Annotated in this window: 98 protein-coding genes, 4 tRNA genes and 1 pseudogene (1 of these 103 cut by a window edge); 72 read left to right on the top strand and 31 right to left on the bottom strand. The window is 47.7% G+C overall.

The features are described from left to right. The 3 genes in view from BMW71_RS08550 to BMW71_RS08540 are tightly spaced (each overlapping or abutting the next) and all read left to right on the top strand, a layout consistent with a single transcriptional unit that may run on beyond the window. A protein-coding gene (locus BMW71_RS08550; RefSeq protein WP_092172128.1) for a peptidylprolyl isomerase crosses the window boundary here: on the top strand, positions 1-1,997 show its 3' portion. Its footprint begins 7 nt before the window's first position; the window shows 1,997 of its 2,004 coding nt (coding positions 8-2,004); the start codon falls outside the window, past its left edge; the stop codon is at positions 1,995-1,997. Then, positions 1,960-2,856, top strand: coding sequence for a peptidyl-prolyl cis-trans isomerase (locus tag BMW71_RS08545; RefSeq protein WP_317041134.1), 897 nt, complete (start codon positions 1,960-1,962; stop codon positions 2,854-2,856). Before BMW71_RS08550 ends, BMW71_RS08545 begins: the two co-directional genes overlap by 38 nt. Then, the gene (locus tag BMW71_RS08540; protein ID WP_092172122.1) at positions 2,834-4,276 is read left to right on the top strand and encodes a peptidylprolyl isomerase; all 1,443 of its coding nucleotides are present in this window, start codon (positions 2,834-2,836) and stop codon (positions 4,274-4,276) included. Before BMW71_RS08545 ends, BMW71_RS08540 begins: the two co-directional genes overlap by 23 nt. A gap of 408 nt (positions 4,277-4,684) precedes the next feature. Here BMW71_RS08540 and BMW71_RS08535 read toward each other — a convergent pair whose 3' ends face one another. The 6 genes from BMW71_RS08535 to BMW71_RS08510 all read right to left on the bottom strand — a co-directional run bounded on the left by BMW71_RS08535 (position 4,685) and on the right by BMW71_RS08510 (position 15,839). Next, positions 4,685-5,443 (bottom strand): hypothetical protein, encoded by a 759-nt coding sequence (locus BMW71_RS08535; RefSeq protein WP_092172119.1) that lies wholly within the window; start codon positions 5,441-5,443, stop codon positions 4,685-4,687. Positions 5,444-5,555: 112 nt separating this feature from the next. Then, positions 5,556-8,432, bottom strand: a complete 2,877-nt coding sequence (locus tag BMW71_RS08530; RefSeq protein WP_092172116.1) for a TonB-dependent receptor — start codon at positions 8,430-8,432, stop codon at positions 5,556-5,558. 101 nt (positions 8,433-8,533) lie between these two features. Then, on the bottom strand, positions 8,534-10,075 hold the full coding sequence (locus tag BMW71_RS08525) for a hypothetical protein (protein WP_092172113.1): 1,542 nt from the start codon (positions 10,073-10,075) through the stop codon (positions 8,534-8,536). Between the two features lie 150 nt (positions 10,076-10,225). Continuing rightward, positions 10,226-13,075, bottom strand: coding sequence for an excinuclease ABC subunit UvrA (uvrA, locus tag BMW71_RS08520; RefSeq protein ID WP_092172110.1), 2,850 nt, complete (start codon positions 13,073-13,075; stop codon positions 10,226-10,228). A 119-nt stretch (positions 13,076-13,194) separates the two neighbouring features. Continuing rightward, the gene (locus BMW71_RS08515) at positions 13,195-14,853 is read right to left on the bottom strand and encodes an AsmA family protein (RefSeq protein ID WP_092172108.1); all 1,659 of its coding nucleotides are present in this window, start codon (positions 14,851-14,853) and stop codon (positions 13,195-13,197) included. Positions 14,854-14,900: 47 nt separating this feature from the next. Further along, positions 14,901-15,839 carry a lytic transglycosylase domain-containing protein gene (locus BMW71_RS08510; RefSeq protein ID WP_244891120.1) on the bottom strand — a complete coding sequence of 313 codons (939 nt, stop codon included), beginning with the start codon at positions 15,837-15,839 and terminating at the stop codon, positions 14,901-14,903. A 415-nt stretch (positions 15,840-16,254) separates the two neighbouring features. On the opposite strand from BMW71_RS08510, the gene BMW71_RS08500 reads away from it, so the two are divergent. From BMW71_RS08500 to BMW71_RS08485, 4 genes are all read left to right on the top strand, one after another. After that, positions 16,255-17,616 carry a GntP family permease gene (locus tag BMW71_RS08500; protein WP_092172100.1) on the top strand — a complete coding sequence of 454 codons (1,362 nt, stop codon included), beginning with the start codon at positions 16,255-16,257 and terminating at the stop codon, positions 17,614-17,616. A 19-nt stretch (positions 17,617-17,635) separates the two neighbouring features. Further along, complete coding sequence (denD, locus tag BMW71_RS08495; protein ID WP_092172097.1) at positions 17,636-18,601, top strand: D-erythronate dehydrogenase; 966 nt, start codon at positions 17,636-17,638, stop codon at positions 18,599-18,601. Then, the gene (locus BMW71_RS08490) at positions 18,598-19,350 is read left to right on the top strand and encodes an SDR family oxidoreductase (protein WP_092172094.1); all 753 of its coding nucleotides are present in this window, start codon (positions 18,598-18,600) and stop codon (positions 19,348-19,350) included. The genes denD and BMW71_RS08490 overlap by 4 nt, the downstream gene beginning before the upstream one ends. Positions 19,351-19,423: 73 nt before the next feature. Beyond that, complete coding sequence (locus BMW71_RS08485; protein ID WP_092172091.1) at positions 19,424-21,394, top strand: FG-GAP repeat domain-containing protein; 1,971 nt, start codon at positions 19,424-19,426, stop codon at positions 21,392-21,394. Positions 21,395-21,801: 407 nt separating this feature from the next. Here BMW71_RS08485 and BMW71_RS08475 read toward each other — a convergent pair whose 3' ends face one another. Beyond that, entirely contained in the window at positions 21,802-21,993 is a 192-nt protein-coding gene (locus tag BMW71_RS08475) for a hypothetical protein (protein WP_092172086.1), read from the bottom strand. A 50-nt stretch (positions 21,994-22,043) separates the two neighbouring features. Between BMW71_RS08475 and BMW71_RS08470 the strand changes: the two genes are divergently transcribed. The 3 genes from BMW71_RS08470 (at position 22,044) to BMW71_RS08460 (ending at position 24,533) form a co-directional block, all read left to right on the top strand. Then, positions 22,044-22,631, top strand: a complete 588-nt coding sequence (locus tag BMW71_RS08470; RefSeq protein ID WP_143057592.1) for a hypothetical protein — start codon at positions 22,044-22,046, stop codon at positions 22,629-22,631. Positions 22,632-22,782: 151 nt separating this feature from the next. Beyond that, positions 22,783-23,823 (top strand): sensor histidine kinase, encoded by a 1,041-nt coding sequence (locus tag BMW71_RS08465; RefSeq protein ID WP_092172081.1) that lies wholly within the window; start codon positions 22,783-22,785, stop codon positions 23,821-23,823. Next, on the top strand, positions 23,820-24,533 hold the full coding sequence (locus BMW71_RS08460; protein ID WP_092172078.1) for a LytR/AlgR family response regulator transcription factor: 714 nt from the start codon (positions 23,820-23,822) through the stop codon (positions 24,531-24,533). The genes BMW71_RS08465 and BMW71_RS08460 overlap by 4 nt, the downstream gene beginning before the upstream one ends. 299 nt (positions 24,534-24,832) lie before the next feature. Here BMW71_RS08460 and BMW71_RS08455 read toward each other — a convergent pair whose 3' ends face one another. The 5 genes from BMW71_RS08455 to BMW71_RS08430 form a co-directional block, all read right to left on the bottom strand. Beyond that, entirely contained in the window at positions 24,833-25,207 is a 375-nt protein-coding gene (locus tag BMW71_RS08455; protein ID WP_143057591.1) for a hypothetical protein, read from the bottom strand. Between the two features lie 243 nt (positions 25,208-25,450). Further along, on the bottom strand, positions 25,451-26,071 hold the full coding sequence (locus BMW71_RS08445; RefSeq protein ID WP_092172070.1) for a hypothetical protein: 621 nt from the start codon (positions 26,069-26,071) through the stop codon (positions 25,451-25,453). A gap of 640 nt (positions 26,072-26,711) precedes the next feature. After that, on the bottom strand, positions 26,712-28,295 hold the full coding sequence (locus BMW71_RS08440; protein ID WP_092172067.1) for a purple acid phosphatase family protein: 1,584 nt from the start codon (positions 28,293-28,295) through the stop codon (positions 26,712-26,714). Positions 28,296-28,553: 258 nt separating this feature from the next. Continuing rightward, positions 28,554-28,814, bottom strand: coding sequence for a GIY-YIG nuclease family protein (locus BMW71_RS08435; RefSeq protein WP_262485668.1), 261 nt, complete (start codon positions 28,812-28,814; stop codon positions 28,554-28,556). A 62-nt stretch (positions 28,815-28,876) separates the two neighbouring features. Further along, a tRNA-Pro gene (locus BMW71_RS08430) sits at positions 28,877-28,950 on the bottom strand. Positions 28,951-29,363: 413 nt separating this feature from the next. Between BMW71_RS08430 and BMW71_RS08425 the strand changes: the two genes are divergently transcribed. The 11 genes from BMW71_RS08425 (at position 29,364) to BMW71_RS08370 (ending at position 45,401) form a co-directional block, all read left to right on the top strand. Continuing rightward, positions 29,364-29,437 (top strand) — tRNA-Asn (locus BMW71_RS08425). 400 nt (positions 29,438-29,837) lie between these two features. Beyond that, positions 29,838-31,574, top strand: coding sequence for an ATP-dependent nuclease (locus BMW71_RS08415; protein ID WP_092172062.1), 1,737 nt, complete (start codon positions 29,838-29,840; stop codon positions 31,572-31,574). A gap of 172 nt (positions 31,575-31,746) precedes the next feature. Further along, positions 31,747-32,493 carry an FRG domain-containing protein gene (locus BMW71_RS08410; RefSeq protein ID WP_092172059.1) on the top strand — a complete coding sequence of 249 codons (747 nt, stop codon included), beginning with the start codon at positions 31,747-31,749 and terminating at the stop codon, positions 32,491-32,493. A 744-nt stretch (positions 32,494-33,237) separates the two neighbouring features. Then, on the top strand, positions 33,238-34,026 hold the full coding sequence (locus BMW71_RS08405; RefSeq protein WP_092172057.1) for a hypothetical protein: 789 nt from the start codon (positions 33,238-33,240) through the stop codon (positions 34,024-34,026). A 546-nt stretch (positions 34,027-34,572) separates the two neighbouring features. After that, entirely contained in the window at positions 34,573-35,232 is a 660-nt protein-coding gene (locus BMW71_RS08400) for a hypothetical protein (RefSeq protein WP_143057590.1), read from the top strand. Positions 35,233-35,605: 373 nt separating this feature from the next. After that, positions 35,606-35,869 (top strand): hypothetical protein, encoded by a 264-nt coding sequence (locus BMW71_RS08395; RefSeq protein ID WP_092172051.1) that lies wholly within the window; start codon positions 35,606-35,608, stop codon positions 35,867-35,869. 124 nt (positions 35,870-35,993) lie between these two features. Next, positions 35,994-38,996 carry a type I restriction endonuclease subunit R gene (locus BMW71_RS08390; protein ID WP_092172048.1) on the top strand — a complete coding sequence of 1,001 codons (3,003 nt, stop codon included), beginning with the start codon at positions 35,994-35,996 and terminating at the stop codon, positions 38,994-38,996. 16 nt (positions 38,997-39,012) lie between these two features. Beyond that, complete coding sequence (locus tag BMW71_RS08385) at positions 39,013-40,299, top strand: restriction endonuclease subunit S (RefSeq protein ID WP_092172815.1); 1,287 nt, start codon at positions 39,013-39,015, stop codon at positions 40,297-40,299. A gap of 4 nt (positions 40,300-40,303) precedes the next feature. Then, positions 40,304-41,935: a type I restriction-modification system subunit M gene (locus BMW71_RS08380; protein WP_092172046.1), complete on the top strand. Its 1,632-nt coding sequence runs from the start codon at positions 40,304-40,306 to the stop codon at positions 41,933-41,935. Positions 41,936-42,118: 183 nt separating this feature from the next. Continuing rightward, positions 42,119-42,610: a hypothetical protein gene (locus BMW71_RS08375; protein WP_092172043.1), complete on the top strand. Its 492-nt coding sequence runs from the start codon at positions 42,119-42,121 to the stop codon at positions 42,608-42,610. 913 nt (positions 42,611-43,523) lie between these two features. Next, entirely contained in the window at positions 43,524-45,401 is a 1,878-nt protein-coding gene (locus tag BMW71_RS08370) for a hypothetical protein (protein ID WP_092172041.1), read from the top strand. 1,668 nt (positions 45,402-47,069) lie between these two features. Here the strand turns inward: BMW71_RS08370 and BMW71_RS08365 are convergent. The 3 genes from BMW71_RS08365 to BMW71_RS08350 all read right to left on the bottom strand — a co-directional run bounded on the left by BMW71_RS08365 (position 47,070) and on the right by BMW71_RS08350 (position 50,751). After that, positions 47,070-48,635 (bottom strand): hypothetical protein, encoded by a 1,566-nt coding sequence (locus tag BMW71_RS08365; RefSeq protein WP_092172038.1) that lies wholly within the window; start codon positions 48,633-48,635, stop codon positions 47,070-47,072. Between the two features lie 160 nt (positions 48,636-48,795). Then, on the bottom strand, positions 48,796-49,047 hold the full coding sequence (locus BMW71_RS08360; RefSeq protein ID WP_092172036.1) for a site-specific integrase: 252 nt from the start codon (positions 49,045-49,047) through the stop codon (positions 48,796-48,798). Positions 49,048-49,560: 513 nt separating this feature from the next. Beyond that, a complete protein-coding gene (locus BMW71_RS08350; RefSeq protein ID WP_092172017.1) occupies positions 49,561-50,751 on the bottom strand; it encodes a tyrosine-type recombinase/integrase in 1,191 nt (396 codons plus the stop codon). A gap of 383 nt (positions 50,752-51,134) precedes the next feature. Between BMW71_RS08350 and BMW71_RS24175 the strand changes: the two genes are divergently transcribed. After that, entirely contained in the window at positions 51,135-51,365 is a 231-nt protein-coding gene (locus tag BMW71_RS24175) for a DUF7149 domain-containing protein (RefSeq protein ID WP_449390437.1), read from the top strand. A 443-nt stretch (positions 51,366-51,808) separates the two neighbouring features. Here BMW71_RS24175 and BMW71_RS08335 read toward each other — a convergent pair whose 3' ends face one another. After that, positions 51,809-53,470, bottom strand: a complete 1,662-nt coding sequence (locus BMW71_RS08335) for an arabinan endo-1,5-alpha-L-arabinosidase (RefSeq protein WP_092172014.1) — start codon at positions 53,468-53,470, stop codon at positions 51,809-51,811. 548 nt (positions 53,471-54,018) lie between these two features. Between BMW71_RS08335 and BMW71_RS08330 the strand changes: the two genes are divergently transcribed. Next, entirely contained in the window at positions 54,019-54,804 is a 786-nt protein-coding gene (locus BMW71_RS08330; protein ID WP_244891119.1) for a hypothetical protein, read from the top strand. A gap of 559 nt (positions 54,805-55,363) precedes the next feature. Here the strand turns inward: BMW71_RS08330 and BMW71_RS08325 are convergent. Together BMW71_RS08325 and BMW71_RS08320 are read right to left on the bottom strand one after the other, a co-directional pair. Beyond that, complete coding sequence (locus BMW71_RS08325) at positions 55,364-56,200, bottom strand: ion transporter (protein WP_244891118.1); 837 nt, start codon at positions 56,198-56,200, stop codon at positions 55,364-55,366. 358 nt (positions 56,201-56,558) lie between these two features. Next, a complete protein-coding gene (locus BMW71_RS08320) occupies positions 56,559-56,930 on the bottom strand; it encodes a hypothetical protein (protein ID WP_092172007.1) in 372 nt (123 codons plus the stop codon). Positions 56,931-57,037: 107 nt separating this feature from the next. Between BMW71_RS08320 and BMW71_RS08315 the strand changes: the two genes are divergently transcribed. The 16 genes from BMW71_RS08315 (at position 57,038) to BMW71_RS08245 (ending at position 64,362) form a co-directional block, all read left to right on the top strand. Further along, positions 57,038-57,292: a hypothetical protein gene (locus BMW71_RS08315; protein WP_092172004.1), complete on the top strand. Its 255-nt coding sequence runs from the start codon at positions 57,038-57,040 to the stop codon at positions 57,290-57,292. After that, complete coding sequence (locus tag BMW71_RS08310) at positions 57,282-57,875, top strand: helix-turn-helix domain-containing protein (RefSeq protein WP_092172001.1); 594 nt, start codon at positions 57,282-57,284, stop codon at positions 57,873-57,875. The genes BMW71_RS08315 and BMW71_RS08310 overlap by 11 nt, the downstream gene beginning before the upstream one ends. Before the next feature lie 86 nt (positions 57,876-57,961). Next, a complete protein-coding gene (locus BMW71_RS08305; RefSeq protein ID WP_092171999.1) occupies positions 57,962-58,198 on the top strand; it encodes a hypothetical protein in 237 nt (78 codons plus the stop codon). Beyond that, a complete protein-coding gene (locus BMW71_RS08300; RefSeq protein ID WP_092171996.1) occupies positions 58,176-58,406 on the top strand; it encodes a hypothetical protein in 231 nt (76 codons plus the stop codon). The genes BMW71_RS08305 and BMW71_RS08300 overlap by 23 nt, the downstream gene beginning before the upstream one ends. A gap of 8 nt (positions 58,407-58,414) precedes the next feature. Beyond that, positions 58,415-58,759: a hypothetical protein gene (locus BMW71_RS23530; RefSeq protein ID WP_143057588.1), complete on the top strand. Its 345-nt coding sequence runs from the start codon at positions 58,415-58,417 to the stop codon at positions 58,757-58,759. Continuing rightward, positions 58,759-61,641, top strand: coding sequence for a hypothetical protein (locus BMW71_RS08290; protein ID WP_092171991.1), 2,883 nt, complete (start codon positions 58,759-58,761; stop codon positions 61,639-61,641). The genes BMW71_RS23530 and BMW71_RS08290 overlap by 1 nt, the downstream gene beginning before the upstream one ends. Before the next feature lie 5 nt (positions 61,642-61,646). Beyond that, a complete protein-coding gene (locus BMW71_RS08285) occupies positions 61,647-61,874 on the top strand; it encodes a hypothetical protein (RefSeq protein WP_092171988.1) in 228 nt (75 codons plus the stop codon). Continuing rightward, entirely contained in the window at positions 61,871-62,089 is a 219-nt protein-coding gene (locus BMW71_RS08280) for a hypothetical protein (protein WP_092171985.1), read from the top strand. The genes BMW71_RS08285 and BMW71_RS08280 overlap by 4 nt, the downstream gene beginning before the upstream one ends. Further along, positions 62,082-62,378 (top strand): hypothetical protein, encoded by a 297-nt coding sequence (locus BMW71_RS08275; RefSeq protein WP_092171983.1) that lies wholly within the window; start codon positions 62,082-62,084, stop codon positions 62,376-62,378. The genes BMW71_RS08280 and BMW71_RS08275 overlap by 8 nt, the downstream gene beginning before the upstream one ends. Further along, positions 62,371-62,670, top strand: coding sequence for a hypothetical protein (locus BMW71_RS08270; RefSeq protein WP_143057587.1), 300 nt, complete (start codon positions 62,371-62,373; stop codon positions 62,668-62,670). Before BMW71_RS08275 ends, BMW71_RS08270 begins: the two co-directional genes overlap by 8 nt. Beyond that, complete coding sequence (locus BMW71_RS08265; protein WP_092171977.1) at positions 62,663-62,860, top strand: hypothetical protein; 198 nt, start codon at positions 62,663-62,665, stop codon at positions 62,858-62,860. The genes BMW71_RS08270 and BMW71_RS08265 overlap by 8 nt, the downstream gene beginning before the upstream one ends. 24 nt (positions 62,861-62,884) lie before the next feature. Next, positions 62,885-63,277 (top strand): hypothetical protein, encoded by a 393-nt coding sequence (locus BMW71_RS08260; RefSeq protein ID WP_092171975.1) that lies wholly within the window; start codon positions 62,885-62,887, stop codon positions 63,275-63,277. A gap of 2 nt (positions 63,278-63,279) precedes the next feature. Continuing rightward, complete coding sequence (locus tag BMW71_RS08255; RefSeq protein WP_092171972.1) at positions 63,280-63,477, top strand: hypothetical protein; 198 nt, start codon at positions 63,280-63,282, stop codon at positions 63,475-63,477. A 116-nt stretch (positions 63,478-63,593) separates the two neighbouring features. Next, positions 63,594-63,818, top strand: a complete 225-nt coding sequence (locus BMW71_RS08250; RefSeq protein ID WP_143057586.1) for a hypothetical protein — start codon at positions 63,594-63,596, stop codon at positions 63,816-63,818. A 40-nt stretch (positions 63,819-63,858) separates the two neighbouring features. Continuing rightward, entirely contained in the window at positions 63,859-64,035 is a 177-nt protein-coding gene (locus BMW71_RS23685) for a hypothetical protein (RefSeq protein ID WP_177179593.1), read from the top strand. A gap of 12 nt (positions 64,036-64,047) precedes the next feature. Further along, a complete protein-coding gene (locus BMW71_RS08245; RefSeq protein WP_092171967.1) occupies positions 64,048-64,362 on the top strand; it encodes a hypothetical protein in 315 nt (104 codons plus the stop codon). A gap of 116 nt (positions 64,363-64,478) precedes the next feature. Here BMW71_RS08245 and BMW71_RS08240 read toward each other — a convergent pair whose 3' ends face one another. The 3 genes from BMW71_RS08240 to BMW71_RS08230 form a co-directional block, all read right to left on the bottom strand. Beyond that, a complete protein-coding gene (locus tag BMW71_RS08240; RefSeq protein WP_092171964.1) occupies positions 64,479-65,339 on the bottom strand; it encodes a hypothetical protein in 861 nt (286 codons plus the stop codon). Positions 65,340-65,437: 98 nt separating this feature from the next. Then, positions 65,438-68,536 (bottom strand): type ISP restriction/modification enzyme, encoded by a 3,099-nt coding sequence (locus tag BMW71_RS08235; RefSeq protein ID WP_092171961.1) that lies wholly within the window; start codon positions 68,534-68,536, stop codon positions 65,438-65,440. A 42-nt stretch (positions 68,537-68,578) separates the two neighbouring features. Further along, entirely contained in the window at positions 68,579-69,226 is a 648-nt protein-coding gene (locus BMW71_RS08230; RefSeq protein WP_092171959.1) for a DUF4145 domain-containing protein, read from the bottom strand. Positions 69,227-69,890: 664 nt separating this feature from the next. Here BMW71_RS08230 and BMW71_RS08225 point away from each other — a divergent pair. From BMW71_RS08225 to BMW71_RS08165, 13 genes are all read left to right on the top strand, one after another. Continuing rightward, the gene (locus tag BMW71_RS08225; protein WP_092171956.1) at positions 69,891-70,418 is read left to right on the top strand and encodes a hypothetical protein; all 528 of its coding nucleotides are present in this window, start codon (positions 69,891-69,893) and stop codon (positions 70,416-70,418) included. 109 nt (positions 70,419-70,527) lie between these two features. Continuing rightward, positions 70,528-70,908 carry a hypothetical protein gene (locus BMW71_RS08220; protein WP_143057585.1) on the top strand — a complete coding sequence of 127 codons (381 nt, stop codon included), beginning with the start codon at positions 70,528-70,530 and terminating at the stop codon, positions 70,906-70,908. Positions 70,909-70,910: 2 nt separating this feature from the next. Then, positions 70,911-72,497 carry a WD40/YVTN/BNR-like repeat-containing protein gene (locus BMW71_RS24000; RefSeq protein ID WP_092171950.1) on the top strand — a complete coding sequence of 529 codons (1,587 nt, stop codon included), beginning with the start codon at positions 70,911-70,913 and terminating at the stop codon, positions 72,495-72,497. A 2-nt stretch (positions 72,498-72,499) separates the two neighbouring features. Continuing rightward, complete coding sequence (locus BMW71_RS08210; protein WP_092171948.1) at positions 72,500-74,461, top strand: right-handed parallel beta-helix repeat-containing protein; 1,962 nt, start codon at positions 72,500-72,502, stop codon at positions 74,459-74,461. Positions 74,462-74,600: 139 nt separating this feature from the next. Then, positions 74,601-75,536 (top strand): S49 family peptidase, encoded by a 936-nt coding sequence (locus tag BMW71_RS08205; RefSeq protein ID WP_092171945.1) that lies wholly within the window; start codon positions 74,601-74,603, stop codon positions 75,534-75,536. Positions 75,537-75,895: 359 nt separating this feature from the next. Beyond that, positions 75,896-77,119 (top strand): hypothetical protein, encoded by a 1,224-nt coding sequence (locus BMW71_RS08200; RefSeq protein WP_143057584.1) that lies wholly within the window; start codon positions 75,896-75,898, stop codon positions 77,117-77,119. A 16-nt stretch (positions 77,120-77,135) separates the two neighbouring features. Further along, positions 77,136-77,699, top strand: coding sequence for a hypothetical protein (locus BMW71_RS08195; RefSeq protein WP_092171940.1), 564 nt, complete (start codon positions 77,136-77,138; stop codon positions 77,697-77,699). Positions 77,700-77,768: 69 nt separating this feature from the next. Continuing rightward, complete coding sequence (locus tag BMW71_RS08190) at positions 77,769-78,680, top strand: hypothetical protein (protein WP_143057583.1); 912 nt, start codon at positions 77,769-77,771, stop codon at positions 78,678-78,680. 5 nt (positions 78,681-78,685) lie between these two features. Beyond that, positions 78,686-79,369: a hypothetical protein gene (locus BMW71_RS08185; protein ID WP_092171935.1), complete on the top strand. Its 684-nt coding sequence runs from the start codon at positions 78,686-78,688 to the stop codon at positions 79,367-79,369. Next, positions 79,366-79,953, top strand: a complete 588-nt coding sequence (locus tag BMW71_RS08180) for a phospholipase D-like domain-containing protein (RefSeq protein WP_092171933.1) — start codon at positions 79,366-79,368, stop codon at positions 79,951-79,953. The genes BMW71_RS08185 and BMW71_RS08180 overlap by 4 nt, the downstream gene beginning before the upstream one ends. A 257-nt stretch (positions 79,954-80,210) precedes the next feature. Next, on the top strand, positions 80,211-80,447 hold the full coding sequence (locus BMW71_RS23525) for a hypothetical protein (RefSeq protein WP_143057582.1): 237 nt from the start codon (positions 80,211-80,213) through the stop codon (positions 80,445-80,447). Positions 80,448-80,491: 44 nt separating this feature from the next. After that, entirely contained in the window at positions 80,492-81,421 is a 930-nt protein-coding gene (locus BMW71_RS08170; protein WP_092171928.1) for a hypothetical protein, read from the top strand. Continuing rightward, entirely contained in the window at positions 81,390-83,141 is a 1,752-nt protein-coding gene (locus tag BMW71_RS08165; RefSeq protein WP_092171925.1) for a hypothetical protein, read from the top strand. Before BMW71_RS08170 ends, BMW71_RS08165 begins: the two co-directional genes overlap by 32 nt. Positions 83,142-83,215: 74 nt before the next feature. On the opposite strand, the gene BMW71_RS08160 is transcribed toward BMW71_RS08165, so the two are convergent. Then, a complete protein-coding gene (locus tag BMW71_RS08160; RefSeq protein ID WP_092171922.1) occupies positions 83,216-84,262 on the bottom strand; it encodes a hypothetical protein in 1,047 nt (348 codons plus the stop codon). Between the two features lie 656 nt (positions 84,263-84,918). On the opposite strand from BMW71_RS08160, the pseudogene BMW71_RS08155 reads away from it, so the two are divergent. From BMW71_RS08155 to BMW71_RS08115, 9 genes and pseudogenes are all read left to right on the top strand, one after another. After that, positions 84,919-85,854, top strand: a pseudogene (locus tag BMW71_RS08155) (transposase); the annotation flags it as partial. A 783-nt stretch (positions 85,855-86,637) separates the two neighbouring features. Beyond that, the gene (locus tag BMW71_RS08150) at positions 86,638-86,919 is read left to right on the top strand and encodes a hypothetical protein (protein ID WP_092171917.1); all 282 of its coding nucleotides are present in this window, start codon (positions 86,638-86,640) and stop codon (positions 86,917-86,919) included. Further along, the gene (locus BMW71_RS08145; RefSeq protein ID WP_092171914.1) at positions 86,916-88,295 is read left to right on the top strand and encodes a hypothetical protein; all 1,380 of its coding nucleotides are present in this window, start codon (positions 86,916-86,918) and stop codon (positions 88,293-88,295) included. Before BMW71_RS08150 ends, BMW71_RS08145 begins: the two co-directional genes overlap by 4 nt. A gap of 2 nt (positions 88,296-88,297) precedes the next feature. Continuing rightward, the gene (locus tag BMW71_RS08140; RefSeq protein ID WP_092171912.1) at positions 88,298-89,317 is read left to right on the top strand and encodes a DUF6712 family protein; all 1,020 of its coding nucleotides are present in this window, start codon (positions 88,298-88,300) and stop codon (positions 89,315-89,317) included. Positions 89,318-89,437: 120 nt separating this feature from the next. Next, positions 89,438-90,355 (top strand): hypothetical protein, encoded by a 918-nt coding sequence (locus BMW71_RS08135; RefSeq protein WP_092171909.1) that lies wholly within the window; start codon positions 89,438-89,440, stop codon positions 90,353-90,355. Next, complete coding sequence (locus BMW71_RS08130) at positions 90,352-90,783, top strand: hypothetical protein (RefSeq protein WP_092171907.1); 432 nt, start codon at positions 90,352-90,354, stop codon at positions 90,781-90,783. The genes BMW71_RS08135 and BMW71_RS08130 overlap by 4 nt, the downstream gene beginning before the upstream one ends. Before the next feature lie 196 nt (positions 90,784-90,979). Next, positions 90,980-91,519, top strand: a complete 540-nt coding sequence (locus tag BMW71_RS08125; RefSeq protein WP_092171905.1) for a hypothetical protein — start codon at positions 90,980-90,982, stop codon at positions 91,517-91,519. Positions 91,520-91,579: 60 nt separating this feature from the next. Beyond that, positions 91,580-91,762: a ParD-like family protein gene (locus BMW71_RS08120; RefSeq protein ID WP_092171902.1), complete on the top strand. Its 183-nt coding sequence runs from the start codon at positions 91,580-91,582 to the stop codon at positions 91,760-91,762. Positions 91,763-91,784: 22 nt separating this feature from the next. Continuing rightward, complete coding sequence (locus BMW71_RS08115) at positions 91,785-92,561, top strand: hypothetical protein (RefSeq protein WP_092171900.1); 777 nt, start codon at positions 91,785-91,787, stop codon at positions 92,559-92,561. A 229-nt stretch (positions 92,562-92,790) separates the two neighbouring features. On the opposite strand, the gene BMW71_RS08110 is transcribed toward BMW71_RS08115, so the two are convergent. From BMW71_RS08110 to BMW71_RS08100, 3 genes are read right to left on the bottom strand one after another with little or no spacing between them, the layout of a single operon-like run. Beyond that, positions 92,791-93,432, bottom strand: coding sequence for a JAB domain-containing protein (locus BMW71_RS08110; RefSeq protein WP_092171897.1), 642 nt, complete (start codon positions 93,430-93,432; stop codon positions 92,791-92,793). Between the two features lie 2 nt (positions 93,433-93,434). Further along, complete coding sequence (locus BMW71_RS08105; protein ID WP_092171894.1) at positions 93,435-93,905, bottom strand: ArdC family protein; 471 nt, start codon at positions 93,903-93,905, stop codon at positions 93,435-93,437. A gap of 1 nt (position 93,906) precedes the next feature. Continuing rightward, positions 93,907-94,320 carry a hypothetical protein gene (locus tag BMW71_RS08100; protein WP_092171892.1) on the bottom strand — a complete coding sequence of 138 codons (414 nt, stop codon included), beginning with the start codon at positions 94,318-94,320 and terminating at the stop codon, positions 93,907-93,909. A gap of 1,024 nt (positions 94,321-95,344) precedes the next feature. Between BMW71_RS08100 and BMW71_RS08095 the strand changes: the two genes are divergently transcribed. Genes BMW71_RS08095 through BMW71_RS08060 form a run of 8 tightly spaced genes read left to right on the top strand, consistent with a single transcriptional unit; the run spans position 95,345 to position 106,188 of the window. Continuing rightward, entirely contained in the window at positions 95,345-95,635 is a 291-nt protein-coding gene (locus BMW71_RS08095) for a hypothetical protein (RefSeq protein WP_143057580.1), read from the top strand. A 2-nt stretch (positions 95,636-95,637) separates the two neighbouring features. After that, positions 95,638-99,720 (top strand): phage tail tape measure protein, encoded by a 4,083-nt coding sequence (locus BMW71_RS08090; RefSeq protein ID WP_092171886.1) that lies wholly within the window; start codon positions 95,638-95,640, stop codon positions 99,718-99,720. Positions 99,721-99,722: 2 nt separating this feature from the next. Then, positions 99,723-101,534, top strand: a complete 1,812-nt coding sequence (locus tag BMW71_RS08085; RefSeq protein ID WP_092171883.1) for a hypothetical protein — start codon at positions 99,723-99,725, stop codon at positions 101,532-101,534. 57 nt (positions 101,535-101,591) lie between these two features. Next, positions 101,592-102,128: a phage holin family protein gene (locus BMW71_RS08080; protein ID WP_092171881.1), complete on the top strand. Its 537-nt coding sequence runs from the start codon at positions 101,592-101,594 to the stop codon at positions 102,126-102,128. Between the two features lie 7 nt (positions 102,129-102,135). Beyond that, positions 102,136-102,633 carry a hypothetical protein gene (locus BMW71_RS08075; protein WP_143057579.1) on the top strand — a complete coding sequence of 166 codons (498 nt, stop codon included), beginning with the start codon at positions 102,136-102,138 and terminating at the stop codon, positions 102,631-102,633. Further along, a complete protein-coding gene (locus BMW71_RS08070; RefSeq protein ID WP_092171875.1) occupies positions 102,633-104,906 on the top strand; it encodes a hypothetical protein in 2,274 nt (757 codons plus the stop codon). Before BMW71_RS08075 ends, BMW71_RS08070 begins: the two co-directional genes overlap by 1 nt. Further along, positions 104,903-105,733, top strand: coding sequence for a hypothetical protein (locus BMW71_RS08065; RefSeq protein ID WP_092171873.1), 831 nt, complete (start codon positions 104,903-104,905; stop codon positions 105,731-105,733). The genes BMW71_RS08070 and BMW71_RS08065 overlap by 4 nt, the downstream gene beginning before the upstream one ends. Next, entirely contained in the window at positions 105,730-106,188 is a 459-nt protein-coding gene (locus tag BMW71_RS08060) for a hypothetical protein (RefSeq protein ID WP_092171870.1), read from the top strand. Before BMW71_RS08065 ends, BMW71_RS08060 begins: the two co-directional genes overlap by 4 nt. 9 nt (positions 106,189-106,197) lie before the next feature. Here BMW71_RS08060 and BMW71_RS08055 read toward each other — a convergent pair whose 3' ends face one another. From BMW71_RS08055 to mutS, 4 genes are all read right to left on the bottom strand, one after another. Then, a complete protein-coding gene (locus BMW71_RS08055) occupies positions 106,198-107,427 on the bottom strand; it encodes a site-specific integrase (RefSeq protein WP_092171867.1) in 1,230 nt (409 codons plus the stop codon). Between the two features lie 70 nt (positions 107,428-107,497). Next, positions 107,498-107,581: transfer RNA gene (locus BMW71_RS08050), tRNA-Leu, on the bottom strand. Between the two features lie 90 nt (positions 107,582-107,671). After that, positions 107,672-107,747: transfer RNA gene (locus tag BMW71_RS08045), tRNA-Gly, on the bottom strand. A gap of 137 nt (positions 107,748-107,884) precedes the next feature. Next, positions 107,885-110,485 carry a DNA mismatch repair protein MutS gene (gene mutS, locus BMW71_RS08040; RefSeq protein ID WP_092171865.1) on the bottom strand — a complete coding sequence of 867 codons (2,601 nt, stop codon included), beginning with the start codon at positions 110,483-110,485 and terminating at the stop codon, positions 107,885-107,887. 131 nt (positions 110,486-110,616) lie between these two features. Between mutS and BMW71_RS08035 the strand changes: the two genes are divergently transcribed. From BMW71_RS08035 to BMW71_RS08025, 3 genes are all read left to right on the top strand, one after another. After that, positions 110,617-111,156: an RNA methyltransferase gene (locus BMW71_RS08035; protein ID WP_092171862.1), complete on the top strand. Its 540-nt coding sequence runs from the start codon at positions 110,617-110,619 to the stop codon at positions 111,154-111,156. 161 nt (positions 111,157-111,317) lie between these two features. Further along, positions 111,318-112,094 carry a copper resistance protein NlpE N-terminal domain-containing protein gene (locus tag BMW71_RS08030; protein ID WP_143057578.1) on the top strand — a complete coding sequence of 259 codons (777 nt, stop codon included), beginning with the start codon at positions 111,318-111,320 and terminating at the stop codon, positions 112,092-112,094. Between the two features lie 69 nt (positions 112,095-112,163). After that, positions 112,164-113,315, top strand: a complete 1,152-nt coding sequence (locus BMW71_RS08025; RefSeq protein WP_092171856.1) for a DUF4221 family protein — start codon at positions 112,164-112,166, stop codon at positions 113,313-113,315. A gap of 252 nt (positions 113,316-113,567) precedes the next feature. Here the strand turns inward: BMW71_RS08025 and BMW71_RS08020 are convergent, their stop codons facing one another. After that, complete coding sequence (locus tag BMW71_RS08020) at positions 113,568-114,731, bottom strand: DUF4221 family protein (protein WP_092171854.1); 1,164 nt, start codon at positions 114,729-114,731, stop codon at positions 113,568-113,570. A 284-nt stretch (positions 114,732-115,015) separates the two neighbouring features. After that, positions 115,016-115,343 (bottom strand): hypothetical protein (locus tag BMW71_RS23850; RefSeq protein WP_218145569.1); only part of this gene is annotated, 328 nt, incomplete at its 5' end.

The following is a 115,343-nucleotide window of genomic DNA, read 5'->3' as shown; positions in this document are numbered from 1 at the left end:
TAACGCATGCATGTTTCCTTTTTTGGGGAATGTTTTCTGCCAATGCGGTCCAGATTCCTGATACATACAGTGAGAATCAGCAGTCATCGGACTACCTGATAAAAATTGATGCGAGGACCTCTGACCGGGAGGAGTTCCTATACATTTTGAAAAAAAGCCGCCAACTACAGGAGCAACGCCTCAGCCGGGCGGAATTTGAAGAAAACCTGGAACTTTTCATCGACTATAAATTAAAAGTCGTGCACGCGCTGGATCTCGGGCTGGATACCACTTCCGAGTTTCAAACCGAATTTCGCTCTTTCAAGGAACAGTTAGTCAAACCCTATTTACTGGAAAACGACCTGCAGGAAGGAGAAGTACGAAAGGTGTACGATCGCATGCATGAAATTGTAAAAGCCAGCCACATTCTCCTTCAATTCCCCCCAAATGCAAGTGCGGAGGATTCAATCGCCGTAATTCGCATGGCCGAGAAGATCAAACAGGCCGCCGAAAGCGGAGAAGACTTTGCCCAACTGGCCTTGGAGTATTCAGAGGACCCCTCTGTTGAAAGCAATCAGGGTAATCTCGGGTATTTTACAGCGCTACAAATGGTCCTTCCGTTTGAGGAGGCCGCCTTTGCGCTTTCTGTTGGGGAGATTTCAGCGCCGGTACTTTCGGACTTTGGCTACCACATTATCCGCCTGGATGAGCGCAGACCCAATCCCGGCCAAGTGCAGGTTTCTCACCTGTTGGTCCGAAGCGAGTCGGATAATCCAGAGAGCGAGTCCCTGAGCCGACGGAAAATCGCTGAGCTGTACCAGAAAGTTCAGGAAAATCCGGATGCCTGGCCCGAACTTATCCGCAACTTCTCAGAGGATACCGGCAGCAAATCAAATAAGGGCCTGGTACCCTGGTTTGGCGTAGGTTCACTGGTGCCGGAGTTTGAGCAAGCTGCCTTTTCCCTGGAAAAAAAAGGCGACTTTTCTCCGCCAATAAAAACCGAATACGGGTACCATATCCTGCGCCTGGAAGACCGCAGGGGGGTGCCTCCCTTCGAAGAGATGCTGCCCACGATAAAATCACGAATCCTGCGGGACAGCCGTTCCGAGATGATTCAGAGCCAGGTGATCGCCCAGCAAAAATCCCGATTAAGAATGCGGGAAAATGAATCCCTGCTTCGAAAACTATCCGATGCATTTGGTGAAGGTCAAGGGAAGATCCTGGGAGAGCTGGTTAGCTCACTGGATTCCACCGATTGGACGCAGACCTGGCTGATCGAGTCCGTGCAAGGGCAGGTCCCTGCCGAAGCATTTACGGGATTTTTGGCGTCGCACTTCTCGGCAGAAGAAACCGTGGGAACCGATTCCTTTAACAACTGGTACCGCGCCTTTCTGGAAAACCAACTGGCTACCTGGGAAGAGGCCTACGTGTATGTGACCAATCCCGAATACCGGCAACTTCTCAACGAGTACAAGAACGGGATGCTACTATTTGAATTAATGAACGAAGCGGTATGGGAAAAAGCCCTTAACGATAGTAGCGGACAACGAGCCTATTTTCAACAAAACCGGGAAAACTACCAATGGGAGGAGCGAATTCCGGCGCTGATTTTAACAGCCGATGCGCGTGAGGACCTATCGCCTGTCAAAAGCTGGCTATCGGGCCAAACCTATCGCGATGGCTTGGAAGAAGAGGTAAAGAACCGGTTTCTTCGGGAAGATCCATTGAAGTTCAGTCACGAGCAGGGCCTGTTTGAGCGGTCAAAAAAAGACCTGCTCCAAAAGTTATCCCCGGAACAGTCGTTCCATACGATCACCGAGGAAGGTCGAACGGTGCTGGTTGTTACCGGAGAAAGAATTCCAGCCAAACCGAAAGAATTCAACGAAACTCGGGGAAGACTCATTCAGGATTACCAGCAATTCCTGGAAAAAAAGCTACTTGCTTCGTTAAAAGAAACGTACACCATCCAAATCAATGAGGATGAAAAAGAAAAATTATTCCGGTCACTGGCGCAGTAAGGCACTGTTGGGGCTAATTAGCCTGCTTCTGCTTTCTTCCTGTGACTTTTTCCGCATCAAAACCGAGGAGGAAGACCCGGAAAACCCCGTTGTGGCCAGTGTGGGAACGGCCAATCTGTACCTGGAAGACATCGACCATATCAGCAAGGAAATGGCTTCGGACCTGGACTCGGCAGAATTGGTAAACCGATACGTACAGAGTTGGGTGAAAAAACAGCTGATCATACGGGAAGCGCGTAAAAACCTTTCCTTCAATGAAGCAGAAATTAACCGCAAGTTGTTGGACTACCGCTATGCGCTTATTGCCTACGAATACGAAAAGAATGTAGTAGAAGCGGGATTGGACCGGGTCGTCCGTCCAGAGGAGATCGAAACCTATTACCAGGCCAACAAACAAAATTTTGCCTTAAAGGAAATCATCGTACGTACAAACTTTATCAAGCTGGAGAAATCCCTGCCGCAAAAAAGACAGCTGGAACGGCTGCTCAACAGCAATCAGGAGGGCCAAAAAGAAGAACTAAAGGACTTTGCTATTCGTTATGCAAACAATTACTTCATGGAGGATTCCACGTGGATCAGCTTTGACGACATCATTATCAATACTCCCCTTACCCAAAATAGCAATCAGGTCCAGCTCCTTCAAAACGAACAATTGATCCATGTAGACGACGATACGTACTCCTACTACTTCAAGATTCTGGAATACCGTCTGCAGGATCAGGTCCCACCCCTCGAATTTGTCAAAGACGAAATCTCCAAGATCATCGTTAATAAACGGAGGGTGGAACTGGCCGACAAACTTAAAAGAGATATTTACAACCATGCACTTGAAAATAATGAATTTACTATCTATGAATAACGGGTCCAAAAAATTACCCCTACTGTTGCTTGCCGGACTTGTATTCAGCCAGATCAGTTGGGCACAGGATACCGGAGATACCCTGGCAAGCAGCGAAAAACCAGCCGTGGAAGAAGAAAAACCCAGCGGACAGGTGTTGGATAAAATCATAGCCAAGGTGGATAACTACATCATTTTGGAGTCAGACCTACAGAAAGCCTACCTGGAAGCGATCTCCCAATCCCAACAGGGCATGGAAGCTCCCTCCCGGTGCCAGATTTTTGAATCCCTACTAATCAACAAGCTCATGATGGCCAAATCGGAAATTGACTCGGTCGTCGTGTCCGAGGCGGAAGTGATCATTCAAACGGATCAACGGTTTACCATGGTGCTGCAGCAATTTGGCGGAGATGAAGAAACCCTTATCGAAGCCTACGGGAAAACCGGGGACCAATTAAAAAGCGAGATTCAGGATGCCGTCAAGGAACAGTTGGTAGTAGGCAAAATGCGGGGCGTCATTACGGAAGGCCTGGAAGTATCGCCCAACGATGTACGTACCTTCTTTGGGTCCATTCCCAGCGATTCCCTACCCTTCTTCTCCGCCGAAGTTTCGGTAGGACAGATCGTCAAGAAACCGGAGGTTAGCCAGTCAGAAAAAGACAAGGTAGTCGAGCAATTGCTTTCCATCAAAAAACGAATATTGGACGGCGATGCCGATTTTGCCAGCATGGCTACTCAATATTCCGAAGATCCCGCCTCTGCCGCACAAGGGGGGGACCTGGGATTTTTTAAGCGCGGGGAACTCGCTCCGGAATACGAAGCGACGGCCTACGCCCTCAAACCCGGTGAAATTAGCGACCCCGTGGAAACCATGTTTGGCTTTCATATGATACAGCTCCTGGAACGAAGGGGAAACACCTTCAACACCCGGCATATCCTGCGGATCCCCACGCCTTCGGAAAGTGATATCGAAAAGGCCGAACGCTTTCTGGACAGCCTCCGTCAGCAAATCGTGGATGAAAAAATATCGTTTGCGAAAGCAGCCAAGGAAAACTCAGACGATAGGGAAACCTCGGATAACGGCGGTTTCTTTACCGATCCGGGCACTGGATCCAACCGCCTGACGCTGCGAACCCTGGAGGATCCGGTACTGTATTTTACCTTGGATAGCATGGAGGTCGGCACCATTACCCAACCCATTCGTTACGATGACGTAGACCAACGTACCAGGAGATCTGAGCCGGGGGTACGGCTACTGTATTACAAGGAGCGATTCCCAGCCCACCGGGCCAATCTTTCCGACGATTACGAAAAGTTAAAGGCTGCTGCCAAACGGAAAAAAGAAGAAGACATCCTATCCAAATGGTTTGTATTGGCCAAGGAAGAAGTCTTTATCGATATTGATCCGCAATACGATCGCTGTGAAGCGCTAAAAGATTAGCACTGGCCTTCAGCGTTGATGGAGGTACCTTGGAGCAATGCTACACCAAAAGCCCAGGGAATCCTATACGAAAGCTTGTCCACCTTCTTCGGTACGAAAAGGACTGCGTGACTTGGCGTATGATAGAAAATGGGCACCTGCTCAGCAACTCGTCCGAGAGCTGAAAAGGCAACCCCAACCAGCACCAACAGCTCGTATCATTCCCGTAACCTACGTCCAAGGCATGCCCAATACGGAAACAACCAAAGGTGCAGGCATTGAAATTCCTTAAAAACACGCCTTTCTACCATGTAAACGTGGACTTGGATTGATTTCGGGTAGCCCTATTTTCGGCGAAATTGGGCTACAAACTCTCCTAAAAAAACGGCGCAAACAACTCCCCAGATTAAAATTTTCGCAGCCCGCCTCCTACCGGGAAGCAAGTGCCAGTTGCTGCTTTAAAAAATGGCTAAAATCCCGAATCCGATCCGAATCGTGGTACTTTAAGGCCGTGACGGCAAACTGATAGGCAGCCAGGGGATTGTCTTCGTTGAAATACCGAATTGCCTGATTGAAGTACTGCAGCCCGAGGAGGTTTTGCAAGGTGATTTTTTGGTAAATGGGCGGAGTGGCGGGCGAACCTTCATTTTTCGTTTCTTCCCACAGCACCTTCGCCCCTAATTCTTCCAGGTAGCCGCTCAGGTATGCCTGCTGCCGCTCCGAATCGGCGATGTATCCCCCGCGAGGATCGGTCACTTCCAACAGGAGCTGTTTGTTCCCCATCGCTACCTGTAAAAACACATGGTAAGAGGTTTCAATCGCTTCGAAACGAAACCCGAAATGATCCAGGATTGCTGCCAAAATAAGGGAACCGCTCACACAGTCGTAGGCACCTTCGGTCAACGCATCCCGATCCAGGGTATACTGCTTGTACGAATGAAAAAGGTGTTGATGGGACCGGTAAAAGATGGAACGTACCATCCGCTCCGAATGACCGAACCGCTCAAAATCCTTTTCCAATTTCTCGTATAAGGACATAAAGGGGACACTTTCGGCCAGCCAGGCTTGAACGAGCGGATGTTTTTTGGGGGATGATTCGCGGTAGGTTGGTGCAAGATCTTCTACCCTCCCGGCGGCCAATAGCCCCGGGATGCAAAACAGCACTAACCAAAGAAAAACCCCACGCATGTCCCCAAATTAATTAAATGTTACCATAAGTTAACAATTTATTAACATAGAAACAAAAAAAATATCCTTTTCGTTTGGAAAGGATATTTTTTAGTAGGAAAGGTATTCCCTATTAGAGCGAATAGGAGAAACTAAAATTGATCAAGGTCCCCGGATTCAGGCTGGTAAAAATCTGATCTTCGGCCTGATAGGATCTAAATACCTCTTGACGGGATTGGTTCAGTAGGTTTTGCACGACCAACCCCGCCTTCATGCGTTCCTCCTGACCCAGCGTCTTGTTGATGCTCAGGTTAACGGCATGAAAGGGCACAGTATACGTATCGGTACGGTTACCGAAACCGATATAGTTCAGCGTAGATCCCTGTACGTTATAAAAGATCCCGGCCTCCAGGCCTGAGACAAAATCGTTGTAGGCGATGCCCGAATTGATGATATAGGGTGCCTGTCCGGCCATGTCCCGCCTGGCATCTACTTGCTCACCCTCCCGGGCCGTTAGCTGCCGGGACCGTAATTCGGAGGCAGACATCTGGATACTGGATTCAGTGAGCGTTCCATTAAACGTGAAAAACAGGTTTTCCAGGTTTGGAGCGACGAAAGACAGGGACTTTCTCAGTTCCAACTCCAACCCAGCCACCGTACCGTTTCCTACGTTTCTAGGTTGAAAGGCTCCCGGGTCGGACAAAAACTGCACCATCTCTATGGGCTTGTCAAAGGTTTTGTAAAAGGCACTTACGGAAAACAACTGTCCTGCAGGAAGGAATTTTTCCCATCTCAAATCAAAATTATTAATTCGGGTGGCCTCCAGTTGCCCGTTCCAAAGTACTTCGGTACCTCCATTGGTAGTCTCTTCAAACAGGCCTCCGACGAATGTCCGACCAGTAATGGGATCAAGTATCTCCGCGAAGGACATTTCCTTAAACGAAGGTCTGGCGATGGTACGGGAGAAAGACAAACGGATATTTTGGTTTTCCTTAATTCCATTGATCAGGTTAATGGTTGGGAAAAAGTCCATGTCATCGAGTACCCGCTCGTTATCAAAAACAATGGTTTGCGTCTGATTGGACCCGGTATAGTATTGGTCATATTTCTCCGCACGAACACCTACAATGGCTTTCCAGTTTTCGATAGGTGAGAATTCGCTATGCATATATAGACCGACGTTACTCAAACTGGCATTAAAGCTATTTGGATTGGTTGGTATAAAGAGTGGGTTATACCTAACGCCATTTCTATTGGATTCGGAGAAAAGGTTTTCCTCCCGAAGGACCTCGTTAGGGTCGCCCGTAAAACTGGTGGTTCCGGTAGAAAACTGGAAATCCTCTATCAGAAAATCCCGTTGCTTGTAAACATAGGAGGACCCAAACTTGAGTTTTGCGGTTTTTCCAAATAGTTGGTGATTATTGGTCAGATCCAGTTTTCCGACCAGGTTTTGTTCGTCCAGCGAACGCCAGATCCGTTGGGGCAGGCCTACCTCTGAAGAGATTGTCAGATTGGGCCGCCGAAAACGCAGCACGCGCACGTCCGGATCATCGATGGTGGATAGGGTAGGTGAAACCTTCCAATTAACCTCCCAACCGCCGTTTTTTAGAAAGTGTGCTCCGGAGAGCATCAGGTTGGTAAGCGAGCGCTGGCTGTATTCGATGTTGTACTGATCCGCTTCAAATACCGCGCCCAGGTTGGTGTTTTCAAAGTCAAAAACACCGACCTTCGATTCGCCGTTTTGCAAGCGAATCAGGTTCAATTTGTACTTGGAAAGGTCCGTCTTATAGGCCAGTCCGAAGAGGCCGCCCAGCAATACATTATTTACCCCAAAACTACCTTTCGACCGTTCCAGGGGCTCCAACTGGGTTTCATCGATATCCCTGGACTTGGCAAACAGGTTGTACTCGGCATCTTGAAAGTACTCGGAAGTGTTTTTATATGTAAGTGCCAGGTTGTAGCCCAGGGTATTGCTGCCAACAGCAACCTGATTGCCGAGCGAAAAGCCGAGGCCCATGTTCATGGCATTTGGATCCCTTCTGCCCCCAAATTCTGGGTTGAAATCGCGAAGAATGCGCTGGTAGAGTTGTCCTCTTTCTCCGGAAGGATTTCCGACCACATCGGCAAATTGCGGGATATCGGCAACCCCTTTGGTCGGAATATCTCGGAATCCGTTATCAAAGCCCAAAAAATCGGTACCACTGGTACCTGCACGTAGAAAATCTCCATTGAAATGCATGGAGGGATTGTACCCTCCGCTTACGGAAACCCGGATGGTCTTTTCTTCGGGAAAGTCCTTGGTCTCGATATCCACCACGCCCCCGGTAAAATCTGCCGGAAGGTTACTGGTAAACGACTTGGATACGATGATGTTATCAATGATATTGGTTGGAAAAATATCCATCTGAATGGTGTTTCGATCCGGGTCCAGCCCGGGAATATCCACCCCATTCAGTACCGTCTTGGTATAGCGGTCTCCCAGTCCTCGGATATACACGTACTTTCCCCCTTCGATGGAAACACCGGTCACACGCTTGATAGCAGAGGCGGCGTCCCCGTCACCAATCTGCCGAAAGGCAGCAGAAGATATTCCGTCCATTAGTTGGGGGGCATTTCTTTTTACGATCATCAAAGCGGCTTCCGTGGTTCGGATGGCATCTGCCGAAATGGTGACAGTCTCCAAATCAGAGGTGTACTCGGTCAATTTCAAGTTATCCAATACGGTCACGGCTTCGGCGGTGACGACAATTCCCTCCAAACTAAGGGTATTGTACGATATGAACGAAGCCTGCAGGGTATAAGTCCCTGGGCTCAACTGAAGTTCAAAGTCGCCATCGAAATCTGTCACGGCCCCAATTTGGGTCCCAACAACGGCTACCGCCACACCGAACAGGGGTTCACCGGTTCCTTCGTCGTAAATGGTTCCCCGCACCGTGCCGTTTTGCGCCAGGGCCAGGGTAGACATGAGTGCCAGTCCGAGAAAAAACCAGCTTTTTAGTATCATTTTCATCGAATTAATTTGTTTTGAATACAGCGATTTTAGCTAAAAAAGTAAGGAAAGGGATGGTTGAACCATCCCTTTCAAAAAGTGACTTATTGATTATTAAACTATTACTTTAAATCGTCCAATCCGCCGGAAACAGCTGCCCAAGACCATCCTTCAAATGCGGTCTTGTCTGCACCTACCGTGTTTTCATGAAGTGCAACTTCCGAGGCGTGAACGTGCGTCCCACTTTTGAAAATGGTAGAAAGCATGGTTCCAGGTGCGAGAGTCACCTCAAGATTTGAGAAATTTAAGATTCCATTGGTGAAATTATCCAGTGATTTATTTCCTATCGGATTTCCATCTTCATCCACCTCTCCGCTCAGAGATAAATCGCCCCTTCCTTCCGTATCTTCATCCGCGGGATTAGGGAAGCCAGCAAAGTAGATGTTTTCAAAAGTTCCTCTAGCACCGTCTCGGAAATCACCTAGTTCAGCAGCATCACTGCCGATGATCGTTCCGTTCCTCAGGGTGTGGGCTCCGTTTAATGAACCTTCCGGACCGTCAATCTCCAAAGCGTGATCGGTATTGGGACCGCAAACAACAATAAAATTATCCAGCGTTCCCGACCAAGCTTGGTCGGTATCCAATGCATCATCCGCACCGCTCCAAATAATTGCGTTTTTTACATTTACCGAACCACCAAACCATTCGATACCATCGTCTTCATTACCAACTACTTCGATATTTTCGATCTCGGTGAGTGAGCCTACTCCGCCAAGGGTCAATCCGTTGATTTCATTTCCTTCGCCAATATTGGCTCCTCCGTGTCGGATGGAGACCCACTTGAGCATTCCGGAATTATCATCCGGGTCGTTTCCTCCGTATAATCCGTTGGTATCGGATGGGGGTATGCCCTCGATCTGCACTTCCCCAACTCCGCCAGCGAGAGAAGCAGGAGCATTGCCTAAAATTAACAAGCCACCCCACAGTCCGTTTAGATTAGGATCCAAATTGGGACTCTCAATCATTCCCGGCTCAATTTCATCAGCTACCGAGGTGAAAATGATGGGTTGTGTAGGCGAACCTACTGCGTTGATGGTTGCTCCCCGCGCAATTAAAAGGGCGGTGGCATTGGCACCTGATCCGGCTTCTCCTTTCACCACAACTCCTGGCTGAATGGTTAGCTCGGTTCCACTGGTGACGGTGATTCGTCCACCCAGAACATATGTTTTTCCTGTTTCCCAAGTCTGGTCGGCGGTGATGTTGTCGGCCACGCGGATCACGCTAGGCGCCTCGCCTACAGTCAGTACATGAGTGACGGTTTGGCTGTCCCCGTTGCTATCCGTTGCCACGAATTCAAATACGATATTGCCGTTTGCATCGGCCTCCGTAGACGTATAGGAAAACTCATGACTGGCGGACGTTTCGCCGTTGAAGTTTACGGTCTCTATCGTACTGCCATCCCTACGTATGATGAGGGAAGCGAGACCATCCGGTGCACTAACAGAAGCAGTCACAGGACCTACGGTTTCACCGGCTTGAATCACTGCCGTGGCAGGAATGCCAGAAATGCTAACAAAATTGTTGGGGGTCTCCTCTTCTCCACAAGCGACCAACAGGCCGGCTGCGAGTACGAGTGAGATCATCCCTTTGAAGATACGTTTCATAATTTAGGTATTAGATTTAGTAAGTCAGATTATTTACTGCTGCAAAATTGACTTAATAAATCGTAGCCCCTGAAAAAAAGAAATTATCAAATTTTAAAATTATATTCCGAAATTTAATTTTAAGGTAACATTAATTCTAACAAATGCCCATTAGACCTGTAAATCCACTTTTCGGGACAATTCTTCCTTTAAAAATTGAGCGGTATATCCACCGCTGAAGGTGCACATTTTTTCCGGTGTGCCGCTAAAAAGTATTTCTCCTCCTTTCTGCCCCCCCTCCGGGCCCAAATCCACGATGTGGTCCGCCACCTTGATCACGTCCATGTTGTGTTCGATGATCAGTACCGTGTTTCCTTTATCCACCAACTTTTGAAGCACTTCCAGCAAATGCTCAATGTCCTGAAAATGCAGGCCCGTGGTCGGTTCATCCAGAATATAAAAGGTTTTTCCGGTATCCTTTTTTGATAGCTCGGTAGCCAGTTTCACCCGCTGTGCTTCTCCTCCAGACAAGGTAGTAGCATGTTGCCCCAGGGTAATGTAGTCCAGGCCTACTTCGTGCAGCGTCTTGATCTTGCGAAGAATCTTTGGCTGGTTTTCAAAAAAGGCCACGGCTTGTTCCACGGTCATGTCCAATACGTCGGCAATGGATTTCCCCTTAAAGCGCACCTCTAGCGTTTCCCGGTTGTACCGTTTGCCCTTACAGGTTTCACAGGGAATATGCACATCCGGAAGAAAATCCATTTCGATCAGTTTCATACCTCCCCCTTCGCAGTCTTCGCAACGTCCGCCTTTTACATTGAACGAAAAACGGCCCGGTTTGTATCCCCGGATTTTGGCTTCTGGTAACTCGGTAAACAATGCCCGGATATCGGTAAAAACACCGGTATACGTAGCCGGGTTGGACCGGGGGGTGCGACCGATCGGCGACTGGTCCACTTCGATCACCTTATCCAAATGCTCCAACCCTTTGATTTCCTTGTGAGGAAGCGGCTCCTTCCGGGAATTGTAAAACTGCCGATTGAGCAAGGGGTACAGGGTTTCGTGAATCAACGAACTTTTTCCCGATCCGGAAACGCCCGTGACGCATACCATGGTACCCAGCGGGATTTCCAGATTTACCTGCTTCAGGTTGTTCCCGCTGGCTCCCTTTAGCTTTAATTTCTTTCCGGATCCGCTTCGCCGTTTCTCGGGCACCGCAATGCGCAGCTCCCCATTCAGGTACCGGGACGTCAGGCTATCTGACTGGAGCAGCTGCCCCGGACTGCCACTGGCCACGACATGCCCGCCATGCCTTCCGGCGCCAGGGCCGATATCCAGCACGTAGTCCGCTTCCATCATCATGTCCCGGTCGTGTTCGACGACGATTACCGAATTTCCCAAATCCCTCAAATCCTTCAGGGCCCGGGTCAGTTTCACATTGTCCCGCTGGTGCAGGCCGATGCTGGGTTCGTCCAAAATGTACAACACCCCTACCAGCTGTGTACCGATCTGCGTGGCGAGACGGATACGCTGGGCTTCTCCTCCCGAGAGGGTGCGAAGGGGACGGTTAAGCGACAGGTAATCCAGGCCGATATCCAACAAAAACCCGATGCGCTTTCGGATTTCTTTTAAAACTTCCGCGCCAATCACCTGCTGCCGCTTGGTCATCCGCTCCTCGATGCTGTCAAACCAATCGCCAAGCGTTCGAATATCCATCTGGGCCAACTCGCCGATGTGCTTGCCAGCAATTTTAAAATGCAGCGCCTCTTTCTTTAGCCGATAGCCTTCGCAATCGGGGCAGGTACGGGAGCTGGTAAAATCGCTGATCCATTTTTGCATCTTGTCGGTACCTCCTTCCTGTTGCTTCTGAAGAAAGTTAAGGATGCCTTCAAAGGTTGTCGTCCATTTGGTACCCGGGTATTTTACAGAGTCTACGGCTACTTCCTGTTTATCACCGTAGAGCAAGATATCTACCACCTTATCGTCCAGTTTGGCAATGGGCGTGGCGAGGCTACCTTTGTAGCGTTTGAGAATGGCTTCGATTTTTTTGAATATCCAAATATCCCGGTATTCCCCTAGCGGGGCAATCCCACCGCGGCTGATACTCAGCGAGGGGTCGGGAATCACGTTTTCCCGGGTGATTTCTTCGATCACACCCAGACCGTTGCAGGTGGGGCAGGCCCCATAGGGACTGTTGAAAGAAAAGGAATTGGGAGCTGGCTCGTCGTAGCTGAGACCGGTTTGCGGATCCATCAGGAACTTGGAGAAATGGTGGATCTTGCCCGACTCGTCCAGCAGCATTACGATGCCTTTTCCATGTTGCAGGGCTGTCTTGAGGGATTGGGTAATGCGGTAGCGGTCGCTCTCTGTGGCCACTACCCGGTCGACCACGATTTCTATATCGTGGATCTTGTACCGGTCTACCTGCATTTTTGGCTGTAACTCACATACCTCACCGTCGATTCGAACACGGGAATAGCCCATTTTTCGTACCTGCTCAAACAATTCCCGGTAATGTCCTTTTCTTCCTTTGACCACCGGTGCCATGATAGACAATCGCTTTCCGGAAAACGACTGAAAGATCTGTTCGATGATTTGGTCCTCCGTCTGTCGCACCATTTTATCACCCGAGAGGTAGGAGAAGGCCTCTGCCGAGCGTGCGTACAACAAGCGCATGAAATCGTAAATCTCGGTAACCGTACCTACCGTGGAGCGGGGGTTTTTGGAGGTAGTTTTTTGTTCAATGGATATGACGGGAGACAGGCCGTTGATTTTGTCTACATCGGGGCGTTCCATTCCTCCCAAAAAGGAGCGGGCGTACGCAGAAAAACTTTCCATGTACCGCCGCTGCCCTTCCGCATAGATGGTATCAAAGGCCAGAGAGCTTTTCCCGCTCCCGCTCAGCCCCGTAATTACCACCAATTTGTTTCGGGGAATGGTCAGGTCCAGATTTTTTAGGTTGTGTTCCCGGGCGCCAAAAATCTCAATGTAATCCTGCGACGGTGTTTTTTCTGCTGACATACGAACGGCTTGCGCGATAATTGGTTGAATGGACAAAATTAAGGAATCGGATGGGAATGGCCTTAACCCAACCTAAATAACCTAAAAAACAACTGGAAGGTTTCGCACATTCCGGCAACTTATTTTTCCCGCATTTCCTCTTCGGTCTGCCCGGTAATGGTGGATTTGAGCCCGCTGAGTACCAAATTCCACCAGTAGTGAAAGACAAATTTGTGCTTTTCCCGCTCGAAGTACACGGCTCCCTTACTCAGATCTCCCGATTTCTTGGGATTTTGGGTGCGAATGACCACCTTGTTTGCCAAGAAAGCGCCAATTCTCCGAAACGCATTTTGGTTTCGTTTAAAATTTTTATCCAGAATCTCTATTTCCAGATCCTCGTACCTGGCGATGACCTGCCCTGTTCCCTCCAGGTCGTTTGCGCGGATATCAAAAAAGAGGTCGTTTAGTCTTCCACTTTTTAAGGCAACCCGTGTGGCAGGCATGATCATGTCATTTAGCATCGGTAGGTTCATTGCTCCCACGCTGCCCTTCAGAAAAAAGGTGCCTTTGCGGTCGTTGATCAGGTGGTCCGCCTGCAGGTCGATCTGCCCCTGGCCCATAAGCCTGCCCCTGGCGCTCACCCGGAGGGTATCGGTTTGGGCGGAGGTTTCTCCAACGGTACTAAACCCGCTGATTTCCCCCTCCACCTGATCAAAAAATATTTTTCCGGCAGTGGGTGCCTTGGTTTCCGGCCTCTCTTCATAGGTAATCCGAATGTCCGAAAAAGCAATGGCAGGCAAATGCAGCTTTCTCGGAAGCCCTTCCAGGATCTCGTGGATCATTTTGGGTCGTTTGCTGGTGTCTTCCACTTTTCGCTTGTCCCGAAATACATCCAGGTCCAGTCCCTCCAGACGCAGGGTATCCGCAGAAATCGTTCCTTCCCGGAAGTATGCCTGGAAATCCATTCCATCCAATTGCATGCGTGCATCGGTAAGCTCCATCCAGTTGGTTTCCTTTTCAAACCGGTTGACATAGGCGTATTTCCTCAATTTATTCCGAAAGGAGATCTCCTCGACAATAAGTCGCTGATCCCGGGTATTGAAGGACAGGTCTCGCGCTTCCACGACATTCAGAGAGTTGTTTAGATGCACCTGGGCGTTGGCCAGGTATCCCTCGATACTTTCGACCGAGAAAAGCGCGTCGGGCCTTTCCCTGTCCTCCTTGTCGAGGCGAAAGCCATCGGCAAAAACGAACAAATCCGTCAGGGAGAGGCGTACGGAATCCGTTTCGCTGTCTCGGTTTTCGAAGGAGACTTTATTTACCCGAAGGTGATTTAAGCCAATCGCCTGGTAATCCTCGCCTTTATCGGAGGTGGTGGGCTGCTGACCTGCTTGCATTTCTTCCAAATCCGGCGTTACGGTCTCCAAAACGACGTTTTCGATATAGGCCGAGTCCAGCTGTATGCTGTTAAAAAATAAAAAGTCCACCCACCGAAAGCCCGTAAGACTTGCCTCGTCAAACGTCAGTTGAAACCTGATTTTTTTATCGGGATCCAGGTCCTCACCGGGCCTGATGTCTACCGAATCCATTTTCAGGTACGTGCCTCTGTAATCGTAATCCAGGTGGATGTCGCCAAAGGACACCTCGTGTCCGGCAAAATCATTGGTCCGGGTAATCATGTTGGACACAATGCGCTCGGCATTTCGATTCAGGTATTGATTGACCAGAAAAGGCAAGACGGTAAGTAAGGCAGCAATACTACCTACCAGAATAAGGATTAGTACCAGCGTCTTCTTCATAGATAATCATTTGCCTCTCAAGATACTGATAAAAATGCATCCAATAATTAAACCGGAAGTTTTATTACATAGCGTTTGCCCCTTCGTACCTGCAGTTGCCGATTGACCAGCCAGGGATTGTAGGTCTTTATTTCTTTGTAGCTGCTTTTTTGTTCTTTCGCCCAGTCGGCCAGGTTGGATATGGTTTCGGTCACTTCGATTTCCCGCAGCGGGGGAAGATTGTACAGGTCGTCCTGCTGAAGCTCAAAGCCGTACTTGCCGGGATTTTCGAAGATTTCTTTTAGTGCCAATGCCCGGAAAAGATAGCGGCTGGTCTCCTCGTTTAGGTACAAGTCGTAATAATCCGGACTCAGTTGTTGGTTTTTCCTGCGCGTTATCCCGGCGATGCCCATGTTGTAGCTAGCCGCTACACTGGTCCAGTTGCCAAATTTACCGTAGGCAGCCCGCAGGTATTTGCAGGCAGCGAGCGTGGATTTTTCAAAATGGTACCGCTCGTCCACATCCCGGCTGACTTCCAATCCGAAATCACCGGCTGTGCCTTTCATAAATTGCCAGAAACCCTTTGCCCCGGCCGGCGAGGTCACGTTCATCAAGCCCGACTCGATCAGTGCCACGTATTTAAAGTCGTCCGGGATACCGTTTTCTTTCAGCGTCTGCTCGATGAAGGGGAAAAATTTCCCGGCGCGCTTCATCATCAGCAGGGTATTGGATTCCCAATACGCATTGACGTACAGTTCCCGCTCGTAGCGCTCGTAGACTTCGGGATCATCCATCGGAACTTTTTCGCCTGCGAACCCGGGCGATTCGGGCAATTCAAAAATACGTACCCGCGGGACACGCGTAGGCGATGCTTCCTGAATTCGGGCTGGGTTCTCTAGTGAATTCAGAGCAGAGCCGCTATCTGCTCCCCCAAACCACAAGTAGCCAATCAGGACAAACTGCAGCAGCAGAAGCAGGTACAAATAGGGAATGTGTTTTGTGTTCACCGGTTTAGAAATTTGAGGGTACCAAGCGGTTGCTGTAAAAAAAATCCATTCCATCAATGGAATCGACGTCAGTATCCACCCGTGCAGCGCAGTCCAACGCTTTGCCCATGATTATGATAGGCAAGCTCCTGCAAGTCTCCCCGATCGCATCGCTCCGGGACTCGTTTTCGATAACGCTACTGGGCAGGCACCCTACCATCTCCTGCAACGCAGGGAGGGCCATCTCTTCCTCTTTCAAATGCTCCTTTCGTTTACGGGTTAAAAAAAACCGCCTGTCATTTGTATGTTTCTGTAAAGGAAAGTAAAGGTTCCAACGAAAGCAAGCAAGTATGCTCGGATTTTCTAAATCGAGAGAAAAATTTCGACTTTTGCAAAAAACGCCGGATTTTTCCATTTTTTTTCCCTTATTTAAAGAATGGATAGCTTAATTTCTTCCCCATACTGGTCTTTTCTGGTGCTATTGCTCAGCATTTTACTGGTAGCACAACTCATTTCCCGATGGCGTTTTCATCCCTTTATTGCCTTGGTCATCGCGGCCGTTTTTGTGGGATTGATCAGTCCGGACCTGGTCCGCGATCGGGGATTGATCGCTGCCATCGAGCTACCCATGACCGAATTGGGTAGCATGGCGGGAAAAATTGCCTGGGTCATTGCGCTGGCTGCGGTCATCGGCACGGCCATGATGGAAAGCGGAGCTGCTTCGCAGATTGTCAGTCAGCTCCTAAAACGCCTGGGAGAAAAACAAGCAGGGCTTGCGCTGATGCTGGCCGGATTCATTCTGTCCATCCCGGTCTTTCTTGACACGGTTTTTTTTCTGCTTATTCCGCTGGGAATCACCCTGGCGGCAAAAACGGGTAAGGATTACGTGTTGTACGTGACTGCTATCGGCGGAGGAGCGGCCATTACCCACAGCATCGTACCCCCTACACCCGGACCACTGATCATGGCAGAAACGCTAGGCCTGGACCTGGGCCTGGTGATCAGTACCGGGCTGCTGCTGGGCATTCTCCCCGCCTTCGTGGTTCTATTCGTCGGAAAAAAACTGAACCGTGCCCTTCGCATTCCCTTGCGGATCGCTCCGGCACCCATCGTGGCCGGTGGCAAGGAGCTATCCCTGGGCCTCTCCCTGCTACCCATCCTACTTCCCATCTTGCTGATTGGCGCTGCATCGCTGGTGGAAGCCCTCACCGGATCGGTGCCGGAATGGCTGGGCTTTTTGGGGAATAAAAACCTGGCCATGGCAGCGGGAACGGCTGTGGCCTTGTACCTGTGGGCCATCACCCGAGACCTTCAATCAACCGTACTCTGGGAGAAAATCGGGAAACCGCTGGAAATAGGGGGCCTGATTATTTTGATAACAAGCGCAGGTGGGGCCTACGGAGCCATGATCGGGCATACCGGTATCGGCGAAGCCATTCGCCTGAGCTCGGAAAACCTGCAACTCCATTACATTCCCCTGGCCTGGCTGATTGCGGCAGTTTTGAAAACCGCCCAGGGATCCGGAACGGTGGCCATGATTTCCAGTGCTGCCATTGTCTCGGCCTTGATCGGAGACGGGTCTGAATTGCCCTACCATCCGGTTTATCTGCTCATGGCTATGGGATTTGGCTCCCTTTTCGTATCTTGGATGAACGACAGCGCCTTTTGGGTGGTAGCCCGTATGAGCGGACTGACAGAGAAAGAAGCCCTGAAAACCTGGACCTTTTTGTTGGCAATCATTTCCCTGGCAGGAATGCTGCAGGTATGGCTGTTGTCCTGGATTGTTCCTTTAATTTAACCAAAAAACGCATCAACCCATGCATGTACTGATTATCGGTGGAGGGGGCTTTATCGGAAGCCGCCTGGCTAGTGAATACCGTCAACAAAACCCTGCTGCACGAAGTAGCCTGACCTTGTTTGACCGCCATTTTCCCGAAACCCTCGCGAATGACCCCGAATTTGATTGCGTGCAAGGGGATTTTGGCGACCCCTCCCAGATAGACGCACTGCTCGACAAAAAACCCGACCTGATCTTTCACCTCGCTGCCGTCGTGAGTGGGGAAGCAGAAAAAAATTTCGACCTGGGCATGGAGGTCAACCTGAATGGATCGCTGCACCTGCTGGAAAAATGCCGGGAGCTGGGACACCGGCCCCGCATTGTCTTTGCGAGCTCCTGCGGTATCTTCGGAGGAGATGTACGGCAGGTGATCACCGAGGAAACCGCTCCCAAACCCCGAAGTTCCTACGGCACCCAAAAAGCCATCGTAGATCTTCTCATGAACGACTACAGCCGTAGGGGATTTGTGGACGCTCGCTGCCTCCGGCTTCCCACCATCACCGTACGACCCGGCAAGCCGAATGCCGCCACTTCCTCGTTTTTGAGCAGCATCATTCGGGAACCGCTCAATGGACAACCCGCCAGTTACCCGGTGGACCCTACTTCGGAATTCTGGATTCTATCCCCCAAACAAGTTGTAAAAAACTTTCTGCATGCCGCCAGCCTGTCCCCCGAGTTGATTGGAGATGACCGGACCGTCAATTTGCCCGGACTGACCGTTTCGGTGCAGCACATGATCGACTGCCTGGAACGGGTGGCCGGCCCCGCAGTGGCCAAACGCATCAGCCATCAACCGGATGCTTTCCTTCAAAGCATCGTATTGACCTGGCCGCCCCACTTTGATACCCGGAAAGCCGATGCTCTGGGCTTTACGGCCGATCAGGACGTAGAAGAAATTATCCGGAATTACATCCGGGAGGAAAATATCCAATCCACCATTGCATGAATCAGCCTATCAAAACCGCATTGATCACCGGTGCCGGTTCGGGAATCGGCCGGGCAGTCGCTAAAGCACTGGCCAAAGAAGGTTGGACGCTGATCCTCTCCGGAAGAAACCAACAAAACCTGGAAGAAACAGCGGCGCATTGCAAGGGGACCAAACACCTTGTCGCTCCAGCGGATATCGCGGATCCCGCCGCAATCCGGCAACTTTTTGAAGCAATCGAGACAGGCTTTGGTCGCCTGGATCTTTTGTTTAACAATGCCGGCGTAAATGCCCCCTCCGTGCCCCTGGAAGAATTGGCTTTTGCCGATTGGAAAAACGTGATCGATACCAACCTGACCGGGGCCTTTCTTTGCACCCAGGAAGCGTTTCGACTGATGAAAAAACAGCGACCGAAAGGAGGGCGCATCATCAACAACGGCTCCATATCCGCGCAGGTTCCCCGCCCCCTGTCGGTCGCCTATACGGCAAGCAAGCATGCGGTCACGGGCCTTACCCGCTCCAGCAACCTGGATGGAAGGGCCCATGGCATCGTCTGCGGCCAAATCGATATTGGGAATGCCAAGAGTGCCATGACCAAAAAAATCGAAGAAGGCATCCTGCAAGCAGATGGGTCGCAAAAGGTGGAACCCACCATGGACCTGGAAGAAGTAGGACGGGCCATCGTGTATATGGCAGGACTGCCGCTGGATACCAATATTCCCTGGATCACCCTAATGGCCAACGGCATGCCCTACATGGGTAGGGGCTAATGGCCCATTTAGCCCCTGCCGGGGTAAATTACTAGTTGCCAATAAAATCCAACCGTATCAAAAAACAGCACCCATGCCAAGCTACCCGCAAACCGCTTTGTCACTTCTTGTCTCCTGCCTCCTGCTGGGAACAGGTTGCCAGAAACAAGCTACCGAAACCGCCGATACCGTTTCCGAATTTACCCGGGTCAATTACAACCGACCCGAGGCCAGTTCCTACCTGGGAGTGGGCTTGTGGGCCTGGCCGCTGCCCCTGGATTACGACGGAGACGGGGACATGGACTTGTTGGTGTCCTGTCCGGACAAGCCGTTTAATGGCCTTTACTTTTTCGAAAACAGCAGCGGAGAAGCTTTTCCCATCTTCGAACCTCCGGTACGCCTGGGAGATGCCATCCCCAAAGTTCAGATTTCCCACTACGGCCCGGGAGAACCCAAGGTGACCATCCCCGGAGCCGAACTGAAGGATTTCCGCAGGGCCCTGGATTCCGAACCGCAGGCCTTGTTCCCCATCGAGGAACTTACCAAAGATTTGGGGAAAAGCCCGCGGTTCAACCAATGGAAAATGGTCGATTACGAAGGCGATGGTGACCTGGATATCCTGGTGGGCATGGACGACTGGTCGGATTATGGTTGGGACAACGCCTACGATAGTACCGGCAATTGGGTCAATGGCCCCCTGCATGGCTACGTGTACCTGCTGGAAAACAAGGACGGGCAATACCACAACCGCGGCCGACTGCAGGCCGGAGGAAAAGAAATCGATGTATACGGCGCTCCTTCCCCCAACCTGGCAGATTACGATGGAGACGGAGACCTGGATTTGATTTGCGGTGAATTTCTGGACCGGATGACGTATTTTGAAAATGTCGGCAGCCGGGAACAACCGGTATACAAGGAAGGCAGGTTTTTGGAGAATGGGGAAGGCCTGATCAAAATGGATCTGGAGATGATCATTCCCGTGGCCATTGACTGGGATCAGGACGGGCATGTAGACCTGATCGTCGGCGATGAAGACGGACGGGTAGCCTGGGTGCGGAATACCGGCGAAATGCAAGACGGCATGCCGCAATTTACGGCTCCCAGGTATTTCCGGCAGCGAGCCGACCATTTAAAATTTGGCGCTTTGGTAACGCCGGTAAGCGTGGACTGGGATTCCGATGGAGACGAAGACCTCATCGCCGGCAATTCGGCCGGGTACATTGCCTTTATTGAAAACCTGAGCGGCGGCCCCAAACCCAGTTGGGCCGAACCGAAGCTCTTGGAAGTCGACGGCCAACCGATCCGCATTCAGGCTGGGGACAGAGGTTCCATTCAGGGTCCGGCAGAAGCCAAATGGGGCTACACCACCCTCACCGTCGCCGACTGGGACGGAGACGGCCATCAGGATATCCTTTTCAATTCCATCTGGGGAAAGGTGGAATGGATCCGCAATACCGGTACCGAACTGCAAGCCCCCCAACCGGTGCGGGTAGATTGGGGAGATCAGGCGCCGCCGTACCCGAGCTGGAACTGGTGGAAGCCGGCAGAAGGGGAACTGGTCAGCCAGTGGCGAACCACACCCTATGCCATCGACTGGGACAAAGACGGAGTCATGGACCTGGTCATGCTGGATCATGAAGGCTACCTGGCCTGGTATCAGGGCAGCCGAAAGGGTAAAGAAACCGTTTTGCAGCCCGGGAAACGCATTTTTTATGGAGAAAATGCCAGCGCATTGACCAGCAAAAACGAAGTGGAAGAGGCTGCACCCGGCCCGCTTCGGCTGAATACAGGGATAGCCGGCAGAAGCGGTCGGCGCAAAATCAGCTTTGTAGACTGGGACAACGATGGCGATATGGACCTGCTGGTCAATAGCCTGAACGTTTCGCTATTTGAAAATATCAGCCAAAATCCGGAGAAGGTGGTCTTCCGATACAATGCCCCGTTTACGGAGCAAATGCTGGCCGGACACACCACCAGCCCAACCTTTGTGGATTGGAACGGCGACGGTGTTTGGGAGATACTGGCAGGCGGCGAAGACGGGCATTTTTACCACCTGCCCCGGTAATCGGAAAACCGGCTCAACTCGTTCCTGTCGGAATTTTCTTGGCTGTTTGTCGTGAGATTGCCCGGAAGAAGTCTTACTGGTTTTGAGGAATAGTACCTGGTTGGGAACAGGCACGGCTTTAAGGTGCCAATGAATCCAAATATGAACGACGACTTCAGGTTTACCCCGGAAAAAGGATCCATTTTTTCCAGATTCCGATTGCGCTGTACCCTGATTTGCGAACCGCTTATCTGCACGGGTCCGAATATACTTTTAGGGGAGTTTATACAGGATCCACACCCGGCCTGATTTCCCTGGCACCGCGGAAATGGAAATTTAAAAGTTTGCTTCTGTAATTGCACTTTCTGAGAAATACCGATTTCCGAGGGAACGGGACACGGCAGGCGCTCGCAGGTATAAAAGTGGGTTCATACCGAACGCTGGATAGCCGTTTGCAGGGTATTCCTATACCAGGGAACGGCTACGCTTTCTGCCAATTGCTTGTTTTTCTTTCCCGAAAACCATTTTTCGTCGCAGAAATTTCCGGTTTCATCGCAGACCGTTTCCAGTTGGTCCCCTTCTCCGAAAAGGAGGGATTTTTCCGGGTAGGTTTGTAGCATAAATTATTTGTTACCTGCCTGTCAAACGGCAGACCTAAACATCAAAAACCATGAAAAATCTAATGAAAAGTGCCGCAATAGCCGTTTTATTTCTCGTATCGCTTACGAGCATGACCCCTGCTCCCAATCCAAACCTGCTGATTTCGGATGAGGGAAAAAATCTCTTTATTCAATTAAACTCCCAGTTACGGGGAACAACCATTTCCATCACCGATCAATCTGCGAACACCTTGTTTTTCGCCGATGCCTACGACGGGACCTATTCAAAAAAGTTTAACCTGGAGCAATTAGCCAATGGCACGTATTTCTTCCGGGTGGACAACCCGGAGGCGAGCCTGGTCTACACCTTGAAATTGGTTGAGGACCGGATAGAAATCGTCCAGAAAGAGGAAAAATCCTCTCCCTCGGTATTTCGGGTAGATGGAGCCACCGTGTTCCTTGCCCTGTCGTCAAAGGACCTCAAAAAGGTGGACATTAAGATAACCAATAGCCAAAATGCCGAAGTCTTCCGGACCACAGAAAACGTAGACGGCAGCATTGACAAAGTATTCAACTTTGAAAAGGCAGTGAAAGACAGCTATACGATTCGGGTAGTGGACGGGAAAACCACTTATTCCCAATACATCGAAGTGGGCTAATGGCTCCCTTCTCACTGAATGGGGTATTTCTTACCCAGCATTGGAAACCGGATACCAACCGGTTTCTTTTTTTTGCCTACGCCCCGACAGTTTTTGCAAAACGGGGTTCGCCTACGATTTTGTATATTGGTGCATCTAATTTAAAACCCACATGGCTAACCTTTTCACTTCGTTTCAAAAATACCAGGCTCCCATGCTGCACGTATTGACCTGGTCCATTTTTTTCCTGCTGCCCTTTCTCGTGGAGCAGGGCTACGGAGGCAGGGGACCACGATCCGCGCAGGCCGAAAACTTTCTGTACCTAAACAGCCTGACCAACATCTTCTGGGTCATCCTTTTTTATGCAAACACCCGGCTGCTGATTCCCCGCTTCCTGTACCAACGGAAATTTGCCGGTTACCTGCTCCTCCAACTACTGCTCTTTGCTGGCATCCTGCTCGTTCACCGCCTGCTTTTTGGAATCTTTCTGGCCGATTTGTCTTTTTCCGTTTACCGCTCCGCGCTTTACAATGCGGTTCCCTTTGTATGTATTCTGATGGCGGCAATCGCCTTTAGGTCCGTATCCGACAAGATCCGATCCGATCGGCTGGCTAGCGAACAACAACAAGAAAACCTGAAGACCGAACTGGCCTTTCTCCGGTCACAAATCAATCCGCATTTCTTTCTAAACGTATTGAACAACACGGTAGCCCTCGCCCGGATGAAAAGCGATGCGCTGGAACCCACCTTGCTAAAACTTGCAGCTTTGGTAAAATACATGTTTTACGAAACGGACGAGGAAAAAGTACTGCTAAAGCGGGAATTGGAATACCTGAAGGGCTATATCGACCTGCAGCAGCAACGCATCGGAGACCGACTGCGGCTGGATATCGACCTGAACCCTACCGAAGACTGGCACCATATCGAACCCATGCTGCTGATTCCCTTTGTGGAGAACGCCTTCAAGCACGGTACCGGACTGATTGCCGAACCCGCCATCCATATCTCCCTGACAACGCAGGGGAACCGGCTGCATTATTGCGTAAAAAACAAATTCGCCTCGGGTGACGCAAGTAACGAAAGTGGGTCGGGAATTGAACTGGCCAATGTAAAACGAAGGCTCGAACTGCTCTATGGAGATACGCACCAACTCCATATTCGCCGCTCCGATGGCTGGTTTACCGTACATTTAGACCTAACCCTCCGAACATGATCACCTGTATCGCCATCGATGACGAGCCGCTCGCTCTTGAACTCCTGAAGGACAACATCAGCAAGGTCCCCTATTTACGGCTGCTGGCCACCTGTAGCAATGCTTTTGAGGCCATGGAAGCGTTGCGCGCGCAGCCTGTAGATCTGGTATTTACCGATATTCAAATGCCCGGACTGACGGGGTTTCAGTTTATTTCCAGCCTGCAAACGAAACCCATGGTCATTTTCATTACCGCTTATAGCCAATATGCCGTGGACAGTTTTGACCTGGACGTGGTAGATTACCTCGTGAAACCGGTACCGCTGGAGCGGTTTATCAAGGCCTGCAACCGGGCCAAAGAACGCTACGAATTGAAGCGTGCAAAACCGGCAGATAGTCCCGGAAAGGCCCCCGACCATTTCTTTGCACAGGTAGATTACAGCCAATTGAAAATCCGGTTTGAGGACATTGTCTGGATGAAAGGCTATGGAGACTACATAAAATTTTACTTAAAGGACCGGGAGCAGCCCCTGCTGGTGCGCATGAGCTTTAAGGAACTGGAGTCGGTTTTGCCAGCAAATAAATTTATCCGTATCCACAAATCCTATGCGGTCGCCCTGGCTGAGATTACCGCCGTCCGTAAAAACAGCCTTTTTTTAGGAGACCAGGAATTTTCGATCGGAGAAGCATACCGGGAGGCGGTGGAAAAGTGGATGCAAAAGGGGCATTGAGCGCATTGTGGTACCCTTTCGTATCAACGCCTTTTTTAAAGGCGCTTATGTTTCCATTAGTGGTGCACTCCGAATTAGCAATTTTGGTGCCTATTCATTTACCGACTACAAAGAAATGAGTGTCTGTAAAGGAAATAAAATTCTCTTCCTATTGGAGCCTTTTTTACGTTTCCGCGTTTCTCATGTGACGTGTCTCCTGGTTTATATTTCATCTTATGGATAATCCTATTTTTTCAAATTTAGACGCCTAGTATAACGATGCTGGATTTCTTATAGATCGTTCCAAATAATCCCATGCATTATAAATTACATTTTGAGTTCTCCGGCTTCCATATCACCTCAATTTCTGAAAGCCTATCATAAACCTCATTCGTATTTCCCAATTCATCTCCAGCACAGTTCCGGATAATTGATGCGTAATTTGCCAAGGGGTCACAGTTGCCATAAAAGAAAATCCTTTCACCTTGATACAAAGCCGTGGAATAGTAGGAGTATTCATCAGTACGCACCTCATCAATGGCTTCTTTTAGCCAGGGTAATTCCTGTATTGGGTTTTGTACTTCACACGGATTTTTTGGTAAGCAGTCGTCTTTTTCGCATGAAATAAGTACGAATGAAAATACCAAAAAGGCCGATTTTGTTACATTTAGCATAGTTTTCCTTTTATTCATCATTTAATTATTTATTATAGTTTTATTAGTTGGTTACCCTTATCACTACATCCCCCTTTTTTCTTTCCGTGTCTACCTCGCCATGGGCGTGCTGCATTCCTTCAAGCGAAGATGTTGCATCGATTGTTGCTTTCATCTCTCCCTTTTCAAAATGAGTTTTAATAAATTCCAATTGGGCTTTTGTGCTTCTTTTAACCGAAGCACTTCGGAACTTCCATATTTGGTGCAAATAACCGCTTTCATTGCCTAAAAATTAAATCCAAAATGCAGCCCGGGCTCTCCATAGAAAAATTTCGACCATTTGTCATCTTGCTGCCTGAATCCATCAGGCATTTCTGTGTGAAAGAGACGATGGGTGATTGCAATGGATGGTTCAATGAAAAACCTGTTTTTGAACAGCTTAATATGGTAGCCAAGACGGTAGGTGTTAAAAATTTGAAAACCCTTGTCGATTTTCTGATTATTCTCATCTACAAAACGCTGCCAGGCATTCATTACATGAATTCCCGAATACAGACCTTTCCACCAAAATCGCTGATAAACCAGCGCAAAACCATATTCTCTAATGTATCCCGGAAACTTTTCTTCCGGTGCTTCATAAGAAGCTCCGTATGGAATACCCAGTGACCAGGCATATTTCCAGGTTTTGAGCTCTAAGGATACCACATCCTTTTGTGTGATCCGGTAGCCGGAATTAACCTGTACAAAATCAGGCCTGTTTGCCTCGGCGAAATTTCCAAGGACGAAGAAGGTGCTACCAACAAAAAATCTTTTAGAAGTACTATCCTGCAGGGCGTATTGTGCATTGACGTAAAAGCTATTTGCCATCAAAATGACAAAACCAATCCACCGTATTCTTTTTTGCATGTCTTTTTTTTATGATGATCATTCAAAAGTAGATTAGGGAGATGCCATAACTCGTTCACTTTAGTTAAGAAAGCAGGCTACTTGCGGAAAAAATTTTCCCCGACAGGTTCTTTGCATTCCCCTCCTTGTCAGGATGACGTTTTAAAAGTGGTGGAGCAGTTTTTCCTTCTGATCGGTTTGCTTTCCGAATTTTACTCCAGAAAAATTCGCATATTGTCCATTACTTGTCTCCGTAAAACCTACTGCAACTAGCTGCCAAAACGGAATTTTCACGGTTGCTGCACTAGTTGATGGGGCCTGCCGTCAAAATATTACCGCTACTCACGGCATCCCCTCCTATGCATCCCTCGAAGACGGTCTTCAATCAAATAGCCACCCACTCCGGTACTGCTTTAGCCGGTTCGGCACCAACGGCAGCAGGTTTTAAAAACGTCAAGTAATAAAAGGAACCGGAATTCTCCACATTGAAAACTCGTACGGGACTTCTGGAAATAGCCCCCCTTAGGAAAGACCGACGACTTGGTGTACAGGTGCGGCCGGGTCAACTCCCTTTCCCCATACGGCACCCCAGGTTCGGAGTATACAGGAGCTGTGTGCGGCTGAGAAGCACCTATTTCATGGGAATACTACGGATCAATCGTTATTTTTCGTCGGTCTGAAACGTCCTTACAGCTGACCAATCACTCCAATTCAGGTTTTGATCCCGGTAACGAACCCGCCAATAGTAACTTGTATTGGGAGCTAGGCGCTCCGTTTTTTCATCCGTCAAGTCATCATCCTTTTGCCGATTTTCTTTGTAGTACCAATTCTGGTATTGTTGCCAGCTCTCGTAATCCAATGTCTCAAACCCCATGGATCTGGATACCTGCCAATGGGACGCTGCATGAAACGTACCGGTATAGTCGCTCGTAAAGGGACCGGCTTTCAACACGGCCCCCTCGATAGAAACCCCGGATCCCGTTGGCGACATGGCTTCGGGGGTATTCGGTTTGCGTTCTTTTCTCCATACCGTAATGGAATCTCTCAATTCGTTCTCCCGGTGTTCAATGGTATTACCGCGGCTAATTCGTTTTATGGTGAATTTTGGGTCTTTTCGATCGCCGTCTATGGACACCATGACAAATCCGTACTCATCTTGTGTAACGGTAAACTCATCGTAATCCCTGCCCTCAAATTCACCCCAGTTATCGATGGCCCCTCCTGCCGAGGCCACATTGATCCAGAGGTGTTTGTGGTCCCTGGATTGTCCCCTGGAATATCCGTGCGTGTGTCCAAAAAAGTGAATACTGGGCTTTCCCGTTTTGGTCGAAAATTGTTCCAATTCCTTAACGATCCGCCCCGTAAAATCCTCTTCACCCGGAATCCAAAGTTCGGACTTATACGGATGGTGCAATTGCGCAAAAACGAAATCGATTTTATCGTCGTTTTCGGTGTCCGCCAATACTTCCTTCAGCCAGTCCAATTGTTCGCGTAAATCCCGGTACCCATCGTTTGAGTCCAAACCAATGACCCGGGTGTTGCCGTAATCTTTGTACCACCAATGTTCGGCATAAGCGGGCGTCCCATTTTCGGGCAGACTAAAATATTTAAAGTAGTAAACAGAATTGCGCTCATGGTTTCCGGGTACCGGGTACACCGGCACTTGGGCAAATAAATTCTCCGCCGGGTTAAAAAAGTGGTCTTTCCATTGATGAAATTTTGCCCCATTTTCTACCAGATCTCCCGGTATCAGCACCATGGCCAGGTTATCAGGCAAGGATCCGCCAAACTCTTTTTCCAGGTAGCCGATAACCCCTTCGTTCAACACTTCATGAAATTTATCGGGCTGATTGTAGTCGTACTGCATGTCGCTCATCGCAACAATTTTAAATTCTTTTCCATCGCTGGAAAACGGAGGCGTTTTAAATTGAAAAATATCGGAACGGGCATTTCCGGTTCGCACCCGGTAATAGTATTCGGTAAACCGTTCCAAACCGGTAATTTTGACGGTATGAACCCGTGCATCGTCATAATTGATCGCTTCAGAAGTACCCGAAGCACTTTCACCCAATTCGGGACTGGTGCCCCATTCCACGATGCTTTCTTCCCCTTCGGAGGTTTGCCACATGACAATGGCGGAATTCGGCTCTACATCTTGCAGGTAGGGTTTGATCTCTAGGGTCTGTGCCAGGGATTGAAAGCTAAGACCCGCAAATACGGAAAATAAAATTGCTTTGAATGCCATTTTTAACTTACTCGTTACGTAGTGGATTGGTTACAAAAATAGCGCACCAAAAAAATTCCAACCAGGAAATTATTCGGCGCAGTCTAAGGTACGATTTTTCGAAGAAAGCGAGTAACCGACACTGGAAATTGGCGGATAATTTTCCCATATTTGACTGAAATAAAAAAAGCCAGCAGCTATCCCCTACGGGCCTAACGCTCCTCGGGGAGCCCTGACTTAGGTCAGGCTTCGTTCTAGTTGAACCAACGACCTTCCTGACTACTGTCGGAATACGCTTCCTGGCTGCTGAGGGTTAAAATCTTTACCGATTATCTGAAGGTACCGTTTACTTCCGAGGTTTTTGATTTTTGTTTCTTTGCTGACCGCTTCAGTTCTGTCCGCACAGGTTTCAACATGAACCATTTCCCAGGGCATGCCTCCTTTTGTGGACTTATTTCTTCCGGAATTATGTCGCTGAAGGCGCGCTTCAAGGTCCTGGGTCTGGCCTACGTAAAAACGATCCAGCGAAGCGGAGTACAGTATGTATACAAACTATTCCATAAAAAAAGCCAGACTGGGAAACCAGCCTGGCTCAACTCTCGTCGGGGTGGCCGGATTTGAACCGACGACCCCTTGCACCCCATGCAAGTACGCTACCGGACTGCGCTACACCCCGAGATTTATTAATTAGCCAATATTTCAAATGTACTTTATGGGATTTGAACCCACGACCCTCCTGACTCCTGTCAGGATACCCTACCGGACTGCGCTACACCCCGAGATTTTAAAAGAAATGCTAGCATGGATTGCTAAACATTCCCTCCTATAACGGAAGGGCAAATTTATACTTTTTTCATGTAAAAAAAAGGGCGATGCTTAAAAAATCATGCGAAAGGCAATAGTGACTCGGAGCGAGCCGAAAAACTCAAACGAACCGATGCACCGATGGAAATTAACTCGCTGATACTGACACCCATGTTGGGATTGGTGGAAAATTCACGAAAAATCCGTGCACCCATATTTGGAAAAAAATAAGTAAGCTGTTATGTTTGCATCTCGTTTAAGGAAAAGCCCTGAAAACGCGATTATTCCTCCTTAGCTCAGTTGGTTAGAGCATCTGACTGTTAATCAGAGGGTCCTTGGTTCGAGCCCAAGAGGAGGAGCAGAAGTGACTAAATATCAGTAGGTTACGTAAAATGTTGACCAAAATGTTGTACGGGTGGTTTGTGTTATTTTTTAATTACTTACTATCGCTTCACAATTTAAGAGGGCTACAGATTCAATTCTGTAGCTTTTTTTGTGCCTTGCCCTGAATTCAACGAGACGGTGAAATTCCAAGGTGTAAAGAAAAAGATAATATACTCCGCCGTAGTAATGCCATTCATTTACTCAAAACCGGAATAAATTTGCTTCACGATCAATGGTTACATAGCCATTCCTCCACCAAAACCCCTGAATTAAATACCAATGTGCAAGTAGATCCTTTCAAAAACATCAAAAACGTATTAGATTGGGATACCGTTAAACGTTAAATAAAATGCAGAGTGCACTCAATTACCGCCTGTGATCAAGACCTTAATCTTAAATAACTATCGCTGCTTTGATGAACACGAGATTAGATTCAAAAAGCTTTCAATTGTAGTTGGGAAGAATAATGCGGGTAAATCGACCCTTATTGAATCTCTCAGACTTATTTCATTGGTTACAACAAGATATGAAAATCTCGTATTTAGAAATCCGCCAGCATGGACAGAATTACCGTTAAATTTTCGAGGTGTTTCACCATCGCTGAAAGGGATCGAATTTTCTAGAGATAATTTATTTCATCGTTATGGAAATGCCCCTTCCAAAATAGAGGCTATCTTCAAAAACGATTACAAAGTGATTCTTTATATTGGAAATGAAGGTGAACTTCATGGAGTGTTGTTTGATAAAACGGGACAAATAATTCAAACAAAGGGTCAAGCTAGAGAAGCTAGATTTCCAGTAATAAACATTCTTCCTCAAATCGGGCCATTACAAACGGTAGAGGAAACACTAAGAGCAGATTACATTCTCTCAAATATATCATCCTCCCTAGCTTCTAGGCACTTTAGAAATCAACTTAACCAATTGAATTCAAGGTATCAGGAATTTAAGAGAATGGCTGAAGATACTTGGCCTGGACTAAGGATAGTTGAGTTATCAGGGAGATCACAAACAACTGGCAGCAAATTGGCGCTACTAGTCCAAGACGATTACTTTGTGGCAGAGGTTGGGTGGATGGGTCACGGATTACAAATGTGGCTTCAAACAATATGGTTTTTAGCTAGGAGCCATAAGAACTCAACTGTAATTCTTGATGAACCTGATGTTTACATGCATGCAGATTTACAGCGGAAGCTTATAAGATTTCTAAGAAATAGGTTTGTACAAGTGATCGTGGCAACACATTCGATTGAAATAATGGCTGAGGTTGAACCAGAAGAAGTGCTCGTAATTGACAGGCAGCAAAAAAAGTCTTTTTATGCCTCCAACTTACCAGCTGTTCAAAGCATCATTCACAATATTGGAAGCATACAGAATATTGAATTAGCTAGACTTTGGAACACGAAAAAATTTCTAATAGTTGAAGGCAAAGACATATCAATCCTTAAGCGATTCCAAAACACCCTTTTTCCCAATAGTTCTGAACCTTTTGATTCTATCCCAAGTATGCCTTGCGGTGGCTGGGGAGGATGGAACTATGTTGTTGGTTCCCAAATGTTGTTGCGAAATGCAGGAGATACGAGAATATCGGTTTTTTCTCTTTTTGACTCAGATTATCACTCTTCAAAAGAAATTACTAAAAGACAAAATGATGCTGTCAAGCACCGGATTAACCTTAAAGTTTGGAGTAAAAAGGAAATAGAGAACTATCTCATTTGTGATGCTGCTATTTACAGAATAATTCGTCGTAACAAATCAGAAACAAAATCAATTACTTTACAGATTGTAACAGACAAAATTGACGAAATTGTCGACTCGTTAAAGGACGATGTTATTGACTCGGTGTCTACAGTAATTCATCATGAAAATAGAAGTTATACTGCTGGAAAAGCACATTCTGAAGCACGAGATGAGATTAATCCTAAATGGGATAAAGAAAAGCGGAATTTAGTTTCGGGGAAGAAAGTAATTAAGAGGCTTAGTGAATGGTCTAACAGAACTTGGAATGCTTCTTTAAGTACCCTTTCAATTGCTAGAGAAATGTCAATGAGAGAAATTCCACCGGAAATCTCGCGAGTTGTAAAAGCCATCGAAAATAATAAGGAAATATAAAAGATCCTAATTGTGAATGGCCCCAGGCCATAAGCCAGCAAAGCACCCCTCAAACCACCGTACATAGGGGTCTCGTATACGGCATTTCACCAGATTATGGGTTCTGCCGGCCGGAATGAGATAGTCAGGCAAGTTTTAATATACTTTGTAAGAATAAAAAACCGCAATAAAGATGGAAATTTCAATTAAAAATGTTTCTGAACTTACTGAATACTTTAAATACTTATTATCAGAAACACACGTGATTTGGTGGTTTCGTGGACATTCAGATTATTCTTGGAAATTACTACCAAGTTTGTGGCGAGAATATTCAAAAACGCAAGAATCATATATGACTCGAGAGTTTTTGTTCAAAGCAAGGGCAAGAACTACCTTATTTCCAGGAGCTGGTGACAACTCAGGTTGGCTTTCACTTATGCAACACCATGGATTACCAACTAGACTTTTGGACTGGTCAAAGTCTCCATTAATTGCTTTGTATTTTGCGGTAAATGATTATCACAGACATAGTAATATCAGTTCTGAGAAAGATGCATGTATTTGGATGCTATGTCCTGGACAAATGAATGAATATTTTGGGCATGAAAATTTAATTTATCCAGTTGACAGTAACTCTTCTTTGGAGTTGATAAATCAGGCCTTTTACACAGACAGGAATGATAATCTCGGTGTAATTGCTACATCTGCAATCGAAACCCATAAGAGAATAATAATGCAACAAAGTGCTTTTACGATTCATTCAGAAACGAATTCTTTAGAAAGCCTCCAACCTAATTCGAATTGGCTTAGAAAGATTAAAATACCTCAAAATACTTTAGCCGAAATAGCATTTGAACTAGAAATACTAGGAATCAAGCTTTCCAGTGTTTTTCCTGACCTAGATAACTTGTCCAAAGAAATAAAATATTTTCATAGATAAAATTCTTTCCTGTAAGCTTAGCCCTAACAGAATCAAATGGTACAGGCTGAGGCTCTCAAACCACTGGACATACGGGTTTCGTATACGGCGATTCTTATAGCATAGGAATGTCACTCTTTAAACCATATTCCCTTTCCGCTACATTTAAGATAAGGCTACGCTAACGCTTCTTATCGAATTTTCACTTCACAATATGTTCGGTCCTTCCATTCCCAGTGAGACCCCTGTAGCTCTTACAGATCGTTTTCGGTAACTACTATGACCTCCGCTGACTTCTCTAGGTGTTCCCGACACCCAGCGACCTCCCTCGGTAAGGTGAATATACTTGTGCCTATTCCTGCCATATCTACCATTTCGATGCTTCCTTCCTTTCGGAAGGCTAGGACTTCGGCGTGATGTGGCACCTCATCCGACCTCATGGTCTCAGTATAAGGTTTCTGTTCATCAGTACAGACACCGCAAACTGGCTTATTATTTATCCTGAAACTTCAGGGCGTCAGTGCATTGGTCACCCCACATCAGCCCTGTGAAAAAATTGGGCAGGCATTTCCACTTGCTTGGGTTCGAGGTGTTACCCCGGCGATTAAGGGACTTTCACCCATTGGAACGGTCAAATTTTTGACCTATATTCACCATTCAAGGCGCACCACCAAACCTATAAGCAATAGCGCCCTTTGGGAAACAACTGCTTATAGCTAAACTGGTGGTATTAATTTCGGCATAATACAAAAAGCTCATAAATAAATGACAGGAAAAGTAAAGCATATACTTGTTATTGAAAGTCTGGACGAAAGTGATGGTGTACATTTTACGGGTGAAGCATTATATAATGACATAATTAGAAGACGAATAGATTTATATGGGAAAGACTTTACACATCAGTTTCACAAAGTAAATTCAAAAGAATCATTTTCGCAGATTATCAAATATGTCCAATACAACGCTAATTTCATGCAGGAAGGAGTTGTTATTCATTTCGAAATGCATGGAGATAATGCATTAGAAGGATTAGTTTTATCAAATGGTGAACTGATTAAATGGGAAGAAATCTGTAATTTATTACGACCCATCAATGTCGCAACGAAAAACAAGCTCTTTGTAACTATGGGGACGTGCAATGGTAGATTTCTATATAAGGGAGTTGACCCATACAGGAAATCACCTTACTCAGGGTATATTTCAGCAAGCAAGACTGTAAAACCAGAAGAAATATATACTAAATTTGGTTTGCTTTTTGAACATCTAATAGAGAATGGAAATATTGTCGATTCCTACCTTGAAATGGAAAAATCGGAATCAAACTTTTACTATAAAGATTCAAAAAGAGTATTCAAAGAAGCATTTTCTAAAACAATGGAAAACCTCGCGAATGATTCAGGCTTAAAAGAAGAAATCTTGAAAGATTCAATTGAGCAGACAAAAATGGCAACTGGTAAGGAATTTAATAAACAGGAATCAGAAGTTATATTTAAAAAGGCATTAAAAGATATTTATAATAATCAACTTAAAGCCTTTGATTTTGAGGAAGAATAACTAATGCCAATCGAGCTCGACCTGAGCAAAATGACTCAGGTCGAGGCTCTCAAGCCACCTTAAGTACGGGGCTCGTATAGGGCTGTTGACCGGATGATGGGTTGTTTTTAGTGTAATAGGTGAGCATCGATTCGTATCCTTTTTACTTCGGTATGATAACGTGATAGTTGTAATTTTAATCCGAATTTGATCGGCCGTGGCGGGCCATCTTCCCATTTTCCTAACCCGAGACCTGAGCCTACGACAAGCGACTCCCGTTGATGCGGAGCAGGTATTGCGACTTGCTAATGTTTCGGGACACACCCAGTCCCGGCTAATATAGGGAACTCGGCACAAAAGGGGATATAGATAGAAATCGGTACAGGTTTTTCACCCTATGGAATAATTTGGTATTTTAGATGCCAGGTGCCCATGCTGGGCACACACATACACTATCATCCATAAGCTTACTGAGCTATTTGCAAAGTATAACGGGATGAGATACTTTTATAAATTTTGGAAAGTCCTGCTTACGGATGATAGTTGGACGCTGTACTCAAGTTAAAAATGACCATAGACCAGAAAATAGCGTTAATATCTACCTTAGTTGGAATGCTTGGAGTTCTGCTTGGAGTTGGACTTACATCCTTTGTGAATTGGAAGCTCAAATCCAAAGAAGCCCATTTGCGCATACTGGAAAAAATATTTGATAAAAGACTTCAAGCACATGAAGAAGTGCTAGAAATTTCTCGCCTATTAAGGACAACGGTATCAACAAAATCTGCAGACGAGGGCGATAACGTGATTACTTATCCTGTAATAATCTCAAGCAGAGAAGAATTTGATCAATTCATAAGAAGATTTTATGAACTAGTGAACTACAACACCCATTGGCTTGACATAGAGGTGTTCAGAGAATTGAATTTCATCCAGGACTATATTGCGAATGTGGACATTCTTCTAAAAGAAAGTAATGACGATAGTTTCAAAGAAGTAGCATTAATAATCAAGTCGGACATTATTGACTTAGCCGCCTCTTTAGAAGAAATAACTATGACCTTCTTTGATAAGGACATTTATGCCATAAAAATAAAGACAAAAAAGCAGCACCATAAATATAAGAGAACCCAGACTATCAAAAGACTGCATAGCACTGAGCTTTTCAAAAACTGGAGTGAAATAGAAGAAAAAGCTGAGCACAATCGAGCGGATGGTCGCAGGTCATAAGCCTGGGCAGCACCCCTCATATTTATCTACCGTAGCCATTACCTCCCGAGGTACCGATCTCTCCGAAATAGGACCAGGCCACCTAGTCCACGAGAGGGTATAAATCAAATAACATGAACTATTTTATTAGGTAATACTTTCCATTACCCGGTGAGTCTAAACTTGTTTCTCACAAATCATCACCACAAAACAGCCAGCCACTTCAATCTTTCAGGAATGAAATTCCAACTTTAGTGTTTTTTTCCCCCATTGCAACATTCAACTATTTAAACTATATTCACCATTCGAGGTATACTCAAAGGGTTAGCGTTATTGGCTCTAGCGTCGCAACTATCCTTTTACAAACCGTTGGAGCCCTTAAAAGAGAAAGCAAATGACACCTGAAATTCAAAGGAAACTGAGTGTTTGGGCCGGGCAATTTCCCGAGTCTCATCACACCATCGATTACGAGCGTTTTTACGAAGTTGTAATTCAAAGCTATAAGGACGATTATCGCCTTTCTGGTGATTCAATCCAAGAAGCCCTAGAGAAAGCCGGGAAGTTAAATGCACAACTTATTTCTGAACTGTCAGATCATTACTCTAATCTATATCACCACCTTTACAGTTTGCTGGAATTCACAAGGTTTCCAAGATAATTTTAGGTATTTAAACTGCCTGTATAAAAAAGACATGGCCTATTTCGGCAAGTAATAGCCTGGAATAATTTTGAAATGTGCAATTTCACCAGCATATGTCAATGAATTTTTGAAGATGGTTCAAATGAGCAAAGAACATCAAATAGAAGAAGATCTGGTCAAGCAGCTGACAGAGCTAAAATACACCTACCGACCTGATATTATTGATAGGAAAACGCTTGAGCGGAACTTCAAAGCCAAATTTGAAGCCCTTAATCGGGTAAGCCTTACGGATAGTGAGTTTTTAAGGCTTCGGGAAGAAATCATTGAGCCAGATGTCTTCAAAGCATCCAAGTTGTTGCGTGAAAGGCAATACTTCCAAAGGGAAGATGGAGAGCCCCTCCAATACACCTTGGTAAACATCAAGGATTGGTGTAAAAATGACTTTGAGGTAACCCGCCAACTGCGGATCAACACAGAAAATAGCAACCAAAGGTTTGACATCATTTTGCTGATTAACGGCTTGCCTGTGGTTCAGATTGAGTTGAAGAAACTGGATATTTCCCCACGGAAGGCCATGCAGCAAATCGTGGATTATAAAAATGAACCAGGCAATGGCTACGGCAATTCGCTGATGTGTTTTATGCAGTTGTTTATTGTCAGCAACCGGTCCAGTACCATCTACTTTGCCAACAACAAAAAGCAGCACTTTCAATTCAATGCGGATGAGCAGTTTCTGCCCATTTATCAACTGGCTGACGAAAAGAATCAAAAAATCCGGCACCTTGAGTCTTTCACGGACAAGTTCCTAAAGAAGTGCACCCTCGGTGAGATGGTCAGCAAGTATATGGTATTGGTGGAGAGCGAACAGAAATTGCTGGTGATGCGACCCTATCAGATTTATGCGGTTAATGCCATTGTGGACTGCATTCACCAAAACAGAGGGAACGGCTTTATCTGGCATACCACAGGAAGCGGTAAAACCTTGACTTCTTTCAAGGCTTCAACCCTACTCAAGAATAACCCTGATATTGAAAAGTGTTTGTTTGTGGTGGACCGTAAAGACCTGGACCGACAGACCCGGGAGGAGTTCAATAAATTTCAGGAAGGCAGCGTGGAAGAAAACACCAATACCGAAACCTTGGTAAGGCGATTACTTTCCACCGACTATGCCGATAAGGTGATTGTGACAACCATCCAAAAACTGGGATTGGCACTGGATGGAACGTACAAAAGGAATTACAAAGAACGACTAAAACCATTGAGTGACAAGCGGATCGTTTTCATTTTTGATGAGTGCCACCGCTCTCAGTTTGGGGATAATCACGATGCGATTAAAGAATTCTTCCCCAATGCCCAACTTTTTGGCTTTACGGGCACTCCTATTTTTGATCAGAACGCCACCTACAAGGTAAGAGAAGAGGAATATGAATCGTATAAGACTACAGAAACTGTTTTTCAACAGCAACTGCATGCGTATACCATCACTCATGCCATAGAGGACAGAAACGTACTGCGTTTTCACATTGACTATTTCAAAGGCAAGGGCAGCCAAACCCCCAAGCCTGGCGAACCTGTTGCGCAAAAGGCAGTAGCCGAATCAATCATCGACAAACACGATGCCGCTACCAATCAGCGAAAATTCAATGCTATTTTGGCTACGGCTTCCATTAATAACGCCATTGAATACTATCGCCTGTTCAAAGAGCTGCAAATTCTTCGACAGGCTCAGGATCCGAATTATCAGCCGCTCAATATCGTATGCGTTTTTTCTCCACCTGCCCAGTTGATTGCCAAGAACGGAGACCAGCAAAGCCAGAAAAATGCGGCAGATATAAAACAACTTCAGGAAGATTTAGCCCAGGAAAAAGAAGACAACAAACAAAATCCGGAAGAGAAGAAAAAGGCCTTGATGGAAATCATTGCTGATTTTAATAAGCAGTATGGGTCAAACCACAATATCAACGAATTTGATTCTTATTATCAAGATGTTCAAAGACGCATCAAAGACCAGAAATACCCGAACAATGAGCTGCCCCACAAAGAAAAGATTGACCTGACCATTGTGGTGGACATGCTACTCACGGGTTTTGACTCCAAGTACCTCAATACGCTGTATGTGGACAAAAACCTGAAATACCACGGGTTGATACAGGCATTTTCACGGACCAATCGGGTGCTGAACGATACCAAGCCCTACGGCAATATTCTGGATTTCCGTTCCCAGCAGGAAGCAGTGAACCAAGCCATCACCCTCTTTTCCGGTGAAGATGCCGGCAAGGCCGCATCAATCTGGATGGTAGATCCTGCCCCTGTGGTGATTGACCACTATCAAAAAGCAGTGGAAGCTTTAGACGTATTTATGGAAGAACACAACCTCGCAGCCGAACCGCAGGAAGTGTACAACCTGAAAGGAGATGCTGCACGAATTGCTTTTGTGAAAAATTTTAAGGAAGTACAGCGGTTCAAAACGCAACTGGACCAATATACCGACTTGGATGAGGAGCAGCAATCTCAAATTGAGAATATCCTGCCTAAGGAAACCTTGCAGGAGTTCAGAAGCTCGTACCTGGAAACCGCCAAGCAGCTTAGAAAGATTCAACAAGAGGAAGGCGAAGCCGCGACGGAGGACATTCAGCAGTTGGATTTTGAATTTGTACTTTTTGCCTCTGCTGTGATTGATTACGATTACATCATGAGCCTGGTTGCTGATAGTACGCAGCAAAAACCCACCAAGCAAAAAATGACCAAGGCACAGGTGATCAGTTTGCTGAAATCCAACGCCAACCTGATGGACGAAGAGGAAGACCTGACGGACTACATCAATCAAGTGGATTGGAGCGTTGGGCAAACGGCAGAGGAGCTGAAAAACAACTTTGAAACCTATAAAGTAGAGAAGTACGACAAAGAACTGGCGGCCATCGCCAAGAAGCACGGCTTGCAAACGGCAGATCTGAAAACCTTTGTAGAAAATATCATGAGCCGAATGATATTTGATGGAGAAAAACTCACCGACCTCATGGAGTCTTTGGATCTGAACTGGAAACAACGAAGCAAATCTGAAACTGCATTGATGGAAGACTTGGTACCCCAATTAAAAAAATTAGCCCAAGGGCGTGAAATTTCAGGATTAGCAGCTTATGAGTAAGGAGAAAAAACATACCATGACCGAAGTCGAGGTGTTGATACCGGACTTGCGTTTTCCTGAGTTTCTAAATGACAAAACCTGGGTAAGGGATACACTTGGTGCATTGTCGAATGTCATATCAAAAAGAAACAAAGAGAATAAGAACCTTCCAGTTTACTCAATAAATAATAAAGAAGGTTTCTTGCCGCAAGATGACCAATTTGAAGGAATTAGCAGTACCGAGAGGAATTATGATATTTCATTGTACAAAGTGATTGAGAGAAATACATTTGCATATAATCCAGCTAGAATAAACGTTGGCTCAATAGGATATAGCGGAGACCTTGACAACATCATAATAAGCTCTTTGTACGTTTGCTTTAAAACCACAGAGAAAGTTAATGATGAATTTCTCTTACAGTTCATTAAGACTCCCTTCTTCAATAAAGAAGTTGAGAATAATGTAGAAGGAGGAATTAGAAACTATCTGTTTTATCAGAATTTTTCGAACATCTCAATTCCTATTCCTTCGCTCCAAGAACAACAAAAAATCGCCTCCTGCCTGTCTTCCTTAGATGAACTGATAGCTGCCAACAAGGATAAGCTTACCGCCCTCAAAGTCCACAAAAAAGGCTTGATGCAAAACCTTTTCCCGCACCCTTCGACAGGATCAGGGTCCAGGGGAAAAGTGCCAAAGTATCGTTTTCCCGAGTTTGAAGAGGATGGGGAATGGGTTGAGAAGAAGGTAGGGGAAATGACTATCAAGGTCGGAAGTGGAAAAACACCTCAAGGGGGTGATAAAAACTATATTAGTTCAGGAAGGCCTTTTGTCCGTAGCCAAAATATAGGCTGGGGAATTTTATTGCTAGATGAAATAGCTTTTATAGCTGAAGAAATACACGCCACGTTCCGTTCCTCCGAAATAAAGTTAAACGATGTTCTGCTTAACATAACAGGCGCTTCTATTGGCCGTTCGGCAATTGCAAATGAAAAGATCGCAAAAGGAAACGTTAATCAACATGTCTGTATAATTCGCACAAAACATGTTTTAAATCCAGTCTTCTTGAATAAGTACTTTATTTCCAATTATGGACAAAAACAAATAGACGGTTTTCAAGCTGGAGGTAATCGTCAAGGTTTAAATTTCAGCCAGATTCGTTCTCTCGAAATCCCAATTCCACAAACTATTCAAGAACAACAAAAAATCGCTTCCTGTCTTTCATCTGTGGATGAGCTCATCACCACCCAAGCCGAGAAGATAGCGGAATTGCAACAGCACAAAAAGGGCTTAATGCAGGGACTTTTTCCGAAAATTAAGAATTAGTAGTATGACACAGAACCAACAGATACAGCTGGGTAAAACCCTCTGGGCAATAGCGGATCAACTACGGGGAGCCATGAATGCCGATGACTTCCGGGATTACATGCTTTCATTCTTATTTTTACGCTACCTATCACATAACTACACAGAGTCGGCAAAAAAGGAATTGGGGTCAGATTATCCAAAACTAGAAGAAGGTGTCAATCCTACCCTTCCGTCAGGAAGGCGCACTGCTTTGGGTATTTGGTATGCTGACAATGCAGCAGATGTACCCGAGTTCGAAAAACAGATGCGTAGAAAAGTGCACTATGTCATTAAACCGGAGCATTTGTGGAGCAACATTACTGAATTGGCCCGTACTCAGGATGCCGACTTGTTAATCACCCTGGAAGAAGGTTTCCGCTATATTGAAAATGAATCCTTCGATAACTCCTTCCAAGGATTGTTTTCAGAAATCAACCTGAACTCTGAAAAGCTGGCCAAAACCCCTACCGATAGAAACAAAAAACTCTGCACCATCATCCAAAAGATTTCAGAAGGTATTGCTGATTTCTCCACAGATTCAGACACACTTGGTGATGCCTATGAGTATTTGATTGGTCAGTTTGCGGCGGGCTCAGGGAAAAAAGCAGGAGAATTTTATACCCCTCAGCAGATATCAACCATTCTTTCTGAGATTGTCACCCTAGACAGTCAGGACCCATCCACAGGGAAGAAAGGCAAGCTGGACAAGGTATTGGATTTCGCTTGTGGGTCAGGATCATTATTATTGAATGTAAGAAAACGTATCAAAGAAAATGGTGGTACGGTGGGTAAAATCTACGGACAAGAGAACAATATCACCACTTACAACCTGGCAAGAATGAACATGCTCCTACACGGCATGAAAGATACCGAGTTTGAGATATACCACGATGATACCCTGCTCAACCATTGGGATTTACTAAACGAAATGAATCCTTCCAAGAAAATTGAGTTTGATGCCATCGTAGCCAATCCACCTTTTAGTTTACGCTGGGAGCCGAATGACACGTTAGCTGAGGATTTCCGCTTCAAAAGTTATGGCCTTGCTCCGAAGTCGGCAGCCGACTTCGCTTTCCTTTTGCATGGTTTTCATTTCCTGGGAAAAGAAGGCACCATGGCTATCATCTTGCCTCATGGCGTATTGTTCCGTGGGGGCGCAGAAGAACGCATACGGACCAAGCTTTTGAAAGACAACCACATTGACACGGTGATCGGTTTACCGTCCAACTTGTTTTATTCAACAGGTATTCCCGTTTGTATCCTGGTGCTAAAAAAATGTAAAAAAGAAGACGATGTGCTGTTCATCAATGCCAGTGAGCATTTTGAAAAGGGAAAGCGGCAAAACACGCTGAATGAAAAGAACATTGAAAGCATTGTAGAAACCTACAAGTACCGAAAAGAGACCGAACGCTACTCTCGTAAAGTCCCCATGGAAGAGATCGAGAAGAACGGCTACAACCTGAACATTTCGAGATATGTGAGTACGGCAGAAGACGAAGTCCAAATTGACCTAAACGAAGTAAACGAACGTCTGACTTCAATCAATGAACGCATTGAAAAGAAGACCCAGGAACACAACGAGTTTTTGAAAGAGTTGGGGCTGAAGACAATATAAACCAGCGACACCTAAATCCTTTTTATTAACTACGCTTTATCCGTTAAATTCTATTCATTGTAGCTGACAGAAAAAGCAATCCACAAAATCACCTGTTTAGTTATCTATATATCTGGTATGTAAAGTATTACCTGAATTATTGTACGGCGACAACACTGTTTTGAAAGTCAAATTAAATTAATTATGACCAAGACAGATTATTTTCGCGACTGCACCTCTCTGGATGAGGCCCGTAAAACGTACTACCGCTTAGCCATGAAGCTCCATCCCGATAAGGGAGGGGATGAGGAACAGTTCAAGGAGTTGGCCAACCAGTTCCATGCATTTAAGCCGAGCGAATTCAAGTACGAAAACGAATTCAGTGACTGGAATTCCAAGGCCTATTCCGGAATTATTGAAGCACTTATGGAAATTCCCGGCATCGTCATTGAGATTTGCGGCTCCTGGATTTGGATATCAGGTGAGACTAAGAATCGGAAGGATCAAATTAAATCCATCCGGGCCGGTGAACATTACCAACGAGGATTCTCCGCGAAGAAGAGCATGTGGTATTTCTCACCCAAAGGCTATAAGAAGAGATCCTCCGATGAGCTGGACATGGATTCGATCAGGAACATCTACGGATCTGAGGAACTCCGTGGTAACTCGCAGAAGGCTATTAGGGAAGGGGGGTAACCTCCCCTTTTTTTATTTAGCCCTTATGGTTTTTACCCCAACCCCACATTTATAGCCGCCATAGTTGTTTCTTAGAAATCAATTTTGGCGATACCGGGATGCACGCTCTTAGGCTCTCCACGAGAGCGTAGGCGGACCAAGGATGCAAGTGTTTTCATCCACTCACTACTTCCCCACAGTGCAACCCTTCTCCTTAAGCGAGGATTGAGGACCATACACATGCCGCGTTAAAAATGGCGGATCCACCAAACCGCACGGTCACGGGTAATCCGCCTGCAGCTAGGGAGTGTCGAGGATGGCACCTGGCCGTTAGCCTATGTCTGCGGCTTGCGACCTCCCTATAGGAAGAGCCAACGATCCCGGCTGGGTCAGAGGAGGCCTTATGGCTTTTAAATTTTCCTATCCTGTTACAAAAAGTGTCATATACTAAGGAAATACGGCGAAGATACCCCATCTTTTTGTAACACACTCGATTCCGTCGTATCCGAGTAGGCGATGTTCAGGCCCATGACATTTATTGTGCGAATGTTCAGCCTCCCCGAGATAAAGAAAGCTTGGATCCGTCAAAATTGATTTATATTAGAGCAGGTCTTTTGACCTCTCCTGCCATTGTAGAGGCTATTACCCCCCCCCCACAATTTGCAATAGGTAAAGGTGCACGGAAATGAAACGCAGCCGATAGTGAACCCTTCGAAAAATAAATCGTAAGCTTTTCATTCAATTGTTAGTACAATATCGCTTATACTTGCAACGGTAAACCACTTTTACTCAATTGAGAGTGATTTAAGATTCTACAGCTGAGGGATGATCTCTTTAATTTTGTTTCAGCTTTTACGAAAAAGGCCAAATAGCAGGTCAAAAGCCACAACAATGATAATACCAATGGCATTCTTATTAACAAAATAGAAAAGATATGACTGATAGTGGAGAAGGAAAAGCAGAAGAAAAGGCATTTTCTGTACCGATTGGGGTGGCCCACCTTAGTGAGTGTATGAGTGAACTACCGCAGGGCATATTTCACAAGGGAAGGACCGGGGGAGGAGGGACTACTATTGCCCTTACTAACAACAAGCCTACAATCATTGCGGTTCCACTGGTCGAATTGATCATTAACAAGATTGTCCAATCTACGTCAGAGGAAAAGAAATACCTTTATCCTCATAAGATTATTGGCATTTACTTCGGGAGCCATGAAAAAAAGCAGGTCAAGGGTCAGAACCTTATCGACCATATGTTCGATAACCAAAACGCATCAGACCTCGCCAATAATCTAAGCCTGTACTTGAAGGAAGTGCCAGTACCTAAAATAATGGTAACCTATGATTCACTGCGTAAGGTTATCGATTGCATAAATACTGATCATTATCATTTACTGGTCGATGAATATCATTTGCTTTTCACTGAGTATTGTTACAGGGGTAAAGCCACAAGAATTGTCATGGACAATTTCAAAAAGTTCGCTACTTATACTTTTATGACATCTACTCCATTACCAGGAAAATATTTATTACCTAAACTTAAAGGTGAATTGGTCACCACTGCTATTTGGCCTGACAGCGAAAGAGTAACTATTAGATCTTTTATCTGCACAGGAGCCGGAACAAAAGAGGGAGGAATAAATGACGCTATTTCTCGATCAATCGGAAATTTTCTTTCTGGTAGATACGAAACCAACGCCTATTTCTTTGTCAATAGCATAGACATTATCAATGATATGATTCTAGACTGTAATCTAAATTCAGATAATTGTCGGGTAGTTTATTCTAAGAGTAATAACAAGAAACTTAAAGGAGGAATTCAGAGGGGGAGCACAATGGATGATCCAAAGAAAATTAATTTCATTACGGCAGCATCTTTTGACGGCGCAGATATCTATGACGAAGAAGGTCGGGTTATCATCGTGTCGGATGGTGAACTTGCTCATACTTTGTTGGATATTTCGACTAGAGTACAACAAATTGCTGGCAGGATTCGAGACACTAAGCATTACAAGACAATTGACCATATCTATAGCTTAACCAGGAATCACAAATTAACCGAGGATGGTATGGAAATCAAAATTTCCAATTCAGAGGATGCTGAAAAGGAATTCTTTAGGAATGTAAGGTTTTCTCCAGATGTTAAATATCATCGAGAATCATTTAAACTAAAGAAGCCAAAATATCACTATCTTGACTCGAGAACTAATGAAATAATTTATGATCCTTTAAGAAAAATGGTCGAGCTATTCCATCACAATTTAGCTAACACCTACGAATCTTATGAGAATATTATTAAGGAACATGCTAAATACGGTTACGACTTCGAAGGCTATCTACAGGACAAGGGGCCTAGCGATTTCGAGGCGACTGTAAGAAATCTTGAATACTACGATGAGAAATATGGGTATAGTTCACCTTTTTATGAAGGATTAGAATCTAGTGCAAAGGAACGATACCCATTTATCATGGAAGCCATTGAGAGAATCAAATATGCTGGAATTGCTAAAATGAACTACAGGCAGGATAAGGTAAAGGAGAAATTGGACCGGATGAATAAAAAGGCCCCTAATTTTGATGTTAAAGTTGCTGAGTTGTTAAACGATTATAAGGAGCTTTATAATGGAGCGATGATACTGGCAAAGAGGGCAAAGGAAATAATCAGTGAGGTTTATAGAGAATTGGGAATTACAAAAAAAGCAACTGCCAACCACTTAAATGATTACTACCACATTACCGCAAATACGAAAAGACTGGGTGGCAAGCCAGATAGAGTACTCTGCATTGGAGAAGCTAAATTTAATCTGGATTAAAAGTCTTGGTTCCGCAGGTATACATAAACTCACCCAACTCCACCGAGACATCTGACCGTTTAGCGTTGGGTATAGAATTGATATTAGTCGGTTACTTCCATATAGTACACAAAGTTTCCCTGAGAGAATGGCTGACAGTAGGATGGTGGATCGCCCCAGGAAATAACCGATTCAAATATGGGTAACTAAGGCTACCCAGGAAAGCGGAAAAACTACACTGTTAGTAAAAGAAAAGGTAGAAAATAGTGTGACCTAATATATTAGTGGTATAGGCGAGACAGTGAATAAAAATCCTTTTACTCAAGATGAAAGTGAAACAATTTAACCCCCTCAAAATCATATCCCCCATACCCAAACATACTCTATAAAAGCCCCCGTGCCTTTTAGTTTGGGGAAATACCCCCCGGTACCTTCTGTCCCAAAAAGAATCCCTCGCCCTCAAAAGGTATGTATTTCGGAGTATTTCATTTTCTGGTAAAGTGAACCACTCGATTATATAAAGACCTGTTGATTTTGGGTCTTTTATAAATTCTCAATTATGCCACTTTTGAAAGAAGTTTTACACAATATCAGGTGATTACCAGGGATTATTGACGTAATCACCAGCTTTTTTTCACACTTGACCCTCAAATACGATCAATTCAAAAAGTTATTCCTGAATGGCATCGAACCATTCTGGAATAATACAGGTTTATCGGAGAATCTCCGGTTCTCGGACTGTTCTTCATTCCGATAAAAGCAAATTGCCGCGCCTTAAAACGCTCCAAAGAAAAATGGTACCGTGATGCCTTATATGGTTGCGTAACACTCCTGAAAAAGGAGAGTTGAATAGGTATCACCGAACCATTTTTCTCTTCCGCTTTTTTACCCGCCCGCATCCCAATTTGCTTTTATCTCCATTCGACATTCCTCCGTTCCTCGATTCGGCTTTTCCCAATTTTATTTTAGTTCATCAGGCCTCCGGCAGGTAGGCAAAATAAAACCCCAAAGCCCGTGTTTGGCTCGCCTGCGCCCTCGTTACTCACGTTCAATCGCACTGTTGTGCTTCTCTTGAACGGCTCCACTCGGAACTCGCAGGCGGCTCGCAATCAGCCCGCAACCCAGCCGCCATTTTCTAACCCCTGGCCCCGTGATCAACCGGGGTTTTTAAGGTTGCTGTACCAGCATGAAAAAATAAATGTGACCGGAAACCTTAATGTGGCATAAGTTTTTTCATCTCCCATGCAAAGGTAACAGCCAGCCAGGACCCGTCAAGGGTAAAATGAACGGCATGACCGCAGGCGCAACACAGGCCGCCCTTGACTGAACCTGTCTGACTTGTTGGTAGGCATTTGGGAGATGAACAAACAAAAGAATATTCAATTTTGAATAAAAGGCAAGCGTCTAGTGGACGTTGGTTTAAAAAGGTTCGGAACGTGCTGCGGGAAGTATGGCGAGATTAATCGCTTGTTTCTGGTACAATTCAACTACGTGAAGGTAAATATCTGAATACCTGATAAATGGATATAGTCCCATTCTTTTATACTACGTCAAAAGACAAACCATTAGCCAACTCAACCTGAGTAAACAAGACTGGTAGTATAGTTGTGGGATGCGTCCTCCTAATTAGGCACGACTAGCTGTAAACTTATAGCTCCCGTCAATCTTGTTTGGCCCACGTTTTTTATATTAATTTAATTTTTCTATAATATCATTCGGTGAGGACAACTTTTTAAGTTCCTTTTCAAGTTTTTTAGTCTCCTCTGATGTGAGTTTTAAAATAGTCTCTTGAAAATCAACAATAAACTTAATTTCTTTATGGTATTTTTTAATTTCTGTAAGTGACATTTCAAAATCTGGAAGCGATATCTCTCTTGAGGAGATTGTTTGCAACTCTATTCTTCCAGCATCAACATACTTATCGTAAATATTTTCAAGTAAATATTTTGATGCTGTCTTATAAGCGGTAAAAAGGTGTTTTTTATTTGCCAGATCACTATTCGGATTGTCCATAGAAAGCTTATTAGCTAAAAGCTTTTTTTCGAAAACTTTGATCTCTTTAATTATTTCTATTCTTTTATTTTCATCTTCTATTCGTTTCGTTTGGGATTGAATAAACTTTTTTACCCTTAATACCTGTTCTTGAACATTTTCATCTTCTTTTATTTCCAAGGCTCTCTCGTAATATTCGATAGCAGATTGAAATTGGTTATCATTGAATCTCCTATCAGCTTGGTTTATATATTCCTTGAATTGGTATTCCTTTAGTTCTTCTTTTCCTTTCGGTGATCTTTTATAGCAGTCTGAAGAACGATTGCATTCGCTAATTACTATTTGCTTACCGATGGGGCGAACACTACCTGCTGAATAATAGTACAAAGGATTATCTATTAGGCTAGATTCATACACTGATATGCTTTCATTCTGCCAAATACAAATAGGATTAAAACTCCTATCAATTGACATAGATGGGTCAGCTATTTTTATAATGTTTCTAATCGATTTTTTTTCATAAGGTCCATTATTATTATAGACCCTTTTATCAGATGAAATCAGTACTGTATCCGGTCGATATACTTTTCCGTTAACAGTTGACGTATTTGATGATATATCATATGCAGCCCAAAACTCATTTACAAATCTTGTACTATCACAAAACACTTTCATTTCTCCGTTAGTAATGTTGTTATATAATCGCCAAGACGCTACTCCATTAATAAATCTAATTTCATCTTTTTCAACTCCCTTTATATAAATCCATGAACCTGACATGAAACCCAAGCTATCGAACTGACCTATAACACTATAATTTGAAGGCCAATTAGCTTCATAGGTAACTTTACCTATAAAATGGTTATTTTTGAATGTGGCTGTTGATACTTCTTTATCATCCTGATTACTCCTTATTAATTTGAGAGAATTTGAATATGACCAATTGCCATCAAGTAAGCCATTCTTATATTCTCCAGAAATTTCTGTATTTATCTTAATACTTCCTCCCCATCCCGAAAATGATTTATTCGTTGCATAAATGTCCCATTTTCCATTTTTATTGCCATTTAAAAAATCACCTTTCAGATTGTAGAGAGAACCTTCATAATCAAATGAGCCATGAAACACTCTTTCCATTTTTTCGTTCTCGTAATATTGATATGTAGCAATACCGTCTTCAAATTTCCCGGTATGGGTCTTGGTTTGAGATTTAGTCTTAGCTACTGTTACGAAAAGTAGTCCAATTAGAAGCAGTCTTTTCATAGGGTTCGGGTTCACTTTTTAGATCGGTGCCAGGTCGTTTGTAAAGGTAATACTGGTATCCAACAAATACAAAATCATGTTTTTGAATCGACAGAAATTTGTAATTAGCTGATCAGTGTTGTTAATAAGGGTGTTTTTAGATTTCAATCACGTTTTTTTATTATTTGAATAGCCCCCCAATTTTCTGACTCCTAACGCTGGCACCAATATACTCCAAGGTCTGGTTAGTACTGGAATGCTGTAGCAATTCCCTGACTTCCTCCAAGCTCAGTTTATACTCCCAGTAACAAATGGAGGCAAAGGTCCGTCTGGCATCATGCGTGGTTATCGTTTGATGAAGCTCGAACTCACCCACCAGGCATTTTTTTCCACCACACAGGAGGTGTAAACGATCCGATTCAATTCCGCTCATTTACTTAAATGATTAGTCATTTCGTTTGCGCTTTGTTGGCATTAAGATGCATGCTTCCAATGTTCCTACCCTACATCGAGTTAAATCCATTGTTTTATCCCTAAGCAAAGAAACCCCGGAATATAATTTCCGGGGTTTATTACATTTTCAGTTGTTGTCAAGGTATCTGATTACTTCAAGTGGCTTAAGCTGTTTTCGGGCTTGTAGATGATCCGCCAACAAGTCAATTAAGATCTTGTTGTGGATAAATTCATCGTCCTTTAGTTCTTCAAACTTGGCCTGAAATGCCTTAAACTCCCTCAATAATTCTCCAACCTTTTCAACGTGTGCGGGCGTTAACATAATTAATGTTATCAAAACCAGTATTCTTAGGGAACTGAATACCAGTTGGTTACCCGTAACCTCATTAAACTGCTATTAATAAATAATAGCATGAACCCTAAACGATAGAATGATGTAAAGATACAAAACAATTAATGTTATATCATTAGTTAGGTTGGGAAATCCCTTGCTTTAGAAGGCTATATTTTCCTGATCCGCCAAGGTTATCCCGATGTACCCCAGGGTCACATCCATAGAACTGTGGCCTAAAAACTTGCTTAACTTCAGCAGGTCCACTTCTTTCTCATACGCCAATCTGGCAAACGTTCTCCGTGCGGTATGACCTGTTATCTTCTTATATTTAGGCGTTGTTTCCGTAATGAACTTGGACCCGGATCGTTTGTAAGTTTCAGTGACATCGTTAATCCTTGCCCGCTGACATAGTATTTTGAGTTTCCTGTTTTCGTTTTGTCCGGTAGTGATGGGAAAAGATTTATACTTCTTGAGTAAGGCCAGGGATTTGGTCCCCTCACTTAGGGTTATCCCATGGAGTTTACCCTGTTTTTGAATGTTGAACTCAAGCCTGTTTCCTTTCAGATTTAAAATATCCACATGCTTCATGTCACTGTGCCGCAAACCAGTGTAGCACCGGAACAGAAAGCAGTCTTTAATTACTTGTTCCGATTCGGAGCAGTCCACATTTTCAAGGGCTGTCAGTTCTTCCTGGGTGAGCCAAATAATTTTGCCCTTGTAGGTTTCTACCCGATAGTCCTCTATATCCAATGGAATGGTGATATTCAGGGAACGCCCGAACTTACAAGCCTTTTTTATTATTTTGAAAAGGTCCTTTATGTAATTGTTTGTAAGTTGCCGTTTCACCAATTTATCCCTGTAGTTATCAAATAACTCCGTAGTAAGTTCGTGATAGGCTAATTTTGGATAATAACCTTGAAGGGAATTTTTTACAGTGAGGAACTTCTTTAGATGGGTATGGGCATACCTGTTTTTGTATTGTTCCATGTACTTGTCAAGAAGTTCGTAGAATGTAAGGTTGACTTTGGGTCGTTGAGCTTTCTTCTTGACTTCTTTGTTAATACTCTCTCTAAATACCAGTTGTAGCTCTTCGATCGAACACTTATCATCCTTTCCCATACTAAGCCGGACTTGCCAGGCTTCCCGAATCTGGGTTATTTTTTGGGTAAGTGTAGCATCATTCTCTACCCGCTGTAAGGCCTGGTTCCAATCGTCAGGATTCACCTTAATGTTCAATTGAAATTTAGCAGTCTTAAAATTGATTTCATGCTTAAAAAATAGCGGCGTTCTTCCAGTTTTTTTACTTACCCGTTGCCTGTTCAGGTACAGTGTTGGGAGTTGTTTATCCATATTGTTTGAGGTAAAATGTTGTACAGTTTTGTTGTACGGTTATGGGGTAAATATACAACATTTTTACGTAAAAACCGCCTATACAGGCTGTATTGAGGGGTATTTCGAGCCCAAGAGGAGGAGCAAAAACCTGCCAATGGCAGGTTTTTTTTATGTATTTATGCATGAATCATGCATTATGGATATATCCTTTATTCTGAAACCATCGACAAGTATTACGTTGGTCAAACGGAAGGCACGGGTAAACGACTCAGTTTCCTCAATGATCCCGAAAAGAACAACATCTGAACGCAACGCGGTATTCCATGGGGGTTAAAAATTTCAATGGCCTTTCCCTCACGCACCGAAGCAATTAAAGCGGAAAGATTCATTAAAACTCAAAAATCCAGAAAATTTATCCTAGAAATCATCCTGAACGGATCGAAAAAATACGGGGGTGCATCTTATTTTTAAAAGTAAAACCGAATAGGACTGAAATTGAGTGGTTCAAGACAAACCTGATCCAATTACTCGATACGGCCAAATCGGAAAAATTCCATAAAATACTCGTCAGTGAATTTTTGGAAAGTAGCTACTACCTGTATATCAACAACGTATATCAAGAACAAAACTAGCCAAATGTCAGAAGACCAAAAGAAAATACTTGAAAGCCAGTTATGGGGAATTGCCAACCTACTGGGGGGGGGTAAATCCGTGCGGACGATTACCGGGACTATATTCTGGGCTTTATCTTTTATAAGTACCATTCAGATTTTACAAGTACCTTTCAGAAAAACAGGCCGTGTATGCCAATGAACTGCTGATCGGCGAAAAGGTTACCGATTTTCAACAAGTAACCGAGTAGCAAACCTTGGATGCGATCAAGGAGGAATCCTTGTTGAAATTAGGCTATTTTCTGGAACTCTCGCAATTGTTTTCGGTGCTTGCGGCCAGAGGCAATGCAGATACGGAAAGCGAAAGCAATTATATCCCGGAAGCCCTCAAAGCAGTGCTCAACCATATTGAACAAAGCACCAGCGGCACCGCATCCCGATTAGGTTACCAGTCAACATTTCCTTTATTTCTCCTCGTTTCCGACTTTCTTACCCCAGATCGAAAAACCTTCCGAAGAGATGCCTGCATACGTAACCGTTGTACGTCTCGGAGATGCTTCCCAGTCCCAGGCACTGTCAACCAATAGTTTCGTGCCATTTAACGTGAGCGTTTGGGAGCCCTCATCAAAAGACCAGGTTCCATTCAGGTGCCCCGTTACCGAATAATCCTCCTGTAACGTGATGTTTTCTGAAAGCTGCATCGCTTGGTATTCATACCTTAGGGTAATTTCTTCCCATTTACCTAGGAGATCCGCTTCCGTTAGGTTGACATCCGGAACATCCGCATACCGTTCGGGAGCAACCACAGGCCAGCCATCTTCCGTCCAGTATATTTCCCGCACATGCCCCATCATAACGGCATTGGAAACATTAATTCCTGCAATATTCGGAGGTAAACGACCTTGCGATGCATAGAACCATTTTCCAGAATCCGGATCCTGAAAAATGGAGCAGTGTGAAATCCCAACCCATCCATAACTGCCTGCAAACTTATAGGGATGTGTGAGAACAGGATAGGCTTCCGCTCCCGCTGTGACATTTCCGCCATCCATACCGAAATACGGACCGGTTATCTTTTCTGACCGGGCCACCCGTGTATTATACGCCTGCGCTAACTCATCGTAGGACAGAAACAGGTAATAATAGCCCGTATCCTCATTATAAATGATTTCAGGCGCTTCAAGTGCCTGCCATCTGTTCGAATACACATCCCCGCGGCCGGCTACCCGGACGCCAAAATCGGGAAGGGTATTCAGCTCCTTGGGTTTGCCCGTGACAGGATCCACCTCAACTGCAGCCAACCCGGAATGCCAGGAACCGTAAATGAGCCAGTGTTCACCTTCCGAAGTAACTACGTAGGAGGGATCGATCGCATTGAACCTAAAATAACCGCTCCAGTCGGAACCCCCATCACGCGCATAGGTTTCTTCCCCATCGGCCACCGAGTGGATCACCATTCCTTTATCCTCCCAATGATTGCTAGAAAGATCGGTAGATTCGGCAAGGCCAATAAAGGCACGTTCTGTCCAATATTCATTTCCGTTATTTCCCAAAATCGGGTTAAGCACCACTACACAGTAGTACAGCCTGAAGGTATTTCCAACTTTTATGATATGCGGCGCCCAAAACCCGTATTCCGGGTTCTCAAGGGCTGGCAAAGCCGGGTCCATGGTAGCCCGGATAGTATTCAGGGCATCTTTTACCCAAGCGGGATCAGCATCAAACACGGCACCAAGATACTCCCAGTTAACCAGGTCTTTGGACCGCCGGGCGGGATAATTCCCACCAGCCTCATGAACATTTCCATAGGAGGCATTCGTTTGATACATGTAAAAATAGTCGCCATCCTTTATCACGGTTGGGTCATGAACATTTGCCAGGTTCCAGTTGAAACGATCGCTCCAGGTGAAAATAGGAGTATAATCGTCAGAATAGGTTGGACCCTGAAAATCGGGGATCAACCCTTCATAGGGTTCGTTCCGTTGTTCTTCGTAATCATCCGGACCTGGGCTATTGACGCAGCAACCGGCCACAACTCCAAGAGTTACTAAAAGAATGAATACAGGGTATCCCGTCTTGATGCTTTTCACATTCCTGAATTTTATGCCGCTTTCTTTATGAGCCATTCCAACTAATAATTACTGCACGAAACTACATTTCTTCAATTCAAACGATACTCGTGTGGTTACCGGTCTCCTGCCTGGATACGGCGGGCCTGTCTGCCGCCGAGCTGGCAACCGGAGCCGTTCGCTATTTCTACCTTCTCTTCCGAAAGATACTGATTTTTATAGGTATTTGGTTCCTCCTGCCTGTGGAAGGCAGTCTGTACCCAAGCTGAAGTGTGTGCCGACTATGGCGCAGTCAGTATCCAACATACCCTACTTTTCCAGCGGGTGCAAGTATCTTGCAGGCAGGTCGATATAGCCTGCACGTCCTTACCCACCTGAACCTCTGGAAATACCCACTAAAAAGACTTCGGGAATAACCTAGCTTCAGCCACCGGCATGAAAAACCCGCCAGCTATTGCAAACCTGGCGGGTTTATTCGCTATTTTGCAGGCACATTTACGGTAGATTATACCATGCATCGATTTCTTTTACATTTCGGCCTGATCCTCTGTATGGCCTGTAAAACCAACAAACCGACCGGCCTGCTCGCACAAAACCCCTCCCCCATGGAAGAGCACATACGCCCGCACGGCAGGGTGGACGGTTCGGACTTTGAGGGGAAGAAAATTCCCCTACCGGGCATTTTTGACACAGAGCCTCTGCTATTGAAGCGTAACGACTTTTCTGAGGATTCGGTAAACCTACTGATTCATTTTCACGGGAGCGAAAATGTGGTGGCCCAGGCAGTGGCTGAAAACAAAGGCTGGGCCGCCGTAGCGGTAAACCTCGGAAATGGATCCAGCGCGTACGGGGTCCCCTTGGCAAATCCGGATACATTTGATTCTCTTTTATTGGCCGCAAAAAGCCAACTTCAACAACCGATTCGGAAAATCTACCTTTCCGGATTTAGCGCCGGATACGGGGCCATTCGTGCTATCCTCAAAACCGAACACTACGCCGCCATCGACGGCGTCTTGCTGCTAGACGGCCTCCACGCAAGTTACGTTCCGGCCCGAACACCGCTTTCCATGGGCGGAAGCATTCAAGAGGAAAATCTGGCTATCTTCGGAAAACTGGCGAAAGAGGCGGTTTCCGGCAAAAAATCCTTTGTGTTTACCCATAGTAGCATTTTTCCGGGCACCTTTGTAAGCACCACCGAATGCGCTGACTTTCTAGTAGCGGCTACGGGCATCCCGCGCAAGCCTGTTCTAAAAGAAGGTCCGCTTGGCATGCAGCAGGTGGGGGAATCGGCCAAAGGAAAACTCCGCATTCTAGCGTTTGCCGGAAATACCGCCCCCGATCACATCGACCACCTGCACGGATTGTACCACTTTATCCGACTGCTTCAATAGCCAGACGAATCCGTACCGCCGACTGAAAAAGGCGCCTAGATACCACGCTTCTCTCCTGGGAAGGCGTCAGTCCCCGACATATCCATTTTTTTGACCTGTTTTCGAGTATCCGAGCGTTATAATGCAGTGTTGTTGTGACAACAATCGTTTTCTTAATCGGTACGAGTATAGTTCAGAGCGACAAATCGCTAGAAAATCCTCGTACAGCGATGAAACAAAAGTTACCGCTCCTGGCTGAAGGTCGTTGGAACGTACCCATCGGTGGTAGAAGACACGCTTCCCTAGGCAATGGGTTAGATTCGAAGTTGCTATCAGCAAGCCAAAAACGCAGGCAAACCGCCATGTAACTCTGGTGAAAAGGTATTCAGGTAGTAGCGGCCTGTATTTTATGCTGATATTTTGGGTAATAAATCAATAACATTTGCCTGGAATTTTTTGCGCAAGTAATTACGTGAAGTAGTGGACCAATCAGGAATTCTGTTTGAAGTAGTTGGATTTAGTCCAACCTGCATTCTTCCTGTTTTGTAACGCAGGGAATTCCCCGATTTTTACCTGCCCCCTATTTTTTTCTGATGAGTTGCCCGCAGGTGGGGCAGCGTTGATTTTTTTGCTGCCCTTGAGATAGTTCGTTGGAAAATCCAGCAGCTAAGATCCCGGTCGGCAAGGCAACAAGACCAATTCCGATAATGGCGATGATACCTGCTAAAAACCGACCCAGGGGCGTAATTGGATATACGTCTCCATAGCCAACGGTAGTCACCGTGATAATACCCCACCACATGGTTTCAGGGATACTGGAGAATTTATCCGGCTGCGCATTGTTCTCAACATAATACATGAATGTGGCGGCAACGACTAGAAGGAAACCTGTCAGAATAAAAGAAATGACAAGCTCTTCCTTTTTCTTACTAATCACCCGATTGATGAGGTCAAGCGCTACCATATACCGGGCAAGTTTAAGCAACCGAAAAACCCGAAAGACCCGTAGAAATCGCAATAAGCGTAAATCTACTCCAAAGAATGGAAGAAAAAATGGAAGCACTGCCAGAAGATCAATGATCGCAAGTGGCGTTAGTGCGTATTTTATATTCCCTATAATTGGCTTTTTATAGGTAGGGTTCAGGTTTGCCGTCCAGAGACGCAGCAGGTACTCAATCGTAAAAACAACTACTGAAAAATACTCAAATAGCAGAAAATAGTTCCCAAACTCTATCCTGACGGACTCTATGGATACTAAAATTACTGCTACCACATTTAGCAAAATTAACGTGATAATGAATGCATCAACGTACCAACTCAGGTCACCGGGCGTTTTTGATACAGACAATAGTTTGTATACACGCTTTCTCATCTCTGTCATTTTTTTATTCGAAGAACAGGGTAGAAAAATAAGCATTTTATGATAACTTTTCACGAAATCATACCTGGGTATTGGACGCCAACGAGGCGGGGAAAAAGAAATTGACCGATTAGTTGGTGGAGCAGGGAAAAAAGAAAATAGCGATACGAGCTTTTCCTATAATTTGAGGAAACCGATTGAGGTGTTATTTCCTATTATTAGGTGAAAAAAGGGAGAACCGCTACTTCCAAAAGTAGCTTTAATAGCCTGTTTGGGCATGACGTATGAAATTTTTGTGAAACAAAAATCCCCGTTTGCGCGACGTATTGGCCGATTAAATTTGTACCAGGAGCGGGACTACATTTTTTCATATAAGTAACTGATTTTTAGCTTTTTGGTATTTGATTGTAGAACATTACCCGTTTTTCTGCTCCAATTTTCCCAGCAAAAGCTTGTTGTGTTCTTCCAGCAGTTCGATGTACTTTTTCTGCCACAGCTCCTTCTCTTTGATGCATTTCGCCAAGTCACTGCTGCTGTAGATCTCCTTTTCCTCGAGTGAAAAACCGTATTCGGTCAGCATTTCCGGAAACTCCTTGGAAAAATCGTGGCCTATCGCGCGGCCGTATTTGTGAATGATGTCAAAGCTAAGGTCATCCTTTTCAAAATGCCTGTACGCGCTCGAAGGATGATAGGAAGCTTTTTTTGCGATCGCCAATATGCTTACCGCATGCTCTTTGGCATACTCGTCTAGCTTTTTTCTGAGTATTTCTCCCCTGTGATTCTTCATGTAAACAAAGTTGGGGAAAATTTTTTTCTCATTTTGAGATGAAAAATATTGCATTGGTATCTTTAATATCGCATATTTACCGCATAGTTATAGCACTTTAAGAAAACATGCAATACCAAAAAACCAGTATGCTGTCCAAAAAGGAGTTGAAAAAGCTAAAGAAGAAGTTGCCCTATGGATACTTCTCCCAGATAGAAAAGCGGGTTAACGTGTCCAAAAGAACCATTTCCTATTTTTTTTCTGAAAAAGAACACCGCTATAACCTGGAAGTACATCAGGCTGCGCTTGATGTGATTGAAGCATACCAACTATCGATTAACAAGATAAAAACGCGACAAAAAACCATCTTAAATGAGAAATAAGGAACTCATATCCCGCATGAAGACCTGTGTTTCTGGCAAACTACCCGCTGGAATCATCGATCAAAACGTCGAATTCTTCGCAAAAGGCGAAAGCGTTTTCGCAATCGTGCAGTCCCAAATGCTCCCTCCTACGGAATGGCCTGCCTGGCTGAAAGACTCGATTCTCGAAGACATGCAAAAGCACCCTTCGGCGGTGCAGGCACTCGTTGATGCTGATTTTGTGACGGAAGAGGAAATGATTGTCCAATACATCAAGTGCCGGTATTCGGCACTGGACAATCAACCGGATATGATCCAAGGCCGGTTGCAAGATACCGAATACGTGGACTGTAATCTGCGCGGTTCCTGCCCCTATGAAGGACGTCTCTGCGAATTGTTGGCTGCCAAGTACGGCATTCTTACCCCCAGGGAAATACAGGTCCTGAAGCTCATCCCCGAAGGCCTGCTGGACAAAGAAATCGCGGACACCATGGGCATCTCCGTGCTCACGGTGGGTGTGTACATGAAAAATCTGAGAGAAAAGACAGGCTATAAAAATAAAGCCGAACTGGTTCGCTTCGCTTTCGAAAAGAACCTGATATGACATTACCGGAAAGTTCATTCCTCGTTTGTGCGACAACCATTCCGGAACCGTACCGGTAGCGGTTCCGGAACTTAAAACACCACCCCATGAACCCATTCAAACTATTACTCGACCACAACATCGCCAGGATCAAAAAGAAGTACTGGACCGAACAGGCCCGGGGACTGAAGGGCATTTTCGAGCCCGCCAACCGACTACATGCCCACAACTGGATCCGGCGAGAAATCGCCATCCGGACCAACCTCTACGAAGTCATGGACCAAAAGATCCCCACCGATGAACTATACAAAGCCCTCGACTATGAGCCCACGAATCGCACTTAGAGACTACGAGGAACTGCTGGACTTTGCCCGGCAGGAGCTTCGAAAGAGCCAGCAGCAGCTCATACAGCTGCGCAACCAGGAAGCGCCAGCCGCAGAGCTGGAGGAACTGGAACACGAAATCGAACTGCTAAACAAGGCAGTCGACCGGTATCAACTCAAAATCAAAGTACTGCAACATGCCCTACGAGAAAGTGAAAATCAGCCCTAAAGTTCGCCATGAAAACATCCCCTGCACAGCCGACCACTTCGAAAAGTACCTGCGCGACCAAGCGCTCCCCATCGTCCACCAGGGAAAGGACTACGTCCGCGTGCGTGACGCTGCCGGGGAGGAATGGGGATTCTTTTCCAACCAGTTTGACCCGTGCGGGTAGAAAGCGCCAGATACAGCAGCGCCGGTACTATTTTATCCGCAAGCTGCGCGCCATGGGCTACCGCATCGAGACAGAAAAGCGGTGCATTCAGACCCCCTACACGTCGGTAAACGACATCCCGCCGCCGGACCGGTACTACGTTCGGCAGCTCCTTAAACTTGGATTTCAGCAAGAACTCACTTTTTTCTGATGTACATCGAACAGCAAAAAATATTGGACGGGACCGATGGCGGTCTGAAAATCATCCTGCACTACTACCCCCAGGCAGAGCGAGCCCTGCAGCGCACAGGTGCCAAGTTCAAGCTGCGCGCCAGCGAAAAGACGGCCTCTGCCACCCTAAAGCAGCTATCCGATGGCAATTGGGTGGTGACCGACTTTGGCGGGGATCAGAAACCCAAAAACGGCATCCTGGTCTGCATGGAAGAAGAGGGACTGGAATTCAAGGAAACCCTGGAGCTACTGGCCGCCCGGTATGGGATCGAGGGGCAGGAGCCGCCGGAGATCCTAAAGCCGGAGATCAGCACCCGGGACGCCCGGGCGGAAGAAAACGAAGGCGAATGGTACTTCGAGGTACGCGAGGGATTTACCGAGCTGGACGTGATCACCGTCCTGGCAGAAAAGGCCATCCCGTACCAGAAAGACGAACAGGGCCGGAAGCAGATCCACTGGGAGAAAGTCGAGCGGATCTTCAAGCGCTACCGCTTTTATTCCCTACTGAGCTATTCCATCGTCAAAAACCGGAAGGTGATCACCATCGCGGCCACCGACCGGTACCCGATATTTATGTGGGACGAGGGTTCCTTCAAAAAGATCTACCAGCCTCTCAGTCCGGATAAGGGCCGGCGCTTTATGTACTACGGCAAGCGGGACAAGGATTTTTTGCATGGCCTGGCCGAATGCCATGCGGCGTACGAAGCCCTGCAGGACGGGGAAGATATCGACGAGGAGACCGGAGAGGTCCGCTCCAAAAAGAAAAAGAAGCTGCCCGAAATCGTCTACTGCAGCGGGGGATCCGATGGCATGAACCTGGCCATGATCGGCTACCAGGTAGTATGGCCCAATAGCGAGACGGCCAAGCTATCCGAGAAGCAGTTCAAAACCCTGGCCAAGCTGGCCGATAAGGTGATGAACATGCCGGACATCGATCACACCGGCCTCCGGGAGGCGCACCGCCTGGGCATGGAGCACCTGGACCTGTACAACATCGTATTGCCCGAAGAGCTCCGGGAGCGTCCGGATAAGCGCGGCAATCCCTGCAAGGACGTGCGCGACTACCTGAAGTACCACACCTATTACGATTTCAAGCAGCTGGTCAAAACGGCCCTGCCGTACCGGTTTTGGGACGAGATCTACTACGAAGACAAGGCCGGCAATTGGCGGTCGAAGTTTGAGGTCAAGAATACCCGGCTGTATAATTTCTTGACCAAAAACGGCTTCTACCGCCTGCAGAACAAAAACGAAAAGCAGGGCTATATTTTCATCCAGATCAAAGACAACATCGTCCGGGAGATCGAGGTCAACGAAGTCAAAACGCACGTGCACCGCTTCCTGGAAGAACAGTACGTGGACGAAGACCTGCGGGATGTATTCTTTCGCAGTACCCAGCTGAAGGAAGCATCCATGTCCAACCTGCCCATGACGGAGGTCGATTTCTCTGACTTCGACCGGGACCGGCAGTTTTTCTTTTTCGAAAACAAAACGGTAGAAGTCAGCAAGTCCGGCGTGCAGGTGCACAAGCTGGGCGAGATCAAGCGCTACGTCTGGGAAGACGAAGTGATCAAGCACCGATTCAAGGATCAGGAGCCGCATTTCAGCATCAGCCAGGACAAAGACGGCCACTGGCACATCGATATCCTCAAAAAGGATAACATCTTCCTGAACTTCCTCATCAATACCAGCCGGACCCACTGGCGCACGGAGCTGGAAGACAACCTGGATGCCCTGAGTCCGGAGGAGCAAAAGGCCTACAAGAAAAAGCACCTGTTCGACATCGCCGGGGATAACCTCTCTGCAGAGGAGATCCGGGAGCAGATGCACCAGCTGGTCAATAAGATCTACGTCCTGGGGTACCTGCTGCACCGGTACAAGGATCCCTCCCGCCCCTGGGCCATCTGGACCATGGACCACCGGATCAGCGACGAGGGCGAAAGCCACGGGGGATCGGGTAAGTCCATCGCCATGGGCGCCGTCAGTCGCTTTATGAAGTCGGTCACCCTCCGGGGAAGGGATCCCAAGATGACCGAAAACCCGCACATGTACGACCGGGTGACCATCCACACCGATTACATCCTGGTAGACGATGCCAATCAGTACCTGAAATTCGACGTATTCTTCAGCGATATCACGGGCAATATGATCGTGAATCCGAAGAACAACAAGTCCTACGAAATCCCTTACGAGGAGTCCCCCAAGTTTGCCTTCAGCTCCAATTTCCCGCTGCGCAATATCGACAGCTCCGTGCTGCGCCGGGTGCTGTACTGCGTCTTTTCGGACTACTACCACGAGAATAAGGACGGCTACTTCCGGGAGAGCCGCAACCCGCGGGAGGAATTTGGCAAGAACATCCTGGGGCCGGACTATACGGACGAGGACTGGAACGACTTCTACAACTTCATGATCCAGTGCTGCCAGTTTTACCTGAACCACGGAAAGATCGATCCGCCCATGGAGAACGTGGAGAAGCGCAACCTGCTAAGCGAAATGGGCCCCGCATTCCACGAGTGGGCAGATACCTACTTCAGCGATCGGATGAATGCCGACGTGGTCAAAAAATACGCCATGGAGGACTTTATCCGCAGCACCAATACCAAATGGACCTCCCAGAAATTTACCAAGGCCCTGCGTGCCTGGGCCCGGTACTACGGATACGAGCTCGATCCGGAGGAGTTCAAAAACAGCTCCGGCCGCATCATCAGGAAGATACAGGAGGATGGCCACGCTACTTCGGTGGAAATGATTTATGTACGCAATACCCAGGTGGCCACCCCTGAGACAGCGGAGCAGATTCCCACCACTCCCGGGAATGACAAGCTGGTGCCGGGAGGCCAGACAGACGCCTTTTCAAATTTCTAATCGATATGGAAATTCTACTCAAACTCCGACCTGCCATGTCCCTGGAAGACTTCATGGACAAGGAAAAGAAATCCCGCAAAATGGGCCTGGTATACTTCCAGGTCCTGGAGGGAAGCTCCGGGCTCATTACCCGGGTGGTATCCGAGCGCACCGACAAAGTCTGGCTGCTGCGGATGATCAAGAAAGGGAAATTATTCATTCAAGAAACCTCAACCATCGCTGAAACATCATGAACGTAACCGTAGACCTCAGTTTCCTGATCGCTGTCAAAGACATGCGCGAGGAACAACGACGCTTCTTCCACCTCACCAAAGAAGCCAAAGCCAAAAAGCTGCCCCAGCTATGGGCCCAGCGAAAAAACTGCCTGGACAGCTCCCGGCAGCTCGAAGCCCTGGTGGATATCCGCCTGGATCAGTACCTCAATGGAAAGGAGGTGGCCCGTGACTGACCTGTATTTCATCCAGTATTCCTACAAGCTGCTACCCCGCAACAAGTACCACGAGTGGATCGATGCGCGATTCGAGGCACTGGACCGCTGCCTTACCCGTAACCCCGAAAAGCTGCAAAAGGAGCTGATCGAGGAGATCAAATCCATTCGGGAAACCTCCTTTCACCGCTGCAAGCCGGTAAGCATCCTGACGAAAACCTACACGCCCGAAAAGGGAATACTGAAGGTGGAAGTGCAGGAGCTGGGCCGGCTGACTCTCTATCCAGTAAAGGAGGTGCGCCATGACTAAGTACGGAAGCACGTATAACGGCTGTCTGGTAAGCGGATTCTTCTCCGTCTTCTGTGTACTGATGTTGCTGGCCACCTGCACCAGCTCCTGCAGCAGCGCCCGGGTCACCGCCCTGGTGCCGGCTGCAGAGGTGATAAGCCGGGACGGCGACCGCCTGCTGATCCAGTTCGAAGATGCGGCCGGGGCACCGGGTCGCGCCTACGAATGGTTTCATTTTCCCGGCCTGGGACCGGTCGACTACCGCTCCCTCGAGGCCGAGCTGGTGATCAGAAAAAGGAGGGGCCATGACTGAGCAAGCGCCCTACGAACCCTCGTTTTTCTACGTGTACCTCTGGCTCTTTTGCCTGCTGGCCACCTGCGGGCTGCTCTCCACCCTCCTGTACATCGTACGGGAGATCGCCCGCAACGAACCGCCGGAAGGCATCGCCCCGGAAGTACGCGAAGGCTGGCTCTGGCATCAGATCCGCCGCCGCATCCGATAAGTATTCACCAAAACCCCTAATGTCATGAACTTAGAATTCATCCCCCTAAAACAAGCAAAGCGTGGCAAGCCCACCATCCTGTTTTCCAAAACAGGACTGATCAACCTATCCAAAACAGCTGCCGAAGAACTTGGCTTAAGCAAGCAAAACCGCATCGACCTGGCACGGGACACCGACCGGCCGGAAGACTGGTACCTGGTCAAGTACAAACCGGAAATCGATGCGGGTATTCCCTTCCGGCAAAAAGACAACGGGCTATGCTTCAATGCTGCCTCCTGGGCGAATGCCTTCCTGGATCAGTTTTCAGAAGATGGAAAATCCCTTTCCGTCCTGATAGCTACCCAGGCAGAAGACAACACCCTGGGAGGGAAAGCCGAGGTATACGCGATTCTAACCAAATCCCTTAAAAAGGAATAGACATGCCTAGAATCGAAAAAGTATACAGCCTGGAAGTAGGCGTTGAGCAGTTTCTCAACGCCTGCTCTCCCCTGGAGCTAAAGGAAATCGAACTGCTCATCCTCTCCCCCCGCTTCCAACACCGCATGAAAGAATCCGAGGAATATTCCGGACCGAACCGACCCGAATTTCCGTCGGATCGGTTCGATTTACTGGCTTAGGGATGCGAAGGGGTAGTCTGCCGCCAGGAAGACCGAAACGAACGTGTAGCCCGCAACAGCCCGCCCCGACCGAAGGAAGGGAAAGCCCCAAGAGATTCGCTTTCAACATAGAAATCATGAAAAACTACTTCACCATCACCACCAACCGGGAGACCGCCGAGCAGATCCGAAAGCAATGTGATTTCGACGAGCGATGCAGCCAACGCAGCTACCGGCTAGGCGATATCCAGCACCACGAGGGATTCTCTATCGTCAAAATCGAGGCGAAAAGGGACCTGATTACGCCCTCTGATATCTTCTGGCTGGGTCACTTCTCCGCCATCTGGAAAATCGATAATTAATCCTGTAACTCTGTAACGAAAAACCAAAACCCATTGTATCATGACTGCAACTGTAAAATACCGTGTCGCAACCTATGAGGGAGAAATTCAGGTTCCCTGTGATCCAAACGAGGAAAGCGAGGCGATCATCGCCAAAGCAAAACGAATCGTCACCAGGCAAGCGGGCGGCTCCTTACCATGGGGCTCCCAGAGCTGGCGAGTTACCTGTCGGGAATAACCAAAAATAACCATGAGCAAGCTAACATTCAAAGAAATCAACAAGGACCGCAGCAAGGGCGAATATGCCCTTGCCTGCCGCGTTATACTGAAAGAAGCGATCAAATTCGCGGACGACATAGACGGATTTATCCGCTACTGGCAAAACACGGTAGACTACTACCCCCAGCGTAACCACCGGCGACTGGGAGATAGCTATCGGATAGAGAAAGACGAAAAAAACCAAACTGCGCTGATCTGCAAGACCAGCGATACCAAAAAGCCGGTAGACTTGTATTATATTTATGCTTTGGCACCGAATGAATCTACGATAGCGGTTGGCCTATGAGTAGTTGAGGGAGGGGTAACGCTTAATTTAACAATTATGCAAATAACTGAAAATACTAATGGAGCTTCAGAAGTAGGCGAGAAAAAACATTTACTTATAACCATTGTTGAGTTTGATTATTTCCCTATTTGGTTAGCAATTATTCCACCAATTACCGAGATTATCAAACCAATTATAACGACTGTGTCAATAGTTTTTCTCAATGATTCTCTCTTTTTAAATGTTGCTAAATAATCACCCCAACAAAAATTATAAACAGGGTAAAGAGCATAAAGATACCAATGTACTAATAGAAGAATAATAAATAAACCTCCTGTTGTTAGGAATGCATATATCAATGCCGTTGCAGAATCTAAACTTTGCCCAATTTCGTTTATTTTCAAAAATGCTTCTATGGGTTCCGTGAGTTTTCCTGATTCATATTCATTTCGAATTTCCTCAATTGCAATTTGCCTTTCATAGTCCCCGTTAATCAACTCAAACATTAGCGCAATGATAAGAGAGAATGGCATACTTAACATCATAAGTAATTTGTAATTTGTTTTTTTGAAATTATAGTTAATGTTCCATCGCCTTATTTTCTTTATTCTCTCCTCAATTAATGAGCTAGTGACAAAAACCCAATCCCTTGTTAATCCGCTTATATTATAACGAATACTTATTTCCGTTGAGACATTACTAGAATTTGCATTTGTAAATTCTATAACTAATTTTCTGGAATCCGTTATTTCTGAAGATATTTTTAAATCAATTATTTTTGCGGAACCACTATTCTCAAGAGAAAAAATTTCTTCAATATCGATAGTTTCTGCAACAACTCCACTTTCAAAGGTTACAGAAAAGCTGTTTTTTATTTCTCCTTCAGATTCCTTTTTAAGTTGGTCTTGAATTAAATCGTTAAACCTTCTTAATTCCTGTTCGGTCAATATAAATCCGTGATAAAATGCTTTGTTGGCTTCTACATTTAGTTTTTTCATCGTGTTGGTCAATTATAATCACCCAGAACAAATAAATCAAGGTATATTTTGGAAATGGAGTTAGGTGGATATGTACTTTAGACAAATTTCACATATATTTAGAAGAAATCAACCCGATCCACCTCCTTCATCAGCCGATCCGTCTCCGTCAGGGCTACGATGATTTTCTGGTAGTGCAGGATATCGTCGTATTCCAGAGTACGGCCCTTTCGGTCCTTGAGCCATTTCTGCGCGGGTTGGTAACCCCCGATGTAGAACTCCCAGGCCAGCACCGGCACGCCATCGAAGTACTGCGTCTCGTTGATATAGACTTTACCCGTTTCCCCTGCAGGATCAGTGACTAGTCTTGGCTTTACCACCTCATTGCTGCCATCGATGGGGTAGCGGGTGATATACCGGTTTACGGTAGCGCTTTCCAGCAGGTGGATTTGCCGGATTTCTCCGCCCAGCTTCACCAGCTGCCAGAAGGTCTCCGGATCTTTCGGATACGGCACCCGCGGAAAGTCTATTTTCAGAAACTCCTTATACCGCTCCCGGTAGCTGGGCGAGTGTAGCACTGCATAGATATAATCCAGAATATCGATAGGCGCAAAGGTATTTTCTGTCGATTCCTTTTCGTTGGTAAAGATCAACTCTAATTTTTCTGCCAGTTGATTTACTATTTTGGTATTTAGGTTTGGTTTTCTCTCCCACGATTGTTCAAGGGTTTGTTGGGCGTTGGTTTCAGGGTAAGTGTAAAGTTGAAAATGATAAGAGCCTGTTGAGCTTTCTGCTGTTTTCATTTCAGATAAAGTATTTGAAATAAAAAAGTGGCATATTTCTTTATTTTTAGTTTGTCTTCCTAAAACAAGTGATATGTTTTCAAAAAAGGAATGCCTTATTTGTTTTTCGCGATGACGTGTAACTAATTTTGTATCAAAATAAATAACCCTATTATCAAAAGGCCTATATGAAATTGATTTGATTTTTGATTCTGTATATAAACTTGAAGAGGTATCAATTAAATATAAATAATTTTTTATTTGGTCTTTCAACTCGTTCTTATTGTAGCCTATTACCACTGAATCCTTGTGTGTTTTTATTCCTGCCGCCTTAATATGAAATAGTTCTTCAATGGGAAAGCCTATTTCGTATTCGTCTTGTCCATCATAACTTTTATTTGTAAAAAAATAATTCGGTTTATTTAGGAAAGGTGTGTTCCATTTCAATGAATAAAAATTATTTGCATTAAGAAAATTATATTTAATTTCTCGCTTTCCGTACAAATCACATTGGTATAATTTGCCCATCCCATTCTTTTTCTTAGCACCTGTCTTTACAAATATGTTTATAGAAACACCTTGTTGAATATCAAATACATTTTCATCTTTACTACCATCAAGAGAAGTCTCCTTTTTTTTAGAATTCCCGTGTAAATCCAAGATATATATCTTATCAAAACCTTCCAAAAGGTGCTTTCTCATTTGTCTGAATACAATTCCATCAATGAAGCTGTTATTAGAAATGTAAGCCAAGATTCCACTACCATTTTTTTCTACATAATGCTGGCCGTACCTTATAAATTTTACATAGTCATCAGATAGGGAGTTGTAGCTTTTTTCGTTCAAATCCTTTTTGTAGTCGGCAATTAGTCTATCAATCCAATTATTTTTATTCGTACTACTCACCGCATACGGCGGATTCCCAATCACGCACATCACCGGCGTATCCCGCTTTACGTGATTTGCATCATTAGCCTCAGCACTTAGCCAGCTGGCAAAGAGCGTTCCTGTGTCCTGGTGGTGTTCCTCCAGGCTATTGGTCAGGTACACGCGCAGGCGTTGGTTGCTGGTTGGCTTGTAACCGGTTTCTGTTAGAAGCAGGTCCAGCTTCAGGTGGGCCATGGCATAGCTGGCCATCAGCAGCTCAAAGCCATTGAGGCGGGGGATCAGGTGCCGCTCCACATAGTGGCTCCAGATACCCTCCTGTCCAGCAAATCGCTTATGGATATGCTTCACCACTTCGGCCAGGAAGGTACCCGTGCCGGTAGCGGGGTCCAGGATCTGCACCCGGTGTACTTCCTGTTCCACCTGTTTGTATCCGGTAGCCGAGCGGCGGTCTTCCGTTTGGGTATTAACTTTGATCCGGGTCGTACTGGTATCGGCCAGCCCCTCTTGTAGGTCAAATTCCGTCTTCAGAATATCATCCACCGCCCGGACGATAAAGTCCACCACGGGCTGCGGGGTGTACCATACCCCGCGGGATTTCCGCAGCTTGGGATCGTATTCGCTCAGGAAGGTTTCGTAGAAGTGGATGATCGGGTCCTCCATTTTCGTAGACTTCCCGTAGTTCTTCAGGATCTCTTCCACGTTGCAGGCCAGGAATATATCTGCCAGGCTATCCACGATCCACTTGATCCGGTCGTCGATATCCGGCCCGGCGATATAGCCAAAGAGTTTCCGGAGAAAGGGGTTCGATTTGGGGATCAGCTCTGCCGCCTCCTGTCGGCTAAAGGTTCCCAGCGTAGGATCATGTAGCCGGGCGGCAAACATCCCGTAGGCGATCGTTTGCGCATACACATCCGCAAAGCCCTTCGGCGTGATGTCATGGATCAGGATTTGCTTAAAGGCCTTCATCTGGTCTTTCAGCGTACTGTCTTCCTGATTTTCCTCGTCAGAGGTCAGCGCATTGCCGATGATATCGGAGAGCAGCCGGGCTTTCCCTGCCATCATTTCCGCCAGCTTTTTGCTGCTTTTGATCGTCTGCCCCACGTGGCTGCTAAAGTCCCGGATCAGGTTCTCAAAGGCCGCAAAGTTTTCCGGCAGCGGTCGAATTCCCTTATCCGTGAGTTCCCCGATGGCTATTTTTGTGGTAAACTCCCCCTCCCGGTACAGGTGGAAATTTATATAATCGGTAAAGATCAGGTTATTCAGCGAGGCCTTATAGCGGTCAAACTGCTCCTTGTTCCCCGTCTTCTTCACGCCGTCCAGGTCCTTGTCCCCGATGTCTTTGGCTTCGATAAATCCCACCGGTATATCCTTTTTAGTTAGAATATAGTCCGGCGCTCCGCAGTCCCGTCGTTTGGGTTCATTGGTTGCGCTGATGGCTGGAGAGAGGCTTTCCAGGAGCTGCTGCAGGTCTCCGCGAAAAGTATGCTCCGTAGCGTTGCCCAGGCGGTAGCGTTTGTCGAGGTTTCGAATATAATCTGTAATACTCATTGGATATGGTAGGACTCTTTGAAAAAAATGTACCGGACGTGATTAATTATCGTTGTCTTTTTTGTCTATACCACCATCTCGCTTTGAGATGGATTCTGTTTGTGAGATTGGTAGGGAGTTGTAAAGATTTTGAATTCGCTTAGGCTGTGTAATCATCCTATCTGCGATAAAATTGACGAGTTCAAACAGATTGACGGCAATTTCTCTGTTATCCTTGATATCCATCTTACCCGGATGGACTGCGTTATTACCTACTACTCTAACAAAATCCAGCGATTGTTGAATTTCTTTCGGTAGACCTTTTTTGACTAAATTTGAAATATCGGCGTTAATGTTTCCTTTTTCACCAAGATGGATGCATATTTTTTGAATAACCAATCTTAGTAATGCTGCGCTTCCTCTAGGAGACTGATTCAAAATAGAGCGAGCCTCTAGATAATCATCTCTTATTTCTTCTGGTAGGTCTTTGTTCGGTAAAGGTGCATTACTTACAGCTGGGTAAACCATATTTTTATCGTACCATATAGATAGCTTGTCACAGTGGGTGCAAAAAGCAAATTGGATTATTGGCAATTCAAAAATCCCACGTTCTTCATAGTGAGCGGTAAACCACAATTGATGGGCGTATGCACCACAATGAGGGCAATGAAATGCCTTCCCTTTAAATTTTGGATGAATATACTCACTCATTAATGCTGATCTTTAATTGACTAACAGATGTTGGTATTTTGACACAACTATAAAAAAACTGGAGTTTTATTTACTCCAATCGTACTCCTAAACCCTGTCTCTCCTGGCCACACCCCTCCGCAGCATAATACCATACTGCTACTATTCAGCAGCTACACTGCCACACTACTGCGGTTGATCCGGGCCGGGAGGGACGCCGCTGCCTTCGACGGAGCTCAGGCACCGGGGACAGCGCTCCTTTGACGGCTCTTTCCTGTACCTATTGGATCTTAATTTACACGAAATTTTTGTAACTCTGTAACTAATAAAGAAATTCCATGTAAATACCCCTCAAAATCAGCCGGTTCATTTGGTTACGAACACCTGTATTTTTTCGTAGCAAGCGCCGGCCGGTTACAAAAAATTTTGTAACCTGTCCCCTCCCCTTTTTGGGTTACAAATTTCTGTAACCCCGGACACAATCTTCCGATGCCAGCTGGTAACTTTTTAGAAAATTGATTTTCAGGTAATTACTGAACAAAAAACACAAAGTTACAGAGTTACACGATTCTTGGGAATGAATCGAATTAGGTTACAGAACGTTCAGCGGAAAAAGTAACTTCTCGCATTTAGCGATGATATTGCGATAGTTGTGCGAATTCATTAACTTGAAGAAAAAAACGACATGGATATTCAGCTTACCGTACACAAAGACCTGCTCCGGGAGTATTTCCGGCACCTCTTCCCCCTGGATCATCAAGGCCGCTACCGGATCGACCGCAGCTCCGATCTGGGCAAAGTTATCTGCAGCTTTGTGCGCTACACCGAAACCAAGCCCGCGCCGGATCCCCAGGCGCTGCGGCTGCTGCTGCCCAAAACCGACAGCCTGAAAAATGCGCCCAACTACCACCTGTACTTTTCCCGGGAAGACCTGCTCCGGATCAATGACCTGCTGGAGGTATTCTTTCATATCGACTTCGACCGGTTTTACCTGAAGGGCCGGAAACTGGGCATGATGCAGAAAGACATCATCGAGTCCTTCATTGTGAGCCGGAAGCTGACCAACTTACTGCAAGACAACGAGACCCTGAAGAAACGGGAATACCGGGAAGGGCTGCGCCTGCTACAGCTGCGCTGCAATAGCCTGACCAAAAAGGCCTATTACCGGCACGAGAAAATCGAATCGGGCATGCAAACAATTTTGGTGAATTGACCGAAAAACTTTTTCGTGAATTCAGGGAAATGAGGGAAAAAATTACGAACCGCGAATGATCCGCTCCATCAATCATATCTGCCGCGTACGTTATGCGTTCATCTCCGAGGTGACGCGCCTGGTGTACAGCCCATCCGGTGGGGTGGCGGTATCGGCGGCCTGGCAGGAGCTGCTTCTAAGCAAGCCGCCCAGCCTGACCATTGCCGAGGAGTACGGCAAAGCCGGGCGGAGCTTTACTTCCTCCTTTCGCGCCTGGCTCCGGGAGCGGCGCCTGGTGCAGGATCCGGTGATCGTGCGCCTGGATTTCAATGACGGGCAGCCGCCCATCCTGATCGGTTCGGTGGATCATCCCGTACGCTTCACCGAAGACCACAGCCTCATGCAAAAGAACCTGCAGTTTACCCACCGGTTCTGGGCCTATCCCTTCCGGATCGTGGATCTGGCAGGTACGGGCGTCTTTTCTCCACCCTTTACACCACAATTTACCTAGCCATGTCGGGATTCAGTGACAGCCAGCTATTAGCCAAATCGAATGCGATCCGGAACCAGGTCGATGAGGACAGCATCACGCCGGAGATGATCTCCCAGATGTTTAACGACATCATCCTATCGAAGTACAATACCGATACCCCGCTTCCCAAAGGGGATAAAGGCGATCAAGGTGATCCCGGCCCATCGGCCTACCAGGCATGGCTGGACCTGGGCAATAGCGGTACGGAAAAGGATTTTATCGATAGCCTCAAAGGCGATACCGGCGATCCCGGGCCACAAGGTATCCAGGGCGAAACGGGTCCGCAGGGCATTCAGGGAGAGACCGGGCCGGCTGGGCCGCAAGGCATCCAGGGCGAAACCGGGCCTGCCGGTCCGCAAGGGGAAACCGGACCGCAAGGCCCGGCCGGTGCGGATGGCTCGCCGGATACCCCGGCGGAGATCGTTACCAAGCTTAGCTCCATCACGGAAGAGGCGGAAAAGCTACCCAATACGGCCATTCAGGGGGCGGGTTTTAACAATAATCAGCTGGGGATTGATGCCCAGACCGGGGCCTTGTACGTCCGGACGGACCAGGAACCCACGGAGAACTCGGCTAAATTTATCAGCAGCGGGGATCTCTATGCCTACGAGCAGGCCAATCCCCGGGGCGGGGCATTGACCCCTGGCTTCCTTACCACGCTGGCCGTGACGGCGGATACCTTTAATGGCAGCATCCGCCGGATCGTTGGCCGAAACGGGGCTATCTATGCCTGCAATTCCAATGTGGGCAATAACCGCCTGCACGTCAGCCTGGACGGGCGGGTTTTTTTCCTGGGGGGCGATACCAGCTCTCTGAGCTACTATGCCATGGACGTGGCGCCTCATGGAACGATCATTCTGGGAGGCCGCGGCGGCGGTCCGGATAATGTCCGGCGCTCCACCAATGGGGGCGGCAGCTTCGATACGATTACGCTTCCGGCCACCATCGAGATCACCGGTATTGTCTACATCGGAGCGGGTCGCTGGGCCTTGTGCGCACGTACCGGCGACGGCTCGGGCAACGTCGCCGCCTGGTCGGAAAACGACGGGGTGACCTGGACCATGGCCACCACAGACGGGACCAACGCCATGGAGGACATTGCAGCGGGTGACGGGATGGTCTTTATGGTGTCAAACAACGGTACGAATCGGTGCCAGGTTAGTACGGACGGTGGGGAGACCTATACGGCGGTGGCCGTTTCTCCTCTCGGTTTTTTTACCCGCTGCTGTTTTTTCAATGGGCATATTGTCCTGATGCGGGCGGGTACCGGTGCCGTAGGCTACCTGGTGGTTTCCGAGGACGGGGGTACTACCTGGAGCGAACGACTAGTTCCGGACGACAGTGCAATCACTGTGTCCGGCATGGCGCCCATCGGCGAATGGTTGTACTTGTTTGGGGCCAATGGCTACCTAATCCGCACAAAAGACCTCACCACGAAAGAAATCCTTCCTGCACCTACGGCCAATACCATTGTGGCCATGGGCTGGACGCATATCGATGGCAAAGCCGTGATCATGGCCGCCTGCGAAAACGGCACCAACGACCGAATCCTGAGCAATAACGTGTAACCATGGACGAGTACTACGTCAATCCCTCATCCGGTAACGATACCTTTACAGGCTCGAAGGAGCAGCCCTTTGCTACCATAGCAAAGGCCATCCTGGAAGCCAGTCCGGGGGATACGATCTATTTGGCGCGGGGCTATACCTACAGTGCGCTGCACATCACGGGAAAAGACGGCACCGCCGGCAGCCCCTACACCTGGGCGGCCTACGGCATCGGTACGGATCCGATCATCTCGGCCTTTGCGGATCCGGCCGGCTCCTGGATAGACGAGGGAGGAAATATCTGGTCGTATCAAAACGGCTTGTTTGACCAGGTGAATGTACTGGCCGTAGCCCAGAGCAATCAACCGGTCGGCCGATGGCCCAAACCGCAGGTAGCGGAATATTATCCCATCGACGCCGTCTCAGGAAATGCCTCCATCACGGACAATACCCACCTGGCAGCCGCGCCGAACTTTGTGGGCGGCGAGCTGGTCAGCAAGAAACGCAAGTGGACGATAGACCGGGCCACCATCACCGGGCAGACCAGCTCCACGATCAGCGTGGCCGGATTTGATACGAACTACGTAGCCGGCAACGGCTATTTTGTGCAGAACCACATCAACTGCCTAACCGAACAAGGCGACTGGTGCTACGAAGCCGGTACCGATACGGTGTACTTCTACAGTACCACGGATCCAAATAGCCTGGACATCTCCATCAGCCTGGACGAGCATGCCCTGCACCTGGAAAATTCGGATTACCATGCCTTTCATAACCTGATCTTTGAGGGCGGATCGAGCCACAATATCTTCCTGGAGTTTTCGCACAATGTGAGCTTCACCGGTTGCGTTTCCCGCCTGGCGGGCATCGACGGCCTGAAGACCTTCGTCTCCGAAAATGCGACCTGGCTCGATGGCTACATGTACGATGTGAACAATCACGGGGTCAATAACCGGGATGCCAGCGAGGGCCTGACGGTGATCGGCAGCAGCTTTGTGCGGATAGCCAGCATTCCAGGTATGGGTCAGAGCGGATCCGGTCAGCAAAATGGCGTGCATATCAACAATACCGAACACAATGCGCTGATCGAGGGCAACTTCTTTTTCCAGATCGGAAATAACGGGGTATCGTACCGGGGCAACAACTGCTACGTAGCCCGCAACTATGCCGAGAAATGCGGCTGGACGGTCAGCGATGCGGCGGCTTTTTACTCCTTTGGTAACTTTGCCAATCCCGATACCAACGTGATCTGTGAGTACAACATCGCGTACGACTGCCGGGGCAATATCGATGGCATTGGCGGTACGCCCAAGTACGATACCTGTGGGTTTTATACGGACGATAACTGCAAGGATAACGTTACCCGGTACAACATCGCCCGGAAATGCGGGTATGGCTACTACATCCACAATAATGACGGCGTGGTGTACCGACACAACATTGCCGAGGACTGCGACGTGCTATTCCGCTTTGCGGACGATACCACCCAGGGCGTCAGCACCACCCGGCGGATTCGGAACGTAGACGTGCAGTTCAATACCCTGAAAGCACTGCCCGGGCAGAAAGTGTACGAGGCGCGGGTGCTCGGCGTATTTGCGGGAGACGGGCCCTTTGACTTTGGCACCATCGATAATAACCAAATCGACGCCGCCGATGGAAGCCCCATCCAGGTACACCTGACAAACAACTTTGACAACATGATCAACCTGGCCGCCTGGCGCACGGATTACGGCTTTGATCTGAACAGTATTACCGACCCCTACGATGCATCCGGGACGGTATTTTTTGTGAACGATACCGCCGTTCCCAAAGCTTTTTCCCTGGATGGCGTCTACGAAGACTGGGACCAGGTGGAGAACGCCACCGGTGAAGTCATCCTCGATCCCAACGAATCGGTGCTACTATTCCGGGTAGGCGACTTCCCGGGGCCCGGCTATCCGGTAGGCTACCTTCCCGGGGTGCGCTTTGTAGAATCGGCTTCCTAGCCCGTTTCGGGCTTTTTCTCTGATCCTCTTTCACCCTGAGCCCGTCGAAGGGTGTCGAAGCGTTCACGCTGAGCTTGTCGAAGCGTGTCCTTTTCCCCTTGCGGGGCTCCTGGTATACTTGTATCAAAGTAATTCCACTATGACACGTCTCGCAGGTAACTGGCAGTTTCTTCTGATTTCTGCGCTTTTGAAAGGTAAATTTTTTATCCGGCCTGACATTGCCATGGCGATGGGGCCGCAGGTGAATCGTTTGCTTTCCCGGGAGGGCATGGAAGCGGCGGAAGATCAGGAACGCTCCATTGAAATTATTTGCGTCAACGAGTCAGGTAAGGAGACAAAGTTTTTTGACGGAGAAGATCCAAACGACAACCTTTCCAGGCTCTACGATGAAGCTCCGGAGGGATCAATTGCCAAAATACCCGTAAAGGGATCGATGCTAAAATACGGGACGGCATGTGACTACGGAACCATGGAGCTGGCTTCCTTTATCCTGGAAGCGGGCGCCCACAAAAATATATCCGGCATTGTGCTGGACTTTGACAGTGGTGGCGGTGCGGTGGATGCGGTACCGCCGCTTTCCCAGGCGATCCGAATGGTGAAGCAGATAGGCAAGCCCATCGTTTCTTCGGTGGACCTTGCCTGTTCGGCTGCTTACTGGAATGCTTCAGAAACGGGGTACATCGTAGCCGACAATTCGGTGAGTGCGGAAGTAGGGTCCATCGGGGTGATGATGAGCTTTATGGATGTACGGGGATACTATGAGAAAGAAGGGGTGACCTTTCACTCCATCTACTCCAACGAGTCCGGGGATAAAAACCTGGCTTTCGAAAAGGCCCTGAATGGCGAATACGATCAAATCAAAGAGGAGCAACTGGATCCCCTGGCGCGTCAGTTTCAAAAAACGGTCCGGGAAAACCGCGGTAGCAGGCTAAATACTTCGGTAAATGGCATCCTTACCGGGAAAACCTTTTTTGCAGAGGAAGCCCTTTCGATCGGTCTTATAGACCGGATAGGCACCTCTACCACGGCGGTGGAAATCGCCCTAGCGAAGTCTCACGCAAATAAATTCATATAAACTTTTATCCGATGTTCAAAAAAATGCAAGCCATTGTACTCGGCCTTCTCGGACTCAAGGAGTTCTCCAAGGACGAGTCCGGCCAGCTCACGCTATCCGATGAGGAAAGCAGCAGGCTAGCCGATGTGCTCGGTCAACCGTTCGTTGACAAGTTCAAGGAGGCCATGAAGGAAGCCAGCACCGATCCGCAGCCGCTGATCGACGCGATCACTTCCCACAATGCCTCGCAGAACCAGGAGCAGCTAAGACAGCTGCAGGCCCAGCTGGACCAGGCTACCAGGGATAAGGAAACGCTGCAGGCGAGCATCGCCCAGCTGAGTTCCTCCCCCGAGCCTGAGCCCACCCCTGCAGTCGTAGGAATGCCCCGCAAAGAGGGCGTAAAATCGATTCTGAAAGTAGATGCCGCGAAACCGCACTACAAGGCGCTGACCGCATTCATGCAGCGAGGCTACATGGCGGCTGGGGCTACCATCGACGTAGCCGATCTGCTGCAGGAGTTTGGTACCTACCTGAGCCAGGGGGCGAATAACTTCGCCATGCTGGACACCATCTTTCAGGGATTCAGCTCTGCGAGCTACTTTACCGAAGCCCCGGCGGTGACGGAAAGAAGGGCTCTGCAGGCACTGATCACCTCCGTGTCACAGCAGTACGTGAATAAGTGGACGCCCAGCGGCAAGAGCCAGTTCCGGCCCCTGAAGATTCAGAACAGGCGGCACAAGATCAACTTTCCTATCATCCCATCGGAGGTGCTTACCTCTTACATCTTTGATATGTACCGGGAGAACCTGGCCATCGATCAGATGCCGATCTTCTTCTATATCTGGCAGCGACTCATGTATCCCCAGCTGATGCAGGACATCGAGCTGCGCATGATCTGGAAAGGGAAGTATGAGGAACTCGACTGGTCTGCAGTGAACGCTGGGGATGCCGGTCAGGCTCCGGAGAAGTCCATGGACGGCCTGGAGACCATCATCGCCACCAACCGCACCGGAGGCAATCCGGCCAATATCCGGTTCTTTGACGGAGAGGGCTTTGACTACAAGACCGCCACGGACCAGGAGGTATTGGACTTTTTTGCCAATTTCTTCAAGTGGATGGCACCCGTATTCCGCACCATGCCGATGAATGTGGGCTGCTCTTACGAGCTACGCATGCGCTACCGGGAGGCCTACAAAAACAAGTGGGGCACCGGCTCCGGTACCGAAAACCACGAGTTTGGCAGCAACCGGATCGACTACAGTCGGCACGTGCTGACCGAGATGGACGGTATGTACGGATCCCCGATTCTGTTCGCCACGCCTAAGTCCAATATGGTGAAGCTGCGTCACATCAATGCTGCGCCTAACGTGATCAACGATGTGCAGAAGCAGGACTACGAAGCCCGGATCTTCGGGGAGTACTGGCTGGGCGCCGGCTTTGACTACGGAGAGGCCGTGTTTGCCTTCTGTCCGGCGAACTACGATCCGCACGCGCTCATCACCAGCGTCTACGGTGCGCATGACACGTACCAGCAGTTTAAGGGCACAGACCTCACCAAGTCCGTGACCGATTTTGGAAGCGGTAGCGCCGGTGGCGGTATCTAAAAAAAGGAGGTAAATCATGACGTACGTAAAAGTATCCGTTCCAAAAATCAGGGTAGGGGCCGGAGCGCCCAAGCCCAAAGAGCCCAATGTCTTGATCATGCTGGCCGAAGACGTGCAGACCATGCCGACCAGAGACGGCGTGGTGTCCACCTCGGCCATCGTCCTGAAGGAAGGAAAGAAAGCCATGGCGGTGTATTTCAATCCCAAATCCATCAATCGCTTTGACGCCTCCGAAGGAGAGACCAGTGAGGAGATGGGCGGCTGGCTGAGTAATTTCGAAGCGCTGCGGCCTGGGGATGACGAGCACTTTGCCGCCTGGCTGCAGGAGCACCTGAACGAGGGCGTGATCATCCTCAGTAAGGAATGCGGGGATGCCAAAGGCACCCGCCTGCAGGGAACCCCTTGTAACCCGCTCTTCATGAGCGTGGAAGCACAGGACAACCAGGAAGGGATCAGCAGCACCCTGACCTTTGTCAGCGGGCAGCGGTCCTTCAATAAGATGACCCACTACAGGCACGACGATCCGCCTGTATACGATCCGCCAGTCGAAGGCAGCGGATCTGCCGGATCAGGTATCTAACACGAATCCATGTTCAACCCGCCCTCCGGCCCGGATTTCCGGACGGAGGGCTTTTCATTTAACCTTCTTATGAAAAAAGAAACCAAAACCCAGGAATCCGGGACAGCGCTCCCGAAAGACGAAACTTCCACGAAAAAAAAATCCAGCAAGGCGGCAGCTGCAGAAAGTGCCGAAACTGCCGATGCGGCCGCCAAACCGAAAGAACCGGAACCGGATGAATCGGACGAAGCGCAGGACAAGGCCGATCCCATCTGCATCGTGATCCCCTACCTGGCGGCCAAAGCCAAGGGGGACGAACTGCGGTATGCCCTGCGGGCCTGGGAAAAGGGCATGCGTTCGGTCCGCATTGTCATCGTGGGCGACAAGCCCGCCTGGGCAGGCAAAGCTCTGGAGCACATCCCCCACAAGCCGGTGAGCACCAATCCCCAGGTGGACGTGGCGCACAAGATGATGGCCGCCATCGCTTCGGATCGGGTGCCGGATGTATTTGTCTGGACCAATGACGATATCTACACCCTTTGCCCGGTGGAGCTGGCCGATATCATCACGCTAAAGAGTCACGGCCGGCTGGCCAATCGCGGCAAAGCAAACGGCGTCTACCAGGAGAACGCGAAGCGCACACTGGAAGCCCTACGAAAGAACGGGGTAAGGGATCCCTACGACTATGCGACCCACACGCCCGTATTTGTAGAAAAGGAAGGCCTGGCGGAGATCATCAAGGCCTATGGCTGCGACAAAGAAGGGCACCTGGTATACACGCTCTATGCCAACAGCTACTTCCCCGATCACCGGCCCACCATCACGCAAAACGACGGCCGGGGCTCCATCATCGCTTCCGTCTACCGGCCCAATCCGGATACCCGTATCCTGGACAAGGTGCTGGCCACGCGCAAGTGGATCAATAATAACGATGCCGGATGGAAAGCCCTGGAGCCAAAGCTGCAGGCACTCTTTCCGGACAAGTGTAGCTTTGAGAAGTAAGCGGAATGGATAAAGTCACGGTATACACCTGGCTAAAGGCCGGGGCTACTCTGGATGAGGGGCTCCGGCTTTTTGCACAGGAGAGCGGAGAGGATCATCCCTTTGTCGGCCTGGCGCACTATAATCACCAGGTAGCCTATCCCATCCTGATCCGGGAGCTGGCCGCCAGGGCAGGGATCAGCCTGGGGGAAGTGCATCGGATCCGGGCCGGCCAAAAGACCGGAAGCTTTCGGGAAAACTGGCCCTTTCTCACCGATCCTGCCTGCCCTCCCGAACTGAAAGTACTGGCTGCCGACAAGATCACCGCCTACTGGAGCTACGTGCGGGCGCACGAGCAGCTCTTTGACTGCACCAGCCGGGAGGAGCAGTGGGCCACGGTCAAGATGCTGATGGAAAACTATAAAGAAAACCGGGCCATCATCGCCGAATTTGTCCACTACCGGGAGCACGGGCACGTGCTGGGAAAGCATCCCATCTTTGCCGAAATGAAGGAACTGGCCAAGCTCCGTAAGCTCAGTCCCATCGACCTGGTCAAAATGGAGGGACGCCTGGAGCACACCATCTGGCGCATCGAGCACGAGCTGCGCAAAAACAAGAAGCCCCACCTGCAGGCCGACCGGGAGCGGCGGCTGCGTATCAAAAGGCGGCAGCTGAAGGAAGTGCAGCGGCTAATCGGGGAGATGCAATGAAGCTCTTTGACCTGAAGGAAATCGCCCCCCGGCAGGAGTCGGTCGGAAAGGAAGACAAAGCCGAAATCCACCGGGCCAGATTCGAAAACAAGCACCTGGCCAAAATCGCCTCTTTGAAAAACCTGATGGGAAAGCTTCCCGAACCAGGCGAAGCGTTCTTTCTCTACACCCTAAAGAGTTTTAATGCCTTTACCTTTATCACCTATATCATCAAGCACTGCGGCGAAATCGAGGAGCTGACCTTCAGTACCTACTCCATCAACGAGCGGATCCTGTCCAGTTTGCTCCGCTGGTACGACAAGGGAAGCATTCGAAAGATCCGCATGTCCATCTCCGAATCCGTCAGGCACCGCATGCCAAAGGTCTACGACCTGATCGAGCTGCAGCGCAGGGATCGGGCCTTCGAGGTCTTCTACTGCTGGAATCACAGCAAGGTAACCCTGATCCGCAGCCAGGGCAATTACTTCGTGATCGAGGGCAGCGGTAACTTTTCGGAAAATGCCCTGCACGAACAGTACCTGTTTCTCAACGACCGGGAGGTGTACGCCTTCCGGGAAAACTGCCTGATGGGTCTGGAAATCTAACTAGCAGACCGGGCAATAACGCAGAAAAACGAAAAAGCTATTTTTTTTATTTATGGGAATCTAAAAATATTTTTATACATAAAAAAGTGTTAAATAAATACTAAAAAATGTTGTTTACAACTAAAATAATGCTGAATTTTGGAAAAACCAAAACACACAGCCTGCGGCTGAAAACTAGGCTTAACCAGAGGTTTCCGAGTACCTACACCACTGCTGCAGGCTGGGGTATCGGAGCCTTGCATTGTACTATTTTTGCCATGACAAAAAAAAGTCGAAAAAAGAAGCTCCTGGAATTGGGCCGGGAGCTGGAATTATTTTACCACTTTGAGCGGAGCTTTGTTCCGTATTTGCTGATTCTTGGGAAGCTATGCGCCCTCCGGAATCTATTGCCACTCTTGCAGGATCACGTCAGTGAAAAAGAAATCGAGCAGGTATTGCTGCTGATGGAGGTACTCCGGAAATGTTCGGAGTTGATGGAAAACAGAACCAATTAATCCGATGTCCTTCCCCAGCCAGGGAAGGACATTTATTTTTGGGTATGAACCTGATATTTCCACTGGACGAAGAGCGCATTTCGGAGCTGGAAAGCCTGGCGGCGCTGGGCTACAGCCCGGAGGAGATGGCCGTCTATTTTGACGTGGACAAGTTCTTTTTTGTCCAGGCTGCGCTGGATGTAGAAAGTAAGGTCCACTACCACATCAAGCGGGGCCAGCTCATGTCGGTGGCCAAAGAACAAATGGCCCTGCTGGGAGATGCGGAAAAGGGGAATGTCACCGCCTCCCAGCAACTGGGAAAAATCCGGCGCTCCCGGGGCTGGGAACTCTCCCGCCTGGATATCTTTGGCGGAGCCATCGACAAAAAGCTGCTGCGCAAGCTGGAAGATTACATACAGGGCGGCAGCATCAACGAGCTAAGCACCGAAGAAGCCATCTACCTGGATGCCCTCAGCCTATTTAACTCCATGAGCCGGAAGTACGGCCGGCGGAATACTATCAAATTTTTTACACGCGAACCCTGGAACCTGACCTACCGCCGGGCATCAGAAATGTACGACGAGGCCGTGACGCTGTTCTATACCGATCGGAATATCGAAAAGAAAGCCCTGCGCAACCTGTACGCCGACCAGCTGGACGAAGCGGCGCTTATCGTCCGGGACAATGCGGAGTCATCCAAGGATTGGGAAGTGTACGGCAACCTGATCGATAAAGCCGCACGCATGCGGGAGCTGGACAAGGCCGATCCGGAAAAGCTGGACAAGGAAATCTACCTCAAGCCCCTGCGCTACTACTCTTTGGATCCTGCCAGCGTAGGACTGCCCACTATCAACCGGCAGGAGCTGGCCAATCAGATTGAAGCATTGGAGATCCCCGAGCGGGAAAAGGCCAGGCTGAAGCAGGAAGCCAGCCTGGAAAACATCAAACTGGAAGATCGATTCAATGAGCTGGAGAAAGAAGCCAAAGGAGAATAGCCCGGGCCTGGATCGGGTCTTTGCCAACTGGCTCTCCCAGGTCTGCATGATGATCCTGCCCAAGTCGCTGTACATGGTGGCCGGCCGGGGATCGGCCAAGACTACCGACATCCAGGTGGAACGCCTGCTCGAAATGGTCTATGACCTGCCCGGGGCACCGGTGGCCTGGGTGGCCGATACGTATAGCAACCTGCAGAAGAACGTGCTTCGGACGGTCAAAGAAGGCCTGACGGCGAAAGGCATGGTCGAGGGCGTGCATTACGTTATCGGCAAGCGGCCGCCGGAGATCCCGCAGAAGGAACGGCCCGACCTGCCGCCGGAGCTAAAGGAACACTTCTGGATGCCCTACAATGAGATCGGTTCCTACCGCCATACCATCGTATTCTTCACCGGCTTCAACATCACGTTTGGCAGCCTGGACCGGCCCGCCTCCCTGGCAGGCGGTAACTACGTGCACGTATTCGGGGATGAGGTCAAGTACTTCCGCAAAGAACGGATCCTGAACCTGCAGAAAGCCGTCCGGGGCATGCGCGTGAAGTACGGGCATTCGGTCTTTTACCGGGGCCATACCTTCACCACCGATATGCCCAACGTGGACCAGGTGGGGGAATACGATTGGGTGCTCGAGCGCGGAAACCGGATGAACACCCCCGCGCTGCTGCGGGTGCTGCGGACAGCCTTTGTGGTAAACGAAGCCCTGGGCGAATACTACGCCGCCTGTGAGGAAGGTACTACCGAGGAGATCATCGCAAAGAAGCGCACCTGGCAGCGCTGGGTGGAACGCTGGACCGCTACCCGCCTGGCGAAGGAAGCACACAGTATGTTTTACATCGCCAGTTCCTACGTGAACGTGGATATCCTGACCCCCGACTGGTTTGAGGATGCCTTCAACGATGACTTTATCGATGCCAAGACGACCGTACTTTCATTAAAGCCTTCCCCGGAGACGGGGGAGCTCTTCTATGCCAACCTGGGCGAGCGGCACTTTTACCAGGACGGCACCAGTCCCGATTGGGAAATGCGCTTTGGCCTGCAGGACGAGGAAGACTGCCGGATCCTGAAATACCATGACCGCAGCAAAGCCATCGATATGGGCCTGGACTTTGGCAACATGCACTCCATGACCCTGGCGCAGGAGATCGGCAAGCACTACCGGGTAAGCAAATTTATTTACACACTGTCTCCGGAATGGATCCGGGAGCTGGCCGATAAGTTTCTGGCCTTCTACAAGCCCCACAGGGAAAAAGTCGTGCACCTGTATTACGACCGGGCGGCCAACAATTACAAAAAAGCCGGTCAGGACCTGGCCACCCAACTAAAGAAAGCCCTGGAAGTGGATGGGGATGGTAACCGTACCGGCTGGAAAGTAATTCTGATGAGCGAAGGCCAGGGAAATATCGGGCAAAATGAGGAGTACAACTTTATGCAGGAACTCTTCCAGGAGCACAACCGCAAGCTGCCGCGGGTGCTGATCGATTACTTCCACTGCAAGCCCCTGCGCTGCTCCCTGCAGCTGGCCAAAACCAAAAAGCGTACGGATAGAGGCCGAAACATCGTCTCCAAAGACAAATCCGGCGAAAAGCTGCCCATCCACCGGCTGCCCCTGGAAAGCACCAATCCCTCCGACAGCTTCAAATACCTGATGATGCGCAAGACCTGGCGGCGGCATGTTCGGGGTGCCCGGAAGCCGGAAGTGGGGGATGCGAGTGTGCGGGGGTGAGACACTATTGTATATTGCAACCAAAGATTTTTGGTTATGTAAATTGGGATGAAATTGATTTTGTTTTAATTTTATTAGAAATTTTCTGCGGATGCGGATATTTTGAATTTATGAATACTCGAATAGTTTTCGTTTTTACCAAATTTTAATTCTACAGTTCCGCTGAATCTGCAAGCATGACCATTAGCAAAATCCAAATAGGGAATAGCGCCGACTGTTCGGTAATCAGGTAGAAATACAGCTTTTCCAACTTCAACTCCATTATTCATTATTTTACCTTCCCATTTATAAGTCTCTTGTATAAAAAAACCACCAGTGTCAGTGTATTTATACCTATGTAGTCCTCCAGTAGATTTTATACCAGCTATATCTATTTGATCATCTCCAACAAAGAATGATAATCCTTTAACATAAAATTTTAATGCAAAAGAATTAGCTTGTGATTTATTAAATTTTGTTTCATTTTCCCAAATGCCTAAATTTACATTGTATTTGGTTGAGCTCACGGAATAGGCTCTATATGTGTTAGTTCCACATTTTGAGAATATTTCCTTTTTTAAACTATTTTCAGTTGGAAAAATATTAATAGTTCCATTGGTATGGTATCCAAGATCGATGGGAGCAGAAGAAATGCTGGATTTTTTACTTGAAATATACTTTGTCATCAAAGAATTAGAATTGATATTCGAATTTTCTAAATCTTCGTAATCTACTGGATAAAATGAAAGTACTCTATTGTTGGTGTTGTTTCGTTTAATTATTCCTGTTTGGTATTTTCCATTATTTGAAAATGTACCAACACTGTAATGAATTGATGCGTCAAAAGAAATTACATCTACAATTTCCCCGTCATGGTTTATTTTTTTATGATATAAAGGAGTTTCGCGAAAAGAATTACCCTCGTACCAGCCAACAAAGCTTTTACCATTTTTTCTATAGATTTTAGCATCAATCGCTCCAAACCACATTCCTTCATATTTTTCTGGCAAAGTTCCTAAATCTCCATCAACCCTATATTGACTAGAGCAAGTATTTGAAAGTAAGAATGGAGATAGTAAACATAAGATTACTAAAACGCCTAAGTTTGATATCAAATCTTTTTCTTTTCTTTTATTTATCATAAATAATTTTTTATTAAAATTTTGTAATATTCAAAACGGATACCTTTTTCAAGGTATTTAATTTTAATCTAGTATCCAAGGAAAAAGCGGTATTAAATTGGTTTATACCTAGTTATACCCTAGCTACCTAATAATCAAATCGTTAAATCTGAAGCGGATAAATGTTACAACTGAAGTGGTGACCCAATGCTATTAAGTTAAGAAAAAATGGCCTCAGGAGACAAAATAAGCCGATTTTCCTTGTGAAAACCGGCCTACTTTAGGTAAATTATGTTGTCCTAAACATATAGCTATGAAGGTACAAAATACCAACCAAAACACGAAGTATATATCTTGGGATTGTCCGAAAAAAAATATTTAAAAAAATACAATCATTTGAAAATCAGGACATTTACTGTTCTGACCCTGCACATTTTTCCAGGTCTTCCCCGCTCGACTTTCAAACCGTAGTACTTTCGGTGCTCCAACTTTTCAAAGAATCCGCCGATTCTGATACTGAAGATGTCCTTTCCAAGCTGGGGAAACGAGAAGTCACCGGAAGTGCTTTCTCACAGGCGCGCTATAAAATTGAATGGCAATTTTTCTCTGATCTCTGTGCTATCAGCTCGGAAGATTATGACAGGTTCACTACTGCCAGATGAAAGGGGTACAGGGTTTTTGGTGGTGATGGAAGTACCCTAAATCTACCAGCATCCAAACAGATAAGGGGATATTTTGGAGTTCAATCCAGTAGTTCAAAGACTTCACTAGCCAGGATACTTCTTGTCTATGACGTACTTACCGGCCTTACGCTACAGGCAAGACTCGGAAGAATGAGTACCGGCGAATCCGGCTTACTCGGTGACTGCCTGTTTGAAATTCCACCCAGGCCGGATGACCTTCTGGTGCTGGACAGGAATTTTGGAAACTTCCACATGGCACACAGAATGACCTGTGAAGGAAGACCCTTCTGCATCCGGATGTCTACCGGAATATCCAACTTTGCAAAAGCCGTAATGGCCGATAGCAGGATGGATTTTATCACCGAATGGGTCCCTAGCAGATCGGAGAGGGAAACAGCCAAAACATCGGAAACGATACGGGTAAGGGTAACCAAAGCCGTTCTTGACTCAGGTGAAACCGAACTGCTGGTAAGCAGTCTACAGGATATGGAATCATTTAAAACTGAAGATCTTGTAGAACTTTATGGCATGAGATGGGGAGTTGAGGAAGGGATAAAAAATTTGAAGCCTAAGATTAAAGTTGAGCAGTTCGGACGTAGAAAGCCGCAGAGAATCTATCAGGAATTTTATGCCCATATCTTAGCCATGAACATGGTAGCACTTGCCGGCATAGCTGCTACTGAGCAGATTGAAAAGAAAAGTAGGTCCAGGAAAAAGAAACGGAAATTGACGTACAAATACAACTGGAAAAATGCTTTTCTACAACTCAGAAAAAGGATTGTGGAGTTGTTCAGCCGGGAAAGTGTGGAAAAAATACTGGAAACCCTGGTCAACAAGATAGCCCAAAAGCTGGTAGCGGTAAAGAAGGGAAGGAAATTTTCTAGAAAGGGTCTGGGAAAATCGGCAAGGACTAACCAATACTATAAATAGCAAAAAGCGGAAGGAAAGAGAAGAAAATACAACATATCGCACTAAAAATTGACACCTGCTTCAGGAGTAAGTAAGTCTATGCCCTAAACCTGATAAAAAGCCCGAAACCGGCAGGGAAAAATCAAAATTATTCCATTTTGAAACCAAAATAACAAACCAAAAAGCTTAACTTAATAGCATTGAGTGGTGACCGTAGGTAATGAAGACCAATTTCCCATGTTTGATCGTTGAAAATTCAAGAAAGAAGGCAAAGCATTTCTTGCATATGCGTGAAATGATTGTTTTGAATATAGCCTAGTAGATAGGAACTTTCAATTTAATTTCAACGGGTATTCGTACTGGTACGTTGGACATAGTAAAAGAAAGGATTTTTGAAAATCAAATGCTGATGAGGTTGGCAAAGCCATTTCTTCCGTACAATACATTTATTTGTTTTCAACCTTATTCAATCTCCTAAAATGAGAAGAAAGTTTTTCAATTTTCTCTGTCTTTTTTCCCCTCCCCATCCCATGCGAAATTAGTCGCATGGGTCAATTAACCGATCCGGTACTAAAGGTAAATTTTCTTTGAAAATTCAAACCCCTCCGACAGCTTCAAATACCTGATGATGCGCAAGACCTGGCGGCGCCATGTTCGGGGTGCGAGGAAGCCGGAAGTGGGTGATGCGAGTGTAAGGGGGTGACCCTTCGGCAGGCTCAGGGACCTTTGGATTGATCTTTTCGCACCCTGAGCTTGTCGAAGGGTGTCCTTTTCCCCCTCCCCATCTCGTGCGAAATTAGTCGCATGGGTCAATTAACCGTTTACGAAGCCATTTCAGCCATGCGGAAGCTGTCTGCCCAGGGGCAGGAGGTTTCCTTTTCCTTTATGTCGTATTCCGAGTCCAGGCAGGAAACCGAGGGCATCGTGGAAGTGCGCCGGGCCAGGCTACGCCCCAGAAGCAAGGATAGCGCTATCGAAAATGGGGACCTCCTGGAACCCTATACCGACCTGGATACCCTGGAGCAGCGTCGCTTTAACATCCCCACGCTGATGACCTTTAACGGCCAAAAAACCACCTTGCTATGAGCGAAACCCAATCCATTCGGAAAGTAGGCAAATCCCGCGTGGCGACGACCGATGCCGGGGCCTTTGTGATGGGGAACAATCCCTTTGCGTATTTTGACGAGTATGCCGGACTCTCCCGGACGGTAGACTGGGAAGCGGATCCCGCCCTGATCGGTGGGGTGAAGCTGGTGCCGCACGGGCTGAACAATGACTTGCCGGTGATCATCCGGGACATCATGGACAAAAACAACCTGGCACCTGGTATCCTCGAGAGGGAAATGGGCCTGCTCTATGGAGACGGCCCGCAGCTCTACCAGGTCAAGTACGAAGGCGGTAAGGTAAGCCGGGAATACGTGGAAGATGGGCCGGTGCAGGCCTGGCTGGATAGCTGGGATTACAAGCGGTACATTGATATGGCCATGGTGGAATACAAGTACATGAAGGGGGTCTACGTGAAGCGGGTCCGGAACCGGGCGCCGCGGATCGGCGGCCCCGGCATGATCAAGTATCTGGAAGTGGTACCCGGCACGGATGCCCGCCTGGAATGGCCGGAACAGGGACCGAAGCGGCTGGAATCCGTCAAGCGAATCTGGGTGGGAGACTTCCAAAACCACTGCCTGCATACCGGCATGATCGGTTACCCGGTCCACGATCCCTGGAATCCCTTTAAGCATGGGATTTCCATCGCCTATCACAACAAGTACAGCTTTGGCCGGAACTTCTACAGCGTGCCTAGCTACTACGGTTCGCTAAACTGGATCATGCGCAGCTCCGATATCCCGGAGGTGCTGAAGTACCTGAGCGAAAACGGGATCACCTCGGCCTATCACATCCATAGCCCGGCCGGCTACTGGGAAGCCAAGGAAGAGAAGATCGAAAAGATGCATCCCGGAGAGACCGAAGCCCAGCGCGACAAGCGGCTGGAAGAGCTGAAGGACAAAACCTTCCAGAAAATGGCGCAGGTACTGACCGGCAAGCGGAATGCCGGGAAGTTCATCGAGACCGTGGACTTCTACGACGAAGACGGCAACAAAAACGAATGGAAGGTGGAAGCCATCGACCAAAAGATCAAAGATTTTGTCGAAAGCCAGGTAAAGATCGGCGAAAAGGCCGATTCGGCCACCACCTCCGGCATGGGCCTGCATCCGTCCCTTTCCAATATCATCGTAAACGGGCAGCTGTCCAGCGGTTCACAAATGCTGTACGCGCTGAAGCTGTATATGGCATCCGATACCACGCTGCCCGAGGAAGTGATATTTGAGCCAATCAATCAGGCCATAGCGGCCAATTTTCCGGGCAGAAAGCTGCGCATGGGCTTCTACCATCATTCGGTGATGAAAGAAGAGGACGTGGTCCCGAATGAGCGATTAGTAAACAATGCCGAAAACCCCGCCTAATCATGCTATTTAACAAAGACAATACCGGAGCGGTGGAACTCCGGGAACGGACCGGATCCTACTACGCCAATAATAAATTTGAGCGGGTGGCCACCGACGTGCTACTGGCCGAATCGGAGCTTACCAAGCTGGTAGGCCAGGCCGTGTACGACCGGGCGCATGCCCATTACCAAAGCCAAGACTACCAGGCGGCCAATCCGGACGAAACCCAGGCGCTGAATGATCAGCTCGTCCTGCTGCTGCAGCTACCCATTGCCTACCGGGCGACCTTCAACTATTACCAATCCAATCTGGTGTCGCATGAGGATGCCGGCCGGAAAGTAAAGCTGGATCCGGAAAATGAAAAGATGCCCTGGGAATGGATGCTCGACCGGGACGATGAAGCGCAGCTTCGCAAAGCCCATCAGACCACGGATCTGCTACTCGCCTGGCTGGAAGAAAAGCAACTTCCGGAATGGATGGACAGTCGGAACCGTAAAACTGCCCGGCGGCTTTTTGTGCACAACGAGGCCATCTTTCAGGATGCCTATCCCATTGATGCCAGTCCGCGGTTTTACTACACCGTACTTCCCTGGATCCGGGAAGTGCAGGAGCGGGCGATTAAAAAGGCACTTGGGGCGAAGTACGCGGATCTGCTGGCCTATCACCTGGAGGGAACCGTTGGCAGCGGCTCCGGCAGCGCCGGGATCCCATCTGCAGATGGGGATCCAGAGCTGTCCGAATTGCTGGACCTGGTACAAAAAGCCATCCCCCTCCTGGTGATGGTGATGGCCGTGAAGCGGCTCAGCCTGCAGGTGCTTCCGGAAGGCGTGGTGCAGCAGTTTAAAAGCAACATGCAAAGCCGGGCAGCCAGTGCGGCGGCTTTGCCCGAAGTGATCAGCTGGCACGCGAAGCGATTGCAAGAGGATGCCGGGGAGGTACTGGATGATGTGCGAAGCTGGCTGCAGCGGGCCGATCCGGAATCCGGTACCTATCCGCTATTGCCGGAGAATGACGAAAGCAATAAGTTCTTCCGGACTTAATCCCTCGGGTATCGTTTTACAAAGTTTCTCAGCTTGAAGCTAATCCAGAAAACGAAAATAATCCCTGCTACGAGTTTAAGGACTTCAAAAACCTCATTCATAACACAATATACCAATTTTATGAATACCCTGGAGCTACCCGAAAAATCCATTCACATCGAAATCCCCTCCCACTGGGACGAGATGGATCAGGCGCAGCGCCTGTACTGCCTGAAGCAGGCCGTTCTGGCCAGTGCTGGGGTGATCCGTCCGGAAGAGGCCCTGGTCCGCTGCTTTTATCGTCTGGCCGATATCCAGCGGGATTACCAAAGCATCGCCATGGAGCGGGTCATGAGCGAGGAGCAGCGCATGGAAAAGCAAAGCCGGACCTGGCTGCTGGCCGAAACGCTGTGCGGCTTTATCTTCCGGAAAAACGAGACAAGCGAGCTCGAGATCTGCTACGAGACGGTGTACAATCACTTCCCCATAATCCGGGCAGGAAAGGTCAAGCTGTACGGCCCGGACCATTTGCTGGCCGACCTGACCTTTGGGGAGTTTCGCGCTGCCCTGGAAGAAATGAACGAATACTTCGATACCCGTGAATCGGAATGCATGTCCCGGTTTCTGGCCTGCCTGTACCGCCCCGAGCGCATCAACTTTGCCCAGCTCTCCCAGCGGGAAGACTTTGACGGGTTTCGCCGGGAACCCTTTAACCGCTCCCGGCTCCCCATCAACGCCCAACATACCGCCCAGGTGGGTCAGGTGGTACAAACGGCCGTGCTGCTGTGGTTTACCTACCTGGTCGGCTATATCCAGAAAGAAACGCTGCTCTTGGGCGGTGTGGAAGTAAATTTTTCGAGCCTGTTTGGCGGTGGATCCGGTGAGGGGCGCCGGAGCCGTGGCAATGGCTGGGTATCCGTCCTGCACAACGTGGCCAAAGAGGGGCCCTTTGGCGATGTGGAGAAAACCGACCGGATGGGGCTCTTTGATGTGCTGCTGTACATGAAAGACTGCGATGATCAGAACCGGGAAATGAAGCGAAAACTTAAAAAGAAATGATTGGAATCAAGGATTTTGACGCGCTTTGCGCCGACTGGGTGGCTGCCATTCCCGGGCTGGACGGCCATCACCTGGTGGCCCAGGATAACCATGCGATCCATTCGCTGAAAGACGAAAGGGGCATTCAGCTAGTTGCTGTGATCCCCTCGGCGAACGCCTCCGGCCGGGATCCTTCCAGCCTGGTGGATGATCACAGCACCTACCTATTTGTGATCGACAAGGGCTGGACCGATCAGCAGAAAGGCGAACAACTGGACCAATATGAAAAGACGCAGGAAATTATTCTGGCCATCCGGGACGAGATTTTGGGAAGCTTTGAAGAGGGCTGCGGCCCCTTCTGGCGGCTGCAGGCCGACAGCATCAGCATCGACCCGGAATTCAACATCTTCGGCGGCTGGAACGGCTGGTCCATGTTGCTCAGTTTCTAGCGTCCGGGAACGAAGCGCCTTCGATGGCCGGGTGGTACTCGAGCGCTGCGCGAAATGTGATAGGGTGCTATTTTTTCATATAGACTGATCCGGGGTTTTGAATGGGTTTTGTCCGGATGGTACGCATGGCGGGAGCTGTGCGTATTTTTTTTGTATATTTCGCTTTTCGTTTTGACAACCTGCAACTGACATCTACATGAGAAATTTCCGATTGATCATCCTTATTGGGGCAATTGGCATGACTTGGTCTTGCGAGCAAAAAAGTACCGGTGACACTCGTTACGAGGAAGCGCATTCAGCTTTTGCAGCGGCGCTGGTAGCAGCTGACCTACACCATCAGATTGACGATAAACGTTTCTACGAAGAGGAGTTTGTCAGCGCCTGGGAGATCAGCGAAGACTCCCTAAGCCGGTACGCTGCTTTTTTTACGGAGCTGGTGGATGCCAATTTTTATTTTGATGGAAAAACTCCACTCGCCGATTTAAAAACCCTGAAGCAGGATTTTGACACCTACGAAGTGAAGTTTCGGGAAAAGGGTTTTAGTGATTTTTGCCAGGCCCTCGCCGAATGGAATGAGCTATATGGTAAGCCCGAAACGGAGTACACCAGCTGGCTACAGGAGCACGAATATACCCGTGAGGAGTTTGAGAAGGATATTCTGGACGTGAATATTCGATTTGGTCAATTGTGTAAGATCAAATCGGAAAAGGAAAAGCGAGATCGGGCACCGGAATAGAAAATCTTTCTGGTGGCTGCTCCGGTTTTGGAATGTATAAAAATATGAGTAAATTTATACATGGGTTCCTTTAGAAATATCATCGTCATCCGGAGAGAAGGGCAGGAGGAATTTTGGTCCAATTTGAAGCTATTGTGCAAACACCATCCGGAATTCTCCTACGAGTACATCAAGTCGTGGAAATTTCCATTTGAGTATAAGGGGTGGAGTTTTAGGAAGGTGGAAGTGAATAAGAAGGTATAATTTTGTTTTTTAAATTTAAAATATGGATTCAAATATATTTAAGTCAATAAAAGAAAATTTTGTTCAGCGAACCACTAATCCATTTCTGGGAACATTAATTTTTGTATGGATAATACGTAACTGGAAATTTGTTTATTCTTTTTTCTTTTTTGACTCAACTTATAGTTTAAATGATAAGTTGATTGTTATCTCATGCTATTTTGAAGGTTATTCGCCGAAAGAATTTGGAGTTACAATTGCAATATCGTTTGGAGTACTAATTACGACGTATATATTAACTAATCTTTCAAGACTAATTGTAACCTTTTTTGATAAGATTGTGACACCTAAAATTCTTAGCGTTACCCATAAGAGTAGTTTGGTCCTAAGGTCTGACTATTTGGAAGTTATAAAAACTAGTGATATTTGGGAAAAAAGATATTCTGAAGAAAGGGAAAAAAGAATTCGTGCCGAAAATGACTTAGAAAAACTTGAAAAACGGATATCTGAAGTATCTAATCCAAAGGAAAAACAAGGAGAAATTAGCAAGAGTGAGAGTAATTTTGATTCAGACGAGGACACCGTAATGAAGCTGTATTCAAAACTAAAATCTAATAATCAAATGTCCGTTTTTAAGGATGTCGTAAGAAGTATTACAGAGGGAAATAGTTTAGAAAGAAAAGACCCCGACGTTAAAAGGTTTGTTGACTATGATTTAATTGTTAAAAGCTCAGACGCAATGGATGAAAATCTCGCATATTATAGAGTAACCGATCTAGGTGGAAAATTGAGAAGAAAATTTATCGATCTAGATTTATAACAAGCCTTTTACCCTGCAACATTCGCAGAATGTGGTGGGAGGGCCTGTTGCAGGGTAAAAGCAGACAAACCACCTTATTTTCTCCCGGGTCCATCATACGATAGGATTGATTATTTTTAGCAGAAAAATACCGACGGAAGGAGGGGACCAGGGAGAAAATGCCGCTTCAAGCGCGGGAAACTACCCTAATAGTTAAGTAGTTTCCTGACATTAAAAAGTAACTGCCTGTTTAAATCATTCCTTCATCGGCGAATGAATGATAGGCGATATCAGTAATAATTAGGTGATCCAAAACAGGGATTTCCAGCGTTTTGCCAGCGTTAACCAGCTTTTTGGTTAGGGTAATATCCGCCTGTGACGGGCTTAAACTCCCGCTGGGGTGGTTGTGAATCAAAATAACAGCGTTTGCCAGGTGGTCCAATGCATGTTTAAAGATTAGTTTAGCGTCTGCAATGGTGGCGGATGTTCCGCCCTGGCTAATCAGTTTGTGACAAATAATTTTATTGCTGCGGTCTAAAAGCAGGATATAAAAATACTCTACCACTTCATCCAATAAAATGGGGCGAAAATAGCTATATACATCCGCTGAACTGGTTATTTTCACCTTTTTTTCGGGGTTGGCTATCCATCGCCTCCGGCCTATTTCAAAGGTGGAAACTATGGCCGCCGCTTTGCTGTGGCTAATATTCCTAATTTTCATCAGGTCGGCGGTGGAAAGTTTCGCAAGGGCTGCCAGATTATTATTTGCAAGGGTCAAAATTTCCCGGGCGGTGTCCTCTGGCAACTGAAATGCGGCACAAATTAACATGGCGTCGCTCATGCTTGCCTTTCCTTTGTCGTACAGTGTTTGGATTGGTTCTTTTAGTCTCATGATTAGATTACGGTGTCAAGGTTTACGGATTCGATAAATTTTACATTGGGTTCTTCGACTTTGGAAGGCTCGGCCCGCTCCCGGGTCATTTCCTCGGGCTTAATTACCTGCCGGTCCGAAAACAGGTAGCAAATAGGAAAAAATCTGTACTCGTCTTCCTCTGGGGCTTCCTGCCCTCTCTGCTGGGCTTCCTTTGCTCGTTGCTTGCCTACCGGCTGCCCCCAAACCAAAAAGGCCTTGGATCCTTTTTTTATGGTGGCTCCTTGCTCCTTCCATTGTTTGAAGGTGTTAAACTCTTCGGCGCCGTCGGTGTCGTACATGTGGTTTAAAAGCATGTAATTCACGGTACGGGACGCCCAAAAAAGGGCCTCGTCTGCGGTTTCCGCTGCTTCTGCCATGTCGTCCCGGAGTTCTTTGGCTTCGTTGCTTAGGGCTATGAGTTCCGCCCTTTTGGGGTTCATTTGCTTTTCCATGTTAAGCGTTAATTAAGGTTTGTAATTCGGTTCGTTTCTCGTTGATTTTGCCGATGGCGAAGCCCAGTACCTCGCCGATTAGCTTGGGATTTTGGATTCTTAGCGCCTCTTGTTCGCTTCCGTAGCTGGTGGATTTGTAAGAGATTCGCAAAAAATAACGGTCGGTTAAAAACTCGTCTTCTTCGTGGTCCTTCTGTAGTTCCTCGCCCACCTTTACAAGGCTATCGGCGTATTTATCCAAAAGGGAAAGGCGCTTTATCATTTCCTGCTTCTCCTGGAAAAATTTTATTTTTTCCTCTAGGCTTTGGGGCTGCTGGTTTAGCTGCGTTTCCAGCTTTTTAATTTGGGCTTTCAGCTGCTCCACTTCGCTTTTTTGGGTGGGCGGTGTTGTCGTTTTTTTGGTCTGTTCTTTCATGGTGTTTACAGGTTATGTTTGTTTGATTTGTTTATATAAATATAAGCATATATTTATACATTTCAAATGTATAAAGTACAGGTATAAAGGATGTTATACCATTTTTTATCTCTAGGCACGGGAAAGGAAAAGCAGGAAAGGCGGAAATTTTTTTTACCTCTTTTTTGAAGAAAAAAGGCTAAAAAAGGGCTTAAAACGGCTAAAAATGGCCTGTTTTCACGCCTAAAAAAAATATTTTGTATTGGTTTTCAGGGTGTTAAGGTTTTGATTACTTTTTTCAAAAGTCATTCTGTCAGAATGGACCCCGACTCCGCCCCGCCGGGCGTTTGCAATTGCAAACAGCCATTTTGAAATGGATATATGACAAGCCGCCCCCCGCCCGCCAAAAAAATCCCACCAATTAACCCGTGCTGCCCCAGCAGCACACCATAATTTTTTCTATTTTTGAAATGCTAAAACATCAAACATCATGAAAATAGATTTTAAGTACGGTCGGAGTCGGGTAGTCGTGAGGCCCCGGGGGTTTATTAGGCACATGTTTGATGTACCCAGCAGCTCCGGCCACCATATTCTCGTACCATGCCTAAAACATCAAACACCTACTACCTTGTCTATGAAATCAAAAGCATAGACAAAGACCAGCTGAAAAGGCTGGTAGCCGAATTAAGATCCACAACCGGAATGATTCCATGTAAGGTTATGGATTACCAGCAACATCCGATTAAGATCTAGTGTTTTCACCAACCCGGGCACCCTGTCCGGGTTTTTTTTGGCTTAGGGATGCGAAGGGGTAGTCTGACGAAAGGAAGACCGAAACGCCAGTGAAGCCCGAAGGCGAAGCGAACAGCCCGGCCCGAACGTAGGGAGGGAAAGCCCCACCCCTTGTCCTTTATTTAGCCCACACACCCACATAGCTTCGTAAGAAAATGCTACTGCTGTGAGTGATGCGATAATCAAAAAGGAATTCGTCCGTCGTATTTTAAAAGACGAAGCTTCTCGCCTGGAAAGAAACCAGGGCCTGCAAATGAGAAAGCTTCTTCATTTCCATACCGGTACCCTTGAAAGAGAGCGCGACTTTACCATAGACCAGGAAGGTGGCTTGGATGGGAAACTCACTTTTAAACACCGAGCCTACCAGCGATTTCTGGACCTTCGAAAGAAACCCAAACTGAAAGACGGAAGGCGGATTAGACGGAAAAACTACCCCATCCACAACAAGTTCGTATTCGGCCATTACTACGTGATTGCCAATAGGCTAATGGTAGACTTTACCAATGAGGTAGCAGCAGGGCTAAAACGTGAAATGGAAAGGTAGCCATGGCCAAGAAACTCAGAGACGAAGATTTAATTCTAAACATCGTGGTCAATGGTGACCGGGGTAAAAAGGAGATTGGCGAACTCGAGAGAGCCGTAAAAGACACCAATGCCGAATTGCGTGCCCTGGAGCGCGAAGAAAAAAAACTTCGCCGATCCGGCAAGCAAAATACCGAACAGTACCGAGCCGTAACCGACGCCATCAAGCAGAAAAACAATGCGCTTACCATTGCCGAATCCAGGCTAAAAGTACTTCGCTCCCAAATCGATGTGAACAAAATGTCCCTGGTGGACCTAAGGCGGGAAATGAACCGGGTGCGACGCTTGCGGGATCTGGCAGGCCCACACACGGAGCAATGGCGCAAGCATGACGAAAGATTAAAAGAAGTAACAGCCCGCTACCAGGAGCTGGACGGTAGGGCCAGAACTACCGGATCTTCCTTGCAACGCATGGCCGGCCGGTTTAATCACTACATCGGCGTTTTGACCGCTGGATTTGCCACTATGATTGCTGCAGTTTCTGGAATCCGAAAGACCATCAACGACTTTGCAGAGTTTGATGACAAGCTGGCCGACGTGATGAAGACCACCAACCTTACCAAAGAAGAGGTCAGGTTATTGAACGAGGAACTGAAAAAAATTGATACCCGTACCTCCCAAAACGATTTGCTTGGACTATCCAGGGTGGCCGGCAAACTTGGAATACAGGGCACGGAGGATATTTTGGGCTTTGTTCGTGCATCGGATCAAATCGGCGTGGCCCTATCCGAAGACCTGGGTGGAGATGTAGAAGCAGCGATTACGCAGGTCGGTAAGCTCGTGGATATATTCAAAATCGCGGAAGACGTACCGCTCGAGGATGCCTTGCTAAAGGTTGGGTCCGCCATCAACGAGCTGGGGATGGCATCGACGGCCAATGAAGGCTTTATTGTGGAATTCACCAGGCGAATGGCCGGTGTCGGCCCCCTGGCGAATGTTTCCATCACCGATTTGATGGGGATGGCCGCTACGCTCGATAGCCTGGGCCAAACTTCCGAAGTCAGTACCACGGCGCTTTCCCAGCTTTTCCTGCAGATGGCAAAAAATGCCGATGTATTTGCCAAATACGCATCCATGGATGCCTCCGGATTTCGGGAATTACTCAATACGGATGCAAACGAAGCTTTTTTGCGTGTGCTGGATGGCGTTAGAAACAATGCGGACGGGCTTACCAACCTGGCCGATACCCTGGGAGATCTGGGGCAGGACGGTGGCCGTGTTATCGGTGTATTGGGTTCCCTGGCAAACAATACCGAAAAGCTGCGCCAGCAGCAGGAATTATCCAACCAGGCATTTGAGCGGGGAACCAGTCTCACGGAGGAATTTGGCATCAAAAACGAAACAGCCCAGGCCCAACTGGATAAGGCGCGTAAAGGCCTGCAAAACATGGTAGTAGAGCTGGGCGAAAAGCTCATGCCCGTGATGACGGTAAGCACCAATGGGTTCACCTATTTCGTCCGTATTCTGACGATACTTTTCGATTTCATTCAGGACAATTGGAAGCTGATCACAACTTTAACCGCTGCAGTTCTTGGATACAACCTTGCCCTTTTTGCGAGTACCAATTACATGCGGGTTTTCAATAGTCTGTCCAGGATCAATATTGGGCTGATCGCTTTGCAGCGCAACGGTATGTTACTTCTTGCAGCGGCGCAGGCGCTTTTTACAGGTAACCTTTCACGAGCTACTGCGGCTATGCGGGTGTTCAATGCGGTGTCTAGAGTAAATCCCTGGTTGCTCATTGCTGCGGGTGTGGCTGCGGCCACAACTGCCATTTATCATTATTTCAAAGGGCTCACCAGTGCACAGAAAGCACAGCAAAAGCTTCAGGATGTTCAGATCCAGGCTGAGCAGTCCATTGCCCGGGAAAAAGTGCAAATGGAACGGTTACTAGCCGTTGCGAGAGATAAAACCCGATCCGATGAGGATCGAATGAAAGCCATCAAAGCACTGCAGCAGCTATCCCCAAATTACCTGGGCAACCTTTCCCTGGAAACGATCAATACCGAGGAAGCCACTAAGGCGACGGAAAGATACATCGAGAGCCTGCTCAAAAAAGCGGCGGTCCAGGCGGCCGAAGACGAACTGGTAGCACTACAGAAAAAGCGCATTGAGGCGCTGCAAACCGGGCAGGATGAAGAGTTGAGTCTGTGGCAAAAGACCAAGCTGGCCGTTTTGCGATTCGGTAACGAGGAAGGCCTGGTCAATGATGTACGTGAGCAATACCGGCGGGAAAACCGGCAAAACATGGAGGCGGACTTTAAAGCCCAGGAAGAACTCCTGACCGGCTTTATTCAAAAAAACATGGACCTGAATCAGAAAGTCCAACCGGTGTCGCTCTTTTCCGGTGATGGTTCTGATCAACCGCCAGTAGGCAGAACGGTTTCGTCAGATAAGCCTAAATCTGATAAAGATTCCAAGCTTGCCGCTGAACTCAAAAAACAAGCGGAATACCGTCAACAGGTCCTCGAAGCGCAGCTGTCGCTAATCGAACAGGAACGCCTGGCCTACAAGAAACGCCTGCAGGAAGCCGGCATTTTTGGCAAAGAGCGGCAGAATATGACCGAGGAAGAGATCCGCGTGCTGGAAGCCCTGGAAAAGGAGCATCAAGCGAACCTCAATCAGTTGGATGCCCAGGCCCTGCGTACCGCCATGGATCGCAAACAGGCGGCCTTTAATCAAGAGCTGCAGGAACTGCGTATTGCCCATAATGAGCAATACAAGGAAATCAAAAGTCTGGAAGAGGCGCGAGCCTTTCTGCGTGATGACCTATCAACCGAAGCACTGGAAGGGCTGCGCAACATACGCCAGGCGCAGCAGGAGATCGATAAGAAATTCCGCAGGGAAGAGGAAGCCCTGGTAAAAGCCCACCTGCAGGAGTTGCAAGGTGAACTGCAGGCCGTGCTTGATACCGGGCAATGGGAAGGTCTTGATCTTTCGGATCGGGTTTTATCTGACGAAGAAAAGGAAACCATCAACGCCCGCCTGGCAGAGGTTCGGCAGCAGCTGAGTGAATTGGGGCTGGGCACCGGTACCGAGATAGCAGAAGACCGGGGCCTTCGCCGGTCCAATGTCGATGTGCTTGGATTTACTCCGGACGATTGGGAAACGTTCTTTGCCAACCTTCGGCAGGGAGCGGTATCTATGGACGGATTGCTGATGGCAACCCAGGCATTGGGGCAGGTATGGTCGCAGTACAATGCGATGCGTACCGCGGCTGAGCAGCGCGAGCTGCAGCAGTACGAACTAGCCAATCAGCAGAAGGAAGCTGCGCTCAAAAGAAGACTTGATCAGGGACTGATATCGCAGGAAAAATACAATCAGGAAGTAGACCGGCTCAATGCCGACCTGGACAAAAAGAGGGCGGTATATGAGCGTAACCGAGCGAAGCGTGAGCGCAACGTTGCGCTTATGTCCGCCATCGTTAATACCGCTGCGGGCGTGGCCAAATCCCTGCCTAACCTGGCACTGGCGGCTATTGTCGGCGTGATGGGCGGCCTTCAAATCGCTACCATCAAAAAAGAACCGCTCCCCGAAATCCCTGGCGCACAATCTGGCGGCTTTGCGGATGTGGTGCGAAAGCAGGACAAAAAGATGTTTCGTTCCCGTGGTTTTGCCGGTCCGGGATACGTGGATGATCCCCGGATCCTGGTTGCGGAGTCGGGACGGGAGTTTATTGCCAGCAACGAAGCCTACGAAAATCCCACCATTCGGCCCGTCCTCGATGCCATCGATACAGCCCAACGCAACGGCACCATCTCAACCGTCAACCTGGAAAAGGTCATGGCCAGGCGAATGGAAATGTTCACCATGCCAGGCAGGCAGCGCGGCGGATTTGCACAAACACTGCCCACACCTGCGGCGCCTGCAGCAATGAGCCTGGACACTGAGGCAAAAGAACTGATTCGGAAAAACAACGAACTGATGGCCGATCTGCGCGGGGAGATTCGTAAGGGAATCCGCGCCGATGTCAGTCTGCTGGGCCGTCGCGGATTTTACGAGGCGGAGAAAGATTACAAGGAAATCGAACAAAACGTAAACCTCTAGCCATGCTCAAAATGCTGCTGAAGGGAGTACCGGTAAACTACCCCCCGGACATTTCCCTGAATCTGATCTACGAGAATCCCTTCTTTTTCAACGATCGGATTCCATCCAATCACTCCCTGAATTTCGTCCTTCCTCCGACCAACCATAACCTGAAACTATTCAATCGACCGGACCGGATGAACAGCTTCAATTCATTCAAAGAGTACGACGGCTTTGAGATCTATTTCGGTACGGTCCGGATCCTTTCCGGCGTTCTGGTCGTTCAGGAGTTTGAGCGGGATATCAAGTGTTTTTTTCGGGGATCAGTGATCACCGACGGCATGCGCTCCCCACTTTTCCAGTTGCCGATGACCTATTACGGATTTGGTACAGACACAAGCTCCAACAACCTGTTCAGCCCGGATTTTTGGGCTTCGGGTTACCGGGAGTTGATCCAGCCAACCCTGTTTAATAATTCGGATTTCTGCGCTCCGGTCATGCGGATTGCCGGTGAGCCATGGCCCTACCTGAACAATCCCAACGAAATACCCAAGAGTGCCGGAAATTTCGCGACACTAAAGCAATACATCAACTTTTTCAACGCCCGGGAAGAACAGTACGTGCTATTCGGGTCCAGCTCTCCGGTACACACCGTGGTTTTTCCATTTCCCAGAGCTAGGTATATTTTCGAGGCCTTTTTTGATGGCAGGCTCGATGTGAATCCCTTTGCCAGTGGAGAGCTGCAAAAGATCGTTTTATCCAGTACGTATCATCCGCGATACAACGAATCGTTGCTTTCCATCCGACGCGGAATCCTACTCGACGGCTACAGCTCCGGAGGCGAAGCGCCGGACAATTTTTTTTACCTGAATTCCTTTCTTCCCAGCCTACCCGGGAATGAGCTGGTCCGGGAACTGTTGAAATTGGTCGCTGCCACCATGTTCCCTTCAGGGAATGGGTTCCGTATTCGCACCAATGCGGACATTCTCGCGGATACCGATGTGGTAAATTGGGATGCAAAACGAATCAACCGACTAGCCATCAGCAAGAGGGAAGGGCAGAGTTATGCCTATGGATACGGCCAGGCGACGCCAGGGATCGAGGAATTTGACGGGGTTGAAGTGGATTCGGTGTTGGAGCTTTTCAACTACCAAGTGCCCTCAGAAGGTGAAATTGACGTGTACGTTCGGGATACCAAGGAACTTTGGACGAAGCGCCTGCGCGAAAAAGCGGATCCGGCAGATCCGCAGCGTTTCCTTTTTGAGTTGAAAGGCAGCGGCCTGGGGGCGGCTCCCAGTGAAGACGCGGGCGGATTCGATATGAAACCAAATCTGGAGCCGGTCCGGATGGGCATTCACGAGTACTGGCACGAGGATAGCAATAGCAATGGCATTGAGCTTGGCAGCTGGTACGTTCCGGAGTTTACCGGCAATCGACTGACGCGGCCAGAGCGTCCGCAGATTGGCTTGTTTCATGGAGCCAGGGAAAGCTTCAGTACGCTTACCGGTTCGCAAAGCTCACCTAACCTATATCCCTTGATGACCCCGCACAACTACGACGCCCACGGCAACCGGCTGGGAGACCTATCCCTCGAGTGGGAAGGCCCTGATGGACTGTTGGCTAACTTTCACAGTGCGTACAGGGATTATATTGCAGCGGAAAAGCGTTTCATTCGTGGCTTATTCCTGTTAAACGCCCTTGACCTCAAAAACATGAACCTTAGCAGGAAAGTGTACCTCCGGGGCATGAATTTTTTCATCGAGCGTATCAACATCACCATCCGGCAAAAAAAGATAGAGCCTGCCCAGGTCGATTTGGTCCAGGCGGATCTATAGCTGTCCTTTTCCCGGTCGGGGTTGTCCGGTAATTTGGGTAAAAATTAGTTGACATACATGGCAGATGCTATCAAATCCCACAGCCTCATGAATGCGCACTTGCTCCAGAGATCGGCCCAAATTATTACAGATATTTTTGACAAGAGCAAGTGGGCATTCCTACTGACGCCGGTTTTCATGTTTTTTCAGACCTACATTTTCAACGATTTCGATTACCTCAAATGGCTGGTGGTCCTGATTGCCCTGGATACCGCCCTCGGCTTTGGCCTGGCGATCGGACGCCGGGAGATCGATAAGGATCGGTTTGGCGATATTCTGATAAAAATCATCGTCTACAGTTCCTGCCTGGTGGTTGGCCACGTCCTCGAAAACTTTACCGTCTCCGGCGATACCATCCCCGGGGGCGACTACATGAAGCTCCTGATCTATGTGGCGATTATCATCAAAGAAGCCATTTCCGTGCTTGACAATGCTGGCAAAATATCCAAAAAGCTGGTGCCCCAATTCATCCTTGCCAGGCTAAAAGGATTCGACGAAACCGGCGATTTCAAAAATTTTAAGGATGCTAAATCAAACCAAGACACGAAATCGTGATCCGATCATGAGACCATTCATTTTCCTTTTACTCCTGCTCCTTAGCTGCAATACGCAAAAGAAAATCAGCAGCAACCGCGCTGATCAGGAGCTGAGTGTTCACTACGAAACCATTCAAACCGATGAAAAAAACCTTGAAAAAGCAATTTCCCTTGATGAGTCAGTCCTTACCAGGACAGGATCTGGATCGTACATTGAAGTTATCCCCCGGGGAGCTATCCGAATTTCACCGGATGGCAGCTTTGAGGGCGAAGCATCTCAGGTTAGGATCCATCATCGGGACACCGCCCAAGTCAGTGAAGCCCGGCGATTAGATCAAAAAGCGACCGACCGGGGCCGTTCAGAACTGGCTACGACGGAAGACCTGAAGGGAAGCACGTCGGTTTATCAACGGGAAAAAGTCGTCAGCCGGTCCCCCAACTTCTTTGTCTGGATAGGCGCAGCCCTGGGAATTTTGCTAGTGGTTACCGGTCTGCGTATTTTCTCTAAACTCAACCTATTCTGATGGCCATCACCCTTGTACAAACGCCCCCCGCATTATGCTTTGTTGGCAATCTTCCAGATATCATCGTCACCACAGATGATACCGGGCATGATTTCTCCGTCACCATCGGCGGGGAGCTGCTCCTGGAGGAATACTACACTGCCGATGCCGATGGTAGAATCACCGTTCCACTTCGTGTACTCCTGGAAGAACAGCTTTCCCTACAGGTACCCAGCTCGAACCTGTACGCCCAATCCGAAGGCGTCAAAGACGTTGCCTGCCTATTGGGAAACGAAGCGATCGGTTTCCGGATGGTGAAGGGTGGGGTAGACCGCAAAGAGTTCACCACGTCGGATTTCCTAATGGTTAACTGGCTCACCTGGCAGCCCCAGGTCAAGCAGGTCAATTACCGGGATCCCGAGTACCTTTCCTACTATGCCCAAGAGCAGGTGACCGTGAAGGTCAAGGCCTTTTTTCAAGATGGATCGGATAGTACAGCGGATGCCTACGTGCTACCTGCAGCACAGCTGTCTTCGGTTAACGTGACCTTCGAGCATATCCACAGTTTGTTTCCAGAACAGCCGATCTATTTCGATGCCTGGATTCAAAATTCCAGCGATGGGGAATATACCTGGCGCCAGCGGTACGTGCTGACCGACCAGGTGTTTGAATTTGACGACCTTTTTGTTTTCGAAAATACCCTGGGAGGCATTGATACCATTCGATTTACCGGGCAAAAGACCCTGCTCAATAAGCAGCAGTTTGACACCGGAATCTTCTTCGACGAGTTCGAACTCGAATACGACATCAACCCGGACAAGGCGTATGAAAAAAACACCGGCTTTTTTCGCAGCCGCCGGCAGCTATTCTGGTCCCAGGATTTCTTCAGCAGCATGCAAAAGTACCTGGTACGCGGGGCGGAGCTCCGGCGGATCCTGACCAGGGAGCCACAGTTCGAAGCCGCCAGGTACGACCTGATTGCGTTCGATTTTCAGTTTGTCTTTACGCGCCAGGTGGAATACCTGGATTGGGTTTCGGACGAGCCGCTGGATCTCCTGGTGATCATGGGACCGGATCAGGAGCCCTATTACCTGGTGCCGCGCATGTGGATGTTTCCGGAACTCGAAGATCCCACCGATGCCATTTTCCCGGTGCAGGTGCCGGGAGAGCAGGAATGGAAGGGCCTCACCTTTCAGACCATCCTGGAATACCTCCGGAATGAATTGGAAATCCCCTCAGGGGATCGGGTGATTGATCCGGGTTTTTTTGAGGTCAATAACAGCAATAATGGGTACGTCTATGGCGCTTCCTGGGTCAAAGATGGGGTAACCTATGAATACACCGGCCCGGTTGCGCTAGTGGGTACGCCAGACGCTCCGGAGGATCGATTTGATATCATTTATACCCAATCCTCCAATAGCGTTGGGTATTTGGCCGGGATTGCGACCACGGATCCGGTGATTCCCAATGCGCCGGCCGGTGAAATGCTCCTGCACCAGGTGCTGCGCCTGAATACCGGGGAAAACATCATCACCCCACAAAACCCGGATGACCCCCAAACCAAAAACGAGGCGGGCAAATACGAGCAATACGCCGAGATTTGGCGTCAGACCGTACAGCCAAACACCTACTACGATTTCAAAATTGCATATGTCGGATGGGCTTCCGATTACAGTTCCAACCGGCAACGTCCGGTGAATGGTTTTTTGATGGTCAATTTTGTGACCGGTGCTGCAGACAGCGAGGTGGATCCCGACCGTGTCAACGTTCAGACCCTGGATATAAGTCCGGAATCGGGCGATTTCGTATTGGTGCAGGTCAACCCAACCACAGCTGCCATCTATGTTAAGAAAACCGCATTCTATCAGACGCTGACCTTCAGCTATTCCGGACCCAAGACCAATACGGTAAATCAGGACAGCCTGAAGTCGGGGCAATCCTATGGAACCCTGCCGGCGGGGGACAATTGGCCTAGCTGGAACGGCCGCGGCTATGTCACCTCAACGGGGAACACGTTGAAATTTGATAAACCTCGATCCTATGGGCTAAATGGAACACCCGTCACCGGTAATCTTACCGTGGCCACCGCTTACGCTGATGACAGCGTGATGGTCAAGCTGCTTCATAACGATAGTGCCGAGCCAGCCATTTCAGTCCCTGGGGGAGTCACGAAGAGACTCCTATCGGGAGAGTACATACCTTCAGAGGATAATTTGTACCTGTTTATAATCGATAAGAACGCCTCGGGGGATGTGGTAGGCGTGAATTACACGATAACGCAGGATTCACTATGAGGACCGTAAACCAGTTCTTTGCCAGTACGATTGGGGGCAATTCGCTTTTGTTTGAAAATGCATCCGTTGTATTGTCTCCCTTTCTGATTCGTCCAGAATATACCGGCGCTTGTTGGCGGGTCCGCAGGGTGTCGGACGCCGTCCTGTTAGATGTCGGTTTTGATGGAGGCGGCATGGTGAGTGAGGCAGAGTTGGTGGCATTCTTAGGCACCGGTCAGGGTAGGCTGCACACCTATTACAACCAGGTAGGCGCAAATCATGCGATTGCCCCTGCAACTACCCAAGAACCCCTGGTTTGGGACAATGGCTTTGTAACCGGATTGGAGGGTTTGCCGGCGGTAGACTTTGAAGGTACGGCCAACCGCCGAATGATATTCGAGAGCATGGTGGAATCCATTACAACGAATGGCAGCTTGTGTTTGGCAGTTATTGACCGGATCGATACGGCTTCGTTGCAGCAAATATTTAGCAATAGAACAGAGAATACGCAGTTTCGTTCATCATCAGCGCATGAACTTGCATTCGCTGGCGTGGCCTCGCCAGGTGCTTCGCTAAATGCAATTTCTGCCAAAAAGATCGTAGGGTTTGAGATCAATACCGTGAACGAAGAGGCCGTAATCTTTGACGAATATATTGAAGGGCCGATTAGTTACTTTTCACTGCTGAATACACCCAGCTGGCGGTTCAACCAGCTAGGAGCCCGCAACGTCACAGGGGAAGTATACCGGGGAAGAATTCATGAATTATTTTTTTTCGAAGACCGGCTCTTGACAAACAGGCGCAACATCATCAAAAATCGTAAATCAATATACCATCCGGGACTATGAACCAATTGGCACATCCATTCAAAATCCAGCACCGGCATTCGGACTACCTGATCAAATTGGTGCATCACAAGTTAGAAATAGACGCAGACTTGGAAATGCGCGCCCATATCCGCATCGAGTTCTGGACCAAAGATGCCGAAGGCGAATTTGATCAACCCTTGCTCGAGGTGATCGCGAATGATCCTAACTTGTCGGATAATCAGAAGCGAAACGATATGGAACTATTTCGAACCCGTCAGTGGTCCAGCTCCACCCGTGGATCCAGGGTATTACCGGAAACGGGCGAATTGGTCCATCCGGACGAAAACGGAAACTATCCAGCAGGTGCCATCACCCAGCTGCAATATTGGCAAAGCTTACCGGCAGCCGCCTTCCCAGGCGAAACCCTGGCCGAAAAGGTATACAGTGCGCTGCTGGTAAACATGCAGGAAATCTACGATTTGCAAAATATCTGATTTTGCTGTTTACCCCAGCAGGTACTTCATTTCTTGGCGTAGTCGATCATCATCGACGTGGGTATATTCCAGTGTTGTCGCGATTTTTTCATGCCCCATGAGCTTTTGCAGTACTTCAACGTGGCCACCCTTTCTAAGAAATTGTGTGGCGAACGTGTGTCTGGCCACGTGCGTAGTTAAGTTCTTTCGGATTCCAGCTTTAGCGGCTATTTCTTTAAGCGTTCGATTCGTTACCTGGTCGCTAACGGTCTCAAATAAATGCCCTTTTTCGGTAAGGATGTAGGTAAAATGTTCTTTGCCAAGTGGAATTTTGATAGTCTTTTCCGTCTTCCGGGTTTTATAGGGAACGATAATTAGCAAATCATCCTGAATATCTGACCACTTAGCTCGTTTGATATCCGAAAATCTCAGACCGGAGATACACGAAAATAAAAAATGACAGAGCACCCGTTTATGGTGTTCTGGGATGTGATCTTCGTTAAAATAAATTTTGAGTTTTTCAATTTCCTCCGGTTTCAAATAGACTTTTCGCCCGGGATACTTTGGCATTGAAAATTGAGCAATTGATTCGATATTCACAGAAATACCGGCTGCATAGGCTCTCCTGACATATGTCGTCATTGTTTTCAGTATTCTCCATGCGGATGAAAGCTTAAGTCCTTCGTGTTTAATTAGCCAAGCTTTGAAGGTTTCTAAAAACTCCTTGTTAATCTGAGAAAATGAGATCTCGGATTTAAACGATTTGATTTTCCTTAGTCCCGAAAGCTCATTTTTATACGTTTGCTTTTCGATCATAAACGCATTGAACCGATCTTCGATATCATTTTCTGCCCAGATAATAAAATCCTTCCTTGCGCCGTACCGCTTCAAGTCCTTATGAAACTGCTCAATAGAAAGCTCCATATCCGAGTGACGGTAGAACATAAAAATATCGTTGATTTTCGCAATTTCCTTATTTACTAGGAGATTATAATCATTCGCCAACTGATCCCGCTTTGTTCGGGATAAAAACACCCCAGCTTTATTATCAAAAAAATTCACTGGCCAGGTAATTTTTAACGGAACGGTGGTCTTTCTTCTGTTGATAATTACGAGCAGAAACACGGAAGCGCATCCATCTTCCGTAGGCCGATCATGGCGAATTCTACATGAGACAGAGGCTCTCATGACACCGATTGACGTGTGACGGATTTGCGGAACGGTGCTTGCAAAAGTGGCCTTAATAGCCTGTCTGGGCATGACGTGTGAAATTTTTGTGAAACAAAAATCCCCGTTTGCGCGACGTATTGGCCGATTTTGCCAAAATTTGTACCAGGAGCGGGAATCGAACCCGCACGGCCTAATGGCCACAAGATTTTAAGTCTTGCGTGTCTACCTATTCCACCATCCCGGCATGCTTAGAAAGCGTAAAGTTAGGTAAAATCAGGGATTTTACCGGTACCATTACTCCCCAAAAAAGAAAGCCCTGCGTCAGGGCTTTTCTTGGAGCGAAAGACGAGATTCGAACTCGCGACCCCGACCTTGGCAAGGTCGTGCTCTACCAACTGAGCTACTTTCGCTGATTACTACAGGTGTCGAAAAGCAACGCTTTCCGTCGATGTGGACACAAATTTACGCCATAATTTTGAATCTCCAACAGTCCACCGCAAATTTTTGCACCTGCTTCCCTACTCCGCTGAAAGTAAAGCAGGTACATTCATTCCAGCATTTTCTTCACTTCATTCAATTTCAACAAGGCCTCCACCGGAGAAATGGTGTTGATATCGAGGGCATCCAAAAGCTCTTTGGCCTCCTTAAATTTGGGGTCCATCTCGAACAGGCTTAACTGGTAATTGTTTTTGGGCATGTCCCGGATATTGTCCCGGTGCTGCTGCAATTTCTTGTCCTTTTCCAGGTATTTCATGATCTCCGCCGCACGCAATACCACCGGATTGGGCATGCCAGCCATCTGCGCCACGTGGATACCAAAACTGTGCTCACTTCCCCCTTTCTCCAGCTTACGCATAAAGATGACTTTGTTTCCAACTTCTTTTACCGATACATTGAAGTTTTTTACTTTCGGGAAATCCGCAGCGAGTTGATTCAGTTCGTGGTAATGGGTGGCAAAGAGGGTCTTTGCCCGGCACTTGGGATGGTTGTGCAGGTATTCGACAATGGACCAGGCGATGGAAATACCGTCATAGGTGGAAGTCCCCCGGCCAATCTCGTCCATGAGTACCAGGCTTCGGTCGGATAAATTATTCAGTATGCTTGCCGTTTCGGTCATTTCCACCATAAAGGTGGACTCTCCCTTAGACAGGTTATCGGAAGCACCCACCCGGGTAAAGACCTTGTCCACCATACCAATGCGGGCAAAGGACGCCGGCACGAAGCTCCCCATCTGAGCCATCAATACGATCAATGCGGTCTGCCGCAGCAAAGCCGATTTTCCCGCCATGTTGGGTCCGGTAATGATGATCACCTGCTGGGTGGAATGGTCCAGAAAGGTATCGTTTGGCACGTAGTCCTCCCCGATCCCCAGCTGCTTTTCGATCACCGGGTGCCTGCCGTCCCGAATCTCGATGGAATCCGAATCGGTGATTTTTGGCGCGCAGTAGGCATTGTCAGAGGCCACTTCCGCAAAACTCAACAGGCAGTCCAGGGAGGCCAGCACCCGTGCATTCTGTTGGATCTGCACCACGTAGTCGCCCGCATCCTGCACCAGGAGCTGAAAATACTTTTGTTCCAAAATTACTAGCCGCTCCTCCGCATGCAGGATCTTTTCTTCGTAGGTCTTGAGCTCCTCGGTGATGTACCTTTCGGCATTGACCAGGGTTTGCTTGCGGATCCACTCCGGCGGCACCTTGTCCTTGTGCGTGTTGCTCACCTCCAGGTAGTAGCCAAACACCTTATTAAAGGCCACTTTCAGCGAAGAAATACCGGTCCGCTTGACTTCCCGCTGCTGGATCTGCACCAGGTAATCCTTACCGGAAGTAGCCAACTTGCGGTATTCGTCCAGATCCGGATCCACGCCGTTCTTGATAATTCCCCCCTGATGCGTCAGCATGGGTGCGTCCTCCATCAGTTCCCGCTCGATTTTCTCCAGCAGGTAGCTGCAGGTGGTGAGGCGGTCCGCTAGCTTTTTTAAAGGCCCGTTTTCCTGGGTGGAAAGCAACTCCTTGATGGGCAGGGTACTTTTCAGCGCCTTTCGCAGGTGGTTCATTTCCCGGGGATTGATGCGACCCACCGCCACTTTTGAAATCAGGCGCTCCAGGTCTCCGATTTGCTTGAGGTGGGAAAACAACTCTTCGCGAAGCTCCGGCTTTTCGTAAAAAAACCGTACCACTTGCTGCCTTTCTTCAATGGGCTGCTTTTCCTTGAGGGGCAACACCATCCACTGTTTCAGCATCCGGCTACCCATGGGGGTCTGGGTTTTGTCCAGAATCTGTATCAGCGGAACCCCGCCTTCCTGCTGGGGGTAAATAAGCTCCAGGTTACGTATGGTAAACTTGTCCAACCAAACGTATTTTTCCTCCGCTATGCGTGAGATCGAAGCAATGTGTTTTACTTCCTTGTGTTCGGTCTCTTCCAGGTAATAGAGAACGGCCCCGGCGGCGATGGTCCCCAACACCTGGTTTTCGATACCAAATCCTTTGAGGTTGGTGGTACCAAAGTGCCGGACGAGTTTTTCGTAGGTATAATCCTGCTGGTACACCCAATCCTCACAATGAAAGGTGGTAAAGTCGTTTTTTAACAGCGTTCCAGCCAGGGTTCGGGCAGCCTTGGAATGGATGACCTCCGAGGGATTAAAACTTTGCAACAGTTTTTCTATGTACGATTGGTTGCCCTCGGCACACATAAATTCACCCGTGGAAAGGTCCAAAAAAGCAATCCCCAACCGATCCCCGGCAAAATGAATGCTGGCCAAAAAATTATTCCGGCGCTTATCCAGCACGTTATCGTTGTAGGCCAATCCAGGCGTCACCAGTTCCGTCACCCCACGCTTGACGATACCCTTTACCTCCCTTGGATCTTCGAGCTGATCGCAGATGGCCACCCGATTGCCGGCCCGTACCAATTTGGGCAAATAGGCATCCAGGGAATGGTGGGGGAATCCCGCCAATTCAATGTGCGAGGCGGCTCCGTTTGCCCGTTTGGTCAGTACAATATCCAGGATTTTGCTGGCCTTGATGGCATCCTCGCCGAAGGTCTCGTAAAAATCCCCTACCCGAAAAAGCAGAATCGCTCCGGGATGTTTTGCCTTGATGGCATTGTATTGTTTCATCAAAGGGGTTTCCTTTACTGCTGCTTTTGCCATGCGGGGTTCGCGTTTTAAAATAAACCCTGAATTTACTTCATCCTTCCCATAAACAAAAATAGCGGTTCGAAATAAGGACTTTCTACTCTTTCCGATAAGCCCTACCTTTGTGTACCAAACCCCATCGGAACATGAAAAAACGAAGCATGGATGAACTGGATCGCTTATCCATAGAAGCATTCAAGGAAGCCGATAAAAACCCCATTGTGCTCGTGCTGGACAATGTACGCAGCCTGAACAACGTGGGTTCGGCCTTTCGCACCGCCGATGCCTTTCTGGTAGAAAAAATATACCTCTGTGGCATTACCGGTACGCCTCCCCACCGCGAAATCCACAAAACTGCACTGGGCGCCACCGAGTCGGTGTCGTGGGAATACCGCGAACATACCCTGGAGCTGATCCGGGAGCTCCGCAAATCCGGCTACCGGGTCTGTGCGCTGGAGCAGGCCGCTCACAGCACCCCGCTGCACCGCTTCCAGGCAAGGCCCAATCAGCCCTATGCCCTGGTTTTTGGGAACGAAGTATTTGGCGTGGAACAAGAGGTAGTGGATCATGCGGATGAGGTTTTGGAAATTCCCCAGTTGGGCACCAAACATTCCCTCAATATCTCGGTGTCCATCGGCATTGCCTTGTGGGACCTGCTCAACAAAACCCGGGGATTGGACCGTTGATCCAAAAATTTGGCGGGTAGCTCCGAGATTTTTTACCAGGAAATCGCGACAAATTGGCAACCAATTCGTAACTTTAGTTGTCAGGTGGCCCGGATTCGGGCACGAAAACGAACCCGTATGCCATTCAGGTATGTGACTTCCAAAAAGAAAAGGATAAGCGAATGAAACACTTCTTTTTATTACTACTAGTAGGGGGCCTATGCTTTATGACTGGGTGCAAACCCCAGCAGGCTCCTGTCACCGGCGACACCAGTGCCAACTCCTTGGACTGGGAAGGTAGCTACGAGGGGACGTTACCCTGCGCCGACTGCGAAGGGATCGCCACCACCATCAGCCTCTCCCGGGATGGGAGATTTGTGAAGGTGTATCGGTACCTGGGAAAAAGTGAGCAGGAATACCGGCAGGAAGGCAGCTTTGCCTGGAATCAGGCGGGAAATACCATCGCACTAAGCGGTATCGAAGACGCACCCAATCAATACCTGGTCGGAGAAAACCAGCTGTTTCACCTGGACCAGGCCGGAAACCGAATTACCGGAGAGCTGGCAGCCAACTACGTATTGAAAAAGGTCGTTGCCAAAACCGACCACCCCTTGCTGGATGCCAAATGGGTGCTTACCGATATGGAGAAATTCCCGGATGAAGACTGGAATCCCGGGGAGATCTTTGTTTTTCTGGAGGAAGAAAGCAGCCGCCTGCACGGGTTTGGAGGCTGCAATAACTTTTTTGGCGTCTACGACTTAAAAACGGGAAACCGTCTGGAACTCGGAAAGGTGGGCAGGACCCAAAAATACTGTGAGGGCGAAAAGCAAGTGGAAAATTTCTTTTTCGCCTTTTTGGAACAGGTCCGGTACTACCTGGTGGAAGGGGATACGCTGGAGCTAAGGGATGAGAGCAACAAGCTGCTGCTTACCTTTACTAAAAAATCCGGAGATGATTAAAAAATCTTTTAATTTCTTAGGAAATTTAAAATTTATCGGCTAATTTTTTAGTCTCAAATTAAACTACCGATGAAAAACGCGTTAATTTTAGCCCTGTTTCTGGTCCTCGTTTCCTGCCAATCTTCGGGCAATGAATCCGAATCTGGCCAGGAATTTGACGTCCAACTGGACACAGTCATGATCCATCCGGGCGAGGAGATCCTTTTTTTGAATTGGGGCCTGGGACAGGCCAAACTGACTCCGGACAAAAAGTACCTCTATAACTTCAATTACCAGGAATACAGCATCGAAAAAATCGATCTGGACGAACTGAAATTTGTCCGCAAAATTTCCCTCGACAAAGAGGGCCCCAACGGAGTAGGAGCCAATTTCCGCAACCTGGAGATGATTGGTGAAGATCGGTTTTTGTTTTGCAGTTACGGCCAGGACAATATCGTGAACGACCAAGGCAAAAAAGTGGAGCAATTTGACCTGGGCAAATTGGCAGAAAGTTCCGGAGAATTGGAAGAAGGCGATTACATTCAGGTTCCCTTAAGCATCGGCAACGAGGGGCAGCACTTTGCCGGAATGGTGACCAATTGGGAAAAGAAAACGGCAAAACTGGTACTCATTGATCGGGAAACAAACCAAGTGACCTCCTTTCCTGCGCCTGAAATTGAGAAAGCAGCCAAATTTGAAATCATGCTCAATGACGGGGAAATGAGAATGGGGCTGGGCACCTATCGGTTTGGAAAGGCAGAAAATGGAAGGATGATTTTCGGAACCGGCGTGGGCCATGAGCTATACGTGTTGGAACCGGATACCGGAGAATTTCAATTGGTACGCTATGCCAGCGAATTTCTGCCTCCGGGAAAAAGCGGGGAGTACCCCGCTGAAGTCAGTAGCCAGGCCGAAATGAGAAATGTCCACCAAAAAATCCAGTCAGATATCAATTTCATGGGACCGGTTTGGGACGAACAAAAGGGCGTGTTTTACCGGATTTCTTTTCGGATGATTTACGACGACACACAGCCCATCCCGGAAGGCCGCTTTATGCGGGAACCAAGTGGATCGCATGTGTACCTCACCGTGTTGGATGAGCAATTTAATCCCATCCGTGAAGGCAAATTACTTGCGATGGCTACCTACCCTCCTTTTCATTTTGCCAAAGATGGAAAGTTATGGTTTTTTGAAAACATCGAGGATGAAATGGGATTTGTCCGAATGGATATTTCCTGGTAGTGGAATATGGAAAGACCATGACCGTTGGGTTTTCCCCAATCCCGAAGGAAATAAGCCGATCCGGATCTAATCAACCCGCCCGGTTCATAATCTCTTTTTGCGGTGCTTTAAGCGCCTGTTTTACATGCAGGAAATACTCGAATTCGTATACAAGGAAAAAAAGGATTCATCAAGAAGCAAGTGATTCGCAAAAACAACGTTCCTTCCAGAAAACGACGGCGATGTTTTGTCCAGTTTAGCTGACGCGGCTTGTTACTTGAGCCCCTCCAGGTCAACCGACAATCGTGCGAAACCCATTTCGTCCCGCAGGTTCACAAACATCCAAACCTTGCCATCTTTAACAAAGTGTTTTTCTGGAGGCTGCGTAAGGTCAGGTATCCTGGATTCTGCCAGTAGTTCCAGGTTTTCATCAAAGACGGTTAGGAACACCTCTGCCGCCGTGACCTGCGGCCATTCATGGCCCTCCGTAGGCGTCCGTTCAAAAATTCCCTTATAGGAAAACCGATAATACACCTCGTTTTGTGCATCCCATACCGGTACAGAAAAACCAATGTCCTCACGGAATTGGATATAGGTCTCAAAAAAGGCCTCTTGACTGTCAAATGTAGTCGTGCCCGGTACGGCTGCCTTTCTATTCGCGGTGAGTTCACTCTCATACCTTATTATCCGCAAGCTGTCTATACCCGGAACATAAATAGCTAAATCATTTTGAATGTCATTTCCCAACAGGAACTTCCCTCCCTCAAATCTCAAATATAGCTCTGGGGCGTAATACATGTACGTTTTTCCATCACTGAATTCAAATTCGAAGTCTTTCATCCGGTCAAACTGGGGCATTGCTACCCTACTGGCCCGGCCAGCATTCAAGTCAACCCGCAACAGGTCTGTGGACTTTTCGTGGTAGTTGCGCAACAGGCCAAGATAGTGGCCTTCATTTATAGCAAGTTTCACGAAAAAATTGTCGCTTTCCTCCATTTCAACTGCGGCAAAGGGTACCTCCTGAAAGGTGATCTCTTTTATTTTTCTTCCATTGAGTTCAAAAATTGACCATTTTTTAGCACTCCCCAGCATCAGACGGTCATTTTGCAATAAGAAAAAGGAGTGAAAATAACTTCCGGTACCATTTGGCCCCTCTTTTTCGAAGGGAAACTTCCGGACCAATTGCAGCCGGTCCAAATCAATCTTTTCGAATGCATGTTCCTGCCTATTGAAGTTATAGAGGAATTGTCGATCCAATGAAAGGTCTGATTGATTTAATCGTCTTGAGACAAAAAGGATCTCGTCACCGGCATCGATCTGTACGGTATCCAGGGAATAATCAAGCGAGGAGATACGAACTACTGGTTCAGATTGGTTTGTACCGGAACAAGCCAACACCACAGCAAGGATTAAAACTGTACATATGGAACTCCTCATGACAACTTCTCAAAATAAGGGTATAGAAGAAACAAGTTATCGCTTTTTATCCATCGCAAGGAAAACGACTAGCTTTCGGTTCTTAAGGAAGATTTGAAACTTAATTATTAAATATAAGCCGATTTTTATCAGTTTCAAATAATTTTACGCGTTATCATGCAGCATGCGGTTAGATACATCCTTCAGTACACCTTAGAATCTCCATTGGTCCTTGGGATATTACCAGTCCCGTCTTCGCGGAGCGTGTACGAAAAAAACCATCGAGGTCGCATAGACCTCAACGGTTATCGTAGAACCCTGACCTTTGGGGTTTCCCCAACCCCGAAGGTCTCTCCCTGGAACGTACACAAAAAAACCATCGAGGTCTCGAAGACCTCAACGGTTATAGTAGAATCCTGACCTTTGGGGTTTCCCCAACCCTGAAGGTCTCTCCTTAGAACGTACACAAAAAAAACCATCGAGGTCTCAAAGACCTCAACGGTTATAGTAGAATCCTGACCTTTGGGGTTTCCCCAACCCCGAAGGTCTTTCCGAGGAACGTATACGAAAAAAACCATCGAGGTCTCAAAGACCTCAACGGTTATCGTAGAACCCTGACCTTTGGGGTTTTCC

It is taken from the genome of Cyclobacterium xiamenense (genome assembly GCF_900109255.1).
In the GTDB taxonomy this organism is placed as follows: domain Bacteria; phylum Bacteroidota; class Bacteroidia; order Cytophagales; family Cyclobacteriaceae; genus Cyclobacterium; species Cyclobacterium xiamenense.
This window is presented reverse-complemented; position numbering and strand designations above follow the sequence as displayed.

Bases quoted from the DNA above. Each gene is read 5' to 3' on its own strand.
- BMW71_RS08205 (WP_092171945.1), top strand. From the start codon at position 74,601: ATGACACGTCTCGCAGGTAACTGGCAGTTTCTTCTGATTTCTGCGCTT.
- BMW71_RS08470 (WP_143057592.1), top strand. From the start codon at position 22,044: ATGAAAAATCTAATGAAAAGTGCCGCAATAGCCGTTTTATTTCTCGTA.
- BMW71_RS08500 (WP_092172100.1), top strand. From the start codon at position 16,255: ATGGATAGCTTAATTTCTTCCCCATACTGGTCTTTTCTGGTGCTATTG.
- BMW71_RS08530 (WP_092172116.1), bottom strand. From the start codon at position 8,432: ATGAAAATGATACTAAAAAGCTGGTTTTTTCTCGGACTGGCACTCATG.
- BMW71_RS08410 (WP_092172059.1), top strand. From the start codon at position 31,747: ATGGAAATTTCAATTAAAAATGTTTCTGAACTTACTGAATACTTTAAA.
- BMW71_RS08405 (WP_092172057.1), top strand. From the start codon at position 33,238: ATGACAGGAAAAGTAAAGCATATACTTGTTATTGAAAGTCTGGACGAA.
- BMW71_RS08165 (WP_092171925.1), top strand. From the start codon at position 81,390: ATGAGCTGGAGAAAGAAGCCAAAGGAGAATAGCCCGGGCCTGGATCGG.
- BMW71_RS08020 (WP_092171854.1), bottom strand. From the start codon at position 114,731: ATGAGGAGTTCCATATGTACAGTTTTAATCCTTGCTGTGGTGTTGGCT.
- BMW71_RS08280 (WP_092171985.1), top strand. From the start codon at position 61,871: ATGAACGTAACCGTAGACCTCAGTTTCCTGATCGCTGTCAAAGACATG.
- BMW71_RS08195 (WP_092171940.1), top strand. From the start codon at position 77,136: ATGACGTACGTAAAAGTATCCGTTCCAAAAATCAGGGTAGGGGCCGGA.
- BMW71_RS08305 (WP_092171999.1), top strand. From the start codon at position 57,962: ATGAACCCATTCAAACTATTACTCGACCACAACATCGCCAGGATCAAA.
- BMW71_RS08140 (WP_092171912.1), top strand. From the start codon at position 88,298: ATGCTATTTAACAAAGACAATACCGGAGCGGTGGAACTCCGGGAACGG.
- BMW71_RS08025 (WP_092171856.1), top strand. From the start codon at position 112,164: ATGAAAAACGCGTTAATTTTAGCCCTGTTTCTGGTCCTCGTTTCCTGC.
- BMW71_RS08290 (WP_092171991.1), top strand. From the start codon at position 58,759: ATGTACATCGAACAGCAAAAAATATTGGACGGGACCGATGGCGGTCTG.
- BMW71_RS08535 (WP_092172119.1), bottom strand. From the start codon at position 5,443: ATGCGTGGGGTTTTTCTTTGGTTAGTGCTGTTTTGCATCCCGGGGCTA.
- BMW71_RS08065 (WP_092171873.1), top strand. From the start codon at position 104,903: ATGAGGACCGTAAACCAGTTCTTTGCCAGTACGATTGGGGGCAATTCG.
- BMW71_RS08110 (WP_092171897.1), bottom strand. From the start codon at position 93,432: ATGAGACTAAAAGAACCAATCCAAACACTGTACGACAAAGGAAAGGCA.
- BMW71_RS08270 (WP_143057587.1), top strand. From the start codon at position 62,371: ATGACTAAGTACGGAAGCACGTATAACGGCTGTCTGGTAAGCGGATTC.
- BMW71_RS08385 (WP_092172815.1), top strand. From the start codon at position 39,013: ATGACCGAAGTCGAGGTGTTGATACCGGACTTGCGTTTTCCTGAGTTT.
- BMW71_RS08240 (WP_092171964.1), bottom strand. From the start codon at position 65,339: ATGAAAAAACTAAATGTAGAAGCCAACAAAGCATTTTATCACGGATTT.
- BMW71_RS08145 (WP_092171914.1), top strand. From the start codon at position 86,916: ATGAGCGAAACCCAATCCATTCGGAAAGTAGGCAAATCCCGCGTGGCG.
- BMW71_RS08445 (WP_092172070.1), bottom strand. From the start codon at position 26,071: ATGCAAAAAAGAATACGGTGGATTGGTTTTGTCATTTTGATGGCAAAT.
- BMW71_RS08095 (WP_143057580.1), top strand. From the start codon at position 95,345: ATGAGAAAGCTTCTTCATTTCCATACCGGTACCCTTGAAAGAGAGCGC.
- BMW71_RS08105 (WP_092171894.1), bottom strand. From the start codon at position 93,905: ATGGAAAAGCAAATGAACCCCAAAAGGGCGGAACTCATAGCCCTAAGC.
- BMW71_RS08190 (WP_143057583.1), top strand. From the start codon at position 77,769: ATGAAAAAAGAAACCAAAACCCAGGAATCCGGGACAGCGCTCCCGAAA.
- BMW71_RS08540 (WP_092172122.1), top strand. From the start codon at position 2,834: ATGAATTTACTATCTATGAATAACGGGTCCAAAAAATTACCCCTACTG.
- BMW71_RS08075 (WP_143057579.1), top strand. From the start codon at position 102,136: ATGAGACCATTCATTTTCCTTTTACTCCTGCTCCTTAGCTGCAATACG.
- denD (WP_092172097.1), top strand. From the start codon at position 17,636: ATGCATGTACTGATTATCGGTGGAGGGGGCTTTATCGGAAGCCGCCTG.
- BMW71_RS08060 (WP_092171870.1), top strand. From the start codon at position 105,730: ATGAACCAATTGGCACATCCATTCAAAATCCAGCACCGGCATTCGGAC.
- BMW71_RS08325 (WP_244891118.1), bottom strand. From the start codon at position 56,200: ATGCTTATTTTTCTACCCTGTTCTTCGAATAAAAAAATGACAGAGATG.
- BMW71_RS08150 (WP_092171917.1), top strand. From the start codon at position 86,638: ATGGGTCAATTAACCGTTTACGAAGCCATTTCAGCCATGCGGAAGCTG.
- BMW71_RS08135 (WP_092171909.1), top strand. From the start codon at position 89,438: ATGAATACCCTGGAGCTACCCGAAAAATCCATTCACATCGAAATCCCC.
- BMW71_RS08395 (WP_092172051.1), top strand. From the start codon at position 35,606: ATGACACCTGAAATTCAAAGGAAACTGAGTGTTTGGGCCGGGCAATTT.
- BMW71_RS08030 (WP_143057578.1), top strand. From the start codon at position 111,318: ATGAAACACTTCTTTTTATTACTACTAGTAGGGGGCCTATGCTTTATG.
- BMW71_RS08230 (WP_092171959.1), bottom strand. From the start codon at position 69,226: ATGAGTGAGTATATTCATCCAAAATTTAAAGGGAAGGCATTTCATTGC.
- BMW71_RS08130 (WP_092171907.1), top strand. From the start codon at position 90,352: ATGATTGGAATCAAGGATTTTGACGCGCTTTGCGCCGACTGGGTGGCT.
- BMW71_RS08090 (WP_092171886.1), top strand. From the start codon at position 95,638: ATGGCCAAGAAACTCAGAGACGAAGATTTAATTCTAAACATCGTGGTC.
- BMW71_RS08490 (WP_092172094.1), top strand. From the start codon at position 18,598: ATGAATCAGCCTATCAAAACCGCATTGATCACCGGTGCCGGTTCGGGA.
- BMW71_RS08515 (WP_092172108.1), bottom strand. From the start codon at position 14,853: ATGAAGAAGACGCTGGTACTAATCCTTATTCTGGTAGGTAGTATTGCT.
- BMW71_RS08200 (WP_143057584.1), top strand. From the start codon at position 75,896: ATGCCCCGCAAAGAGGGCGTAAAATCGATTCTGAAAGTAGATGCCGCG.
- BMW71_RS23685 (WP_177179593.1), top strand. From the start codon at position 63,859: ATGACTGCAACTGTAAAATACCGTGTCGCAACCTATGAGGGAGAAATT.
- BMW71_RS08375 (WP_092172043.1), top strand. From the start codon at position 42,119: ATGACCAAGACAGATTATTTTCGCGACTGCACCTCTCTGGATGAGGCC.
- BMW71_RS08365 (WP_092172038.1), bottom strand. From the start codon at position 48,635: ATGAAAAGACTGCTTCTAATTGGACTACTTTTCGTAACAGTAGCTAAG.
- BMW71_RS08250 (WP_143057586.1), top strand. From the start codon at position 63,594: ATGAAAAACTACTTCACCATCACCACCAACCGGGAGACCGCCGAGCAG.
- BMW71_RS08070 (WP_092171875.1), top strand. From the start codon at position 102,633: ATGGCCATCACCCTTGTACAAACGCCCCCCGCATTATGCTTTGTTGGC.
- BMW71_RS08370 (WP_092172041.1), top strand. From the start codon at position 43,524: ATGACTGATAGTGGAGAAGGAAAAGCAGAAGAAAAGGCATTTTCTGTA.
- BMW71_RS08525 (WP_092172113.1), bottom strand. From the start codon at position 10,075: ATGAAACGTATCTTCAAAGGGATGATCTCACTCGTACTCGCAGCCGGC.
- BMW71_RS23530 (WP_143057588.1), top strand. From the start codon at position 58,415: ATGAAAACATCCCCTGCACAGCCGACCACTTCGAAAAGTACCTGCGCG.
- uvrA (WP_092172110.1), bottom strand. From the start codon at position 13,075: ATGTCAGCAGAAAAAACACCGTCGCAGGATTACATTGAGATTTTTGGC.
- BMW71_RS08185 (WP_092171935.1), top strand. From the start codon at position 78,686: ATGGATAAAGTCACGGTATACACCTGGCTAAAGGCCGGGGCTACTCTG.
- BMW71_RS08180 (WP_092171933.1), top strand. From the start codon at position 79,366: ATGAAGCTCTTTGACCTGAAGGAAATCGCCCCCCGGCAGGAGTCGGTC.
- BMW71_RS08335 (WP_092172014.1), bottom strand. From the start codon at position 53,470: ATGGCTCATAAAGAAAGCGGCATAAAATTCAGGAATGTGAAAAGCATC.
- BMW71_RS08085 (WP_092171883.1), top strand. From the start codon at position 99,723: ATGCTCAAAATGCTGCTGAAGGGAGTACCGGTAAACTACCCCCCGGAC.
- BMW71_RS08115 (WP_092171900.1), top strand. From the start codon at position 91,785: ATGGATTCAAATATATTTAAGTCAATAAAAGAAAATTTTGTTCAGCGA.
- BMW71_RS08265 (WP_092171977.1), top strand. From the start codon at position 62,663: ATGACTGAGCAAGCGCCCTACGAACCCTCGTTTTTCTACGTGTACCTC.
- BMW71_RS08210 (WP_092171948.1), top strand. From the start codon at position 72,500: ATGGACGAGTACTACGTCAATCCCTCATCCGGTAACGATACCTTTACA.
- BMW71_RS08330 (WP_244891119.1), top strand. From the start codon at position 54,019: ATGGAAGAGCACATACGCCCGCACGGCAGGGTGGACGGTTCGGACTTT.
- BMW71_RS08255 (WP_092171972.1), top strand. From the start codon at position 63,280: ATGCCTAGAATCGAAAAAGTATACAGCCTGGAAGTAGGCGTTGAGCAG.
- BMW71_RS24000 (WP_092171950.1), top strand. From the start codon at position 70,911: ATGTCGGGATTCAGTGACAGCCAGCTATTAGCCAAATCGAATGCGATC.
- BMW71_RS08475 (WP_092172086.1), bottom strand. From the start codon at position 21,993: ATGCTACAAACCTACCCGGAAAAATCCCTCCTTTTCGGAGAAGGGGAC.
- BMW71_RS08440 (WP_092172067.1), bottom strand. From the start codon at position 28,295: ATGGCATTCAAAGCAATTTTATTTTCCGTATTTGCGGGTCTTAGCTTT.
- BMW71_RS08080 (WP_092171881.1), top strand. From the start codon at position 101,592: ATGGCAGATGCTATCAAATCCCACAGCCTCATGAATGCGCACTTGCTC.
- BMW71_RS08100 (WP_092171892.1), bottom strand. From the start codon at position 94,320: ATGAAAGAACAGACCAAAAAAACGACAACACCGCCCACCCAAAAAAGC.
- BMW71_RS08380 (WP_092172046.1), top strand. From the start codon at position 40,304: ATGACACAGAACCAACAGATACAGCTGGGTAAAACCCTCTGGGCAATA.
- BMW71_RS08170 (WP_092171928.1), top strand. From the start codon at position 80,492: ATGAACCTGATATTTCCACTGGACGAAGAGCGCATTTCGGAGCTGGAA.
- BMW71_RS08400 (WP_143057590.1), top strand. From the start codon at position 34,573: ATGACCATAGACCAGAAAATAGCGTTAATATCTACCTTAGTTGGAATG.
- BMW71_RS08055 (WP_092171867.1), bottom strand. From the start codon at position 107,427: ATGCCCAGACAGGCTATTAAGGCCACTTTTGCAAGCACCGTTCCGCAA.
- BMW71_RS08350 (WP_092172017.1), bottom strand. From the start codon at position 50,751: ATGGATAAACAACTCCCAACACTGTACCTGAACAGGCAACGGGTAAGT.
- BMW71_RS08245 (WP_092171967.1), top strand. From the start codon at position 64,048: ATGAGCAAGCTAACATTCAAAGAAATCAACAAGGACCGCAGCAAGGGC.
- BMW71_RS08465 (WP_092172081.1), top strand. From the start codon at position 22,783: ATGGCTAACCTTTTCACTTCGTTTCAAAAATACCAGGCTCCCATGCTG.
- BMW71_RS08460 (WP_092172078.1), top strand. From the start codon at position 23,820: ATGATCACCTGTATCGCCATCGATGACGAGCCGCTCGCTCTTGAACTC.
- BMW71_RS08545 (WP_317041134.1), top strand. From the start codon at position 1,960: ATGAAAAAGAAAAATTATTCCGGTCACTGGCGCAGTAAGGCACTGTTG.
- BMW71_RS08485 (WP_092172091.1), top strand. From the start codon at position 19,424: ATGCCAAGCTACCCGCAAACCGCTTTGTCACTTCTTGTCTCCTGCCTC.
- BMW71_RS08260 (WP_092171975.1), top strand. From the start codon at position 62,885: ATGAACTTAGAATTCATCCCCCTAAAACAAGCAAAGCGTGGCAAGCCC.
- mutS (WP_092171865.1), bottom strand. From the start codon at position 110,485: ATGGCAAAAGCAGCAGTAAAGGAAACCCCTTTGATGAAACAATACAAT.
- BMW71_RS08390 (WP_092172048.1), top strand. From the start codon at position 35,994: ATGAGCAAAGAACATCAAATAGAAGAAGATCTGGTCAAGCAGCTGACA.
- BMW71_RS08125 (WP_092171905.1), top strand. From the start codon at position 90,980: ATGAGAAATTTCCGATTGATCATCCTTATTGGGGCAATTGGCATGACT.
- BMW71_RS08225 (WP_092171956.1), top strand. From the start codon at position 69,891: ATGGATATTCAGCTTACCGTACACAAAGACCTGCTCCGGGAGTATTTC.
- BMW71_RS08310 (WP_092172001.1), top strand. From the start codon at position 57,282: ATGAGAAATAAGGAACTCATATCCCGCATGAAGACCTGTGTTTCTGGC.
- BMW71_RS08360 (WP_092172036.1), bottom strand. From the start codon at position 49,047: ATGAGCGGAATTGAATCGGATCGTTTACACCTCCTGTGTGGTGGAAAA.
- BMW71_RS08455 (WP_143057591.1), bottom strand. From the start codon at position 25,207: ATGATGAATAAAAGGAAAACTATGCTAAATGTAACAAAATCGGCCTTT.
- BMW71_RS08320 (WP_092172007.1), bottom strand. From the start codon at position 56,930: ATGAAGAATCACAGGGGAGAAATACTCAGAAAAAAGCTAGACGAGTAT.
- BMW71_RS08315 (WP_092172004.1), top strand. From the start codon at position 57,038: ATGCAATACCAAAAAACCAGTATGCTGTCCAAAAAGGAGTTGAAAAAG.
- BMW71_RS08300 (WP_092171996.1), top strand. From the start codon at position 58,176: ATGAGCCCACGAATCGCACTTAGAGACTACGAGGAACTGCTGGACTTT.
- BMW71_RS08120 (WP_092171902.1), top strand. From the start codon at position 91,580: ATGGGTTCCTTTAGAAATATCATCGTCATCCGGAGAGAAGGGCAGGAG.
- BMW71_RS08235 (WP_092171961.1), bottom strand. From the start codon at position 68,536: ATGAGTATTACAGATTATATTCGAAACCTCGACAAACGCTACCGCCTG.
- BMW71_RS08160 (WP_092171922.1), bottom strand. From the start codon at position 84,262: ATGATAAATAAAAGAAAAGAAAAAGATTTGATATCAAACTTAGGCGTT.
- BMW71_RS08285 (WP_092171988.1), top strand. From the start codon at position 61,647: ATGGAAATTCTACTCAAACTCCGACCTGCCATGTCCCTGGAAGACTTC.
- BMW71_RS08035 (WP_092171862.1), top strand. From the start codon at position 110,617: ATGAAAAAACGAAGCATGGATGAACTGGATCGCTTATCCATAGAAGCA.
- BMW71_RS23525 (WP_143057582.1), top strand. From the start codon at position 80,211: ATGACAAAAAAAAGTCGAAAAAAGAAGCTCCTGGAATTGGGCCGGGAG.